General features: G+C 65.2%; 106 protein-coding genes and 3 pseudogenes (1 of these 109 running past the window's edge). 54 read left to right on the top strand and 55 right to left on the bottom strand.

Going from position 1 to position 111,653, the window contains the following annotated elements:
* From JQ592_RS32145 to JQ592_RS32125, 5 genes are all read left to right on the top strand, one after another.
* A protein-coding gene (locus JQ592_RS32145; protein ID WP_211406735.1) for an ABC transporter substrate-binding protein crosses the window boundary here: on the top strand, window positions 1-757 show its 3' portion. 248 nt of this gene lie to the left of the window's left edge; only the last 757 of its 1,005 coding nucleotides appear in the window; its start codon lies off the left edge, out of view; its stop codon occupies window positions 755-757.
* Between the two features lie 301 nt (window positions 758-1,058).
* Complete coding sequence (minC, locus tag JQ592_RS32140; protein WP_211406734.1) at window positions 1,059-1,757, top strand: septum site-determining protein MinC; 699 nt, start codon at window positions 1,059-1,061, stop codon at window positions 1,755-1,757.
* Window positions 1,758-1,778: 21 nt separating this feature from the next.
* Window positions 1,779-2,594, top strand: a complete 816-nt coding sequence (minD, locus tag JQ592_RS32135) for a septum site-determining protein MinD (RefSeq protein ID WP_211406733.1) — start codon at window positions 1,779-1,781, stop codon at window positions 2,592-2,594.
* On the top strand, window positions 2,591-2,872 hold the full coding sequence (gene minE / locus JQ592_RS32130) for a cell division topological specificity factor MinE (RefSeq protein ID WP_028136732.1): 282 nt from the start codon (window positions 2,591-2,593) through the stop codon (window positions 2,870-2,872). Before minD ends, minE begins: the two co-directional genes overlap by 4 nt.
* Window positions 2,873-3,054: 182 nt before the next feature.
* On the top strand, window positions 3,055-3,240 hold the full coding sequence (locus tag JQ592_RS32125) for a hypothetical protein (protein ID WP_145631561.1): 186 nt from the start codon (window positions 3,055-3,057) through the stop codon (window positions 3,238-3,240).
* 18 nt (window positions 3,241-3,258) lie between these two features.
* Here the strand turns inward: JQ592_RS32125 and JQ592_RS32120 are convergent, their stop codons facing one another.
* Window positions 3,259-3,510, bottom strand: a complete 252-nt coding sequence (locus JQ592_RS32120; RefSeq protein ID WP_211406767.1) for a hypothetical protein — start codon at window positions 3,508-3,510, stop codon at window positions 3,259-3,261.
* 151 nt (window positions 3,511-3,661) lie between these two features.
* On the bottom strand, window positions 3,662-4,054 hold the full coding sequence (locus JQ592_RS32115) for a hypothetical protein (protein WP_211406732.1): 393 nt from the start codon (window positions 4,052-4,054) through the stop codon (window positions 3,662-3,664).
* Between the two features lie 128 nt (window positions 4,055-4,182).
* Between JQ592_RS32115 and JQ592_RS32110 the strand changes: the two genes are divergently transcribed.
* The gene (locus JQ592_RS32110) at window positions 4,183-4,968 is read left to right on the top strand and encodes an SDR family NAD(P)-dependent oxidoreductase (RefSeq protein ID WP_211406731.1); all 786 of its coding nucleotides are present in this window, start codon (window positions 4,183-4,185) and stop codon (window positions 4,966-4,968) included.
* A 97-nt stretch (window positions 4,969-5,065) separates the two neighbouring features.
* Here the strand turns inward: JQ592_RS32110 and JQ592_RS32105 are convergent, their stop codons facing one another.
* Window positions 5,066-5,296 carry a DUF6894 family protein gene (locus JQ592_RS32105; RefSeq protein ID WP_200494243.1) on the bottom strand — a complete coding sequence of 77 codons (231 nt, stop codon included), beginning with the start codon at window positions 5,294-5,296 and terminating at the stop codon, window positions 5,066-5,068.
* A 379-nt stretch (window positions 5,297-5,675) separates the two neighbouring features.
* Window positions 5,676-6,725, bottom strand: coding sequence for a hypothetical protein (locus JQ592_RS32100; RefSeq protein ID WP_211406730.1), 1,050 nt, complete (start codon window positions 6,723-6,725; stop codon window positions 5,676-5,678).
* A 325-nt stretch (window positions 6,726-7,050) separates the two neighbouring features.
* Here JQ592_RS32100 and JQ592_RS32095 point away from each other — a divergent pair, with 325 nt between their 5' ends.
* Window positions 7,051-7,668, top strand: coding sequence for a L,D-transpeptidase (locus JQ592_RS32095; protein WP_211406766.1), 618 nt, complete (start codon window positions 7,051-7,053; stop codon window positions 7,666-7,668).
* Between the two features lie 138 nt (window positions 7,669-7,806).
* Window positions 7,807-8,022, top strand: a complete 216-nt coding sequence (locus JQ592_RS32090) for a hypothetical protein (protein WP_211406729.1) — start codon at window positions 7,807-7,809, stop codon at window positions 8,020-8,022.
* Here JQ592_RS32090 and JQ592_RS32085 read toward each other — a convergent pair.
* The gene (locus JQ592_RS32085; protein WP_211406728.1) at window positions 8,019-8,453 is read right to left on the bottom strand and encodes a COG4315 family predicted lipoprotein; all 435 of its coding nucleotides are present in this window, start codon (window positions 8,451-8,453) and stop codon (window positions 8,019-8,021) included. The two genes, JQ592_RS32090 and JQ592_RS32085, sit on opposite strands and share 4 nt — an antisense overlap.
* A gap of 117 nt (window positions 8,454-8,570) precedes the next feature.
* Window positions 8,571-9,026 (bottom strand): MarR family winged helix-turn-helix transcriptional regulator, encoded by a 456-nt coding sequence (locus JQ592_RS32080; RefSeq protein ID WP_211406727.1) that lies wholly within the window; start codon window positions 9,024-9,026, stop codon window positions 8,571-8,573.
* Between the two features lie 103 nt (window positions 9,027-9,129).
* Here JQ592_RS32080 and JQ592_RS32075 point away from each other — a divergent pair, with 103 nt between their 5' ends.
* The 3 genes from JQ592_RS32075 (at window position 9,130) to JQ592_RS32065 (ending at window position 12,800) form a co-directional block, all read left to right on the top strand.
* Window positions 9,130-11,052, top strand: a complete 1,923-nt coding sequence (locus JQ592_RS32075) for an FAD-binding monooxygenase (RefSeq protein ID WP_211406726.1) — start codon at window positions 9,130-9,132, stop codon at window positions 11,050-11,052.
* A gap of 152 nt (window positions 11,053-11,204) precedes the next feature.
* On the top strand, window positions 11,205-12,350 hold the full coding sequence (locus JQ592_RS32070) for an SH3 domain-containing protein (RefSeq protein ID WP_211406725.1): 1,146 nt from the start codon (window positions 11,205-11,207) through the stop codon (window positions 12,348-12,350).
* A 171-nt stretch (window positions 12,351-12,521) separates the two neighbouring features.
* Entirely contained in the window at window positions 12,522-12,800 is a 279-nt protein-coding gene (locus tag JQ592_RS32065) for a hypothetical protein (RefSeq protein ID WP_211406724.1), read from the top strand.
* Window positions 12,801-12,819: 19 nt separating this feature from the next.
* On the opposite strand, the gene JQ592_RS32060 is transcribed toward JQ592_RS32065, so the two are convergent.
* The gene (locus JQ592_RS32060) at window positions 12,820-13,095 is read right to left on the bottom strand and encodes a DUF3551 domain-containing protein (protein WP_211406723.1); all 276 of its coding nucleotides are present in this window, start codon (window positions 13,093-13,095) and stop codon (window positions 12,820-12,822) included.
* A gap of 111 nt (window positions 13,096-13,206) precedes the next feature.
* On the opposite strand from JQ592_RS32060, the gene JQ592_RS32055 reads away from it, so the two are divergent.
* The 3 genes from JQ592_RS32055 to JQ592_RS32045 all read left to right on the top strand — a co-directional run bounded on the left by JQ592_RS32055 (window position 13,207) and on the right by JQ592_RS32045 (window position 15,671).
* Window positions 13,207-13,413, top strand: a complete 207-nt coding sequence (locus tag JQ592_RS32055) for a hypothetical protein (RefSeq protein WP_080137812.1) — start codon at window positions 13,207-13,209, stop codon at window positions 13,411-13,413.
* A 133-nt stretch (window positions 13,414-13,546) separates the two neighbouring features.
* Window positions 13,547-13,858: a hypothetical protein gene (locus JQ592_RS32050; protein WP_211406722.1), complete on the top strand. Its 312-nt coding sequence runs from the start codon at window positions 13,547-13,549 to the stop codon at window positions 13,856-13,858.
* A 220-nt stretch (window positions 13,859-14,078) separates the two neighbouring features.
* Window positions 14,079-15,671 carry a hypothetical protein gene (locus tag JQ592_RS32045; RefSeq protein WP_211406721.1) on the top strand — a complete coding sequence of 531 codons (1,593 nt, stop codon included), beginning with the start codon at window positions 14,079-14,081 and terminating at the stop codon, window positions 15,669-15,671.
* Window positions 15,672-15,785: 114 nt separating this feature from the next.
* On the opposite strand, the gene JQ592_RS32040 is transcribed toward JQ592_RS32045, so the two are convergent.
* From JQ592_RS32040 to JQ592_RS32030, 3 genes are all read right to left on the bottom strand, one after another.
* Window positions 15,786-16,355, bottom strand: coding sequence for a TetR family transcriptional regulator (locus tag JQ592_RS32040; RefSeq protein ID WP_211406720.1), 570 nt, complete (start codon window positions 16,353-16,355; stop codon window positions 15,786-15,788).
* Window positions 16,355-16,699 carry a DMT family transporter gene (locus tag JQ592_RS32035; RefSeq protein ID WP_018644652.1) on the bottom strand — a complete coding sequence of 115 codons (345 nt, stop codon included), beginning with the start codon at window positions 16,697-16,699 and terminating at the stop codon, window positions 16,355-16,357. The genes JQ592_RS32040 and JQ592_RS32035 overlap by 1 nt, the downstream gene beginning before the upstream one ends.
* Before the next feature lie 190 nt (window positions 16,700-16,889).
* Window positions 16,890-17,555, bottom strand: coding sequence for an O-methyltransferase (locus JQ592_RS32030; protein ID WP_211406719.1), 666 nt, complete (start codon window positions 17,553-17,555; stop codon window positions 16,890-16,892).
* 97 nt (window positions 17,556-17,652) lie between these two features.
* On the opposite strand from JQ592_RS32030, the gene JQ592_RS32025 reads away from it, so the two are divergent.
* The 3 genes from JQ592_RS32025 (at window position 17,653) to pdxY (ending at window position 19,895) form a co-directional block, all read left to right on the top strand.
* Window positions 17,653-18,297: a TetR family transcriptional regulator gene (locus JQ592_RS32025; protein ID WP_211406718.1), complete on the top strand. Its 645-nt coding sequence runs from the start codon at window positions 17,653-17,655 to the stop codon at window positions 18,295-18,297.
* A gap of 89 nt (window positions 18,298-18,386) precedes the next feature.
* The gene (locus JQ592_RS32020) at window positions 18,387-19,028 is read left to right on the top strand and encodes an FMN-binding negative transcriptional regulator (RefSeq protein WP_211406717.1); all 642 of its coding nucleotides are present in this window, start codon (window positions 18,387-18,389) and stop codon (window positions 19,026-19,028) included.
* Between the two features lie 48 nt (window positions 19,029-19,076).
* A complete protein-coding gene (gene pdxY / locus JQ592_RS32015) occupies window positions 19,077-19,895 on the top strand; it encodes a pyridoxal kinase (protein ID WP_211406716.1) in 819 nt (272 codons plus the stop codon).
* A gap of 4 nt (window positions 19,896-19,899) precedes the next feature.
* On the opposite strand, the gene JQ592_RS32010 is transcribed toward pdxY, so the two are convergent.
* Window positions 19,900-21,198: a hypothetical protein gene (locus tag JQ592_RS32010; protein ID WP_211406715.1), complete on the bottom strand. Its 1,299-nt coding sequence runs from the start codon at window positions 21,196-21,198 to the stop codon at window positions 19,900-19,902.
* Between the two features lie 277 nt (window positions 21,199-21,475).
* Here JQ592_RS32010 and JQ592_RS32005 point away from each other — a divergent pair, with 277 nt between their 5' ends.
* The 4 genes from JQ592_RS32005 to JQ592_RS31990 all read left to right on the top strand — a co-directional run bounded on the left by JQ592_RS32005 (window position 21,476) and on the right by JQ592_RS31990 (window position 23,540).
* Window positions 21,476-21,655, top strand: a complete 180-nt coding sequence (locus JQ592_RS32005; RefSeq protein ID WP_246820807.1) for a hypothetical protein — start codon at window positions 21,476-21,478, stop codon at window positions 21,653-21,655.
* Window positions 21,656-21,805: 150 nt separating this feature from the next.
* Entirely contained in the window at window positions 21,806-22,054 is a 249-nt protein-coding gene (locus JQ592_RS32000) for a hypothetical protein (protein ID WP_211406714.1), read from the top strand.
* Window positions 22,055-22,356: 302 nt separating this feature from the next.
* Window positions 22,357-22,503, top strand: a complete 147-nt coding sequence (locus tag JQ592_RS31995; RefSeq protein ID WP_211406713.1) for a hypothetical protein — start codon at window positions 22,357-22,359, stop codon at window positions 22,501-22,503.
* A 116-nt stretch (window positions 22,504-22,619) separates the two neighbouring features.
* Window positions 22,620-23,540, top strand: coding sequence for a DMT family transporter (locus JQ592_RS31990; protein ID WP_211406712.1), 921 nt, complete (start codon window positions 22,620-22,622; stop codon window positions 23,538-23,540).
* A gap of 239 nt (window positions 23,541-23,779) precedes the next feature.
* On the opposite strand, the gene JQ592_RS31985 is transcribed toward JQ592_RS31990, so the two are convergent.
* Together JQ592_RS31985 and JQ592_RS31980 are read right to left on the bottom strand one after the other, a co-directional pair.
* Entirely contained in the window at window positions 23,780-24,130 is a 351-nt protein-coding gene (locus tag JQ592_RS31985; RefSeq protein WP_211406711.1) for a zinc ribbon domain-containing protein YjdM, read from the bottom strand.
* Window positions 24,131-24,239: 109 nt separating this feature from the next.
* Window positions 24,240-24,413 carry a hypothetical protein gene (locus JQ592_RS31980; RefSeq protein ID WP_018644642.1) on the bottom strand — a complete coding sequence of 58 codons (174 nt, stop codon included), beginning with the start codon at window positions 24,411-24,413 and terminating at the stop codon, window positions 24,240-24,242.
* A 174-nt stretch (window positions 24,414-24,587) separates the two neighbouring features.
* Between JQ592_RS31980 and JQ592_RS31975 the strand changes: the two genes are divergently transcribed.
* The 5 genes from JQ592_RS31975 to JQ592_RS31955 all read left to right on the top strand — a co-directional run bounded on the left by JQ592_RS31975 (window position 24,588) and on the right by JQ592_RS31955 (window position 28,486).
* Window positions 24,588-24,947 (top strand): c-type cytochrome, encoded by a 360-nt coding sequence (locus JQ592_RS31975; RefSeq protein ID WP_211406710.1) that lies wholly within the window; start codon window positions 24,588-24,590, stop codon window positions 24,945-24,947.
* 352 nt (window positions 24,948-25,299) lie between these two features.
* The gene (locus JQ592_RS31970; protein ID WP_211406709.1) at window positions 25,300-25,947 is read left to right on the top strand and encodes a cell envelope biogenesis protein TolA; all 648 of its coding nucleotides are present in this window, start codon (window positions 25,300-25,302) and stop codon (window positions 25,945-25,947) included.
* 103 nt (window positions 25,948-26,050) lie between these two features.
* Window positions 26,051-26,893 (top strand): FkbM family methyltransferase, encoded by an 843-nt coding sequence (locus JQ592_RS31965; protein WP_211406708.1) that lies wholly within the window; start codon window positions 26,051-26,053, stop codon window positions 26,891-26,893.
* 490 nt (window positions 26,894-27,383) lie between these two features.
* A complete protein-coding gene (locus JQ592_RS31960; RefSeq protein ID WP_211406707.1) occupies window positions 27,384-27,662 on the top strand; it encodes a hypothetical protein in 279 nt (92 codons plus the stop codon).
* A 317-nt stretch (window positions 27,663-27,979) separates the two neighbouring features.
* Window positions 27,980-28,486, top strand: a complete 507-nt coding sequence (locus tag JQ592_RS31955) for a hypothetical protein (RefSeq protein WP_211406706.1) — start codon at window positions 27,980-27,982, stop codon at window positions 28,484-28,486.
* Window positions 28,487-28,608: 122 nt separating this feature from the next.
* Here JQ592_RS31955 and JQ592_RS31950 read toward each other — a convergent pair whose 3' ends face one another.
* The gene (locus JQ592_RS31950; protein ID WP_211406765.1) at window positions 28,609-29,622 is read right to left on the bottom strand and encodes a hypothetical protein; all 1,014 of its coding nucleotides are present in this window, start codon (window positions 29,620-29,622) and stop codon (window positions 28,609-28,611) included.
* Between the two features lie 293 nt (window positions 29,623-29,915).
* Between JQ592_RS31950 and JQ592_RS31945 the strand changes: the two genes are divergently transcribed.
* The 3 genes from JQ592_RS31945 to JQ592_RS31935 all read left to right on the top strand — a co-directional run bounded on the left by JQ592_RS31945 (window position 29,916) and on the right by JQ592_RS31935 (window position 30,918).
* Complete coding sequence (locus JQ592_RS31945) at window positions 29,916-30,128, top strand: hypothetical protein (protein WP_246820805.1); 213 nt, start codon at window positions 29,916-29,918, stop codon at window positions 30,126-30,128.
* An 18-nt stretch (window positions 30,129-30,146) separates the two neighbouring features.
* On the top strand, window positions 30,147-30,443 hold the full coding sequence (locus JQ592_RS31940) for a cytosolic protein (RefSeq protein WP_211406704.1): 297 nt from the start codon (window positions 30,147-30,149) through the stop codon (window positions 30,441-30,443).
* A gap of 163 nt (window positions 30,444-30,606) precedes the next feature.
* Entirely contained in the window at window positions 30,607-30,918 is a 312-nt protein-coding gene (locus tag JQ592_RS31935) for a hypothetical protein (protein ID WP_211406703.1), read from the top strand.
* Window positions 30,919-31,036: 118 nt separating this feature from the next.
* On the opposite strand, the gene JQ592_RS31930 is transcribed toward JQ592_RS31935, so the two are convergent.
* The 3 genes from JQ592_RS31930 to JQ592_RS31920 all read right to left on the bottom strand — a co-directional run bounded on the left by JQ592_RS31930 (window position 31,037) and on the right by JQ592_RS31920 (window position 33,196).
* On the bottom strand, window positions 31,037-31,810 hold the full coding sequence (locus tag JQ592_RS31930) for a phasin family protein (protein WP_246820804.1): 774 nt from the start codon (window positions 31,808-31,810) through the stop codon (window positions 31,037-31,039).
* 81 nt (window positions 31,811-31,891) lie between these two features.
* Complete coding sequence (locus tag JQ592_RS31925) at window positions 31,892-32,686, bottom strand: transglycosylase SLT domain-containing protein (protein ID WP_211406702.1); 795 nt, start codon at window positions 32,684-32,686, stop codon at window positions 31,892-31,894.
* Window positions 32,687-32,755: 69 nt separating this feature from the next.
* Window positions 32,756-33,196, bottom strand: a complete 441-nt coding sequence (locus JQ592_RS31920) for a hypothetical protein (RefSeq protein WP_211406701.1) — start codon at window positions 33,194-33,196, stop codon at window positions 32,756-32,758.
* A gap of 401 nt (window positions 33,197-33,597) precedes the next feature.
* Between JQ592_RS31920 and JQ592_RS31915 the strand changes: the two genes are divergently transcribed.
* Window positions 33,598-33,879: a hypothetical protein gene (locus tag JQ592_RS31915; protein ID WP_211406700.1), complete on the top strand. Its 282-nt coding sequence runs from the start codon at window positions 33,598-33,600 to the stop codon at window positions 33,877-33,879.
* A gap of 190 nt (window positions 33,880-34,069) precedes the next feature.
* Here JQ592_RS31915 and JQ592_RS31910 read toward each other — a convergent pair whose 3' ends face one another.
* The 3 genes from JQ592_RS31910 to JQ592_RS31900 form a co-directional block, all read right to left on the bottom strand.
* A complete protein-coding gene (locus JQ592_RS31910) occupies window positions 34,070-34,384 on the bottom strand; it encodes a hypothetical protein (RefSeq protein WP_211406699.1) in 315 nt (104 codons plus the stop codon).
* Between the two features lie 45 nt (window positions 34,385-34,429).
* Window positions 34,430-34,717: a hypothetical protein gene (locus JQ592_RS31905; protein ID WP_211406698.1), complete on the bottom strand. Its 288-nt coding sequence runs from the start codon at window positions 34,715-34,717 to the stop codon at window positions 34,430-34,432.
* A gap of 199 nt (window positions 34,718-34,916) precedes the next feature.
* Window positions 34,917-38,687 carry a vitamin B12-dependent ribonucleotide reductase gene (locus JQ592_RS31900; protein ID WP_211406697.1) on the bottom strand — a complete coding sequence of 1,257 codons (3,771 nt, stop codon included), beginning with the start codon at window positions 38,685-38,687 and terminating at the stop codon, window positions 34,917-34,919.
* A 766-nt stretch (window positions 38,688-39,453) separates the two neighbouring features.
* Here JQ592_RS31900 and JQ592_RS31895 point away from each other — a divergent pair.
* Window positions 39,454-40,350, top strand: coding sequence for a DMT family transporter (locus JQ592_RS31895; protein WP_211406696.1), 897 nt, complete (start codon window positions 39,454-39,456; stop codon window positions 40,348-40,350).
* 50 nt (window positions 40,351-40,400) lie between these two features.
* Here the strand turns inward: JQ592_RS31895 and JQ592_RS38795 are convergent, their stop codons facing one another.
* The 4 genes from JQ592_RS38795 to JQ592_RS31875 form a co-directional block, all read right to left on the bottom strand.
* Complete coding sequence (locus tag JQ592_RS38795) at window positions 40,401-41,708, bottom strand: HEPN domain-containing protein (RefSeq protein WP_211406695.1); 1,308 nt, start codon at window positions 41,706-41,708, stop codon at window positions 40,401-40,403.
* 126 nt (window positions 41,709-41,834) lie between these two features.
* Complete coding sequence (locus tag JQ592_RS31885; protein ID WP_211406694.1) at window positions 41,835-44,090, bottom strand: CHASE3 domain-containing protein; 2,256 nt, start codon at window positions 44,088-44,090, stop codon at window positions 41,835-41,837.
* On the bottom strand, window positions 44,087-44,500 hold the full coding sequence (locus JQ592_RS31880) for a response regulator (protein WP_211406693.1): 414 nt from the start codon (window positions 44,498-44,500) through the stop codon (window positions 44,087-44,089). Before JQ592_RS31880 ends, JQ592_RS31885 begins: the two co-directional genes overlap by 4 nt.
* A 248-nt stretch (window positions 44,501-44,748) precedes the next feature.
* Window positions 44,749-45,456, bottom strand: a complete 708-nt coding sequence (locus tag JQ592_RS31875; RefSeq protein ID WP_211406692.1) for a BA14K family protein — start codon at window positions 45,454-45,456, stop codon at window positions 44,749-44,751.
* A 241-nt stretch (window positions 45,457-45,697) separates the two neighbouring features.
* Between JQ592_RS31875 and JQ592_RS31870 the strand changes: the two genes are divergently transcribed.
* A complete protein-coding gene (locus JQ592_RS31870; RefSeq protein WP_211406691.1) occupies window positions 45,698-46,105 on the top strand; it encodes an NADH:ubiquinone oxidoreductase subunit NDUFA12 in 408 nt (135 codons plus the stop codon).
* Between the two features lie 363 nt (window positions 46,106-46,468).
* On the opposite strand, the gene JQ592_RS31865 is transcribed toward JQ592_RS31870, so the two are convergent.
* The gene (locus JQ592_RS31865; RefSeq protein WP_211406690.1) at window positions 46,469-47,116 is read right to left on the bottom strand and encodes a glutathione S-transferase family protein; all 648 of its coding nucleotides are present in this window, start codon (window positions 47,114-47,116) and stop codon (window positions 46,469-46,471) included.
* Between the two features lie 405 nt (window positions 47,117-47,521).
* Window positions 47,522-48,208, bottom strand: coding sequence for a DJ-1/PfpI family protein (locus JQ592_RS31860; protein ID WP_211406689.1), 687 nt, complete (start codon window positions 48,206-48,208; stop codon window positions 47,522-47,524).
* Window positions 48,209-48,313: 105 nt separating this feature from the next.
* Between JQ592_RS31860 and JQ592_RS31855 the strand changes: the two genes are divergently transcribed.
* Window positions 48,314-49,252 carry a GlxA family transcriptional regulator gene (locus JQ592_RS31855; protein ID WP_211406688.1) on the top strand — a complete coding sequence of 313 codons (939 nt, stop codon included), beginning with the start codon at window positions 48,314-48,316 and terminating at the stop codon, window positions 49,250-49,252.
* Between the two features lie 35 nt (window positions 49,253-49,287).
* Window positions 49,288-50,082, top strand: a complete 795-nt coding sequence (locus JQ592_RS31850; RefSeq protein ID WP_246820802.1) for a methyltransferase domain-containing protein — start codon at window positions 49,288-49,290, stop codon at window positions 50,080-50,082.
* Window positions 50,083-50,089: 7 nt separating this feature from the next.
* On the opposite strand, the gene JQ592_RS31845 is transcribed toward JQ592_RS31850, so the two are convergent.
* Both JQ592_RS31845 and JQ592_RS31840 read right to left on the bottom strand, forming a co-directional pair.
* Window positions 50,090-51,097, bottom strand: coding sequence for a Na+-dependent transporter (locus tag JQ592_RS31845; RefSeq protein WP_211406686.1), 1,008 nt, complete (start codon window positions 51,095-51,097; stop codon window positions 50,090-50,092).
* A gap of 119 nt (window positions 51,098-51,216) precedes the next feature.
* A pseudogene (locus JQ592_RS31840) lies at window positions 51,217-52,161 on the bottom strand (alpha/beta hydrolase); the annotation flags it as partial.
* 209 nt (window positions 52,162-52,370) lie between these two features.
* On the opposite strand from JQ592_RS31840, the gene JQ592_RS31835 reads away from it, so the two are divergent.
* Window positions 52,371-53,408 (top strand): DUF2155 domain-containing protein, encoded by a 1,038-nt coding sequence (locus JQ592_RS31835; RefSeq protein ID WP_211406685.1) that lies wholly within the window; start codon window positions 52,371-52,373, stop codon window positions 53,406-53,408.
* Window positions 53,409-53,415: 7 nt separating this feature from the next.
* Here JQ592_RS31835 and aat read toward each other — a convergent pair whose 3' ends face one another.
* From aat to JQ592_RS31785, 10 genes are all read right to left on the bottom strand, one after another.
* Window positions 53,416-54,096, bottom strand: a complete 681-nt coding sequence (aat, locus tag JQ592_RS31830) for a leucyl/phenylalanyl-tRNA--protein transferase (RefSeq protein WP_211406684.1) — start codon at window positions 54,094-54,096, stop codon at window positions 53,416-53,418.
* 60 nt (window positions 54,097-54,156) lie between these two features.
* Entirely contained in the window at window positions 54,157-55,284 is a 1,128-nt protein-coding gene (locus JQ592_RS31825) for a sensor histidine kinase (RefSeq protein ID WP_211406683.1), read from the bottom strand.
* Complete coding sequence (locus JQ592_RS31820; RefSeq protein ID WP_183239423.1) at window positions 55,281-55,721, bottom strand: response regulator; 441 nt, start codon at window positions 55,719-55,721, stop codon at window positions 55,281-55,283. The genes JQ592_RS31825 and JQ592_RS31820 overlap by 4 nt, the downstream gene beginning before the upstream one ends.
* Window positions 55,718-57,235: a sensor histidine kinase gene (locus JQ592_RS31815; protein WP_211406682.1), complete on the bottom strand. Its 1,518-nt coding sequence runs from the start codon at window positions 57,233-57,235 to the stop codon at window positions 55,718-55,720. Before JQ592_RS31815 ends, JQ592_RS31820 begins: the two co-directional genes overlap by 4 nt.
* Window positions 57,236-57,343: 108 nt before the next feature.
* Window positions 57,344-58,702, bottom strand: a complete 1,359-nt coding sequence (gene accC / locus JQ592_RS31810; RefSeq protein WP_211406681.1) for an acetyl-CoA carboxylase biotin carboxylase subunit — start codon at window positions 58,700-58,702, stop codon at window positions 57,344-57,346.
* 81 nt (window positions 58,703-58,783) lie between these two features.
* Window positions 58,784-59,278 carry an acetyl-CoA carboxylase biotin carboxyl carrier protein gene (gene accB / locus JQ592_RS31805; RefSeq protein ID WP_211406680.1) on the bottom strand — a complete coding sequence of 165 codons (495 nt, stop codon included), beginning with the start codon at window positions 59,276-59,278 and terminating at the stop codon, window positions 58,784-58,786.
* Between the two features lie 37 nt (window positions 59,279-59,315).
* Window positions 59,316-59,783 carry a type II 3-dehydroquinate dehydratase gene (aroQ, locus tag JQ592_RS31800; protein WP_183239419.1) on the bottom strand — a complete coding sequence of 156 codons (468 nt, stop codon included), beginning with the start codon at window positions 59,781-59,783 and terminating at the stop codon, window positions 59,316-59,318.
* A gap of 228 nt (window positions 59,784-60,011) precedes the next feature.
* Window positions 60,012-60,806 (bottom strand): DUF1236 domain-containing protein, encoded by a 795-nt coding sequence (locus tag JQ592_RS31795; RefSeq protein WP_211406679.1) that lies wholly within the window; start codon window positions 60,804-60,806, stop codon window positions 60,012-60,014.
* Between the two features lie 215 nt (window positions 60,807-61,021).
* Window positions 61,022-61,789, bottom strand: coding sequence for a DsbA family protein (locus JQ592_RS31790; protein WP_211406678.1), 768 nt, complete (start codon window positions 61,787-61,789; stop codon window positions 61,022-61,024).
* Between the two features lie 95 nt (window positions 61,790-61,884).
* Complete coding sequence (locus JQ592_RS31785; protein ID WP_211406677.1) at window positions 61,885-63,285, bottom strand: M48 family metalloprotease; 1,401 nt, start codon at window positions 63,283-63,285, stop codon at window positions 61,885-61,887.
* Window positions 63,286-63,491: 206 nt separating this feature from the next.
* On the opposite strand from JQ592_RS31785, the gene JQ592_RS31780 reads away from it, so the two are divergent.
* The 3 genes from JQ592_RS31780 to JQ592_RS31770 all read left to right on the top strand — a co-directional run bounded on the left by JQ592_RS31780 (window position 63,492) and on the right by JQ592_RS31770 (window position 66,744).
* Entirely contained in the window at window positions 63,492-64,679 is a 1,188-nt protein-coding gene (locus JQ592_RS31780) for a pyridoxal phosphate-dependent aminotransferase (protein WP_211406676.1), read from the top strand.
* 88 nt (window positions 64,680-64,767) lie between these two features.
* Complete coding sequence (locus JQ592_RS31775) at window positions 64,768-65,325, top strand: biotin transporter BioY (protein WP_211406763.1); 558 nt, start codon at window positions 64,768-64,770, stop codon at window positions 65,323-65,325.
* Between the two features lie 84 nt (window positions 65,326-65,409).
* Window positions 65,410-66,744, top strand: a complete 1,335-nt coding sequence (locus JQ592_RS31770) for a dicarboxylate/amino acid:cation symporter (protein WP_211406675.1) — start codon at window positions 65,410-65,412, stop codon at window positions 66,742-66,744.
* A gap of 34 nt (window positions 66,745-66,778) precedes the next feature.
* Here JQ592_RS31770 and JQ592_RS38405 read toward each other — a convergent pair.
* A pseudogene (locus tag JQ592_RS38405) lies at window positions 66,779-66,916 on the bottom strand (3-beta hydroxysteroid dehydrogenase); the annotation flags it as partial.
* Between the two features lie 106 nt (window positions 66,917-67,022).
* On the opposite strand from JQ592_RS38405, the gene JQ592_RS31765 reads away from it, so the two are divergent.
* A complete protein-coding gene (locus JQ592_RS31765) occupies window positions 67,023-69,092 on the top strand; it encodes a tetratricopeptide repeat protein (protein ID WP_349630510.1) in 2,070 nt (689 codons plus the stop codon).
* Here the strand turns inward: JQ592_RS31765 and JQ592_RS31760 are convergent.
* Window positions 69,089-70,321: an NAD(P)/FAD-dependent oxidoreductase gene (locus JQ592_RS31760; protein ID WP_211406673.1), complete on the bottom strand. Its 1,233-nt coding sequence runs from the start codon at window positions 70,319-70,321 to the stop codon at window positions 69,089-69,091. The genes JQ592_RS31765 and JQ592_RS31760 overlap by 4 nt on opposite strands.
* A 27-nt stretch (window positions 70,322-70,348) precedes the next feature.
* The gene (locus JQ592_RS31755) at window positions 70,349-71,845 is read right to left on the bottom strand and encodes an amidase (RefSeq protein WP_211406672.1); all 1,497 of its coding nucleotides are present in this window, start codon (window positions 71,843-71,845) and stop codon (window positions 70,349-70,351) included.
* A 209-nt stretch (window positions 71,846-72,054) separates the two neighbouring features.
* Here JQ592_RS31755 and JQ592_RS31750 point away from each other — a divergent pair, with 209 nt between their 5' ends.
* On the top strand, window positions 72,055-72,735 hold the full coding sequence (locus tag JQ592_RS31750) for a helix-turn-helix domain-containing protein (RefSeq protein WP_211406671.1): 681 nt from the start codon (window positions 72,055-72,057) through the stop codon (window positions 72,733-72,735).
* Between the two features lie 66 nt (window positions 72,736-72,801).
* Here JQ592_RS31750 and JQ592_RS31745 read toward each other — a convergent pair whose 3' ends face one another.
* Window positions 72,802-75,921 carry an Rne/Rng family ribonuclease gene (locus tag JQ592_RS31745; RefSeq protein ID WP_211406670.1) on the bottom strand — a complete coding sequence of 1,040 codons (3,120 nt, stop codon included), beginning with the start codon at window positions 75,919-75,921 and terminating at the stop codon, window positions 72,802-72,804.
* Window positions 75,922-76,622: 701 nt separating this feature from the next.
* Between JQ592_RS31745 and JQ592_RS31740 the strand changes: the two genes are divergently transcribed.
* From JQ592_RS31740 to JQ592_RS31715, 6 genes and pseudogenes are all read left to right on the top strand, one after another.
* Window positions 76,623-77,915 carry an N-acetylmuramoyl-L-alanine amidase gene (locus tag JQ592_RS31740; protein ID WP_211406669.1) on the top strand — a complete coding sequence of 431 codons (1,293 nt, stop codon included), beginning with the start codon at window positions 76,623-76,625 and terminating at the stop codon, window positions 77,913-77,915.
* A 340-nt stretch (window positions 77,916-78,255) separates the two neighbouring features.
* Window positions 78,256-80,766, top strand: coding sequence for a penicillin-binding protein 1A (locus JQ592_RS31735; RefSeq protein ID WP_211406668.1), 2,511 nt, complete (start codon window positions 78,256-78,258; stop codon window positions 80,764-80,766).
* A 164-nt stretch (window positions 80,767-80,930) separates the two neighbouring features.
* Window positions 80,931-82,062 (top strand): peptide chain release factor 2 gene (gene prfB, locus JQ592_RS31730; RefSeq protein ID WP_183239407.1). Its coding sequence is split into 2 segments (ribosomal slippage): window positions 80,931-80,999 and window positions 81,001-82,062, totalling 1,131 coding nucleotides; the frame shifts between segments, so codons are not numbered across the junction.
* Between the two features lies 1 nt (window position 82,063).
* On the top strand, window positions 82,064-82,945 hold the full coding sequence (locus JQ592_RS31725; RefSeq protein ID WP_211406667.1) for an NAD(P)-dependent oxidoreductase: 882 nt from the start codon (window positions 82,064-82,066) through the stop codon (window positions 82,943-82,945).
* 138 nt (window positions 82,946-83,083) lie between these two features.
* Window positions 83,084-83,994 (top strand): annotated as a pseudogene (locus JQ592_RS38860) (DMT family transporter).
* 108 nt (window positions 83,995-84,102) lie between these two features.
* Window positions 84,103-85,338: an ABC transporter substrate-binding protein gene (locus JQ592_RS31715; RefSeq protein ID WP_211406666.1), complete on the top strand. Its 1,236-nt coding sequence runs from the start codon at window positions 84,103-84,105 to the stop codon at window positions 85,336-85,338.
* Here JQ592_RS31715 and JQ592_RS31710 read toward each other — a convergent pair whose 3' ends face one another.
* Genes JQ592_RS31710 through JQ592_RS31690 form a run of 5 tightly spaced genes read right to left on the bottom strand, consistent with a single transcriptional unit; the run spans window position 85,339 to window position 90,843 of the window.
* Window positions 85,339-86,619: an O-antigen ligase family protein gene (locus JQ592_RS31710; protein WP_211406665.1), complete on the bottom strand. Its 1,281-nt coding sequence runs from the start codon at window positions 86,617-86,619 to the stop codon at window positions 85,339-85,341. It lies immediately after the preceding gene.
* A complete protein-coding gene (locus tag JQ592_RS31705; RefSeq protein ID WP_211406664.1) occupies window positions 86,616-88,010 on the bottom strand; it encodes a glycosyltransferase family 4 protein in 1,395 nt (464 codons plus the stop codon). Before JQ592_RS31705 ends, JQ592_RS31710 begins: the two co-directional genes overlap by 4 nt.
* Window positions 88,007-88,741 (bottom strand): ABC transporter ATP-binding protein, encoded by a 735-nt coding sequence (locus tag JQ592_RS31700; protein WP_211406663.1) that lies wholly within the window; start codon window positions 88,739-88,741, stop codon window positions 88,007-88,009. The genes JQ592_RS31705 and JQ592_RS31700 overlap by 4 nt, the downstream gene beginning before the upstream one ends.
* 3 nt (window positions 88,742-88,744) lie before the next feature.
* On the bottom strand, window positions 88,745-90,673 hold the full coding sequence (locus JQ592_RS31695; protein WP_211406662.1) for a glycosyltransferase: 1,929 nt from the start codon (window positions 90,671-90,673) through the stop codon (window positions 88,745-88,747).
* Window positions 90,674-90,681: 8 nt separating this feature from the next.
* Window positions 90,682-90,843 carry a hypothetical protein gene (locus JQ592_RS31690; protein ID WP_211406661.1) on the bottom strand — a complete coding sequence of 54 codons (162 nt, stop codon included), beginning with the start codon at window positions 90,841-90,843 and terminating at the stop codon, window positions 90,682-90,684.
* 128 nt (window positions 90,844-90,971) lie between these two features.
* On the opposite strand from JQ592_RS31690, the gene JQ592_RS31685 reads away from it, so the two are divergent.
* Both JQ592_RS31685 and JQ592_RS31680 read left to right on the top strand, forming a co-directional pair.
* Complete coding sequence (locus JQ592_RS31685) at window positions 90,972-91,868, top strand: DUF6502 family protein (RefSeq protein ID WP_211406762.1); 897 nt, start codon at window positions 90,972-90,974, stop codon at window positions 91,866-91,868.
* On the top strand, window positions 91,865-93,064 hold the full coding sequence (locus JQ592_RS31680; protein WP_211406660.1) for a DUF5666 domain-containing protein: 1,200 nt from the start codon (window positions 91,865-91,867) through the stop codon (window positions 93,062-93,064). Before JQ592_RS31685 ends, JQ592_RS31680 begins: the two co-directional genes overlap by 4 nt.
* 33 nt (window positions 93,065-93,097) lie before the next feature.
* On the opposite strand, the gene JQ592_RS31675 is transcribed toward JQ592_RS31680, so the two are convergent.
* Together JQ592_RS31675 and JQ592_RS31670 are read right to left on the bottom strand one after the other, a co-directional pair.
* Window positions 93,098-94,465: a M23 family metallopeptidase gene (locus tag JQ592_RS31675; RefSeq protein WP_211406659.1), complete on the bottom strand. Its 1,368-nt coding sequence runs from the start codon at window positions 94,463-94,465 to the stop codon at window positions 93,098-93,100.
* A 112-nt stretch (window positions 94,466-94,577) separates the two neighbouring features.
* Window positions 94,578-95,249: a peroxiredoxin gene (locus JQ592_RS31670; RefSeq protein WP_211406658.1), complete on the bottom strand. Its 672-nt coding sequence runs from the start codon at window positions 95,247-95,249 to the stop codon at window positions 94,578-94,580.
* A 195-nt stretch (window positions 95,250-95,444) separates the two neighbouring features.
* Between JQ592_RS31670 and JQ592_RS31665 the strand changes: the two genes are divergently transcribed.
* Window positions 95,445-99,254: a YhdP family protein gene (locus tag JQ592_RS31665; RefSeq protein ID WP_211406657.1), complete on the top strand. Its 3,810-nt coding sequence runs from the start codon at window positions 95,445-95,447 to the stop codon at window positions 99,252-99,254.
* 21 nt (window positions 99,255-99,275) lie between these two features.
* On the opposite strand, the gene JQ592_RS31660 is transcribed toward JQ592_RS31665, so the two are convergent.
* From JQ592_RS31660 to tyrS, 4 genes are all read right to left on the bottom strand, one after another.
* The gene (locus JQ592_RS31660; protein ID WP_211406656.1) at window positions 99,276-100,970 is read right to left on the bottom strand and encodes a methyl-accepting chemotaxis protein; all 1,695 of its coding nucleotides are present in this window, start codon (window positions 100,968-100,970) and stop codon (window positions 99,276-99,278) included.
* Between the two features lie 361 nt (window positions 100,971-101,331).
* Window positions 101,332-101,775 carry a DoxX family protein gene (locus JQ592_RS31655; RefSeq protein WP_211406655.1) on the bottom strand — a complete coding sequence of 148 codons (444 nt, stop codon included), beginning with the start codon at window positions 101,773-101,775 and terminating at the stop codon, window positions 101,332-101,334.
* Window positions 101,776-101,994: 219 nt separating this feature from the next.
* Window positions 101,995-103,254, bottom strand: a complete 1,260-nt coding sequence (locus JQ592_RS31650) for an MFS transporter (protein WP_211406654.1) — start codon at window positions 103,252-103,254, stop codon at window positions 101,995-101,997.
* Window positions 103,255-103,310: 56 nt separating this feature from the next.
* Window positions 103,311-104,564 (bottom strand): tyrosine--tRNA ligase, encoded by a 1,254-nt coding sequence (gene tyrS, locus JQ592_RS31645; protein WP_211406653.1) that lies wholly within the window; start codon window positions 104,562-104,564, stop codon window positions 103,311-103,313.
* 165 nt (window positions 104,565-104,729) lie between these two features.
* On the opposite strand from tyrS, the gene JQ592_RS31640 reads away from it, so the two are divergent.
* The 3 genes from JQ592_RS31640 to JQ592_RS31630 all read left to right on the top strand — a co-directional run bounded on the left by JQ592_RS31640 (window position 104,730) and on the right by JQ592_RS31630 (window position 106,938).
* The gene (locus JQ592_RS31640) at window positions 104,730-105,833 is read left to right on the top strand and encodes an anhydro-N-acetylmuramic acid kinase (RefSeq protein WP_211406652.1); all 1,104 of its coding nucleotides are present in this window, start codon (window positions 104,730-104,732) and stop codon (window positions 105,831-105,833) included.
* A 95-nt stretch (window positions 105,834-105,928) separates the two neighbouring features.
* Window positions 105,929-106,606, top strand: a complete 678-nt coding sequence (locus tag JQ592_RS31635) for a glutathione S-transferase family protein (protein ID WP_211406651.1) — start codon at window positions 105,929-105,931, stop codon at window positions 106,604-106,606.
* An 8-nt stretch (window positions 106,607-106,614) separates the two neighbouring features.
* Window positions 106,615-106,938, top strand: a complete 324-nt coding sequence (locus JQ592_RS31630) for a DMT family transporter (protein ID WP_211406650.1) — start codon at window positions 106,615-106,617, stop codon at window positions 106,936-106,938.
* A gap of 121 nt (window positions 106,939-107,059) precedes the next feature.
* Here the strand turns inward: JQ592_RS31630 and JQ592_RS31625 are convergent, their stop codons facing one another.
* Both JQ592_RS31625 and JQ592_RS31620 read right to left on the bottom strand, forming a co-directional pair.
* Window positions 107,060-107,707, bottom strand: a complete 648-nt coding sequence (locus JQ592_RS31625; protein ID WP_018641706.1) for an alpha/beta hydrolase — start codon at window positions 107,705-107,707, stop codon at window positions 107,060-107,062.
* A 336-nt stretch (window positions 107,708-108,043) separates the two neighbouring features.
* Complete coding sequence (locus tag JQ592_RS31620; protein ID WP_211406649.1) at window positions 108,044-108,997, bottom strand: LytTR family DNA-binding domain-containing protein; 954 nt, start codon at window positions 108,995-108,997, stop codon at window positions 108,044-108,046.
* Window positions 108,998-109,041: 44 nt separating this feature from the next.
* Between JQ592_RS31620 and JQ592_RS31615 the strand changes: the two genes are divergently transcribed.
* Together JQ592_RS31615 and JQ592_RS31610 are read left to right on the top strand one after the other, a co-directional pair.
* Window positions 109,042-110,235, top strand: coding sequence for an acyltransferase family protein (locus JQ592_RS31615; RefSeq protein ID WP_211406648.1), 1,194 nt, complete (start codon window positions 109,042-109,044; stop codon window positions 110,233-110,235).
* Between the two features lie 50 nt (window positions 110,236-110,285).
* Window positions 110,286-111,425, top strand: a complete 1,140-nt coding sequence (locus tag JQ592_RS31610) for a cysteine desulfurase family protein (protein WP_211406647.1) — start codon at window positions 110,286-110,288, stop codon at window positions 111,423-111,425.
* Window positions 111,426-111,653: the final 228 nt, after the last annotated feature.

Raw genomic sequence — 111,653 nt, 5'->3', positions numbered from 1 at the left:
TCTCGCCACCATGCTGGTGGCCAAGAGCAAGGGCGCCGACACCGTCGCGGTGATGAGCGTCTATGCCAACACCGGCCAGACCTTCTACTGGCTGAAGAGCTATGGCGTGAACGGGGTGAAGGACTTTGCGGGCCACAAGATCGGCAATCCGCCCGGCGACGCCTCTCGCGTGATGTGGCCGGCCTTTGCGAAGGCCGCAGGGCTGGCGCCCGATGCCGTCGGCTTCGTCAATGTCGGGCCGACCGCGAAGATCGCGGCGCTGAAGAGCCACACCGTCGACATCATCAGCGATTTCTACAACGAGCACGATCTCAAGGTGATCGAGTTCGGGGGAGACCTCGGCTATGTCAACTGGAAGGACATCGGCCTCAATCCGTACGGCAATTCGCTGATCGTCAACGGCGCTTACCTGCAGAAGAACCCGAGGCTGGTCGAGGACTTCGTCCGCATCACGCAGAAGGCCTTTGCCGCCTGCGTCGCCGACGCCGCGCCGTGCCTGAAGGCGCTGCTCGACCAGGTCTCCGGCCTCGACAAGGAAAACCAGGAGCGGCAGTGGGAGCGCATCAAGTTCCTGATGACCGACGAGTTCACCACCACCAAGGGCCTCGGCTGGATCGACGGCGAACGGATGAAGAAGGACTACGAGCTGGTCCAGACCTATCTCGGCATGGAGAAGCCGTTCGAAGTGACGACGGCGTTCACGACGAAGATGCTGGATCCCGCCATCAAGATGGATGCGAGCAAGGTGAAGAAGTAGGGGGCAGGAGTCGTCGGCCCGAACCCCGTCCCCGAGGTCGTCCTGGCGAAAGCCAGGACCCATTACCCCAGCGGGCAGTTTGACGAAGACTGCTGTTCGGTACTCCGACCGCCCGCAACCGATAGCTTCCGCGGTATGGGTCCTGGCTTTCGCCAGGACGACACGGGAGGTCGGGGCGGCGATCTCGCGTCCATTGCCGACGGGCCGCCATCCCCACGTAACCCCACGGAGGCATTAACCGGCCGTTAACCATATCCGCCGCATCGTTAACCATTCAATAACAGGGAACGAGTCGGCCGCTATGGAGGCTGCAGCAAAAGTCCAACGTCAGATGGTGCGCCTGCGCGGGCGCTCCTATGTGGCCTTCGTGTTCGTGCCGACGGTTCCGATCCAGGACTGGCTCCAGGAGATCGACGCCACCATCGCGCGGTCGCCGGGCTTCTTTGCCGGTCGGCCCGTGGTGATCGACCTGTCCTCGGTCGATCTCAGCCAGGCCGGCATCGGTCATCTGCTCACCAGCCTGCAGGATCGCAACATCCGCGTGCTCGGCATCGAGGGCGTGGACGAGGCACGGCTGACGCCGTCGATGCCGCCGCTGCTCTCGGGGGGGCGCAGCTGCGTGGTCGAGCCGACCGCGCCCAAGAAGCCCGAGGCGAAAGTCGAGCCCAAGCCGACCTCGCTGCTGCTCGAGACCCCCGTCCGCTCGGGCCAGACCGTGATCTTCCCCGAAGGCGACGTCACCATTTTGGGCTCGGTCGGTTCCGGCGCCGAGGTCGTCGCCGGCGGCTCCATCCACATCTACGGCGCGCTGCGCGGCCGCGCCATGGCGGGCGTGAACGGTCACACGAGCGCGCGCATCTATTGCCAGAAGATCGAGGCCGAACTGCTTGCAATTGATGGGTTTTACCAGACTGCGGACGACATCGACGCCGCCCTGCGCGGCAAGCCGGCGCAGGCCTGGCTGCAGGGGAATACCATGCGAATTACAGCACTGAACTGACCAGCAAAGGAGACATTTCAGATGAGTAAGGTACTGGTCGTGACATCAGGCAAGGGGGGCGTCGGCAAGACCACGACGACTGCCGCGCTGGGGGCTGCGCTGGCGCAACGCGGCGACAAGGTCGTCGTCGTCGATTTCGACGTCGGCTTGCGCAACCTCGACCTCGTGATGGGCGCCGAACGCCGCGTCGTGTTCGACCTCATCAACGTGGTGCAGGGCGTGGCAAAGCTGCCGCAGGCGCTGATCAAGGACAAGCGGCTGGAGAATCTCTGGCTGCTGCCGGCCTCGCAAACCCGCGACAAGGATGCGCTGACGGAAGAGGGCGTCGGCAAGGTCATCGCCGACCTGCGCAGCCGTTTCGACTGGGTGATCTGCGACAGCCCGGCTGGCATCGAGCGCGGCGCCTCCATGGCGATGCGCTTTGCGGATGAAGCCGTGATCGTCACCAATCCGGAAGTCTCCTCGGTGCGCGATTCCGACCGCATCATCGGCATGCTCGATTCCAAGACGGTACGGGCCGAGAAGGGTGAGCGGGTCGAGAAGCACATCCTCATCACCCGCTACGATCCCGCCCGCGCCGCGCGCGGCGAGATGCTGACCATCGACGACATCCTCGAGATCCTGGCGACGCCCTTGCTCGGAATCATCCCCGAGAGCCAGGACGTGTTGAAGGCCTCCAATGTCGGCACGCCGGTGACCCTGTCGAATGCGGATGGAGCGCCGGCGCGGGCCTATATGGACGCGGCCAAGCGCCTCTGCGGCGAGAACGTGACGATGCATGTTCCCGCCGAGCGCAGAGGTCTGATGGATCGTCTGCTGCGACGGAGGGCTGCATGAGCATGGGTCTGCTTCGACTTCTCCGCGGCAACAAGGCCTCGGCACCCGTCGCACGCGAACGGCTGCAGATCCTGCTTGCCCATGAACGCGGAATGCGCGGCCAGCCCGATCTGCTCGGTGTGCTGCGTGAGGAAATTCTCGCCGTCGTGTCCAAGCATGTGACGCTGGACCCGACCAAGGTCATCGTCCGGCTCGAGCGCGGCGACGAGGTCTCGACCCTCGAGGTCGATATCGAGGTGCCCAACGACTTCGAGCGCAAGAAAGCGGCGGTCGCGTAGGGGACGCGGCCGACGACCCGCAGTTTTGGGGTGGGTGAGAAGGCGGTCCGCCGGGCATGGCGGGCCGCCTTTGTCATGTGTGATGATCTGGGCGGAACGGGGTCTGGGACTCGGTCGTTCTAGGACATGCGCGGGGGCGATCAGAGCGAACCCCGTGGTTTCGTCAAACGGGAGAGCGCCCCATGATGTCCGAGGTCCAGGTCCATACCGTTGCACGGCAGATGCTCGAACAGCACGGTTTTGCTGCGATTGCGAAGGCCGCGGAGCAGGCCCAGGCCTGCGAGGGTCGTGGCGAGGCCGAAGAGGCCAAGGAATGGCGCCACATCGCCGACGCCATGAAGATCATGCGGGGTCCGCACCAGAGCTGACCGCGGGAACCTGAGCGCTCAGCGTTCCCAGCGATCCGTTCCCTGTGCAGGGGCGCGGTGCTGCGTCTGCGGCTGCCCGCGTTCGCCGGTTTCCTTGCAGGGAAGCTGCTCCCACGTTCCGTCCGGCGCCTGCTGATAGGCGCTGCAGGACGATGACGAGGTCGATTTCTCCTCGCCTTTCTGAGCGTCGGTGTTTCTTGCGAGGGCCGGGGCGGCCATCACGGTGCTCGCCGCCAGTGCAGCGGCAAAGACGAAATGAGCAATCCGCATGGGGGTCTCCTGTTCGAAGAGGCCCGCATGCTGGCGAGGAATGTGACGATTGTTGGCCACGGCGGCAGTTCCGCCGTGGCGTGCTTAACGCCGGGAAAAACCCGCCGAAGTCTGTTTCCGCTAAGCGGTGTCCACTTCGCGCGAAACGCCTTTAGCCGCCCTTGGCGCGGATCAGGCCGGCGAGGTTGGTCTTCTGCGCCTCGCACCAGCCGGGCATGCCGAGGCGGCGCTGGTCCATATCGGTGGCCTGCGTCGCGACCGCGACCTCGGCCATCAGATCGTCGTCCTGCTTCTCGCCCATCTTGCCGCCGGTATGCATCCAGGCGATCGCCTTGCGCACCTTCTCAGTGGTCCCATCGGGCAGCTGCATCTGCTGCGCCTTCTGCACGAGGTCCTGATAGACGAGATCGGTGCCCGGACATTCGACCTTGGCGGCGAAGGCCTGCAAGACCATCGTCACATAGGTCGCCCGCGGCGGCGCGTCGCCCGCCTGTGCCGGCGCGGCGAGCAGCAACAGGCCCGTCATCAGAAAACCATAGCGCATCCTTGGTACCTCCTCGATTTTTTGGGGAGGCTAGCGTCCGGCGCGCCGCTCCGCAATGGTGCCGGAACGCAATTGTCGCGCCTCGTTGCGGCGCGCTAGATTGGCGGCAGAGGACCCCGGAGAGCGACATGAGCCTGTTCAGCGCGCCGTTCGATCCCGCAACCGATACGGCGCTCGTTACCGGCGCGGGCAACGGCATCGGCCGCGCGATCGCGCAGGCTCTGGTCGGCGAGGGCGTCCGAACCGTGTTTGCCGATATCAGCGCGGAACGGGTGAGCGCCGCGATCAGCGCGAGCGAGAGGCCTGAACACGCGGTGCCCTGGGTCGGCGATCTCGCAGGGCTCGACGCCTGCGACGCGCTGCTGGCCGCCTCTCATGCTGCGCTGGGGGAGGTGACGCATTTCGTGCACAGCGCCTCGCCGCCGCGGCGCGAGGCCGATCACGCGCTCGCGGTCGATCGCAGGACCTGGCAGGAGATGCACGCCGTCAATCTCGATGCCGGCTTTCATCTGGCGCGCGGACTCGCAAAGCGGCTGATCGCAGCGAAGCGGCCCGGCTCATTCCTGTTCCTCACTTCGCTGCATGCGGGCACGCCGCGCAACCTGCCGCATTACTCGACGGCGAAGGCGGGGATGGCGATGCTGGTGAAGGAGCTCGCGAAGACCTTCGGGCGGCACAACATCCGCGTCAACGCGCTGGTGCCGGGTGCAATCGCAGCGGGCGGGTTCGTTGCAGACGCGTCCCTGGCGAGACACATTCCGCTCGGGCGTCTCGGCGAGGCCAAGGACCTTGCGCCGATGGCGCTTACGGTGTTGTCGAACAAGCTCTCAGGTTACGCCACCGGCGCGGCCTTCGTCGTCGACGGCGGGCTGTCGCTGACGAACTGGTTCGAAGCGCCAGTGCTTGAAGAGTAAAGCCCCGTTCCGATGAATCGGAACGGCGCTTTTGATTCTTGGTTTGACGCGTTTTCTTTACGCGAACCGGCGTCCACTTCGCTCGAAAACGCTATGCTTAGCGCTGCCAGGCCGGCACGGGATCGAGCGGCGTGCGATAGACCTCGTTGTGATCGCGATCGGTGACGCGCACCGCGCAACCCTTCTGCTGCAGCTCCGGCTTCACCTGCGACAGCTCGCATGCGAGCTGATCGGCGCGATCGGAGGCAACCTCGATGTCCTCGAGGATGATTCCGCCCTGGTTCTTGAACTCTTCACCAACCACAAGATCGAAGGAGTAGTACGGCATCCGAAGTCCCCCGGTGTGACGACCAAGTCTCAGTTGCAAGTCTTGAAAACAAGTCTTCAACGGAAGTCCCGACACATCGCGGATGGTACCACTGAGTCGATCTTTATCGAATGAACAAGCCGCACAATCTCTGTGCCTATGGCGCAGAAATGATGTGCAGCACGCGAGCTCGTTAAGGTTTTATTAAATATGTCAGCGTGATCATGAAGCATGGAATTGCAACAGAACCGGGCTCCGGGAACCGGGAGTTGCAAGAGAAGGCCGGCGGCATAAATCCCGACGGCCTTTTCTCATGATGGACAACGATGAAGAATCGCTTCCCGTAGTAACCCGGACTCAACGCATCTCATCGACTCGGACAGCGTTCGCGACGTTGCTCTTAGCGCAGGGGCATCGGCGGACGCACGACGGGTCCATCGTCATCGGCAACCGCTTGCGTCGTCGTGACCGGTGCAGGCGGCGGCGCTGCAGCAGCCTGTGAAGGCGGCGGAGGTGCGATCGGCGCAGGCGCATAAGCCGGCATATAGGTCTGCGTCACCGCTGGCTTCGGCTTGCGAACCGGCGCCGGCGTTGGCACCGGTGCGCGCGGCGGCAGCGCGGACACGCGTGCGCGCGGATCAACGGGCGGCTTCGCTTCGACGACCGGCTTCGGTGCAGGCGGCTTCGCCATCTCGCGGGCCATCTGCTCCTGGCCGGCCTTCAGCTCGGCGATGTTGGCCTTGAGTGTTTCGATCTGCTGCGCCATCGCCGCGAGATCGCGCGTCATCGATTGTACCGACTGGGTTGCCTCGGTCTGTGTTGCCGCGGGCGCGGCCGCTGCAACCTGAGCCGCAGGCGGACTCGCAGGTTGGTCGGCCACAGCTTGTGCCGCAGGTTGATCGATCGGTTGATCCGCTGTGGCTTGCGCCGCGGGCGGGACCGGCTGCGCGGCGGCGACCGGTGCCGTCTGCGACGTCGAGGGCAGCAGCGAGGTCAGGACCGGTGTCCACTCGGCGAGCATGTGCCTGGCGGTATCGCCGTGCTTCTCCCAGGCAACCGTGGCAGCCGCGCTGCCGCCGGCAAACAGGAACGTGACGAAGGCGCCGCGCAGCCACTTGCCGGCAGCGGAACGCCTGCGCCGGCTGGGACCATCGCCGGCTGCGACGCGCACGGCGGTATCGACCGAGGGCACTGCCGTGGGTGGCTCCGAGACAGGACTGAACCTCGGCTCAGGACTGAACTTCGGCTCGGAATTGACTTTGGGCTCCGGCGCGAATTTCGGCTCCGGGCGGGGCGTGATGTCGGGGGCCAGTGCCGGCGCCACGCTGATGGGGCGGGAGGCCATGACGATCTCGGGCGAGATCTGAATCGCGTCGTGCGGATCGTTGTCCTTGACCGTGTCCTTCACGATCTCATCGACGATTTGCTTGCTGTTCAGCGTTGCGAGCATCGCAGCTCCTTTGAAGCCCAGGTGTTTTGAAGCCTTCGTCGTTTCGCATTGGCGCGAGCCGATCAGTTAAGGTGAGCCCCATCGCGGGCAGATGACGCACGAGTCCAGCCGGGTTTGACCAAAGCAAGGCGAGGGGATGGAGATGATGCGACGCTCTTCCGCCGTTTGTGGTGATGGAACCCGGCTGATCGAACACGCGCAATTGTTCCGGTCTGCCTTGTTTTCAGCACGATTTGGGCAGCATCTGGAGCTGCTGGGGGTGCTGCTATCCGCTATCGGGGGGCCGGTGGTGCCAAGATCTGTTCTCGCTTTCTTCGTCGTTGCCATGTTGCCGCTGGGCGGTTGCATGCAGACAACGCTTTCGCCGTCGACCGACGCGAGCATGACGCCGCGCGACCGGCAGTTGCTCGCGCACACGCCTTACGCCCAGGCGAGCGTGCCCGAGCAATATCTGCGTCACATCGTCGATTATCCGCGCAAGGAGATGCCGGGCACGATCCTGGTCGATACCGACGCGCGCTACCTCTATTTCGTGCTGCCCGATGGCAAGGCGATCCGCTACGGCGTCGCGGTCGGTGAGGAGGCGATGGCCTTCTCCGGCGTTGCGCGCGTCGGCCGTCTGGCCGAATGGCCCGACTGGGTGCCGACGGCGGACATCCAGGCGCGGCTTGGACCCTATCCGGCGCGCGTGCCCGGTGGTCCCGCCAATCCGCTGGGCGCGCGCGGCATCTATCTCTATGTCGGCAACAAGGACACGCTCTACCGCATCCACGGCACCAACCAGCCCGAATATATCGGGCAGGCGATCTCGTCGGGCTGCATCCGGATGCGCAACGAGGACGTGATCGATCTCTACGACCGGGTGAAGCTCAATTCGACCGTCGTGGTGCTGCCGCCCGGGCAGAATGCGCAGGCCGGACCAGGCGCGCGCTGGCGCGGATAGGGCGTTCGGGCGAGGAGCGCCGGCGCGCTGGTGCCGACAACGATCACATCGTTTTGAAGTGATGAGGGGTGAACGGCTTCACAGCCGATCGGCCCCGGTCACGCTATGCCTTGATGGCTCGCTGCCATTGGAGGCATCATGCAAGAATTCTTTGATCCATTGAATGAGAACGACCGCCGCATTGTGCGGAAATGGCGCCTGGCCGCGCTCGGTTTTTATGGCTCCATCCTGGCCGGAATGGTCCTGTACGTCGCGCTGCACTGGAATCCGGAGGTCAATTATGCCTCGGCCGATTCCGCAGCACACGCGAAGCTCATGGGCAGGCCCGACGGACTCGCTCCGTTCTCGCCCTAGTTTTCGGGCCGCGCGATGTGCCACTGCAGGGTCGTGGCCGTGCCGTTGGCGTCGCCCGGCGCCTTGTCGGCGGGAGATGTGTAGAGCGGGCGGTAGCGGTACGCCCACATCTTGCTGCCGTCGTTGCGGTTGATCACGGTGAAGTCGCCGACAGCCCTGGCGTCGGAGGTAGCGGCCAGCGGCACCCAGCTCTCCGTGCACTTGCCGTTGCAGTTCGATGACTTGCCGGTCGTGTCGCGCTCGTAAGTGTAGAGCGTCATGCCCTTGAGATCGACCAGCTTCGGGCCCTGCTTGGTCAGGACCACCTTGGCCGGCGCAGTCGTCGCCTCGGGCTTGGGCGGAGGAGGCGCATCGCCGCCGCCATGGCCGTTCGCGAGCACAGGGACGGTCGAGAGCGTGATGGCCGCGGCTGCAATGAGGAACCTGAACATCCTGATCTCCAGAACGGCAAAGTTAATCGCGCGTTAAGCGCCGAATGGGGCCGACCGTAGCAGCCGAAGGTTAGTTCCAGGTTTCGCCGCACTGCGACGATTACGTACAAAATAGGCTTATTCGCGCAGCGGGGCGCGGCTGAGCTCGTTGCCGGCGGCGATCGCCTTGCGCAGGAGCCGCATCAGCTCCTCGCCTTCCTTCGCGCTGAGGCCGCGCAGCATGATGCGCTGTGCGGACTCGACCGCCGGCGTGATCTTGCGCAGCGCGCGCCGGCCCTCGTCGGTGATCTCGAGCTCGCGGGCGCGGCGGTCGCGGGAACTGGCACGGCGCTCGATAAGACCCTTCTGCACCAGGCGGTCGATCACGCCGGTGATGGTGGTACGGTCGTAGGCGATCAGACCTGCGAGCGTCACCTGGTCGAGTCCCGGATTGGCCTTGATGGTCGCGAGTGCGGCGTACTGCACCGGCGTCAGATCGAAGCCGGCTTCTCCGACCTCGGCCAGGAACACCGCGACCGCAATCTGCTGGAACCGGCGCGCCAGATGCCCGGGCATGTCGTTGTTGTCTTTCACCGAATTCTCCTTTGGGGGCGGCAACGGTGCGGATCATTGACAAGTATACTGATAGTCAGCATACTGAGCAATATCGAAGAAGACGTTGACGGGAGAGGTGCTCATGCAATTCCATCTGAATGGATTTCAGCCGGGCGACCCCGAGATCGCCGACCCCGCCGAGCGGGTTCAGCCTCCCGGCGCGTCGGGCGCGGTGCCTGACGAGGTCGATGTCCTCATCGTCGGCTGCGGGCCCGCCGGCCTCACGCTCGCGGCGCAGCTTGCGCAATTCCCCGATATCAAGACCTGCATCGTCGAGCAGAAGCCGGGCCGCCTGCTGGTCGGGCAGGCCGACGGCATCGCCTGCCGCACCATGGAGATGTTCCATGCCTACGGCTTCAGCGAGCGCGTGCTGAAGGAGGCCTATTGGGTCAATGAGACGACGTTCTGGAAGCCGGACGAGCGCATGCCGGAGACAATTGTCCGCAGCGGAAGGGTGCAGGACGTCGAGGACGGGCTATCTGAATTCCCGCATGTCATCCTCAACCAGGCGCGCATCCATGACGGCTTTCTCGAGATCATGCGCAAGGCGCCCGCCAAGCTCGACCCCTATTACAGCCGCCGTCTGATCGACCTCGAGGTCGATCCGGCCGCAGGTCCCGCCGACCATGCCGTGACCGTGCGGCTCGAGCGCGTCGATGCCGGAAGCGAAGGCAAGGTCGAGACGATCAGGGCGCGCTATGTCGTCGGCTGCGACGGCGCGCGCAGCACGGTGCGCAAATCGATCGGCCGCGAGCTGCACGGCGATTCCGCCAACCATGCCTGGGGCGTGATGGACGTGCTGGCGGTGACCGATTTTCCCGACATCCGCTTCAAGTCCCTGATCCAGTCGGCGAAGGACGGCAGCCTGCTGATCATTCCGCGCGAAGGCGGCTACATGGTTCGCATCTATGTCGAGCTTGCCAAGCTCGATGTCGGCGAGCGCGTTGCCAATCGCAACATCACCGCCGACGACGTGATCGCGAAAGCGCAACGCATCCTGAAGCCGCATGCGCTTGAGGTGAAGGAGATCGCCTGGTGGTCGGTCTACGAGATCGGCCAGCGCCTGACCGACAAGTTCGACGACGTGCCCGAGGCGGAGATCGCCTCGCGCCTGCCGCGTATCTTCATCGCCGGCGATGCCTGCCATACCCACAGCCCGAAGGCCGGGCAGGGCATGAACGTCTCGATGCAGGACGCCTTCAATCTCGGCTGGAAGCTCGCCGCCGTTCTCCGCAAGCAATGTGCGCCGAGCCTGCTGCATTCCTATTCGGCTGAGCGGCAGGCGGTTGCGAAGGAGCTGATCGATTTCGATCGCGAATGGGCCGGTATTCTCGCTTCGGCCGCCAAGGCCGGCGGCGCGGATGCGGCGAAGACGCAGGACTATTTCGTCCGGCACGGCCGCTACACGGCGGGCACGGCGACGCATTACAGGCCCTCGGTTCTCACCGGCGCAGCGTCGCATCAGCATCTCGCGCAGGGGCTCGTGATCGGCAAGCGCTTCCATTCCGCACCGGTGATCCGCCTTGCGGATGCGAAGCCAGTGCATCTCGGCCACGCTGCGCAGGCCGACGGCCGCTTCCGCATCTACGCGTTCTCGCCTGCGGAAAACCCGGCTGCGGCCGGCTCCGCCATTCGCGCGCTGTGCAATTTTCTCGCCGAGGCGAGGCAGTCGCCGGTCCGGCGATACACGCCTGTCGGCGCCGACATCGATAGCGTGATCGATCTGCGCGCGGTGTTTCAGCAGGAGCATCGCGAACTCGCCGTCGAGGCGATGCCGTCGCTGCTGCTCCCGCGCAAGGGGCGCTACGGTCTGATCGACTATGAAAAGATGTTCTGTTCGGATCTCAAGAGCGGCCACGACGTTTATGCAATGCGCGGGATCGATCGGGCGGCGGGCTGCATGGTCGTGGTGCGGCCCGACCAGTATGTCGCGACCGTGCTGCCGATCGACGATTTTGCCGGGCTCGCCTCGTTCTTCGACGCCTTCATGCTGCCGGTGAACTGACGCTGGAAGCGCTACGCGCGCCGTGCCGATGAACGGCGGATGAATATTGAACTCCGCGCGTGGCGCGCTCTCAATCTTTCGGCTGCTGCGGCGATCTCGGGCGGAACGCTCGTTCCGCCTGCGCGTTCCGTCTCGCAGAGGAGGAACACGCCATGAGACTCAGAAGCATTTTGGTTGCAGCATTGCTGCTTGCCCCGACGGCCGCGCTGGCCGCGCCGGGTATCGTCACCGTCTCGACCGGCATGCGCGCCGGTCCAGGCTCCGGCTTTCCGCTGGTCGATCGCATCCCCGGGGGCGCCCGCGTCAACATCCATGGCTGCCTGCGCGGCAATGCCTGGTGCGACGTGAGCTTCTCCGACGACCGCGGCTGGGTGTCGTCGCAATACCTCGAGTATCTCTACCGCAATCACTACGTCTATCTCCCCGACTATGTCGACGTGATCGACGTGCCTGTCGTCCCGTTCGTGCTGACCTCGTACTGGTCGAGCTACTATGAGGGGCGGCCTTGGTATCGCCGCCACGCCTACTGGAATAACTACTGGACCTCGCATCAGAGCTTGGCGACGCGGATGACGATCGACCCGGGCGCAGCCCGTATCGGTCGTGCGGCGACGCGTGACGCGGCCATCGCACTGGAACGCCAAGGCGTGCGTGGCAAGGGTGCTGCCGCGATCTCGGGACGTGACGCCACGACCTCGCGGCGTGATGCCGCGATTGCGACGCGCGACGCTGCGGTCGCAAAGCGCGACGCAGCGACCGCAAAACGTGACGCAGCGATCTCGACAAAGCGTGACGCGGCGATCGCGAAGCGCGACGCGGCGATCACGACAAAGCGTGACGCAGCGATCACGAAGCGTGACTCGGCGATCGCAAAGCGCGACGCGGCGATCTCGAAACGTGACGCTGCGGTTGCCGCCGACCGGACGCGTGCCGGACGGAGCGAGCGCATCGCGCATGAGCGGACCAATGTGCAGACTCGTAATCCGCGCGATGCTCAGGCACGCATGACGCACGAACAGGCGGCGAGCCGCGCCGCGGTGCGTGCCCAGCCGACGCCACGTGCGCATGAAGCACCGCGTGTGTCGGCTGCACCTGCCGCGCGACCCGCGACGCCGCATGTCGCCCAGCCGAATGTGAGCCATGGTGCGCCGATGAATGCCCGCGCGCAGATGCCGGCGCCGCGTGCCGCTGCGCCTGCGACGCCGCACGGCGGTGGCGGCTCTCAGCACATCAATGCCGCGCCGCGTGGCGGCGGTGGTCAGGCCGGCGGCCCCGGCGGCGGCCACGAGAAGCGCTAGCATTGCCTCAAGGAAAGCCCGGCCCTCGCGCCGGGCTTTCCGCTGATTTGATCCGGGTTCCCTGCGCGTACAATTTAAGAAAGTTCTTCGCGGGCAGATTTCATCGATCGTAAGATGTGTACCCAAAGATGCAATCATCCACTCGGGGCAGCGGGGCACGGGAGGATGACGATGAGACAGAGCCAGGCGGACACGCGCCGCCAAAATGTCGCGAAGCGTTCGATGACCAAAGAGGCCAAGCAGCTGGCCGGCCTGATCGCCGGACTGCGCAAATCCCTCGATGGGATTCACAAGGAACGGATGAGCAAGAAGCTGACCGGTGCCGAGATGGGAATGCTCGACGAGCGCCGTAACAATTTGCTGCTCACCATCGCAGCCCTCGACGACCGCCTCTCGGCGGTGCAGGGGCTGATCGATCTTGGCCGTCCCCACATCATCCGCGTCCACTGATCGTGGCGTGGACTTAAGGCTATCGGTTTCGTCGCGGCGGCGACGAGGCCAGGCCTTGCTGCCTGCTCTGGGTGGTATAGGGATTGGCATAGCACTGCGCGGACTGCCCGGAGGCCGCCGCGGCGCACTGCGCGATCGTCATAAAACTGCATTCGATGTTGCTGCTGTCGATGGTGTAGACCTCGATGCAGACGGGATAGCGCGGATCGTAGGTCTGCGCCGCAGCCGGCGCGCCGGCCGAGGCGATGCCGAGCAAGCCCGCGACAAGCGGAATCGCATTCCTGATAGGGCGCATGATCAACCTCCGTCGACCCGCCGGAGCCAAGCACAATGCTGCCTGCGGATGGCACCAAATTGCCACGCTCCCGGCGAATTGCCGCCAAAGCCCGCTGCCACGAGGGGGCAGGTGCAGGGCAACGCAAGGGGATGCGCATTGGCCTATAAAATGGTCGCAGAACGCGACAATGAGAAGTACAGTTTCGCGCGCGAGAGCCGGCTGCTCATCGTGGCGAAGGCAAAGGTGTGGGCGAGCGAGGGATGGCGGGTCGTCATCACCGACCAGGACGGCAAGGCCTACGCGCCGCCCGAATTCGATCAATTGCTGGCGGCGTGACCGCAGGACGGGAACTCTAGATTTTTGACGCGTTTTCTTGACGCGGACCGGTCATCCGCTTCGCTTGAAAACGCTCTGGGGGACGACATTGATATCGCTATTCCGACCGGGGCGCGGCCTGATCGCGCCCCTGATGATTCCTGCCGCGGCCGCCGCACTGACGGCGACGATTGCCTCTGCGCAAAATCTCGATGCCGGCAAGTCGCCCGAAAGGCTGTTTGCCGATGGCTGCGCGACCTGCCACCGCAGCCCGCGCGGCCTTGCCAAGGGGCGCTTCAGCCTGACGTTGTCCTGGTTCCTGAAGGATCATTACGCAACCAGTTCCGACTCCGCCAAGGCACTCGCCGCGTATCTGGAGTCGGTCGACGGGCCGCCGCCCGCCGCGGCCAAGCCCGGCGCAAAGCCGTCGAAGTCCGCGCCGCGTCCGCCCAAGCCGGTGCAGTAGCCAGTAGCCACGGCCAGAGACGATCCCGCGCGATTGCATTCTCAATCAAAAATAGAATGAGATTGTCGGCATTGCCGAGAGGTGGTATTAAACTTTAAGTAGTTTTAGAATGGAAAGCAACCTGGATGTCCGTCGGACAGATCTCGGGATCTGGTCGCACATCACATTTTGAGCTCGGGCGAGGGCGGCGCGGTTGAGCTCGTATCCGTGAGGACCACCGATGAAGCATTGGCAGTCTTTCACCCTGATGCCGCTCGCGTTTGCCACGGCGATGCTGGTGGCACCGCTGCGGCCGGCCGCGCAGGCGCAGCAAGCCGCACCGCCCTATATTCCGCAGGCCAGGTTCTGCGCCAATGGCGGCAATGGGCTGTGCTCCATCGTGCCGGCCTATATCGGCCCCGATCCGGGCCTCGCGGAAACACAGGGCTATAACGGCCTCTACGGTCAGCCGCCGCAGAGCGAGAAGGCGGACGTGCAGTCGCCCTTCGACAACATGGCCTGGCAGATGTTCGTCGCGCTCAACTGGGTGGCAAGCGGCGTCAAGGAGCCGGCGGCGCAGGGATTGACGCAGCCGGGCCGGCGGGTCTGGCAGGCCTATCCGACAGTCTCCTCGCTGTTCGGCAACGCGCCTGTCATCGCCGGCTGCCCGCAGGCGCTGGCGCTTCCGATCTTCCATATCGGCTCGAACGGCAAAGGCCAGCCGATGCCGAATAACGAGGAATATCTGCAGGCCGCAACCAACAAGCCGCTGATCGACGTCAACGGCAACTGGACGCTGTTCGAGCGGCGCGTCAACGAGATCGAGGCGCAATATCTGCGCGCGCCCGGCGGACAGAAGTCGCAGACGCTGACGACCACGGCGGGCCAGGACGAGTTCATCAAGAAAAATCCTGGTGGCGCCGATTTCACGTCGTCGGCGACGGTGCCCGACGGCACCAACGGTTCAATCGAGATCAAGGCGTCCTGGCGCATCCTCGATCCGAAGGACGATCCGTCGAAATTCTTCACGCAGAACATCCTGCTGGCGGTCTCAGGCGATCTCGTGCGCGACGGCCGTCCGTTCTGCCGCAGCGAGCGGGTGGGGCTCGTCGGCATGCACATCCTCCAGCGCAATCCGCTGGACAAGACCAATCCGGCGCTGCGGCCGCAATGGATCTGGGCGACGTTCGAGCATGTCGACAACGCGCCGCTCGCAAACGCGCCCTGCAACGTTGCGGATGGCTGCGGCACCGACAAGGCCACGAACTGGATCAACCAGCCGAGCTGTGGGCCGGCCAGTCCCGCCCCGGGCGCGCATTTCTCGTTCTTCAACACCGGCGCGCCGTCGAGTCTCGGAACCAATATCTCTCCGCAATCGCCCGGCGTCAGCAAGACGGCATTCCCCTGGAATCCGCGCAAGCCTTATGCGCAAGGCGGTACCACCAGCGCAACGGCGCAGCCGCAGGCGGTGCGCTGCTGGCGGATTTATCCGACAACGTCCACGCTGAACGAGCAGTGGCGGATGGCGCTCGGCTCGCTCAAGAGCGTGTTCTGGAATTACATGCTGGTCGGCACGCAATGGGGCGGCAATGTCGAACCGCCGACCCCGCCAAATCCGATTCCATCCAATGCCGTGCCGGGCATGCTGTCCAACATGACACTGGAGACCTACATCCAGAATTATCTGAGCAACGGTCCCGCAGGTCCGGGCTCCTGCGTCAGTTGCCACAACTTCGCGACGCTGGTCGATGGAAAGACCTCGGCGAATTTCAGCTTCTTGCCGGGTATCGTGGAGCCGACATCGCTGCGCGCGAAGATCAAGACGGCGCCGTGAGATGACCTGTAGCCCGGATGGAGCGTAGCGCAATCCGGGGCGGTGCGCCGGCGGCGACAAGATTCCCGGATTACGCTGCGCTCCATCCGGGCTACGGAGTGTCGAACATAGCCGTTATCCGCGCCGATGGGTCTGCGCGATCAGCCGGTCGTGCACAGCGCGGAGCTCGGCACTCATGCGTGTCTGCCCGGTCGTGACGAAGGTCAGCCAGGCGCCGTCGGCGGCGAGGCGCACGATGTGCAGCTCGGGCGTGCCGTCGGTCGCGCGATGGCGCTTCAGCCGCGCCTTCATCCAATCGTTCCAGAGCCGGCGCAATGACGGATCGGTCACGACGACCATGCTCAGCGCTGCCCATGGCGTGGTGAAGCCGAAGGCCTTGCCGGTGAACACCGCATTGACATAGGCGCGCGTAAAACTGCCGCGCGGCCTGGGGTCGGCTTCGATGGCGGCGTCGATCTCGGCGTCGACGCGGCCGAGCAGATCGGCGAACAGGCCCTCGATCAACGCCTGCTTGCTGCCGAAGTGATGAAACAGCCCGCCCTTGGTGACGCCGGCCGCCGCCGCCACCGCCTGCACCGTGACGCCGGCGACGCCATGGTCCATGGCAATGGAAGCGGCGTGATCGAGCAGGGCGCGCCGAACCTGTTCGGGCTGCTTGGCGCGGGTATAGGCGCTTCCCGGCATCAATGCACCGTCGTCTCCGAGAACAGGTTGATGATCACGACCCCTGATACGATCAATCCGATGCCGACGAAGGCCGCGGCGTCCAGCATCTGGCGGAACAGCACGAAGGAGACGGTCGCGGTCAGGATGATGCCGACGCCGCCCCAGATCGCATAGGCGATGCTCAGGGGGATCACCCGGATCGCGACCGACAGCGCGTAGAACGAGGCGACATAGAACAGCACCATGGCGAGCGTCGGCCACGGCCGCGTGAATTGCGCGGACTGCTGCAGGAAGGCGGACGCGGTGACCTCGAAGACGATGGCGAGGGCAAGCGCTGCGTAGGCGTTGAAGGCGGAGGTCATATCTGGCTCGGGCATGGCGGCAAGAAAGATACCGCACGGTAGGTATGTTTAGCATACGCAGCGCGGCTTTGCCGGCAGCCATTATCACGTGTCGGTGACGAGCCTGCGACACGTCGGGAACGCCGGCTGAAGCCGCCGCGCGGGTGAATCGTGCGGCGGCCTCACGCTCTTGTGGTGGTTCGGGGCGGCGCTAGTTGATCCTGACGGAGAGTTCGACGTCTTCGGCAAAGGGCGTGGACATGTAGCCGCTTCCGGGCGCACGCACCCGCGCCAGATAGTCGGGGCTGTCGTCGGCGTTATCGGCGAGAATGATCGCACCCGGCCTGAGATGGTCTTCGATCAGATCCAGGATCTCGGGGTAGAGCGCCTTGGCGCCGTCGAGCAGCACGAGATCGATCGTATCAGGCAGATCGGCACTGAGCGTTTGCAGCGCATCGCCCTCGCGGATTTCGACGAGGTCGATCAAGCCGCCGGCCGACAGGTTTTCCCGCGCCCGCGCTGCCTTCGACGGCTCGAACTCACTGGTGATGAGGCGGCCGCCGCCATTGTCGCGCAAGCCTGCGGCAAGGTGCAGGGTCGAGATGCCGAATGAGGTGCCGAACTCGACGATCGCTTTGGCGCGGGAGCTGCGCGCCAGCATGTAGAGCAGCACACCGGTCTCGCGCGAGACCGCGAGCGGCGCGTCCTTCAGGCGACCATAGAGATCGCGGTAGTCGGTCTTGCTCCGCAGCATCCGCACCTGGTCGGCATCGGACAGATCCGCGACGGCTGCGCGCGTTGCGCCGCTTGCTGCTTCGGCCTCAAGGAAGAGGCGATCCAGCAGCGGCGCAAGCGATGTGATGGTCGGGGTGGTCATTCGAGGTCTCCAGGGTTGGCGGCGAAGCGTGTACTTGCGTGGAAGCTGAAATACGACTAATTCGTCGCATTCGCTATTCGCATTGCCCGAGGGCGCCGTGGCCGATCGCCGAAGCCGTTCAGTTTCCTCACGAAAACAGCCGCAACAGGCCCGCTCCACGGAGCTTGTGGCGGCCATTCTGGATGCAGCTGTTCAGGTCCTGGCGAAGGAGGGCGCGCAGCGTTTCACCACGGCGCGGGTGGCGGAGCGGGCCGGGGTGAGCGTCGGGTCGCTCTATCAATACTTTCCGAACAAGGCGGCGATCCTGTTCCGCCTCCAGAGCGATGAATGGCGGCGCACGAGCGACATGCTGCGCGGCATCCTCGCGGACGGCGCAAAGGCGCCACCGGCGCGGCTGCGCGCGCTGGTCCGTGCCTTCATCCGCTCCGAGTGCGAGGAGGCCGCGATCCGCACCGCCCTCAGCGACGCCGCACCGCTCTATCGCGATGCGCCCGAAGCGCAGGACGCGCGGGCTGCCGGCAAGGGCATCGTCGCGGCGTTCATGCGGGAGGCGCTGCCCAGGGCAACGGACGCGACGCGCGCTCTCGCCGGCGAATTGATCACGACGACGCTGAGCGAGGTCGGCAAGCGGTTCTCGGAGGCGCCACGCAGCGAAACGGAGATCGCGCGTTATGCCGACGGACTGGCCGACATGTTCTGCGCCTATCTCGGCGAGCTTGCGCGGCGCCGGAAACATTCCTGACATCTGCGTTTTGCAGGCCGATATCGTTTCGGCCTGGGCCGGATGATGGGGTAGCATCGTCCTTCGTCGAGCAGATCGAGCGCCTCGCCATGCATGTTCTCCGTCCCCAATTCCACATCGAGGAGCAGGCCGCGCTGGAATTCGCCGGGCAACGCGGCTTCGGCGTGGTCGTAGCAGTGGATGAGCGCGGGCCGCGCGCCTCGCACGTGCCGTTCGTGCTGGAGCAGCGCGACGGGCAGGTGATCGTGCAGGTCCATCTCACCGCCAGGAATCCACTCGTTCCGCTGGCAGATGGCGCGAGGCGATTCCTGCTGATCGTCGCCGGCGACGATGCCTACATCTCCAACGACTGGTATGCCTCGCCGGACAACGTCTCGACCTGGCTCTACGAGGCCGTGCACCTGTCGGGCGTGGCGCATCTGCGTGGGCCGGGCGAGAACCGCGGGCACGGCGATGCGCTGCTCGCGGTCGCCGAGGCGCGCTTGCCGAAGCCGCCCTGGGACCTCGCACGGATGGAGCCGGGCAAGCGCGAGAGCATGTTGGCTGCGATCCGCGTCATCGATCTCGTGGTCGATACCGTCGAAGGACAGGCAAAGCTCAACCAGCACAAGAGCGATGCGGATCATGTCGCGGTCGCGGGCCGGCTGGCGCGGTCGGAGGAGACGGGGCATCGCCGGCTGGCGCGGAAGATGCAGGCGCTGCGTCCGGGGCTTGGGTACGATTTTTCGTGATCCGGGCTGCGCTTGCCTTGCACCGCGATTGACCTTACGGACCTCCACATGCTCGTCATCTCCATTCAAAGCCAGGTGGTCCACGGCCATGTCGGCAACAGCGCGGCCGCCTACGCCATGCAGGCCGAAGGCGTGAATGTCGCGGCGGTGCCGACCACGCTGCTGTCGAACCACCCACGCTATCCGACCCTCCGCGGCCGTGTGCTGGAGACCGAACTCGTCGCCGACCTCCTCAAAGGCGTCGAGGAGCGCGATCTCGTCGACGAGGCCGCGGTGCTGGTCACCGGCTATCTCGGCTCGCCCGCCAATGCGGCTGTCGTCGCCGATTTCGTCGAGCGCGCCCTGATCCGCAATTCCAAGCTCGTCTATCTCTGCGATCCCGTGATCGGGGACGATGGCCGCGTCTATGTCGCCGATGGCATCCTGGATGTGGTGCGGCACCGGCTGCTGCCGGCCGCGAACCTGACGACGCCGAACCAGTTCGAGCTCGAGCTGCTGTCCGGAATCACGATCGCGGATACGCAGGGCCTGCGCGCGGCGTGCGCCGCGCTCGCAGGGACGGGCCGCATCGACGTCGTTGCGACCGGCTGCACGCTCACTGACACGCCCCAGGGGCAGGTGGAGACGATCCTTTGCGCGGACGGCCAGCTGTCGCGCTTTGCGACGCCGCGGCTGCCGATCCGCCCCTATGGCACCGGCGATCTGCTCGCCGGCCTGATCGCGGCGCATCTGGCCAAGGGCAAGGCGATGGAGGCTGCGGTGCGGCTCGCGGTCGAGACCATCTTTGCCGTGCTGGTGCGCACGCAAGAGGCCGGCACGGCCGAGATGCGGCTCGTGCCGCTGCCCTCAGTGGGACGCAAGCCGTAACGGCTCAGGTCGCGCGCTTGCCGGCCGATTGTGCGGACTTTTGCGGCTTGGCCGGGCCTTTCTGCTCGCGCGCAGCTTGCGCCTTTGGCAGCTTTGCATGCGCCACGGCCCGCGCCTTCTTCGGCTTGGCGCTGGCGACGTCCTTGCGGTCCGCCGTGCCACGCTTCGAGATATATTCGGCGCCGTCGATCGGGCCGACATGCGGCGGATCGCGGCCGAGATAGGGCCGGCCGATGCCGAACGCCTTGCCGTTGGCGTCGACCCATTTCCACAGCACTTCTGTCGAGACCCAGCGCTGCGCGCGGTTATTGCCCTGGGTGCTGACGATGTCGGCCGCCATGCCGTGGCCATAGCCGCCGCGCGTGCTGCCGCCGTGATAGGAGCGATCGGACGCGGCCTTCAGGCCGCTCGCGATCGACTGGCGGTAGTCGTCACGGAACGCACTGGTGATGCCCGGCGACAGGCCGGCGGCTTCGGCGGCGAGCAGCGTACGAAACAGTTTTCGCTTAAAACTCTTGTCCATCCCGCCGATCACGTAGTCCATCATCGACATTTTCGCGTGCTCGGCCGCCTTCGGATCCTTCCAGCCGAAATCCTCATCGACCAGCTTGGTGAAGCTGCGCATCACCGTGACCATCTTGCCCCTGCGCTTGACGGTGACGGCGCGGCGTTCCTGCACCTTGATCGAGTCCTCCTTGGGTGTGCGCTGGTAGAGCGCCCAGAGATAGCGGTCGATGCAGGCGTCGATGACGAAGCATTCGTCGAGCACGGCGATTGTGTCGGCAGATGGTGATGCCTTGCTCTCGGTCGTGGCTGTCGGCCCGGTCGCGAGGGCTGCGGGCGACAGCGCGTCGGTAGCCACGATCTCGGCGGGATCGGCGGATGCAAGCTTGACCGGCTCCTGAGCCGGCGCGGCCTCGCTGGCGGCGGGCGCCGGCTCGGGCAGAATTTGCGGCGCGGGCGGCTCGCTCGGCAGGATCAGCGCCGGATCGGCGGAGGCGAGCTTGACGGCGGGAGCGGGCACTTCGGGCGCCGCTGCCTCGGTGACCGTCGGAACCGGTGTCGCGGCGACAGCGGCGGCGATGTCGGCAGTCAGCGCAATGCCATCCTCGATCGTCGCAGCGCGCGGAACGTCGGCGAGATCGAGACGGCCGAGATCTTTCGCACGCGAGATTGCGGCCGCATTGGCGCCGCTGTTCTCGATCAGGGCAGGGGCATAAGCGGACAGAGAGAGCGCCAGCCAGCCGGCCATGACGGCCGAGGGGCACGCGACCGCCACCAGAAGAGACCGCCGATCGTTCATGATCCCTGCCTCCAAACGGTTCTGCCCGAACCAGTCTCGTCGGACAGTCTTGCACAGAAAGGCACGCAGCACGTTGATTGTTCGGGGGACCGTGTGGCGGCGCAATGGCGCAAATCGGCGAAAATGGGCTTTTTGGAGGAAGTGTGGCCTGGGAGACACGCGCGGGTTCCAGGCTCCGCGGACGCATGACTTCGATAAATACGAATCTGACGCCTCGCCGCAACTTTCGCAAAGTGGTGCGCGTTGGTCGGCCATGACGCATTCCTCGCTTCGTCCCATGGACGCCTTCGATCCCACTGAGCCCGCCATCCTGCACGATCGTGTCTCCGGCAGAATCATCACCTGGACCGCTGATCAGGCCGACGATTATCGGCGGGCCAGCCGCCTCCGCGGCGATGGGACCGTGGCCTGGAAGGCGTACGTCTTCGATGGCTGGGGCGACGTCCTCGGCGGCTGAACCCGCCGAATCAGGAGATCCGTCCAAGGCGTTGGGCGCGTTAGACATATTGCCATGCATGGGACGCGATGTTGCGTTGCAACAACGCATGTCGCAATGCAGCAAATCAGGCTTAGATGTGCTCCGAAACTTCCTTCTGGAGCATCACCAATGAACAAGAAGACTTTGTCGATCGCAGCCGCCGTCCTCGCCATCGCGGGCTCGACTGCCACCTTCGCCGCCGAGCTGCCGGCCTATGAGGCCAATGGCATTCCGGCTTCCCCCCTGCAGGTTCGCGTGCTCGGCGCCGCCAAGGTCGAGCAGCAGGTGTCGGCGCCCGCCACCAGCGTGACGGCGCTGCAGGCCAGCGTCCTGGCACCGCGCAAGGTGAAGACCGCGACGGTGGGCTCGGCCCGCTAAGCTTCCGCGATCAGCATCGGCGCCCGCATCGTATCTATCGCAAGATTCGGGTTTTAAGAAGGCCGCGCATCACGTTCGAACCGCGTTCCCGTTGGGAGCGCGGTTTTTCTTTGCCGCGCTTTTTCAAAGTGCGTGCGCGGATCGAGAATCCGCAATTGAAAAAGAATCGTGCGAGCCGAGCGTTGTGTACGGCCGTTCAAGAGGAGTGTGATCTCCTTAATAGTTGTTTCGGAGATCGCGGCGCCTGATGCACGCGCCGCATATTGAGAGGCCAATTTCTCGAATCATACTGGAGGTCGTTCATGCCCGTTGCGCAAAAAGCCGTTGTTGCCACGACGTCGACGCGTGAATTCATTCTCAGGCAGCTTGCGCTGTTCGCGGCCGCCGCGCTGTTCGTGTTCGTGCTGAGCCTGACCTACGGCCTCGATCTCAGCCCCGGGTTGTTCTGATGGGCGCAGTTTGAGCGTCGCACAATTCGGGCGACGCACCTGCGTCACGACGCTGCGTGACAGCCCTGCGCCCATGTGGGTTGAGCCACGGCCGCTGCCGACATATCGCTTCATCCATGGATCAGCGGACGAGCGGCGCTGACGCTCTCACTCAGAAGAACGATGCGGCGCCGGCGCTTCTCGGCGTGGTCTGCGGCCTGTCGGCTGCGCTGTTCTGGGCGCTGGGCTTTGCCGGCACGCGGCACGGACTCAAGGTCGGCTTCACGCCGGTCGATCTGCTGGTGCATCGCTATGTCTGGTCGGGCATTGCGTTCCTGCCGCTGGTAGCACGCGCCGGCATCTCCGATCTCTGCGGCATCGGTTGGGGCAGGGGCCTTGCGCTGATGGTGCTCGGCGGCCCCGTGATGTCGCTGATCTCCTACACCGGCTTCCTGTTCGTGCCGCTCGGCCATGGCAGCGTGATCCAGCCCTCCTGTGCCACGCTCGGCGGCCTGCTTCTCGCAGCCTTGCTCCTGAAAGAGCGGATATCCGCCTCGCGGCTCGCCGGCGCCATCATCATCGTCGCCGGGCTCGGCGTCATCGGCGCGGAATCGATCGGCCATATCGGCACCGAGGGCGTGCAGGGCGATCTGATCTTCGTGCTGACCGGATTGATGTTCGCCGGCTTCGGCGCAGCGCTGCGGCACTGGCGCGTCTCCGCCGTGTCGGCCGCGCTCGTCATCAACGTGCTGTCACTGCTGCTGCTGCCGCTCTACATCGCCATCGTTGGCCTCGCTCACGTCGCGGCGATCGGCGTGTGGGAGAACGCGATCCAGGCGCTGGCGCAGGGCGTGCTCGCAGGGCCTGCTGCGCTGTATCTGTTCGCGGTCTCGGTGCAGCGCCTCGGCGTCGCTCGCGCCGCGGTGTTCCCGGCCTGCGTGCCGGCGCTGACGCTGCTGACCGGCTGGCTCCTGCTCGGCGAGCCGCCGACGCTGTTGCAGACGGCAGGCCTGGTGACGGTGCTGTGCGGGTTCTATCTGGCGCAGAGGCAGCGCTAGGGCCGCGCCCCCGAAAACGGGAAGGCCGCCCCAAGGGGCGGCCATTCAAGTCTCAAAGCTGTGATGCAATCAAACGCGTCGTCGAAATGCCAGCCCCGGGTTGAAAAAATACCTACGCGCTACAAAGGCCTGCCCGGCAGGAGGCAGATTACACATTTTTCCCGATTGGATAAGAGGAATCGTGTGTTCCAGGAAAGGAACTGGCGTTAGCGTTACCGCGCGGGCCCGCTGGCCCCTTGTCAGGCCTTCCTCACGAACTCCGACTTCAGGTTCATCGCGCCGATGCCGTCAATCTTGCAGGCGATGTTGTGGCCGTCGCTGGCGTCCTGGAGGCGGATGTTGCGAACCTTGGTGCCGCCCTTCACGACCGAGGACGAGCCCTTGATCTTGAGATCCTTGATCACGATGACACTGTCGCCGTCGGCGAGCACATTGCCGTTGGCATCGCGCACACTTGCATCCGGCGCCGTGTCCGCAGCCGCATCCGCCGCACCGCTCCACTCGTGGCCGCATTCCGGGCAGACCCAGAGGTCGCGGTCCTGATAGGCGTGCTCGGAGCTGCACGCGGGGCATTTCATCGTGTCGGTCATATCTGTCTCGTTCAAGGCTTCGTTCGCGGCGCGACCGTAGGGGCGGGAACCGGAAAAGCAAGGGAAAGCTAGGGATGGCCCGGGCCGGTCACCGCCTGCCGGTGCGATATCACCGGAACAGCGCCACGAAGATCACGTAGAGCCAGCCCAGGATGCCGTGGATGATCGCCCACAGGATCGAATGGTTGTTGGTGTAGGAGATCGCGATGGCGAGCGCCGAGCCGAAGCCCACGCCGTATTTCGCGCCCTCGACGCGGACGCCGTAATAGCGATTGCCGTTCATGGTGATCCTTCCCGCGGATTGCGTTGCCGATGCCGTGATTCGCCGCGCGGCAGCGGACACGTCGCTTCTTCTTGTCCGATGCGTCTGATGCCGCTCGCTTGAGACAAATCAATTTCGCCTGCGCGCGCCGACCTACGCTTGATCCATCGACGAAGCAAGGGCGAGGGAATGGCCATGTCGCACACCGTTCGAATCTCCATCGGCGTCGTCATCCTGATCGCGTTGTCGATGCTGTTTCTCTTCGGCGTCGTCCACACCGCCGCGGGAGCTCCGAGGTCCGGTCCGCGCGCGGTCTCCGAAGGCCATCGTCTGGCGCAGGCCTGGTGCCAGCCCTGCCACGCCGTCGAGCCGCACGGGGCCGGATTCTTCGACAACGCGCCGAGCTTCCAGGCGATCGCCGACCGCCACGGCACCACGGTGTTGTCCCTCAAGGTGTTCTGGCGGACCAGCCACCAGAACATGCCGAACCTGGTGATCTCGCCGGAGCAGGCCGACGCGCTGGCAGCCTACATTCTGAGCCTGAGAGGCGATTGAGAGCGCAGAGCAGGCGCAGCCCAGAGCCGGCGCAAGCGAAATCCGGGACCTTTGTTGGCGAGACATTCCCCGGATGTCGCTTCGCTCATCCGGGCTACCAACAAAACGTCGAAAACAACCCCATGCACAGTAGAAAACATCAGGGATTTCAGAGTTCTGCGATACCGAAAATCTTGTGACCCGTCGGGCAAAGCCGTCCCATGGGAGGAAGGGCGAAGGACGAGACGTTTCGAGCCTGCCCTTGTCCGACTTCGGCGATACCGAAAGGCATTTGACCCGTCGGGCAAAACAGGGGCATGATGGCATTGTGGCACTGGCGCGACGGCCGGGAGCTGATGCGTCGCGGGGCGACATGCCAAAACAGCTCAAGAGAAAACTGAAGACCTATCAGACCTCGCTCGGCTTCTACGACCAGGCCGTCGCGGCCCCCTCGATGAAGGCGGCGCTCGAGGCCTGGGGTGCCAGCTCCAATCTGTTCCACCAGGGCGTTGCGAGACAGACCGACGATCCCGACATCGTCGCCGCGACCATGGCCAAGCCAGGCGTCGTGCTCAGGCGTCCGGTCGGATCGGACGGTCCGTTCACCGAGAGCGCCGAGCTGCCAACCGATCTCGCCGACGCCGAGAACAAGCCCAAACGCAAGCCGAAGCCGAGCAAGCGTGCCGCCAACACGGCGCACAATCCGTCCCGAAAGATCAGGGATCAACACGCCCGCAAGGCCGCCGCGGCATTCGAGAAGGAGGAGCGGCGGCGCGAGGCCGAGCGCCGCAAGGAGGAGGCCGCCCGCGCCAAGGCGCGCGTTAAGGAGCGCGCGCGCCGGGAGAAGGCGGTCGCCGCGGCCGAGGCGGCGCTGGACAAGGCGAGGCGGGAGCACCAGGCGAGGGCAGCGGAGATCGAGGCGGAGCGGGCTGTGCTCGACGAGCGGGCCGAGGCCGAAGAGACCCGCTGGGACAAGCAGCGCAAGAAGCTGGAGCAGGCTCTGCGCCGGGCGCGGGACTAGGGCGCGCGGCTCGACTGTCGTGAGGAGTGGCAGGACGGGACAAGCCTCGCATAAGCGGGCATTGCGATAGTGGCCTCCACTCCGAGCGCAGGGAGATTCTGCAATGCCGATCGCGGGGCAAAAGCTGGCCTTTGTCTTGGCCGCGTCCAACCACGGGACGATGATCGTCAATCGTTTCGACTATCGCATGACCGCTCCCGACCGGGGCTACGGCGTGGGGTTTCAGATCCTCGAAACGGCCGCTTTCGATCCAAACGAGGTCAAGATCGCGCTCGAACTGCTGGCATTGCGACGGCGGCACCACGGTGACGGCGTGATCGCCATCGACTGCGGTGCGAATATCGGCGTGCACACGATCGAATGGGCCTCGGCGATGACAGGCTGGGGATCAGTGATCGCGGTCGAAGCCCAGGAACGGATCTACTATGCGCTGGCGGGCAACATCGCCATCAACAACTGCTTCAACGCGTTCGCGGTGCATGCTGCCGTGTCGTGCGAATCCGGCACGATGCAAATTCCGACTCCGAACTATTTCACGCCGTCCAGCTTCGGTAGCCTGGAACTGCGGCCGCGCCCAAGCAACGAATTCATCGGTCAACCGATCGACTATGCACAGAACACCGTCGTTATCCGGAAGATGATGCTGGACGAGCTCAATCTGCCGCGGGTCGATTTCATCAAGATCGATATCGAAGGCATGGAGATGGAGGCCCTCGCGGGCGCCCAGGAGACGATCAGGACCTATCGCCCGATCCTGCTGATCGAGGCGATCAAGACGGACAAGCTCCAGCTCGCGCAGTGGTTGTCGGACAACGGCTATCAGTTGATGCCGCTCGGCATCAACATTCTCGCCATCCATCAAAGCGATGCGAGCTTGAAGGACATCAACCCGCCGCAAGGCGCCGGCCAGAGTCCCGAAAAGCGCCTCGCGACGGCGAGTGCCTAGGCCGGCAAGGCGGACAGGCCACCCTGGTGGGCTACTTCTGATGCGGCATGCAAATTCCAGCGGCGAATAGGAACAATTCGTAGCCCGGATGAGCGAAGCGATATCCGGGACGGTGCGCCGAAGCATTCCCCGGATGTCGCTGCGCTCATCCGGGCTACGCTCCTGACCGGATGTCGCCGGCCGCTGCGAGGGGGAAGGGCGATCGCAGATGGCTTCTTGGTGACGGCCAGAGCAAGCGCCTCGTCCTTCGAGACGACCGCTTCCAGCGGTCTCCTCAGGATGAGGCTAAGCGGCATTGGTCCGTTGAAATTGCTGCCGCGCACTCCGCCCTCATCCTGAGGGCCCGCCATCGGCGGGCGTCTCGAAGGATGCGCTGTGGGCGAGCTATCTGCCACTCTTCTTCATATGCGATAGCCCTCCTGCGAGGGGGAGCGAATTCGCTTGCCTTGCTTTGAGTCCTTTTGCACTCTGGTGGCAAGGAGACCAACGCATGACAAAAATGACGCTCGCCTGTGCGCTCGGAACGGCCCTGGTGCTGTGCAGCCTCGGGACATCAGCTGAAGCCCGGACGCGGAAAGCCGTCGTCGTTCGTGCACCGCAGGAGAGGCTCGTCGTCACGGCGCCCGTGCTGAGACCGACGCCGTGGGATTACAATGTCGTTCCCCGCTATCGCTATCGCCCGGAAGACGACCGCGTCGATCCCTACGGCCCGCCGCTGGTGCCGTCATATGTTCGCTATGAGGCGTGGCGCTGGCCGTACTGGTGGTGAAGGCCGGACGCGCGCATTGATGGAGGCTTGTAGCCCGGATGAGCGAAGCGATATCCGGGACGGTGTGCCGAAGCATTCCCCGGATGTCGCTTCGCTCATCCGGGCTACGCTCCTTTGCTAATCCCCGTCCTCCGCTGCAAGCCGCGACCAGGAGAGGTTGCGCGATGATGAATCCCTCATCGCTGCGTGCGGCGTCAGCGATCGGGAAAAAATGGCAAAGCTGGGGCTGTCAAGGATTCATCGCGGTAGAATGCCACTTACCCCCGTAATAAACCAAATGTGTTTGGGGTTCTGGGTGCGTATTGGGAGGACCAATCATGGCAAGTGTTGAACAATTGCGCAGACGGGAAGGCGTGAACCTGGTTCAGCTCGAGGCGGACATTGCGTCGGTGCGCCCGGGAAGCTCTCTCACTTCCATTGCTTTGCCTGATTACGTCGAGCACACCGCGGGCGTCACGCGCGTCGGCGCGCTCAGTGCAGAGGCGGTCATTCGCGACTATGAGTCCGCGGCAAAAGAGATCGAGGCCATGGGCACCGAGTTGATCGACGCCGCGCAAAAATGCGAGGCGCTGACAGCCCAGGTCCATGATGCGATCGCCTTCATGCGGGAAACGGCGGCGGGGTATCGTGAAGAGGGACGGAAGATCTTCAAGCGCATCGAAGAATGCGCGCTGTTCACCGAGGACGTCCGCAAGACATGCGAACACGTCAAGCGCAGAATGGCGGAAGTCTCGGTAGGCCCGTCTCCCGATGAGGAGCTTGCACCGCAAGACTCCGAGCTGCCGGGGATCGCCGCCAAGGTGACGATGAGCGAAGTACCATGAGGCGGGCGTAGTCGTTCGTAGGATGGGTAGAGCGCAGCGAAACCCATCAACAGCCGTCTCGGCATGATGGGTTTCGCAAGGGCTCTACCCATCCTACGGCACTGTCTCCGCGCCTTGCGGGCTCACCAATCCGGATCGCCGTAATAAGGGCCGTAGGGCGGAGGCATCCAGGGTCCTCGCGCCGGCGGCCTGGGCCGCCGGGGTGCGGCCGCCGGGACGTGCGGCCGAGCAGGCGCAGCCGCATCGTTGTTCATCACGCTGCGCACGACGGGCTTTGCGGCTGCAGACGCGGATGACGCGGTCAGTTGGGTTTGCAGCGCCTGGACCTGCGCGGCGAGGCGCGCATTGTCCGCCGCATCCTTCTCCTGCGCCGTCTTGAGCTGTTGAATGGTGTCGGCCTGTTCACGCTGGGTCTGCTCGTTGCGGCTTTTCAGCTGCTCGAGCTTGCCGTTGATGCTCGCAAGCTCGCTCGTGATGGCCTTGAGCGATTGCGCGAGCTCGGACGATGACGCCTCAGGCGCCGTGGCGCCAGGCTTCGGGGCGCTTTCCGGGTCCTTGGCGACCGGCGGCGCGGGCACCGGGCTCGGCTCATCCGCAGCAGCCAGCAGCACGGCCGGCGGCTGCGCCGGGCTTTCCGCTGCGGACGCCTGCGGGGGGCTGCTTGCGGCCGGCGGTGCCCATCGCGCCATGATGGACTTGCTGATCGATTTGGCCTCATCGCGATATTGCGACGCGAAGGCGGCGCCGAGCAGGCCGATTGCCAGCACGAGGCCGACCAACGCGCGCATCATGGTCCGATCTCCCTTCAAGCCTTGATCGCGAAGCCTGCCGTTCGAAACCTTGGCACTCGGCGTCGGCGCCTTGTTTCCGGAAGTGCCGGCTGCCGTCGCACCAAGGCTTGCGTGCGAGGCCCGCGGCCCTTCGCTGTCGCGTTCCATTCCGGAAACCAGCCGGTCCAGCCGCGCAAGGTCTTCCTCAGCGCTCTTGATCTGACCATAGGCCCGCGCGAGCCTGCCGTCGGCGCGCGCCTCGTCCGGCTTTGTGGTTTCAGGCTTTGCGGCTTCAGGCTTGGCGGTATCAGGTTTGGCGGTATCAGGTTTGGGGTCGTTCGTTTCAGGCACCGATGCGCTCTCCATCCGGTCGGGCGTCAATGGGAGGCAGTCCGATCGCTGGAAGGATAGGTCTCGCCGCTGTCCGACACAACGCGTGTGCCAAGGAAAAATTATGGCGGGCTCGGCACACGATGCGCGACACGGCGCTGTTGCGCGATCACCTTGAATCTTCCGGCGCTGAAACAGCCGGGGGCTGCTTCCCCGTCCCTGCGACGTGCTATGCTATCGTGGGAGGAACCGCAATGAGGGTCCCTACCGCGATACTCGCCCTGCTTCTTTCAGGTCCGGCCGCCGCCCAGGAGTGCCAGACATGCGCAATGGCCGACGCCTGCATGAAGGAATACGCCAAGACGACGGCGGAGGCCCAACGGGCCACCAAGCAAGGCATCCGGGACTGGAAGCAGAATCTGGACAGAAAGGCCTCTGCAGAATTGTCCAGCAGGGGCATCCTCGCATTGCAAGACGCCATGGAGGCACAGGTTCGCACGGAGCTGGAGCGCCTGAAGGAGTGCCTGGCGAAGATCAGGTAGGGTGCAAAGGAGGATCCGATGAAATCGCTTTTGCTGCTTACGGCGAGCGGTCCGCTGCTTGTTCTCACCTCGCATCAGTCCCTGAACGACCTCAAGCTTCTTGGGGTGCTCAGGCAAAAAGGTATCGGCAAGTTCGTCGCGTTCGAGGTTCCCTTGTCGCTCGCCAGGGAGCGCTATGGCGGGCACTTTCACGCGGTTGAAAGCAACCTGCACGAGACCGATGATTTGAGAGTGCTCGACTTCAATGGCCAGCGGGTGTTTCAGCTCTTTCGGTTCGAAGAGCTCGGTTCACCGATCCTGATCGAACAGTCGTGATCGGTTTTGCCTTGCGGCCCGACTCTGTTTCGAAAAACCCGTTCATGGCGTTGCTGTGGCGAAAGGGCCGTCGAGTAGCGCTGGTCTCACCATGAACGTTCCCATGGAGGAACGGGCGCGGGTTCATTCCGTTTCCTTGAGGGGCTTGTCAGAGGAGGACTACATGAAAGCAAGGATCATCGCGCTCTCTGCTGCCGTTGTCATGGCTGCAGCACCAGCCGTGCTTGCTCAGGGTGTATCGAGCAAGACGCCGGGTCAGGAGATGCAGCAAATGGGTTCCAAGACGGGCGAGCCGGGCGCTTCCAGCTATGCTCCTGGGCATAAGAAGAAGCATCACGCGAAGTCCGCGAAGGCCTCGAAGACCACGAGCCCCGGCGCGTCGAACGTCGCTCCAGGCCAGACCACCGGCGCGAGCATGAAGCCAACCACCGGCTCGAGCACGAGGCCGACCGCCGGCTCTAAGTCAGGGTACTGAACTCCACGCGGTCCCTTAAGTCCAGGCACTGACGGGACACAACGGCCGGTCGCACGCAGGATGGGTTGAGCCCCTCGAGAAACCCATCACGTCAAATGGTGGGCAGGGCTTCCGGTCGTTAGTGACGTGTCGCGCGGATTTCGAGCGTCGTCTGGGTGAGCTTGGCCACGAACCCCTCGAGATGCATGACCCGTTGTCTGGTCATTTGTTCATGCAACTCGGCGATCTTCTGGGATTCGGCGACAAAGGAGTCGCACACCTGTTTCGCGTACTCCATCTGCAGCTCAAGGGCCTCGACGGGTGAGCGCGCCGTCGCGAGCTTTTCGAGGAAGGTCCAGGCGTGCTCAAGCGACGTCTTGATGTAGCCGCTATAGGCATCGGCAATCGCCTGCGTGCCGGCCAGGGAGGGTTCCACCGGTGCGACGGGCGCGCTGGCAGCGATCTCCTTCCCGGACGGCAAGGCTGCAGCCGAAGGCACCTGCGCACCGATCGGTCGGCTCGTCTCTACCTCTTGCTCGGTCTCTTGCCTGTTCTCTTGCGGTTTTTCTTGCCGTTTCGCTTGGCTGATCTCCACCGAGGCATCCGGTAATGGATGCGCTGCAGTTGCGTGTTGCTCGCCGGTCCCGGTCCGTTGCCCGGCCTTCTTCTTCCCGCCGCGCCGGCCGGATTTTTTCATTGGCTTGTTTTCTATCCTACTCAACATTGCAAATGGCTCCTGAATATCGCTGAAGCCCGCGAGCCTCCGTCGCGTTTGCGCTGAAATCGCGCTTGTGGCTTGTCGCTGGCGTGGCGGCCATGTGGTGAGATTTTGCCGGGCATGGGCAGGGCCGTGCGGTGGGTTAGCGCCGGGCTGCGCGAAGCGCAGTCCCTTGGCGTAACCCACCTCTTTCATCTCGGCGCGCGGAGAGGTGGTGGGTTACGCCAGCGGACCGCGCTTCGCGCGACCGCCAGCTAACTAACCCACCCTACGGATTTACGGATCCCCCGCCGCAAGCCGCAGAAACTGCCGCTTCATTGCGTTGACCTTCCCGACATAGCCCGCGACGAGGTGATCGCCGCAGCGTTCGCCTGCGATCATCTGAAACTTGCGGCGCGCGAAGGCTGTGGCGGGACCTGCGCCGCAGAGATGGATGAAGGCGGCCAGATCCTGCTTCTGCTCGCGGCTCGCCTTCACATCGCCCGCGAGGCCGAGAACCATGGCCACCTGGCGGTCCAGATACACCGACGTCAACTCGATGGCATGGCTCGGGATCGCGCGGATGTAGAGGAAGGCAGACCCGCAGCCGCTCTCCGTGACCGCGTTGCCGCGGACACAGAACCGTGCGGCTTCACGGTAGGCCGGATCGGTCATCTGGAAGAGCCCGACCGCGCTGGAAGCGGGCCGGTAGATCGCCAGCGGATTGTAACTCCACCGCCAGCGCCAATAGGTGCGCGCCACCGGATTGCCAGAGCTTTCGACCTGCGCCAGCGCGGCCAGCAATTCGGGCGTGATGGTTGCGGTGGAGTAGGTGCGGAAGAGGGGGCCGTAGTGACGCCAGGTCTCGGCAGGGTCCTTGTCGAGGGAGTTGCCGACGAGGACGAAGAGTTCGGTTGGTTTGCTGATGACGTGGTAGGCGGTGTTCAGGAGGGCGAGGGCGGCAAGCAGGATCGTCACGCTGGCGGCGATCCGAATTATACGCGGCGCTCGTGCGAAGGTCTTTCGCATCCACCGAGCCCCTCGCCGAATGTTTCGAAGGCGAGGGTGGAGGTGACTGCGTTTTCGCGGCATTGGTCTTGGGGGGCGGGTGGGATGGGTATCGCTTCCGCTCCACCCACCCGGCTGCGAGCGATGCGCTGGCTATGGGCTACGCGATTGAGACGAAAGTCCCGGAGTTACGAGGTTTATGCCTGATGGCGTGATCTGCCATTTGCCGTTGCCCACAGAGACGATAAGTCCTCGGTTCTTCATGCGATGAAGGGTGGTTCGAAATGTACCTTCCTTCAGTGTACCGACGACTAAACAGGCATCCTGGTACAGAGATCGCGTGCCTCGTGGTCTTCCGGTCTGCGCAAGAGTTTGCAGCACTGAACTCTCGACTAGTACGCGCCCAATGCTGTTCCTTCTTGTGACATCGACGCGCTTCACCAATTCGTTCTGCCGGCGCGCTTTGAGCAGCATTTGTTCGAACGAGCGAATCTCGTTTTGCAGCTCGCGAATCTTGACCTGTCGCTCCGCGATTTCTTCGCGGATTCGCCTCTCAAGTTCGGCTGCGGCATTTTGGTCGCGGAAGTCGGTCATGTTTCAGACATCTATTTTGTAACGCTGATTGCGAGATCGCTCTTTTCACAACTTCTTATTTTCAATGGCTTAGGGAGCCTATGCGAATCATAGAAAAAATGTTAGTGACGGAATGTCATTTGACATTCCGTCACTAACATTTTCGAGGCGTTACAGAAACGCTAGACGTTGCGATAGATCGGTTTGTGTGTACGATCGCCATCGGCGATCGTTGTGCGTTGACTCTCGCTCGCTTCAATACGAAAAAAGGGCACCAGCAAAAACTGCTGGTGCCCTTTCGTCGTTGTGACCCTTAATCGCAGGGGCAGATTGCCCACCACGACAACGGATCTCACTCTTCGCAAGCTTGAGATATCCGGAAAGGTCTCAGAAGGCAACCCTGCCCCGATATGGAGGCCTTTTTGGCTAGTTTTACTACGCGTGTAGAGCTTCATGATGCTGATTGGAGCGACTACGAACTCTTGCATAAGAAGATGGCGACGCAAGGCTTTTCGCGCGTCGTTACCTCTGACGATGGCAAACGTTATCAGCTGCCGCCGGCAGAATATAACTTTGACGGATCGGCAACCCGCGGTGAGGTGTTGGCGAAGGCCAAAACTGCTGCGGCGCAGGTCAAGACGTCTTATGCAGTTTTCGTTACTGAATCTGCCGGCCGTACGTGGTCCGGCCTCGATGCCGCCTAGCAATTGATCGCGGATAAGCACGAAGTCAGGGCGGCCTTTTGGCCGCCCTTTTTCGTGGATGCGGGGCAGCAAGCACGAGCGAGATTGTGATGACAGTGGCTTAATCGGGACCCATCGTGTCGGTCTGAGCGTTCGATGGGTATCGCTTCGATTGACGCATCGTGCCGGATTCGCTCGAGTATCGTAGGGTCTAAGCGTTCCCCGTAATCGCGCCTCCCGCCGCCTTCATCTTCTCGGCCTTTGCCTTTAAGTCGGCTTGGATGTCCTCGGTAATAGCGGTGTTGAACGAGTGAAAGGGTACACAAATAAGTTCAGAAATGTAGGCGTGTATTAACTCAACTTCAGTCTCTACGGGGTGTCTGTGCTGATTGCCGTAGGTGTGTCCGCCGATTGAATACGAACCGTCCCTTTTTTCCCAAATGCGGACGATCTCGAACGTGCGTGTGTCGATGCCGAAGCAAACTTGCATAAGGTCGTCGGGCTTCGGGCGACTGCTTCGGGGCATGCGATGCTCCTATCTCGTTGTCCCCATCCTATGAGCTGCTGGCCCTCAACGGGAGGTCGGTTGCTCAACCTCGGAATGCCAGCGAGCAATGCGTCGATATTCGCCGTCGAATTCCGTGACTCCTGCCCACTCAATTCGCGGGTGTAACTTGCCTAGTTCAAATACTGCCTGGGAATATCGGTTGGTTGCATCTTCCGGCATGATGCCGGCGCCGGCCAGCCAGTTGGGGTCGCTGTCATTCTTCGGTTTGCGTTCCGTTAGCGCGATTGCGCATCCTCGTGGCGGCCGAACTTGACGAACAAGTCCTTCAAGCAAGTCTTGTGCGCGCTTCATGAAATGGTCTCCGTTGGCCTGAGGCTCAAATTTGGGAGCGAGTGGACCAGGATTCAAGCGTGGCCGACGTGTCCGGCTCTGTCATTGTCATTGTAATCGTTATCGACCGAAGCGCATGCAACAAGAAAGGGCGGCCTCTCGGCCGCCCTTTGCGTATGCCCGGGTGATCCGGGTCTAATAATGCCCGCGCTCTACCCCCTCACGAACACCCCGTCGTCGACCCGCACGTATCGCACTTCATGCACGTCCCATTCCGCACCAGCGTGAAGTTGCCGCACTCCGAGCACATCTCGCCTTCGTAGCCCTTGGCCTTGGCTTCGGCGCGGCGCTCGGCCTTGGTGGGGACGATCGTCTGCGCGGTGCCGGCTTTGCTCCACTGCAGCTGCTCGAGCTTCTCCGTGGGAGAGAGGTCGTGGCTGGCTTCCTGCTTCAGGGCGACGGCGCCTTCGATGGCGTCGCCGGCGCGGGCTGACGCACCGTGCGCGGCGAGGGCGGTGACCTTGTTGCCGCCGGCGGGGGCGCTGTCGTTGCCTTGGGCGACCGCGGTCGAGCCGCCGCGCATCACGACGAGGTTGTCCGTCCGCGAGCGGGTGAGGCCGCGCGAGACCAGCCTGGTCGCGTGGTGGCCGCCGTCCTCGTCCGGCTCCTTGCCTTCCTCGACGCCCTTGCCGAGCGCGTCAAAGCCCGTCTCGTTGGGATCGACGTGGGCGAGGTCGAAGCGCGACATGTAGCTCACCGCCAGCTCGCGGAAGACGTAGTCGAGGATCGAGGTCGCGTACTTGATGCTGTCGTTGCCCTGCACGGGACCCGCCGGCTCGAAGCGGGTGAAGGTGAAGGCGTCGACATATTCGTCCAGCGGCACGCCATACTGCAGACCGAGGGAGACCGCGATCGCAAAATTGTTGATGAAGGAGCGGAGCGCCGCGCCTTCCTTGTGCATGTCGATGAAGATCTCGCCGAGACGGCCGTCGTCATATTCGCCGGTACGGAGATAGACCTTGTGGCCGCCGACGACCGCCTTCTGGGTGTAGCCCTTGCGGCGATCCGGCATCTTCTCGCGCTCGCGCATCACGATGATGCGCTCGACCAGCTTCTCGACGATCTTCTCCGAGACCTGGGCGGCACGCGCCGCCATCGGCTTCTCGTAGAGCGTCTCGACCGCATCGTCCTCGTCCTCATCATCGCTGATGAGCTGCGAGTTGAGCGGCTGAGAGAGCTTGGAGCCGTCGCGATAGAGCGCGTTGGCCTTCAATGCCAGTTTCCACGACAGCATGTAGGCGGACTTGCAGTCCTCCACCGTGGCGTCGTTCGGCATGTTGATGGTCTTGGAGATCGCACCCGAGATGAAGGGCTGGGCAGCCGCCATCATGCGAATGTGGCTCTCGACCGACAGGTAACGCTTGCCGATCTTGCCGCAGGGGTTGGCGCAGTCGAACACCGGATAGTGCTCGGCCTTGAGGTGCGGGGCACCTTCCACCGTCATCGCGCCGCAGATGTGGACGTTGGCCGCCTCGATCTCGCGCTTGGTGAAGCCCACGGCCTGGAGCAGGTCGAAGCCGGGGGCTGCGATCGCCTCGGCACCGATGCCGAGCTGGTCGCGGATGAAATCCTCGCCAAAGGTCCACTTGTTGAAGGCGAACTTGATGTCGAAGGCGGTCGGCAGGGCCTTCTCGACCTTGGCGATGGCTTCATCGGTGAAGCCTTTTGCCTTCAGCGTGGAAGCGTTGATGCCGGGCGCGTTGGAGAGCGAGCCGTGGCCGACGGCATAGGCTTCGATCTCCGCGATCTCGCTCTCGCGATAGCCGAGCGCGCGCAGCGCGGACGGTACCGCACGGTTGATGATCTTGAAGTAGCCGCCGCCGGCGAGCTTCTTGAACTTCACCAGCGCGAAGTCGGGCTCGATGCCGGTGGTGTCGCAGTCCATGACGAGACCGATCGTGCCGGTCGGCGCGATCACCGTGGTCTGGGCGTTGCGATAGCCGTGCTTCTCGCCGAGCTCGAGCGCCGCATCCCATGCCGCCATCGCGCGGGTGACGATGTCGGCTTGCGGGCAGGAGGCGTGGTCGAGCGGCACCGGGTTGACGGAGAGCGCCTCGTAGCCGGAAGCCTCGCCATGGGCGGCACGGCGGTGGTTGCGGATGACGCGCAGCATGTGCGCGGCGTTCTTCTTGTAGCCGGGGAAGGTGCCGAGCTCGGCGGCGATCTCGGCCGAGGTCTTGTAGGTGATGCCGGTCATCACGGCGGTCAGCGCGCCGCAGAGCGCACGGCCTTCCTTGGAGTCATAAGACAGGCCCATGGTCATCAAGAGGCCGCCGATATTGGCGTAGCCGAGGCCGAGCGTGCGGAACTCGTAGGAGAGCTCGGCGATCGCGCGGGACGGGAACTGCGCCATCATCACCGAGATTTCGAGCACGATGGTCCAGAGCTGGCAGAGGTGCTCGTAGCCGGCGACGTCGAACTGCTTGGTTGTCGTGTTGTAGAACGTCAGCAGGTTCGCGGACGCCAGGTTGCACGCCGTGTCGTCCAGGAACATGTATTCCGAGCACGGATTGGACGCGCGGATGTCGCCGGACGCCTTGCAGGTGTGCCAGTCGTTCATCGTGGTGTTGAAGTGCAGGCCCGGGTCGGCCGACGCCCAGGCGGCGTAGCCGATCTTCTCCCAGAGGTCGCGCGCCTTCAGTGTCTTCGTCACCTTCTTGGAGGTGCGGGCGTTCAGGTTCCAGTCGCCATCCGTTTCCACGGCGCGCAGAAAATCGTCCTTCAGCGAGACCGAGTTGTTGGAGTTCTGGCCGGAGACGGTGAGGTAGGCCTCAGAATCCCAGTCGGTGTCGTAGGTGTCGAACTGGATGTCCTTGTAGCCTTGCTTGGCGAACTGGATGACGCGCTTGATGTAGTTGTCAGGCACGAGGCTGCGGCGCGCCAGCTTGATCTCCCGGCGGAGCGCCGGGTTCTTCTCGGGGTCGAAACAGTCGTCGCCCGAGCCTTCGCAGTTCACGCAGGCCTTCAGCACCGCCTTGAGGTGCTTCTGGTTGATCTTCGATCCCGTGACGAGAGCGGCGACCTTCTGCTCCTCCTTCACCTTCCAGTCGATATAGGTCTCGATGTCGGGATGATCGACGTCGACGACGACCATCTTGGCCGCGCGGCGGGTGGTGCCGCCCGACTTGATCGCACCCGCGGCGCGGTCGCCGATCTTGAGGAAGCTCATCAGGCCCGACGAGCGGCCGCCGCCGGAGAGTTTTTCACCCTCACCGCGCAGGCGCGAGAAGTTCGAGCCGGTACCGGAGCCGTATTTGAACAGGCGGGCCTCGCGGACCCAGAGGTCCATGATGCCGCCCTCGTTGACGAGGTCGTCACCGACGCCCTGGATGAAGCAGGCGTGCGGCTGCGGATGCTCGTAGGCCGACTTGGACTTGGTCAGCTTGCCGGTGAAGGGGTCGACGTAATAATGGCCCTGGCCGGGGCCGTCGATGCCATAGGCCCAGTGCAGGCCGGTGTTGAACCATTGCGGCGAGTTCGGCGCGACCATCTGCATGGCGAGCATGTAACGGAGCTCGTCGTAGAAGGCCTGGGCATCGTCGTCCGAGGTGAAGTAGCCGCCCTTCCAGCCCCAATAGGTCCAGCAGCCGGCGAGGCGGTCGAACACCTGTTTTGCCGAGAGCTCGCTGACGTAGCGCTCTTTCTCAGGCAGCGCGGCGAGAGCTTCAGTGTCGGGCACGGAGCGCCACAGGAACGAGGGGACGGATTCCTCCTCGACCTTCTTCAGGCGCGCGGCGACGCCGGCTTTCCGGAAGTATTTCTGGGCGAGAACGTCGGAGGCGACCTGCGACCACTCGGTCGGCACCTCGACGTTATCAAGCTTGAACACGACCGAGCCGTCGGGATTGCGAATCTCCGACGTGGTCAGGCGGAATTCGATTCCCGCGTAAGGTGACTGTCCCGAAGTGGTGTGGCGCCGCTCAATCCGCATGGTCTTGCCCCGTCCTTTTCTTTGACCGGTCCCGCCCCTCGTTGAGGGCGTGCCGGGTCGTCATTTCGCTTCGCGTTTCCTTCCGGCCTTTCGGCCTTGGGCACCGCAGTTCAGCCGGTGGATCCGGCCCTGTTTTTCCCGACGCGATTCCTCGATGCGTGCATCGATCACCCGCCGGCATGTCCACGCTCATCCGCCCCAACGGGATGCGCGCGACATGCGTTCAACGCCCCCACAACGTCACTTCTTCAACCGATGCCATTCGAGCCTTTTGCCGGCCCGTTCTGGCGCCCGAAAAGTCCGCTATTCGCGGGCAGACAAGCCCTTCTCCCGCTGCCTTTGGCTGGTCGGCGGAGCTGAGATTTGCGAGACCCTTTGGGGGAGTGCCGGCGGGACGCAAACTCACTCGCGCCGAACGGACCGAAAGCTAGGACTCTCCGTTGCGCCCGTCAAGAACTAGTGCGAGTTCCTGAATCAAATACTAAATATGGTGGATTGCGGGGGATAACAGGGGGCAAGCCCGCGCCTGTTGTTGTGCCAAGTATCAGTGAGTCCTCAGGGATTCCCAACCGAAAAAATTCGCATCCCGCGATGATGCGGACCCTTCATCCCGCTGTTCACAGGGCAGCTATATTTTTGAGCAACGGGATTGCGTCAGCAGGACTCACGTAGCCCTACGGAGGGTGAGGGCAGGCATGCCCGCCGAGGCGGTAGTGGGATGCGCGAATCCGGGCCAAGCTGACCTCGATTTTGCCGGACTACCCACATGCTTGATTCGACTCGCCCGGTGCTGCGGCCGCGCATCGCCCCGGCCGGCCTGATGTTCCTTGCGATCACCTCGATCGGCTGGGGCTTCAACTGGCCGGTGACGAAATTCCTGCTCGCCGAGCTGCCGCCGCTCACCCTTCGCGGGGTCACCGGCGTGCTCGGGGCCGTGCTGCTGGCGGCGCTGGCGGTGATCCGCCGGCAGAGCCTGAAGGTGGAGCCGGGGATCTGGCCGCGCCTCCTCACCGCCGCCATGCTCAACGTCACCGGCTGGATGGTGCTGATGGGCCTGGCGCTGCTCTGGCTGCCGGCGAGCGAGGCGGCGCTGATCGCCTACACCATGCCGGTCTGGGCCTCGATCATCGCCTGGCCGGCGCTCGGCGAGCGGCCGACCGTGCTGCGCACGCTGGGGCTGGTGATGGCCTTCGCCGGCCTCGCCTCGATCATGGGCGGCAACGGCATTGCCGCCAGCGCGGAGAAGCTGCCGGGAATCATCATGGCGCTCGCCGGCGCGCTGGGCTTTGCCGTCGGTACCGTGTTCTCGAAGAAGTACCCGATCCATCTGCCGCCGATCACGGCCGCCGCCTGGCAGATCGGGATCGGCTGCCTGCCGATCTCGATCATCGGCCTCCTGGTCGAGACCACGCATCTGTCGCTGGTGACGCCGGTCGGCTGGTGGCTGCTGGTCTATTCCACCGTGGTGCAGTTCTGCATCGCCTATGTCAGCTGGTTCGCCGCGCTGTCGCGCCTGCCGGCCTCCGTCGCCGCGATCGGCACCATGGCCGTGCCGGTGATCGGCGTCGTCGCCTCCGCGATCGCGCTGGGCGAGCCGCTCGGGCCAGGGCAGATCGCGGGGCTGGTCTTCACGCTGGCGGCGGTGGTGCTGGCGACGCGCTAGGACGTCTGTCTGCGTTCCGGCGACGGAAGTGTGACAAAGTACCCCCCGTTTTACAAGCCAAGCACTTTTGTCAGCCAATAGTTCTCGACCAAAAAGTTAGGTCTCGCAGCATTGGGCAAAAACTTGGCGATGGTCTCTCGCAACACCGACCGTGCGAGAAGGGCGATCTCGTGCATGGTGATCTCTTTTCCTTCAATCTTTTCTTTGGTCTTCGGCTCGCCGCCGTGAGCAATCTTGCTCCGTAGATCATACAGATCTCGCGCTCGATAAAACGCACTGCGCCGCTCGGGGGCTTGAAAGAGTGATGCGTAATTAAGGGAAAAACGGAAGCGAGTTTCGCCACGTTGTTTTTCAGCGACTTCAACAAGCACAATGCTTTCGAGCCCTACGACGGCGTCAACAATGCTGTCGCGTGGCTTCGTACGCCGAGTAGAATCGACGAGACGCTGACAAGCCATTTCGAGCGTTGGATGAATCGTTTCGAATAGCCGAGCATGAGCCTCAAGCTCGATCACCTCTTCGGCTGTAAGCTCGTAGTGGCTTGGGGGAACGTGATCGCCACCCCAGAAATGCTGGTCTCCGACCCCAAAAGCCACTTCAGCAAGTGTGATGCGGATGCCGTCGTACCCCAACGCGCCTCCTTGCTTGAAGGAGGACAATGCGAGTATCGCCCGGTCGAGGATTTCTTGTGTTTTCCGCCAGAACGGCTCTTGAGCGGGAATGGTTGAGTCGAAAAAGACCTTTTGCACTTCAATCTCGCGTACAAACACAAAATCCGGAAAGAAGAGCGAGTGCGCACCGGGATGGAACATCGAATTGCCGCCGTAGAATTGCGTAGCTTCTTGGTCGGTGATGGGCCGCAAGAGAACGCCGCCGCCAAAGGCGACGGGCGGTAGGTCTGTAGGCCCGTGTAGGTTTAGCACAGGGGCGAACAGGCGAATGCGTACGGTCGATCTGTCAAAAAAGTGAGCGGTGTCATCGAGCAAGCTCTCGATTTCTTCCTCATTGAGGCTCCATCCGCCGAATCTCTTCAGGCTCTCTTGCGCCAGCGTCCCAAGGATCATGCGCGGTTGCAGTATTCCGCCACCAACGCCAGGCAATCCGATCAGCTTCGTCATGAACTCTGGATAGTCAGCGGTCAGAGCTGTCGATAGTTCATTTGAGAGTTTCTCGACGAGCGGCTCATGCGCTATGAGTAGTCCCAATACGCTTGGCCGCTCAACAAGCGCTCCTTGCCAGCCGCCATTCTCGCTGCGTTGGTGGAGCCACTGTCTTTCTTGGGGTATTGGCCCTCCTTGAAGCTGAGCGAAAAGTGTCTTGAGAGACGAGCGAATGGCTTCACGACTGGATCGCTTCACGGGTCCCCTCCAACTCGTAGAAAGCAAGTGGCGCCTCGGAAGCCTGTTGGCATCCTCAAGGAGCGATAGCGTGGGATATATAGTGAAAGCTTGTTGGGCCGTTTCAACCTAGATCTTGTTGATCCTCTAGCCCGCCATCCCGCCGCCGCCCAGCGCCTTACGGATCATCTCGGCGAGCTGGTTGCGGCGATAGGGTTTGGTCAGCAGCAGCACGCCGTCATCTAACTTGCCGTGGTGGACGATGGCGTTGTCGGTGTAGCCGGAGGTGTAGAGCACCTTCAGCCCGGGGCGGAGCGCCGCCACCTTCTCGGCGAGCTCGCGCCCGCTCATGCCGCCGGGGATGACGACGTCGGTGAACAGGAGGTCGAAGGCCTGGCCGGCCTCGATCATTTCCAGCGCCGCCCGGCTGTCGGGTGCGGCGACCGTCCTGTAGCCGAGGCCCTGCAATTGCGCGGTGACGAAGTTGCGCACCAGTGGATCGTCCTCGACCACGAAAATGGTCTCGGCGCCGCCTTCGGCCTGCGGCGCCACGTTCGCGGCGACCTCCGGCGCGCCTTCGCCCGGCGGCAGATAGAGCTTGATCGTGGTGCCGTGGCCTTCCTCGCTGTAGATCTTGATGTGGCCGCCGGACTGCTTGACGAAGCCATAGACCATGGAGAGGCCGAGGCCCGATCCCTTGCCGACTTCCTTGGTGGTGAAGAACGGCTCGAATGCCATCTGCTGGGTATCGGTCGACATGCCGGTGCCGGTGTCGCTGACCGCGAGCATCACGTAGGGGCCGGGCCGAACCTCCGCATTGGCCTGCGCATAGGCTTCATCGAGCACGACGCGGTGGGTCTCCAGCAGCAGCTTGCCGCCGTTCGGCATGGCGTCGCGGGCGTTGATCGCCATGTTGAGCACGGCATTGGTGAGCCGGGACGGATCGATATGGGCCGTCATCGGCCCCTGTTCCAGCACGGTCTCGATCTGGATCTGCTCGCCGAGCGTCGGGCGCAGCAATTTGGCGATGTCCGCAATCGCGGCGTTGATCTCGACGTTGCGCGGCTGCAGCGGCTGCCTGCGCGCGAATGCGAGCAAATGCTGGATCAGCTCGGCGCAGCGCTCGGCGGCATCGTCGATCAGGCGCGCCACGCGCTGCAGCTCCGGCTGCTGCTTCAGGCTCGCGACCAGCGTCTCGGTGTTGCCGGAGATGACGGTCAGCATGTTGTTGAAGTCGTGCGCGACGCCGCCAGTCAGCTTGCCTATGGCATCCAGCTTCTGGGACTGGTGCAGTTGCCGCTCGGTCTCGCGCGAGGTGGTCGCGTCGTGATAGACCAGCACCGCGCCCGAGACCTCGCCTTGCCCGTCCAGCATCGGACGGCCGCTGATCATGAGATGGCGCACCTGATTGCCGCTGTGCGGGCGGACGATCATCTCCAGATCTTCGAATTCCTCGCCGCGCAGCACGCGCGCCGAGGGCAGCTCCTCGGCCTTCATCGGCGTGACGCCGTCGCCGTGAAAGACGTCCGACAGCGCCCGCAGATTGCCGAGATTCATGCCGGCGCGATGCAGCAGCATGCGCTCGGCGGCCGGATTGGACAGAAGGACGGTGCCTTCGGCGTCGATGACCAGCACCGCCTCCGCCATGCTGCGAAAGGTGCTCTGGAGCACGTTGACCGACAGCCGCAGCTCGTCATGCGCGGTGACCAGATGCTCGGTGCGCTCGGCGACCGCAGCCTCGAGCTGCTCCTTGGCAGCCGTGGTCTCCAGCAGCGTGCTCTTGAGCGCGAACTGGGTGCGCTGGCTCTCGCGCATCACCATCACGACCAGCATCAGAATTACCAGCGCGCCGGCGACGTCGATGCCGAGCAGCACGATGCCGGTGCGGCGCGAATCCTGGGAGCGCGCGGCGAGCAGGCGTTCCTCATCTGCGCTCAAATGGTCGAGATTGCTCATCACCGTGTCCATCAGGCCGCGGCCCTCGGCCTTGCTGTTGAGCGCGGCAATGCCAGCCTGGTCGTTCATGGCGCGCAGGCGCATCGCCTCGGCGGCGATCTCGACCCGGCGCAACGCCAGCGGCTCGGTGCCCTCCAGCAGCGCGACCTGATCGGGATTGTCGCGCACGCCGCGCTTGAGATCGGCGAGCGCCGGCGCGATCTGGGCGTGCACCGCCTCGAACTCGTTCTTGAAACCCGGGCTGCGATAGAGCTCGTAGCCCCGCGCGGCGCTCTCGGCGCGGCGCAGCAGCACGCGCAAATCGGAGATCTTCTTCTGCACCTGGACCGTGTGATTGACCCACGCGGCCTCGGACCGCGATTTCACGTCGAGGGCGATCGAGGCTGCGGTGATGATCAGGAGGATTGCAAGTCCAGCACCGAGAATGACGCGCTGCGTTGGAATCAAGGGGCTTCTTTCTTGTCCTTCGGTGCGCTCCCGCCGGCGAGGCATTCCCGGATGCTGGTCAGCAGCGCTTCCGGCGTGAACGGCTTGCGCAGGCAGCGGCTTGCGCCGAGCTCCAGCGCCATGCGCAGGAAATCGGGAGAGGGCGAGGCGGAGGAGGCGAAGGCATAGCCGGACATCGCGATCAGCGGGACCGCCGGCGCGCGCTCGTGAAAGATGCGGATGGATTCGAAGCCGCGCATGTGCGGCATGAAGATGTCGACCAGCATCACGTCATAGGCCTGCGTTTCCAGCGCAGCCAAACCTGTTTCGCCGCCGTCGGCCAGCGTGACGTCGAAGCCCTGACGTTGGAGGAGGACCTCGATGGTCGCGCCGACCATCGGATCGTCATCTACCACGAGGATACGCGGCATGACATTTCCCAGTAGATCGAAGTCCCCACAGGCAATGGTGATATCCGCGAATCGTGGGTCGGGTCAATTTTGGATTGGGGCGGGGTAGATATGCACGGCGGGGTGAATAGAGGTCCGTTTGCATCGACTTGTACGCAACGCCGAAACCAAAGCCCCCATACAGGCGGGAACAGGTGACGGGTATGACACTCGCGAAAAAAGGCGCCGCATCGCTGCGACGCCTTTTGCTTCACAAAGGTTCGGTCAGTTTACGGGCAGGGATGGCGCTGACCGTCATAGCCGAGATACGTGCCGGAGGCCGGATCATACGATCTGTAGCGCTGCGCGCAGTACGCTGCGGAGTCGCCGCCGCTGTCGGGCACCACCGCCACTGATGGCTCATCATAGTAGCTGTCGCCATAGTAGCTGTCGCCATAGTAGTAGGGGTCATCGTAGTACCCGCCGCCGTAATAGGCATACGAGCCGAGGCCGCCGATCGCGGCACCTGCCGCGAAGCCGGGCCAGAAACCGCCACGACGGTGCCAGTGGCGACCACTCCAGTTGCTCCCGCCTTGCCAGTTGCCAGCGGTTGCGACGCTGCGCGTCCCGCTGAAGGACGGCGAGACGGTGGTGGTGGGACGGCTCGCCATGCCACCTACGAAACTGCCGCCGCTCGGACGTACCGCCGTGCCGGCCGCGAAACTGCCGCCGCTCGGACGTGCCGCCGCGCCGGCCGCGAAACTGCCGGCGCTCGGACGCATGGCCCCGCCGGCCGCGAAATTGCCGCCGCCGCCGTGGAAGGCCGCGCCGCCGCCGCCCATGCGTGCGCCGCCTCCGCCGAAGTGCGCGCCGCCGCCACCGCCGCCGATATGGGCGCCGCCGCCCGCTGCAGGACGATTCTGGGCGAAGCCCGGGCTCGCCAACGGAAGAGCCAGCGCCACTGCCGCCGCGGCGCTCAAGACTTTCAGACTTTTCATGATTAACTCCTTTCCCGGAAGCAAACCCAACGACGGGGCGGTGGTTCCAGGATCACGCCGGTTTGCGCGTGAGGGAGCGTCTCACCGGACCGCTGTACCCGGCATGAACGGATCGCGTCCGATTTGCGGCGGAAGCGGTCGTCCGAGGCACGCATTTGTGGCGGGGACCGCCGCACCCGGCGAACTGGACATTTCGCCGTCCGGATGGCATCAGGACCCGACGAAGCAGGGCCCTTGCCGCATGAAACAATTCTTCCTCAAGTTCTTCACCTGGTGGAGTGGCCAGACGTTTGGCACCCAGCTCTGGACCAAGCGGTACGGGGAACTGGTCGGCCAGGACGAGCAGGGCAACCTCTATTATCGCACCCGCGGCGGGGCGATCGATCCGACCCTCGGCTTCGAGCGGCGCTGGGTGATCTATAATGGCTATGCCGAGGCGAGCCGCATTCCGCCGGCCTGGCATGGCTGGATCCATCACGTCGTCGACACCCCGCCGACGGAGATCAACTACCAGCCTCGTGAGTGGGAAAAGCCGCACCAGCCGAATCTCACCGGTACGGCCAAGGCTTACCGGCCCTCCGGCTCGACGCTCGCCAGCGGCAAGCGTCCCAAGGCGACCGGCGACTACCAGCCCTGGACGCCCGGCTAACCGGACCGCGATCTTCCATCGTCCGACTGGATGCACATGCATCCGCGCCACGCCGCTGTGGACAACGGGAACAGCGGGGATGCCGCTTGCGCAGTCGTTGCGCGGAGGCGGGCAATGCGGCTCAATGATCCCATCTTACGGAGATGGGAAACCATCGCGTTCGGTTCGGGCAACAGTTCGCGACTGTCCCGAAATGCAGCGGCCGCCGACCAGGACTCGATCGGGAGATAGGCCCCCGGTCTAAAAGGTCCGAAATCGCCCGATGTGAATGTGCAGCCGTCGTAAGACAGGAAAGGCCGCTTGGGAAACCGAGCGGCCTTTTTCTTTGACGTGGTCATCTGCACTTTCCTCGCGCAACGTTTCTCAGAGATGGAGCGGCGGAGAGTTGCCAACCGGCATCATCTCGTACGGCGGCTTCCAGCCTGGCAGCTCGGCGACACGCCGGCGCCAGCCGTCAACGGCCGGGAACGCGGTGGCAAGATCGAAACCCGTCTCCTCGGGCGGATAGTAGAGGTAGCCCAGCAGAGAGAAGTCGACGATCGTCGGCCGGTCCCCCAGCATGAAGCGTCGTTCGGCGAGGTGGCTGTCAACGATCGAGAAGGCGCTTTCGGTCCGGGCTCGCAAGTAGGCGAGCACGGCCGGATGAGCGGGCTCCGGCATGAAGCAGCGCTGAAACCGGTGCTGCGCAAAGCTCGACGTGAATTTGTGATTGTCAAACAGCAGCCAGCGCGTCGCCTCGAATGCCTCTTCGCGGGTCGGACCGAACACGCCATGAGTCTCGGCGAGCCACAGCAGGATCGCACCCGACTGGCTCATATACCGGCCATCTGCCTCGAGGACGGGGACTTCGCCCATGACGTTGGTTGCGGCCCGCCAGTCAGGCGTACGGACTTCGCCGCCGGCGAAGTCGACGCCGACCGGCTCCCAGTCTAGCCCGGCGCAGTTGAGGAAGAGCGCGACCTTGAACGAATTGCCCGAAGCCCCGACGCAGTGCAGCCGGTATCGCGCCATAGTCAGGTCCTCCTGTGCGCACGCGACCGGGAAGTGCCAATGGAGCCGGCCGCAGTCGGATTGTCGCGACAGGCTCCTGACAGCGTCGTGTCAGCAGCGTCACTCCGGACGACGCTTTGCCGCACCGTGTCAGAGGCAGGAGGGGAGCGAATGCCGCCACTCCACACTCCGTCATTGCGAGCGCAGCGAAGCAATCCAGAAGCCCTCCGTGGAAAGACTCTGGATTGTTTCGCTGCGCTCGCAATGACGACGCGGATGCAGTTTGCGCCAAACTCCGGTCGGACGCGGCGCAGCACGAAGTGGTGCGCTGCAGAGCCGGGGCCCATGCTGCGGCAATTGTGTGGGGTCCCGGCTCTGCGCAGCAGCGTTGCACGCTGCAGCGCGTCCGGGACACGGGTGCGGAGCCTAGTTCACCCGCTCAGACGCACGCCTGACCGCATCGAGGCGGTAGGCCTGCAAAGGCTCAATGCGCTGCTTGACGACAGCGAGCACTTCGGCGGGCGCGGTGTCGGGCGAGCCGGAATTGAACGGCGGCGCCGGATTGTATTCGATCCCGAGCTGGATCGCCTCCGCCGCGGTGCGGTTGACCAGGATCGACACCAGCGTCAGCGCGAAATCGATGCCTGCGGTGACGCCGCCGCCCGTGACGCGATTGCGATCGACGCAGACGCGCGTCTTGGTCGGCGTCGCGCCGAACTGGCTGAGCATCTCCATCGCGCTCCAATGGGTGGCGGCGCGGTAGCCCTTCAACAGGCCGGCGGCGCCGAGCGCCAGCGAGCCCGTGCAGACCGAGGTGACGTATTTGGCGCCCTCCGCCTGCCGGCGCAGGAATTCGAGCACCTCCTCGTCATTGAGCAGATCGTCGGTGCCGCGGCCGCCGGGCACGCAGATCACGTCGAGTTGCGGGCAGTCGGCGAATGTCGTGGTCGGCGTCACGATGAGCGCGGAATCGCTCGGCACCGGCTCGATGCGTTTCCAGATCAGGTGCAGCTTGGCGCCGGGAACGGCGGAAAACACCTGCAACGGGCCGGTGAAGTCGAGCTGGGTGACGCGCGGGAACACCAAAAGTCCGATCTGGAGCGGTGCCGACATGAGAACCTCCAATGAAGTGCTTGACGGGCGCAAACTGGCATGATGCCCTCCTGTCCGAAATGGCGTAATTCCCTCTATTCCGGACATCGCATTCGGAGCTGGCCCATGATCGGCATCCTGATCTTCCCCGACTTCCAGCTGCTCGACGCGGCCGGTCCGATCTCGGTGTTCGAGATCGCGGCGCGTGCGTCCGGCAAGCCGCTTGCGCTGCGGGTGCTGGCGCTGAACGCAGGGCCCGTGCGCAGCTCGTCGGGCGTCGAGATGATGGCGCGTGATTTCAAATCGGCGAATGCGATCACGACGCTCGTCATCGCGGGCGGTGCCGGTGTTGCGGAGGCCGCGCGCTGCGAGGTCACGCGCGCCTTCGTGCAACGGCTGGCGAAGCGCGGCGCGCGGGTCGCGAGCGTCTGCTCGGGCGCCTACGTGCTCGCCGAAGCGGGCCTGCTAGACGGTCGCCGTGCCACGACGCATTGGGGGCGGACGCGCGATTTCGTCGCGCGCTATCCCAGGGTGAAGTTCGAGCCGGACCAGATTTTTACTCGCGACGGCAACGTGTGGACGTCCGCGGGCATCACCGCGGGCATCGACCTCGCGCTGGCGATGGTCACCGAGGACCAGGGCGAGGAGATCGCGCAGGCGACGGCGCGGCAGCTCGTGCTCTATCATCGCCGCAGCGGCGGCCAGTCACAGTTCTCCTCATTGCTGGAGCTGAAGGCGCCGAACGGCCGCTTCGGCGGGCTATTGTCCTGGGCGCGCGAAAATCTCGACGCGCCGCTGACGGTGGAGGAGCTTGCCGATCGCGCCGGGATGAGCGCGCGGCATTTTGCCCGCGCCTTTGCCGCCGAGACCGGCACGACGCCGTCCAAGGCAGTCGAGCGCTTGCGGCTCGAGGTCGCCCGCGAGCGCGTGCAGTCCTCGCGCGAGGCGATCGAGCTCGTTGCGGAGACGACCGGCTTCCGCGACCCCGAGCGGATGCGCCGCGCCTTCATCCGCGCCTTCGGCCAGCCGCCGCAGGCCCTGCGCCGTGCGGCGCGGGCGGGGTAGGAAATCTCACTTGCCGTGCGACCATGGAGGCGACGATGAGCGGAATGGAGTACAGCAAAGAGAACGCGAAACGGCTCCAGAGACTCTATCTCACGGGCGATGTGAAGGCCCAGCGCGCGGAGACAATCCGGCAGCTCGATCTGTCTGCCGGCGAGCGTGTTCTCGATATCGGATGCGGTCCGGGCTATCTCTGCGAAAGCATGGCTGAACTCGTCGGGCCTCATGGAGCTGTCGTTGGTATTGACGTGTCGACCGACATGATCGCGGTCTGCAACCGGCAGAAGGCGTCGGAGTGGATTTCATATGCCATCGGCAACGCGACGGAATTGGGCCACCCCGATGCATCGTTCGACGCCGTCGTGTGCACTCAGGTCGCCGAGTACGTGCCCGATGTCGACCGCGTCCTCATCGAAGCATTTCGCGTGTTGAAACCGGGCGGCCGAACGGTTTTTATCGCAACGGATTGGGACGCCGTGGTCTGGCATTCCGACAACCGGGAACGCATGGCGGCCGTCATGAAAGCATGGGAGGCGCATTGCGCCCATCCGCGCCTGCCCAGATCGATGGCCTCCAGACTGATCAATGCCGGATTTTACCTGGACGGCGCGTCCGTCTTTCCGATTCTGAATTTGCGGTATGATGACGAGTGCTACAGCAAGGGACTGGCGCAGGGTATCCGGGATTTCGTCAGCCGCACGAACGACGTCTCCGCCGATGATCTCGATGCATGGCACAGCGAGTTCGAGCGCTTGGCCCGGGCGGGAGAATATTTCTTCAGCACCAATCGCTATATCTTCAGGGCGTCTAAACCTGCTGGGGCGCCGGCATGAAAGCGTGCTAGCTCGTGGTGTCTGCGGCCGCCGCGCCGGCGCCGTCGCTGTGCGCCGTCAGCCGCCGCGCGATCGGCGTCAGCAGATAGGGCGCAAGGTGAATTGGAAACTGCGTCAGCGCGAAATAGAGCCAGGTCGTCGGCGGCAACGCGCCGGCGGTTGCCGCCAGCATCAAGCCGAGATTGCGTTGTGACACCATCAGCCCGACTGCGAAGGCGCGTTCGGTGCCGGCGCGGCGAAAGATCAGTGTCGTCACGGCGAGCAGGGTGAAATAGACCGCGAAGGCGAGCAGTGCGACGCCGATCGTGAACAGCGGGTCGGCGACGAAGTCGTGCGCGACATCGCCCATCACGGCGGACGCGAAGACCAGCAGGATGAGGATGTTGAAGCCGTCGATCGGCCGCCTGTGGCGCTGGATCGCTTCGGCGCCGACAATCCAGCGGATCGCAGTCGCGCCAATGAGTGATGCCGCGAGGATGCCGAGCAGCTTCAGGCCCAGCGTCAGCGGCGAGATGCTGAGCATGCCGTCGAGAAACAGGCTCGCGAACAGCGAGGCCGTGAAGGGCACGAGCGCGGTCGCGGTGACCAGGGTGACCAGCGGAAGCGTCGCATCGAGGCCGATCAGCGCTGCGAGCGCGGGCGCGGCCATCATCGGTGAGGCCATGGCCTGGAGCATCAAGGCGAGGAAGAGGCCGGGCGAGCTGCTGTCGAGGCCGCCGCCATGGGCGAGGAGCCCGACGACCAGCGGCACGCCGATCGTGGTCCAGATCGTCGCGCCGGCGATCAAGGCCGGCCGCCGCAGATGGCCGTAGAGCGCAACGAGATCGACCCGCATGAAGGAGATGCAGAGCAGGCAGAGGATCGCCTCGGTGACGTAGGGGCGCAGCAGCGCGCCGAGCGGCGGCACCGCGACCGCGATGAACGCGATCGCCGCCACCGCGCGTGTGCCCTGGCCGCCGAGCCAGGACAGGGCGCGCAGGGGGAGGGCGAAGAGAGATTTGAGGAGGGAGGGCATCTCTATCGACGTTGTCGGTGCGTAGCCCGGATGAGCGAAGCGATATCCGGGACGGTCTTTCCGTGTGGTGAGAGCGGACCCGGATGTCGCTGTCGCTCATCCGGGCTACGAGACTGTGACCCCAATCCCTTCAACCACGCGCCGATCTCGCTCACGGCGACGTTGGCCTGTTGCAACAATTTGCCCATCGTGAAGAAGCCGTGGAACTGGCCGGGATAATGCTTGTACGCAACGGGCACGCCGGCCTGCTTCAGGCGCGCGGCATATTCATCGCCTTCGTCGCGCAGCGGATCAGCGCCGGCGGTCAGCACATAGGCCGGCGGCAAGCCGCTCAGGCTTTGCGCGCGCGCCGGTGAGGCGCGCCAGTCGTGGATGTCGGCGGTGCCATTGAGATAGTGGTCGCGGAACCAGCGGATCACCGAATGGGTCAGCAGCACGCTGGTCTCGGGCTCGCGGTGCGAGCCGTGCGTCATGGCGAAATCGGTCGCCGGATAGATCAGCACCTGGCCGGCGATCGCGGGGCCGCCGGCGTCGCGGGCAGCGAGCGCGACGACCGCCGCGAGATTGCCGCCGGCGCTGTCGCCGCCGATCGAGAGGCGCGAGGCGTCGATGCCGAGCTCGCGCGCGTTGGCGGCAACCCATCTGGTTGCGGCGATCGCGTCATCGGCTGCCGCCGGAAATTTGTGCTCGGGCGCAAGGCGGTAGTCGACCGAGATGACGATCAGCGCGCCTGAAACCGCAAGCTGGCGGCAGACGACATCGTGGGAGTCGAGATCGCCGATCACCCAGCCGCCGCCGTGGAAGAACACCAGGGCCGGCGCCAGGCCGTCGCGCAGGCGCGGTTCGTTCGGCACGTAGATGCGGGCAGGGACGGCTCCGTGCGGCGCCGGGATCGCGTGCTCTGCGACGCGGGCGAGTTCCGGCGGCTCGGGGTTGGTGGCAAAGCGCGCCTGCAGGTAATAGGCGCGGGCCTCGGGTGCGGTCAGGGTCTCGTAGGCAGGGCGGCCGGCCTCCTGGAAGGCCTTGTAGACGGCGGCTGCGTCGGCATCGAGGACAACGGGCATCGGGGGCGACCTCTGAGGCTTCTGATTATGGTTGGATGTCGTTTTGGGAAGGCGAATGCCCGCTTTGGGCCCCGGGAAGGGGTGCCCGACTATCCCATTCGGGAGCCGGTCTGGCCAGCCGGCGCCGGGAAGGGCAGGGTTGCCGCCCTTCCCCCGCCGTATTCGGCGTGTTAACCCGAGGGCCTGCGAGCGGCGGTATCCCCTGTAGAATGTCCAACAAGCCCGATTCGCTGTTGAAGCCGCGCGAGATGCTTAAAACCCTTACCCTGACAGGCCTTGCGGCGCTGCTGGCCGCCACCGCACTGACGGTTGCGACGCCTGCGCAGGCGCAGATCGGCACGATCTTCTCCGATCCGCCGCCGCTGCGGCCGCCCGGCAACATTCCGCGTGGCCAGCCGCAGCCGCAGCAGATTCCCGAGGACGACGAAGAGGTGCCGGAGCTGCCGCCGCAGGGCCGCGTGCTGCCGTCGCGCCCGATGCCGCCGCCGGGCCGGCAGGGGAATGTGATGCCTGGGCCGGTCGAGACCCAGCCGCTGGCGCCGCCGCCGGGCTCCAGCGTCGCGCCGCCGAACCAGCCCCCCTCCGCGGCGATCACGCCGCCCGGTCCGCAAGGCGCTCCGGGTGCGCCCGGTCAGCGCCCGCCGCAGCAGAAGGGCGCGCCTGGCACGGTCCCGCAGACGCCGGCCAGCCTCCAGCCGGGCGACGAGGTCGTGACCGAGCCGCCGGCCCAGAAGATCGTCAACAAGAAGGCGACCTTCTCCGGCCTCGACAAGATCACCGGGCGCATCATCAATTTCGACGAGGAGATCGGCGAGACCGTCCAGTTCGGTGCGCTCAGGGTCAAGACCGACGCCTGCTACACGCGGCCGGCGACGGAAGCCACCAACACCGACGCCTTCGTCGAGGTCGACGAGATCACCTTGCAGGGCGAGGTGAAGCGGATCTTCTCGGGCTGGATGTATGCGGCAAGCCCCGGCCTGCACGGCGTCGAGCATCCGATCTATGACATCTGGCTGACCGACTGCAAAGAGCCGCAGCAGACCATTGCGACCGCGGCACCGGACCCCGCGAGCAAGCCCGCGCCTCCGCCGCCGCCCGCGCAGAAGAAGGCCGCGCCCAAGCAGGCCGTGCAGCAGCGTCCGTCGCAGCCGTTGCCGCCTCCGCCGCCGCAACAGCAGCCGGCACCGCCGCCGCCACCGGAGCAGCGGCCGGGTCTGTTCGGTATCCCCGGGTTCGGCAGCCGATAAACCTGATCTATTGTCGCGAGGCGATGATCTCGAGCGCGCGTGCGCCCGAGATCGCGTCGCCGGACGAGAGCCTGACGAAATCGCCGGGCTCGCCGGCGAGCGCCTTGTCGAGCAGCGCGGTGTAGCGCCGCCGCGAAATCTCGACGGCGCCGAAGCTCTTCAGGTGATCGGTGACGTATTGCGTATCGAGCAGCTCGAAGCCGCCATGGATCAGCCGCGCCACCAGATGCACCAGCGCGACCTTGGAGGCATCGCGCGCGGTGTGAAACATGCTTTCGCCGAAGAAGGCCCGTCCCAGGCTCACGCCGTAGAGCCCGCCGACGAGGTCGTCGCCCTGCCAGGCCTCGACGCTATGGCAGTGGCCGAGCTCGAACAGGCCGCCATAGAGGTCGCGGATGCGCTTGTTGATCCAGGTGTCCTCGCGACCGGCCTGCGGCGCGGCGCAGCCGGCAATCGTGGCCTTGAACGCGGTGTTGACAGTCACGCGAAAGGCGTCCGAACGGACGGTGCGTGCAAGCCGCGAGGCCACGCGAAAACCGTCGAGCGGGATGACGCCGCGCAGCTCCGGCTCGACCCAGAACAGGGTCGGATCGTCGGCGCTTTCGGCCATCGGAAAGATGCCGCAGGCATAGGCGCGCAGCAGCACGGCCGGCGTGATCTCAGACGAGGCGGAATCGCGCGAAGTCATGGCTTGCGACAATAGCAGGATCGCAATGCGGTTGCGATGGGGGGCGCGGCGAGGTGCGGGTCAGCTCGCGGCGGCGTTGTTGGCCTTGCCGGGCGGCGTGGGCAGGCGCTGGAACCTGAGCACGATGCGGGTTCCGCTGTGGGCGGGGTCGCGCTCGACCGAGGCGTCGAGCTTGGTGGCCATGGCCGCGACGATGCGCTGGCCCATGCCGGTGGACCGCGGGTCGGCCTTGACGTTGTCGCCGACGCCGTCGTCGGCGATCGTCAGCAGGAGATCCTCGCCCTGCGAGGTCAGCTCGACATGGATCGGGCCGGCGCCGTCGGGATAGGCGTATTTCACGGCGTTCATCACCAGCTCGTTGACGATGATGCCGACGGCGACCGCGCGGTCCGGGTCGATCTCGATCGGCTCGGCCTTCAGCGTCAGGCGCGACATCCGGTTACCTTCGGCCGAGCGGCGGAGATCCTCGAGCAGCGAGTCCAGATACTGGTTCAGCATCACGCTCTTCAGGTCCTGCGAGGTGTAGAGGCGGCGGTGCACCTGCGCGACCGCGGCGACGCGGCCCATCGCGTTGGTCAGTGCGGCCTTGACCTCGTCCTGCGCGGCGGAGCTGGCCTGAAGGTGCAGCAGCGAGGCGATGATCTGCAGCGAGTTGCCGACGCGGTGATTGACCTCGCGCAGCAGCATCTCGCGTTCGGCGGCAAGCGCGGCATAGCGGTCGCGCGAGGCGTGAATCTCGGCTTCCGCCTCCTCGCGTGCCTTCTGCAATTCGGCCTGGCGCAGCGCGCCCTCGGCGGCGACATGGAGCAGGGGGATGAAGTCGCCCTTGACGTCCTTGACGAGATAATCGGCCGCACCCGCCTTCAGCGCCGTGACCGCGATGGTGGAGTCCTGCGAGGCCGTGACGAACACCACGGGCGGCGCGCCCGGGATCGCCATGATCTGCTCGAGCGTCTCGAGGCCGTCGAGGCCCGGCATGTACTGGTCGAGCGCCACGACGTCGATGCCGCCTTCAATGCTGTCTTCGATACCATCTTGGGCGCAGGCGCGGCGGATGTGCTCGAGGCCTTCCTCGCCGCTGGCGGCGTGGACGACCCTGTAGCCGCGGCGCGTCAGGCCGCGTTCGACCAGGCGCGCGAGCGCGTCGTCGTCGTCGATGTACAGCAGTGTCGGCGTTCTCTGGTTCATGGGGCGGCGGGCGGGACCTGGATGACCGAGAAGAACAGCCCGAGCTGCCGGATGGCGTTGGCGAAATTCTCGTAGTTGACGGGTTTGGTGATGTAGACGTTACAGCCGAGCTCGTAGCAGCGCTTGATCTCCTGGGAATCGTCGGTGGTCGTGAGCACGACCACGGGCGAGGCCTTGAGATATCTGTTTTCCTTGATCTGCTTAAGGATGTCGATCCCGCTCATGTCGGGCAGGTTGAGATCGAGCAGGATCAAGAGAGCGTTGCCCTTCTGGGACAGACCGCTGCCGTCGGCGCCGAACAGGTGCTTCATCGCATCCGTGCCGTTGGCGAACGAGATGATCTCGTTGTTGACGCCGGAGCGGCGGATGTTGCGCTCGATCAGCCGGGCGTGCCCCTCGTCGTCCTCGATCATGATGATGGTGACTGGCTGCGTCATCGATCTGTCTTCCGGGTGCTGGCGTTCCAGGCGACGGGTAGCGTGATGGTGAAGGTGCTGCCCGCGTTCAGTTCCGACGATACCGACATGGTGCCGCCGAGACGGCGCACAAGTGCACGCACATGTGCAAGACCTATGCCCTGTCCCGGCTTGTCCTGGGTTCCCGCGCGTCGGAACAGATCGAATATCCGCTGATGATCCCTAGCGTCGATGCCGCGACCGTTGTCGCTGATCTCGAAGATAGCGTAGCCGAGCTTGGTCCGCCCGCGAATTCTGATCTCTCCGGGCACGCCATTCTTCAGGTACTTGATCGCGTTGTCGATCAGATTCGAGAAGATCTGCTCCAGCGCAAGGCGGTCGCTGACGATATCAGGCAGCGGCTCGATGTGGATCTCGGCCTGCGCTTCCACGGCCTGATGTGCCAGCGTCGACACGATGGCCTCGACGAACTCGCGGATGTCGATCTTCTCCGGCTGGAATTCGCGCCGGCCCTCGCGGGTGAGATTGAGGATCGCCGAGATCAGCCGGTCCATCTTGGCGATCGACGATTTGATGAAGCCGAGCGCCTCGGAAAAATCCTCGGAAAGCTGCTTGTCGGGACCTTCGAGCGTGATCTCGCCGGAGGCCAAGGGCGGCCCGTCGGCCGGGACGTGGGTGAGGCTGCTGACGCGGCGGAAGATGTCGCCGCCGAGCTCTTCGAGCTCGCTGGTGAAGCCCATGATGTTGACGAGTGGTGAGCGCAGATCGTGGCTGACGATATAGGCGAAGCGCTGAATCTCGTTGTTGGCCTCGCGCAGGTCAGCCGTGCGTTCGTCGACGACGGCCTCCAGATTGAGGTTGGCATCGCGCAGGCGCGTCTCGGCCTCGTCACGAATGCGTGCCGAGCGTCGCATCAGCCAAATCGAGATCAGCGCCAGCACTACGACGAGGCCCGAGCCGATGCCGGTGAGGGAGGCGGCCAGCGTCTGGCTGCGGTCGGCATTGACGGAGCGGAGCCGGAACAGACGTTCCTCTTCGCGGATCATCGCGTTGGCGAGGTTGGTGATCGTGGTTGTGGTGGTGCCGGCGGCCGCCTCGCGGACGAGCGCCTTCGCATCGTCGGGCCGACCCTGCTTGATGGAATCCATCTCGCGCGCGAACTGGCCGAGCCGGACCTCGATCGCGGCGCTCAGCTTCTCGATGGCCTCGCGCTGCGCTGGACTGTCGCCGATCTGGCGCGTGAGCTTGTCGAGCGCGGGAATGATCGCCGCGACGGCCCTCTCGTGATCTGACTGGAAATCCGGGCCCTGGGTCAGGAGAAAGCCGCGGGCGCTGCTCTCTGCACGTCGCACCTCGAGCAGGAGGGTGTTGACCTGGTTCTCCACCTCGATGGTGTGGAGCACCCATTTGCTGTCGTCTCTCGCCTTGTTGACGAGGTAGACGGAGCCGGCGCTGATCCCGGTCAGCACCAGAAGGCCCGCTGCGAACAGCAGGATGTGCCAAAATGCGCGCCGCCGATGCGCTTCAGCCGTCACGACGGTGTCGCCCCGCGCGGAACAATGGAATTCTAACGCCCCTTCTTCGAACAGCTCCCAGCTGCTCAAAACGCCCGCGAAGGCAACGGGTTCCCGAAGGTGCGGGATTTATTTGGGGGCGGGTTCCGCCTTGCCGGCCAGATACTGTTCCAGCCAGTGGATGTGGTAGTCGCCGTTGATGATGTCGTCCTCGCGCACCAAGGCGCGGAACAGCGGCAGCGTGGTTTCGATGCCCTCGACCACCATCTCGTCCAGGGCCCGGCGCAGCCGCATCAGGCATTCGGCCCGCGTCTTGCCGTGCACGATCAGCTTGCCGACCAGCGAATCGTAATAAGGCGGGATCGTGTAGCCCTGATAGACGGCTGAATCGATCCGGACGCCGAGCCCGCCGGGCGGATGATATTGCTGGATCCGGCCGGGCGAGGGGCGGAAGGTCTGCGGATTCTCGGCATTGATGCGGCACTCGATCGCATGGCCGATGACCTGAATTTCCTCCTGCTTTGCCGGCAGGTCGCCGCCGGCGGCGATGCGGATCTGCTCCAGCACGAGGTCGATGTCGGTGATGCTCTCGGTGACGGGATGCTCGACCTGGATGCGCGTGTTCATCTCGATGAAGTAGAACTCGCCGTCCTCGAACAGGAATTCGATGGTGCCGACGCCGAGATATTTCATCTCGCGCATCGCTTTCGCGCAGGTCTCGCCGATCTTGGCGCGCGCCGCGGCGGCCAGCACGGGCGAGGGGCCTTCCTCCCAGACCTTCTGGTGGCGGCGTTGCAGCGAGCAGTCGCGTTCGCCGAGATGGATCGCGCCGCCGCGGCCGTCGCCGAGGATCTGGATCTCGATATGGCGCGGCTTCTGCAGGTATTTTTCCAGGTAGACCGAAGCATCGCCAAAGGCGGATTTGGCCTCGTTGGCCGCGGTCGAGAGCGCCAGCTGGAGGTCGGCCTCGCTGTGCGCGACCTTCATGCCGCGGCCGCCGCCACCCGCCGCCGCCTTCACCAGCACGGGAAAGCCGATCTTCTTCGCGATCGCCATCGCGTCATCGTCGGGGCCGACCGCGCCATCGGAGCCGGGCACCACGGGGATGCCGAGCCGCTTGGCGGTCTTCTTGGCCTCGATCTTGTCGCCCATCAGGCGGATGTGCTCGGCCTTCGGGCCGATGAAATGCAGATTGTGCTCGCTGAGGATTTCCGCAAAGCGCGCGTTCTCCGACAGGAAGCCGTAGCCGGGATGCACGGCGTCGGCGCCGGTGATCTCGCAGGCCGCGAGCAGCGCGGGCACGTTGAGATAGCTGTCCTTGGACGCCGGCGGCCCGATGCAGACGCTCTCGTCCGACAGGCGCACATGCATGGCGTCGGCGTCGGCGGTCGAGTGCACGGCGACGGTCGCGATCCCGAGCTCCTTGCAGGCCCTGAGGATGCGAAGGGCGATCTCGCCGCGGTTGGCTATGAGGATCTTGTCGAACATGGTGCCTCAGGGGGCGAATGGGGAATAGCGAATGGCGAATAGGGAAGAGTAACTATTCGCTACTCGCTATTCGCCACTCCCTCACTCGATGATGACGAGCGGCTCGCCGTACTCGACCGGCTGGCCGTCCTCGACCAGGATCTGCGTCACCGTGCCGGCGCGCGGCGAGGGGATCTGGTTCATGGTCTTCATGGCCTCGATGATCAGCAAGGTCTGGCCAACCGAGACCTTGTTACCGACCTCGATGAACGGCTTGGCGCCGGGCTCCGGCGCCCAATAGGCGGTGCCGACCATCGGCGAGGTCACGGCGCCCGGATGCTTCGACAGGTCGACGCCGGCAGCAGCGGGCGCGGCGGCGCTTGCTGCCACGGGCAGGGCGGCCGGAGCGGCTGCCATCGGCACCGGCATGGTCGCGGCGACGCTGATGTTGCGGGCGACGCGCAGGCGCAGGCCCGCACGCTCGATCTCGATCTCGGTGAGGCTGGTCTCGTCGAGCAGGAGGGCGAGCTCGCGGACGAGCGCGGAATCCTCGCTGGAAAACTTTGCGGCTGCTTTGTCGTCTGGCTGGCGCGCCATGTTGCTTGATCCGAATGTTCTGTGTGGTGAGGGAGCGTCAGGCTTTGGGCTTGATGCCGAGCTTGGCGGCAAGGCCCTGGATGGCGAGGCGGTAGCCCTCGATGCCGAAACCGCACAGCGAGGCGAACGCCGCGCGCGCGGTGTAGGAGTGGTGACGGAAGCTCTCGCGGGCGTGGATGTTGGTCACGTGCACTTCGACCGTCGGGATCTGCACCGCGAGCAGCGCATCGTGCAGCGCGATCGACGTATGCGAATAGCCGCCGGCATTGATGATGATGCCCTTCATCTTGCGCGCATGCGCCTCGTGGATGAAGTCGATCAGCTCGCCCTCGCGGTTGGACTGGCGGCAGTCGGCCTTGAGGCCGAACGTCGCCGCCGTCTCGCGGCACAGCGCCTCGACGTCGGCCAAGGTCGCATGACCATACTTCTCGGGCTCGCGCGTCCCCAACATGTTGAGGTTCGGCCCGTTGAGAACGAGGATCGTGTCGGTTGCAGGTTGTGCCATTCCAATCCCGGAAGAGGTGCTTCGGCGTGGCGGGGTTATAGGTAACAAAGCGTCCTAGGGGAAGCCTTGAAGGGCCTCCCGGGCGGCTTCAAGTACCTCATCCAGTGTGCAAAAACCTGTGCGGAAGCTGCGGAAATTGCTTGTTAACCAGTCTAAAGCATGGCTGCCGGCCGAATGCAAAGGGGCGGGCATCGCTGCCCGCCCCAAGAGGTTGCCGTCAGCCGGCCTTTAGACGTTCAGGACCGCCACGATCTCGAAGGTGTCCGGATCGATGATCACGATTTCTTCCTTGACCAGAATGTACTTGTAGCTCCGCCATTCCGGATAGATCGTCACGACCCGGGACGGCAGGGCGTGAAGCGTGATGCCCTCGCGCGGCACGCGGGTGCCGACCGCAATGTTGAAGTTCACATTGGTCACGGGCGCCACCTTCTCCTCGCGGATCACCGAGGTGATCTGCGTGCGCTGCTCGGTCGAGAGCTTGGCGGCCGCGCCAGCCTGGCCGGTCGTCGTCTGCGACCGCTCGGTCCCGGTCTGGGTCTGGGTCTGGGTTTGCGAACCCTGGTGGCCAGGCGCATTCATACCGCTGCGGTCTTCCTGACCTTGGGCCTTCATGTCCTTGGTGCCCTTGGTCTCGGTTTCCTTGCTCATGCCACCCTTGGACTTCTCGTCGCTCCTTGGGCTCTGGCCGACCGTCGACGACTTCTCCGACTGCGTCGACTTCTCACGCGTCGCACCCGGCTGGTCCTTGTTCATCTTGTCGGACTGCGTCGACTTGTCATGAGCGCTCGGCTGATCCTTCATGCCGCCGGCCTGACCGACCGTTCCCTTGTCACGCTTGTCTTGCTTGTCCATGGACTCTTGCTTGCCCATGGAGCCGCTGCGCTCGCCAGAAGGCTGCGTACTTTGCTGGGTCTGCTGGCCACTCCCGTAGTCCTTGGTTCCGGTTCCTTGCGCGTTGGCGAAACCGGTGCCGGCGATCAGCGCCAAGGCTGCAACCGAGACCAAAAAGCGATTAGTCATTTGAACCTCTCCTCACGTGATTTCTTTGCGTCATTGCCCGCGCCGACAACGAAAGGAGAGCGCGGTCGTTCCGAATTCCAGGCGGTTCCGACGAGCTTTGTTTGTTGAACGCCGGATGAACGGTCTCGCCCGGATCGCGACAAACTGCGTCCGAACCCGCGCAAAAAAAGAGGCCGGCTGTGAAGCCGGCCTCTTTCAACGCAATGTCGTGTCGCTCAGCAGGTCGCTTTGCCGCAGCGGGCAATGCCGATCTTTTCCTTCAGGCCTTCAACGCCGACGGCGCCGATCACGATCTGCTTGCCGATCACGTAGCTCGGCGTGCCGTTCATGCCCATCGCCTCCGCAAGCTTGAAGTTCTCCTCGATGGTGGCGCGTACTTCTGGGCTGGTGAGGTCCTTCTCGATCTTCGCGGTGTCGAGGCCGGCTTCCTTGGCGGCTTGCAGTGCGCGCGCTTTGTCGGCCGCGCCGCGGCCGCCGAGCAGCTTCTGGTGGAAGTCGAGATACTTCTTGCCGGAGGGATCCTGCATGCGCACGGCGACGGCAACCTGCGCCGCTTCCACCGAGCCCTGGCTCAGCACCGGAAACTCCTTCAGCACGACCTTCAGCTTCGGATCGCTCTTCATGAGGCTGAGCATGTCGTCCATCGCGCGTTTGCAATAGCCGCAATTGTAGTCGAAGAACTCGACGAAGGTGACGTCGCCGTCCTTGTTGCCGAGCACGACCTGGCGCGGCGAATTGAAGATCGCCTCGGCGTTCTGCGCGATGCTGGCTTCGTGCTTCTGCGTTTCCGCCGCGGCCTGGCGCTTGCTGAGCTCGGTCATCGCCTCCTCGAGCACCTCGGGGTGGGTGACGAGATAGTTCTTGATGATCGCCTCGATGTCGGTGCGCTGGGCATCGGAGAAGCTGTCGGCCGACGCGGGCGCGGCTGCGCCGAACATGGCGAGCGCAAACAGCGCGGGGGCAAGCAGACGCAGCGAAGGCATAGGCAAATCCTCTTCTCCAAAGCAGGTTTCGGAAAACGTCCCGGCGGACTCAAAGCTCGGTGTCGTGACGTCGTGGTCTTAAGGCGTCGTTCTCGTCAGTTGCGCGGCGGCTTGGCCGCCACGATGTCGTCGGCCTTGACCCATCCGGGCGTGCCGACGGCGAAACGGGTTTTCGCGCGCGTTGCGAGCTCGCGGGCGGTCTTGTTGTCGCCGCGCAAGTAGGCGGCCTGCGCCGAGGCGAGATCCGCCTCGGCATAGTCGCCCTTCCGGCCATAGGCCATCGCGAGCTGGGTATAACCGAGCACCGCCTCGGGCTCCCGTGCCACCGCGGCGCGGAGAATCCGAACGGCATCATCGGTGTAGGCTTTATTATCGGTTCCAACCAGAGCCTGCCCAAGTAACATCTCGATGAGGGGCGCGTTGTTGGAGAGCTGTACCGCCTTGCGGAGGGGCGCGATGGCCTCGGCGGCCTTGCCGCTTTCCAGCAGAGCCTGGCCGCGCACCTCGTAGAAGTACGGGTTGTTGGGCTGGACCTGGATCAGCGCGTCGATCTGGGCGAGCGCGCTGCGCAGATCGCCGTGCAGATAGGTGCTGATGGCCCGGGCATAGCGCGCCGGCATGCTGTCGTTGGTCTGCGGATAGCGGCGATACACCGTCTCCGGCCGCTCCATGAAAGCCGAGATCTTGGCGCGCACCATGTCGTGGCGAAGCTGGAGCGCGGGATCGTCCTTCTTGTCCCAATAGGGACTGCTGCTGGCGAACTCCTGCAATGCCGCGACGCGCTCGGCGGGCATCGGATGCGACTGGAGATAGGGATCGGCGCCGCGCGCGGCGAACAGGCTCTCGCTGGTGAAGCGCTTGAAGGTCTCGTACATGCCCTTCGGGGACTGCTGGGTCGCGGTCAGGAATTTCACGCCGGCACGGTCGGCGTTCTCCTCCTGCTGGCGCTGGTAGGACAGCAGCGTGCGGCGGATCATCTCCTGCGGTCCGGCGATCGCGGCCGCGCCCGCATTGGCAAGGCCGTTGTTGCCGGCGCTGCTGCTGCGGGTGCTGCCGGCGGCGATCGCGCCGGCGCCGAGCAGCATCGCGATGATCATCTGGGTCTGCGCGGTGGCGAGCTGCTCGCGCAGCTTGGACAGGTGGCCGCCGGCCAGATGCCCGGTCTCGTGCGCGAGCACGCCGATGATCTGGTTCGGCGTCTCCGACTGGACGATCGCGCCCCAATTGACGAAGATGCGGCGGCCGTCCGCGACGAACGCGTTGAACGAGCCGTCGTTGATGATCACCATCTGGATGTTCTGCTTTTCCAGGCCGGCGACGCGCAGGATCGGGCGGGTATATTCGCGCAGCAGCTGTTCGGTCTCGGTATCGCGCAGGATCGGCGGCCCCTTGCTCTGCGCACGTGCCGCGGGAAGCGGCGCCAGTGCGATCGCCGCGGTCGTGACGAGGGCGGTGAGGGCGGAGGCCTTCTTGCGCAATGCGGTCTGGAGCAACATCAAGCGGTCTGGGTCAAACGGTCTCTTGGAAGCGGACCTGGAAAGCAGTTTTCGTGATTGGTTTTGGCGATTGGCGGCGGACCGGATACGCGATATGGCCTATGAGCCGTACCCCTTATGAGCCGTACAATGCGGCCAGTCTGGGGCGCAAGCGCCCCGTTTTGAAGGACCGGACGGACCGGTCCGCCAGCGAATAGCAGAAATCGATGCAGGATGCGACATTGAGGAACCGGTTGGGGCAGTGGCTCGAGCCCTCCCGCCGCAGCGACGTTCCCCCGTTCATGGTGATGGACGTGATGGCCGCCGCGGCCCGAATCGAGGCCGCCGGCGGCCATGTCATCCACATGGAGGTCGGCCAGCCCGCGGCCGGCGCGCCAAAAACCGCGATCGCGGCCGCCCACGCCGCGCTCGAGGCCGGCCGGATCGACTATACCTCCGCGCTCGGCATCCCCTCCTTGCGCGAGCGGATCGCGCGGCACTATCGCGATGTCCATGGGTGTGACGTCAGCCCCGAGCGGATCGTGGTGACGACGGGCTCGTCGGGTGGCTTCATCCTCGCGTTCCTGTCGATGTTCGAGCCCGGGGACCGCGTCGCCGTGACGGTGCCGGGCTATCCGCCATACCGCCACATCCTGACCGCGCTCGGCTGCGAGCCGGTGCTGATCGAGACCACGAACGAGACACGCCACGCGCTCACCGGCGAGGCGCTGCTTGCCGCCCATCGCAAGGCGCCGCTGAAGGGCGTGCTGGTCGGCAGTCCCGCCAATCCAACGGGAACGATGATGTCCCGCGAGGCGCTCTCGGGCCTGATCGCGGCGGCGGAAGACGCCAGGATCCGCTTCATCTCGGACGAGATCTATCACGGGCTGGACTACGCGTTTCCGGCGGTGACGGCGGCGGCGCTGTCGGACCACGCACTCGTGATCAATTCGTTCTCGAAGTATTTTTGCATGACGGGCTGGCGCGTCGGCTGGATGGTCGTGCCCGAGATTTTGGTGCGCCCGATCGAGCGGCTGCAGCAGAACCTGTCGATCTCGGTGCCGGCCCTGTCACAGATCGCCGCCGAGGCTGCCTTCGACGGCGCGGCCGAGATGGAGGAGATCAAGCACGGCTATCAGGAAAACCGGCGCATTTTGATCGAGGGACTGCCGAAAGCGGGCCTCAGCAAGTTCTTGCCGGCCGATGGCGCGTTCTACCTCTATGCCGACGTGTCGGACTTCACCTCCGACAGTTTCGAGTTCGCCAAGCAGATGCTGGAACAGGCCCATGTCGCGGCGACGCCGGGCGTCGATTTCGATCCCATCCATGGCCGTTCATTCATACGGTTCTCTTATGCGCGTTCGGCAGAAGAGATGCGGGAGGCAGTTGACCGGATCGCTCACTGGCTTAAATAGCCGCCAGTTTTCGCCAGCCTTTTCGGAGTGCAACTTGTCTGACCGTTCCGCGCCCAACGCCGCCACGCATTCTCCTCTCGCCGCATTGATGTGGCCGACCCGTCCGGGCGAAGCCGTCGGCGCACTGCGTGCATTCGTGCTGATTGCGCTCGGCACCGCCTTGATGGCGCTGTCAGCCAAGGTGAACCTGCCGCTGCCCTATGTGCCGATGACATTGCAGACCCTGGTGGTGCTGATGATCGGCGCCGCCTATGGCTGGCGCCTTGGCAGCGCAACCATGATCGCCTACCTCGCCGAGGGTGCGCTTGGCCTGCCGGTGTTCGCCGGTCCCGTGGGTGGGATTGCACCGCTGGTTGGCCCGACCGCGGGTTACCTGTTCGGCTTCGTGCTCGCTGCTTTCGTGACCGGCTGGCTCGCCGAGCGCGGCTGGGACCGCAGCGTGGTGCTGCTGTTCGCCGCGATGGCCGTCGGCCACGTCGTCATTCTGGCCGCCGGCTTTGGTTGGCTGGCCTTCGGCCTCGGTCTGGGCGTGGCCAAGGCCTGGCAGGTCGGCCTCGCGCCGTTCATCGCGGCGTCCCTGGTCAAGAACGCGCTGGGCGCGACGCTGATGCCGGCAGCCCGCCGGATCGTCGATCGTCGCGGGTAAAGCGCACCATTCCGAGCGGTTCCAATTGACAGGGCCGGCCAAGTTGATCTTGGCTGGCCCCAACGTTCGAGGGGGAGTGAAACGATGACGACGACAACGATGGCGGGGACGCCGGCCGCGCCGGCCGCCGCCAAGCCGTGGTACAAGATTCTCTATGTCCAGGTCCTGATCGCCATCGTGCTCGGCGCCATCGTCGGCTGGCTGTGGCCGACGTTCGCCACCAATGAGTGGATCAAGGCGATGGGCGACGGCTTCATCAAGCTGATCAAGATGGTGATCGCCCCGATCATCTTCTGCACCGTGGTCTCGGGCATCGCCCACATCCAGGACGCCAAGAAGGTCGGGCGCATCGGCGTCAAGGCGTTGGTGTATTTCGAGATCGTCTCGACCTTCGCGCTGGTGATCGGCCTCATCGTCGGCAATCTCGTCAGGCCGGGCGCAGGCTTCGGCAATGCGGCGGCAAGTGCGGAGGCAGTCGCAAAATTTGCGGATCAGGCCAAGGCACAGAAGAGCGTTGAATTCGTCCTGCATATCATTCCGGACACCGTGGTCGGCGCCTTCGCGCAGGGCGAGATCCTGCAGGTACTGCTGTTCTCGGTGCTGTTCGGCTTCGCCATCATGAGCCTGGGTGAGCGCGGCCACACCATCCGCAGCTTCATCGACGATGCCGCGCATGCGGTGTTCGGCGTCATCTCCATCGTGATGCGCGCGGCGCCGATCGGCGCGTTCGGTGCGATGGCCTACACCATCGGCAAGTTCGGCACCGGCGCGATCCTCAACCTGATCGGCCTGATCGCGACGTTCTACGTCACGGCTGCGCTGTTCGTGTTCGTCGTGCTCGGCATCATCGCGCGCCTGGCGGGGTTCTCGATCTTCAAGTTCCTGGCGTACATCAAGGACGAGCTGCTGATCGTGCTCGGCACCTCGTCGTCGGAAAGCGCGCTGCCGTCCTTGATGGAGAAACTCGAACGTCTCGGCTGCTCCAAGTCGGTGGTCGGCCTCGTCGTGCCGACGGGTTACTCGTTCAACCTCGACGGCACCAACATCTACATGACGCTGGCGACGCTGTTCATCGCCCAGGCGCTCGGCGTCGATCTTACCTTCGGCCAGCAGCTGACCATCCTGGTGGTGGCGATGCTGACCTCGAAGGGCGCCTCCGGCATCACCGGTGCGGGCTTCATCACCCTGGCGGCGACGCTGGCGGTGGTCGACCCGCGCCTCGTGCCGGGCATGGCGATCGTGCTCGGCATCGACAAGTTCATGAGCGAGTGCCGCGCACTGACCAACCTGTGCGGCAACGGCGTCGCCTGCGTGATCGTCGCCTGGTGGGAGGGTGAGCTCGACCGCGACAAGCTCAACGCCAACCTCGCCAAGCAGATCGATCCGACCGACATGGAAACGGCGATTACGACGGACTGAGCCGGATCAGACAGCGCCAGCCGCGCTGTCAGACCTAGAAGTAACAGGGCTGGTCGAGATCCTCGATCAGCCCTTTTTCTTTGGGCTCCCGGCCGAGAGCAGCACGCGTCTTCGCGCTCGAGGTCGGGACGTCGACGCTGGCGAACCGCGCAAACCAGCCGAAATGGGACTCAGGGCACTGCTCACTGAGCGCGCCGACTGACGGAATTTTCGACCTCGCGCGTTTAACCCGCATCTCGGACCTCGAGGGGGTGGGTGGCATCGTGGGCAATGCGGCTGTGAATCCGATTGTGTTGCAGGCGGCAGAACATTTTGCTGCGGGGCGTCCGGAGCAGGCGGACGCACTCTGCGCGGAGCTCCTGAAGATCGACCCGGATCACGTCCCGGCGTTGCATCTGGCCGCGGTCGCCGCCTTCGTCAGCGGCCGCGCGGCTGAGGGCGCCGCGCTGCTCGGGCGTATCTTCAGCGTCGATCCCGATCACGCGCCGTCGCTGGTCACGCTCGGCGATGCGCTTGCCGTGAAGGGCGAGCAGGAGGGCGCAGTGGCGGCGTTCCGGCGCGCGCTGGTGCGGCGGCCTGATGATGCCGGTCTGCACAACAAGCTCGGCGTGGCGCTCGGCGAGCTCGCGCGCTTCGACGAGGCCGAGGTTGCCTACCGCCGCGCGCTCGCACTCGATGTGCATCTGACGCGGGCGTGCTTCAATCTCGCCGTCTTGCTCGCGGAGCAGGGGCGGCTCGCCGAGGCCGAAGAGGCTTATCGCGCGGTCATCGCGCGGGAGCCTTCGTATCGCGGCGTCTGGCTCAATCTCGGCAATCTCCTGATCGACCAGGCGCGCCCCGACGAGGCGGAGGCGGCCTATCGCCACGCGCTCGACGAAGACCCCGATGATCCCGGACTGCTCTGCAATCTCGGCGCCGCGCTCTATCGGCAAGGATCGCTCGAGGGCGCCATCGTCCAGTACCGCCGCGCCATCGCGCTTGCGCCGGACAATGCTCCGGCGCTGCGTCTGCTCGGTCTCGTCCTGCACGAGGCCGGTCATCTGCAGGAGGCTGCCGACACCTACAAGCGGAGCTTTGCGCGCGATCCGTCGGACCATTTGATCGCCAGCAATCTCGGTGCCTGTCTCTCCGAGCTCGGCGAACTGGACGAGGCGATTGCGTCTTGCGAGCATGCGCTGCTGCTCAAGCCCGATCACGCCCCGGCCTGGACCAATCTCGGCATCATCTTCGAGAAGCAGGAGCGCGCTGCCGACGCGGTCGCCGCGCACCGATGCGCGGTCGTGGCCGATCCCAAATATGCCAAGGGTCACGCCAATCTCGCGGTCGCACTGCGCAATGCCGGCGAGATCGACGAGGCGCTCGCGGCCTCGCATCGCGCGATCGCGCTCGATCCGGAGCAGCCGCTGGCGCAGTACAATCATGCGCATTTCCTGCTGATGAACGGCGACTTCGCTGAAGGTTTCGAGGCCTATCGCTGGCGGCGCAAATGCAAGACGCTGTCGGACGGCGATCCCGTGTTCGCCGTGCCGGAATGGCAGGGCGAGCCGCTCGAGGGCCGCACCTTGCTGCTGTTCGCCGAATATGGCCTCGGCGATGCCCTGCATTTCGTGCGCTATGTGCCGATGGTGACAGCGCAGGGCGGCCGGATCATTTTGCAGGTTCAGCCCGCGCTCGCCGCGCTGCTGCGGCAGCTTCCCGACGTGACCGTGATTCCGCGCGGCGCTCCGCTGCCGCCATTCGATCTGCAACTGCCGTTGATGAGCCTGCCGCGCATCTTTGGCACCATGCTGGACACCATCCCGGCGGACGTTCCCTATCTGAATCCCGATCCCGCAAGACTGTCGCGCTGGCGCGCGGCGCTTGCGGACGTGACGGCACTGAAGGTCGGCGTGGTCTGGGCCGGCAACGCCAGGCACAAGGGCGACCGGCAACGTTCGCTGTCCGCCGAGGCCGTGCTGCCGCGCCTTGTGATGCCGGGCGTGCAGCTCTACAGCCTGCAAAAGGAGCCGCGGCCCGAGGATCCTGAGGTGCTGGCCGCGCTCGGTCCGGACATCATTGATCTTGCGCCCGCGCTCGGCGATTTCGCCGATACCGCGGCGGCGGTCGCGGCGCTCGATCTCGTCATCGCCGTCGACACGTCGGTCGCGCACCTTGCCGGCGCACTGGGACGTCCGGTGTGGATGCTGACGCCTTACGCGCTGGACTGGCGCTGGCTGAGGGATCGCGAGGACAGCCCGTGGTATCCGACCATGCGGCTGTTCCGCCAGCGCAGCCCCCGCGAATGGGACGATCCGTTGATGCGTCTGTCGGCCGCGCTCGCGGTGCTTTCCGCGAGCGCCGCGGGTTAGAACCGCTCCGGCCGATACGGCGCGGGATCGATCGACGGCGTCTCGCCGCTCATCATTTCCGCGAGCAGGCGGCCCGTCGCGGGCCCCAGCGTAAAGCCCTGGTGGCCGTGACCAAAGTTCATCCAGAGACCGGGATGGCGCGGAGCCTGCCCGAGCACCGGCAGCATGTCGGGTGTGCAGGGGCGGGTGCCGAACCAGGGATCGGGCTCGACGCGTTTGCCGAGATCGATCAGCTCGCGCGCGGAGGCTTCGGCGCTGGCGAGCTGCACGGGTGTTGCGAGCGCATCCGGACCGGTCAGCTCGGCGCCGGTGGTGATGCGGATGCCCTTGGCCATCGGGCCCATGGCGTAGCCGCCGCCTTTGTCCACCAGCGGCAGATCGAGCGAGGCGCCGCCACTGTAATGCATGTGGTAGCCGCGCTTGCGCACCAGCGGGATGCGATAGCCGAACTTGTACAACAGATCGGGCGACCACGGTCCGAGTGTCACGACCGCATGGGCGGCATCGATGCGCCCCTCATCGGTATCGACCGACCAGCCGCTCGCGGTCTGCTGCAGGCTCTGCGCATCACCCAGCACGATCCTGCCGCCGAGGCGCGTGAAAAGCTCGGCATAGGCTGTGACCAGCGCGCCGGGATCGGACACGGTCCAGGTGTCGAGCCAATGGATCGCACCGGGCAGATCGTCGCGCAGGATCGGCTCGGCTTTTGTCAATTCGCTGCCTGACAAAACGCGAAAGTTCACGCCGAATTCGCGCTGGTCTTGCTCCGCGTCCTTGATCGAGTGCTCCAAGGCGGCGGCATCGCGGTACAGCGCCCGGTAGCCGGCGCGGCGGATCAGATTGTCGGCGTGCGCCTCGCGAATGAGGATGTCGTGCTCGCTTGTCGCGTAGCCGATCAGCCGCGCCCAGCCGACGATGGCTTCGCGATGCCGCTTCGGCGCCGAATGCCACCAGTAGCGCAGCAGCGGCTCGATATGGCGATGAAGCGAGGACAGGCTGTAGCGCACGTCGTTGGTGCGGCCGGTCGCGATCTTGAGAAGCGTGGCGAGGTCGCGCGGCATCGGATAGGGGCGCACGGCTTCCGCCTGGATCATCCCGGCATTGCCGTAGCTGGTCTCGCGGCCCGGCTCCCTGCGGTCGACGAGCGTGACGGCCCAGCCGCGCCGCTGCAGGTGCAGCGCCGCACCCACACCGACCATGCCACCGCCGAGAACGATCGCGCTTTGCATCAGAAAAAGTCTCCTGTCAGGCCCGGGTCATTCCCAGGTGAGAAAATCGGGCGCGGCCGATAGCGGCGGCGCCGCGGCGAGCCGTGCGAGGTCGGGCACGGGTCGGCACAATTGCGCATCGCTTGCGAACGCCGCCTCGATGCTCGCGGCGACCGAGAGCACGATGGCATCGCCGCCGCGCGGGCCGACGATCTGGAGGCCGAACGGCAGGCCAGCCTCATCGAGGCCGAGCGGAATGCTGATCGCGGGGTGGCCGGCAAGCGTAACGGCGTAGGCGAGCGCGAGCCAGTGGAAATAGGATTTGGTCGGCACGCCGTCGATCTCGGCGGGATAGAGTTCCGACCAGGGACGCGGGCTGAGCGTGATGGTCGGGCTGATCAGCACGTCGCAACTCGCGAAGAAGGTCTGGTAGGCGCGATAGATCCGCGTCTGCGTCGTGGCGGCGCGGGCGTGGTCCTCGAGTGTGTAGCCGAGGCCTTCCTCGACATTGGCGCGGACGTTGGGGCCGAGCATTTCGGGGCGTTCTTTGTAGTTCTTGCCATGCGTCGCCAGGAACATGCCCGCGCGCAGCACGGCGAAGGCGTCATCCGCGCCGGTGCAGTCGGGTGTCCCCTCGCGGCATTCGGCGAACAGCGGCGCGAGCTTGTTCACGCGGTTGCGGAACACGCGGCGGATCGCCTGCTCCGTCGGCGCGAAGCCGAAGTCTTCGGTGAAGGCAAGCCGCAGCTTGCCGAGGTCGGCGGAACGCGGCGCGGCCCAGCGCTCGGCGCGCGCGCGCAACGGTTCGCCGGGCAGGGTGTAGGCGAGCGGATCGCGGGCATCGTCGCTCGCCATCACCGACAGCATCAGCGCGGTGTCGGCGACGTTGCGCGCCATCGGCCCGTCGGTCGACAGGTTCGACCAGCCGAAGATGCGCTTTTCACTCGGTACAAGTCCGTAGGACGGACGCATGCCGACGATGCCGGAGAAGCCGGCCGGATTGCGCAAGGAGCCGCCGGTGTCGGAGCCCGAAGCGAGCGGAGCCATGCCGCAGGCGAGCGCCACCGCCGAGCCGCCGGACGAGCCGGCCGCCGATCGCATGGGATCGAACGGATTGCCGGTCGCGCCGAACACGGGATTGCGGGTGTTGCCACCGGCCGCCCATTCCGGCGTGTTGGTTTTGCCGAAGATGATGGCGCCGCCTGCGCGCAGCCGCGCGACCGAGCCCTGGTCGGCGACGGGCACGTTGTCGCGCAGCAGCGGGCTGCCATAGGTGGAGCGCATCCCGGCGGTGTCCTGGGTGTCCTTGATCAGGACCGGCAGGCCGTGCAGCGCGCCGCCATCCTCGCCGCGCAGGATGGCCGCCTCGGCCTCCTTCGCGGCGGCGCGCGCGCCAGGCTCGTCCAGCGTTACGACGGCGTTGACGGCACCATTGACGGCGGCGATGCGCGACAGGCAGGCGTCGAGCAGCTCGACAGGCGAGATCGTCCGCGCGGCCAGCAGGCGGCGCAGCTCAACGGCACTGGAATCGCACAGTTCGGACAACGCCTGCTCCCTTTCAGATTATGAAAACGATTTAGCATATCGGAAAGCGGAAGTGACGCACCAATAATCGTCAATCGAGTCATTTCGTGCGCCAATGGTGGTTTGGGCTGCCCGATCGGCACCAAATAGGGCCGATCTGAAGCATATCGGTCGAAAAGATTAGGCCGATCGATCAACTATTTTTCCTCGGTCGTGCTAGCATTTCTCCCATGAGCGAGATCACGACATCAGAAACTGCCAATTCCCAGCTCGGCCAATGTCTCAAGGCGGCCCGCCAGACGCGCGGCCTGACGCTCAAGCAGGTGGCGGAGCGGACCGGCATGGCGCTCTCGACGCTGTCCAAGGTCGAGAACGGCCTGATGTCGCTGACCTACGACAAGCTGCTCCAGCTCACCTCGGGTCTGAAGATGGAAATCGCCGAGCTATTCAATCCGGCGGTCGCGACGCCTGCGCAGGGCCGGCCGGTCACTGCGCGGCGGAGCATCAGCCGGGCCGGGCAGGGGCAGGTGATCACCACGAAGTTCTACACCTACACCTATCAATGCACCGATTTGATCGGCAAACGCATGGTGCCGATCGTGGCCGAGGTCCGCGCCCGCTCGCTGGAGGAGTTCGGACCGCTGCTGCGCCATGGCGGCGAGGAGTATTTTGTGGTGACGCGCGGACGCGTCGCCGTCCATACCGAGTTCTACGCGCCGGAGATCCTGGGCGAGGGCGACGGCATCTATCTCGACAGCACCATGGGCCACGCCTACCTCAACGCCGGCGAGGGACCTTCCGCAACAGGCGTCTGCCTCTGCACCAGCGAGGCGCCCGATCTCTACGACCAGCTCCGCCAGATCGCCGCGCGCGACGTCGCGCCGCTCGGCGATGACGAGCTGCCATCATAGCGCGTAGGCGGCTCCTGAAACGAAAAACGCCCGGCTTGGCCGGGCGTTTTTTATTGGGTGTCGGAGCTATTCGCCGCCGCCGAAGCGGCGGGACCACCAGCCGGCGCGGCGCGGAGCGGCCGGCGTCTCACTGGCTGCTTCCGGCGCGGGCTCAGGTGCCGGCGCGGGCGGAGCAACCGGCTCCGGCGCTGCCGCAACCGGTGTTGCCGGCTCGCTCGCGCTGTTCGACAGGAAGCTCACCTTTTCCCGGACCGTGGAGCGGCGCCGCGCGGACTTGTCGTCGGCGGGTTCTTCTTCCACTGCAGCGACAGCGGGAGCCTGCTCGGGCTGCGCCGGTGCCTCAGCCTGCACCTCGGCGCGGGGCTCGGGCAGGCTGACCTGTTGAGTGACTTGCGGCTCGGCAATGTGTTCGGCCTGCGCGATCGAGGGCGCAGCCTCACCGCCATTGCCGTCGAAATCGGCAACCGCATCGCTTGCTTCCGGCGGCGCGCTCGCGGCGAGCTCGTCGCTGATGGAGCCGGCGAGACCTTCCTCGTTACCGCCACGACGGCGGCGTCCACCACGGCGACCACGCCGGCGCCGGCGCTCGCCGCCGCCCTGCTGCTCGCCACGGGCTGCCTGTTCCTCGCCTTCCTCACCATCCTGCTCGGACTCGGCCTCTTCCTCGCCTTCGCCGGCGATCATCGCAGGCTCGGGCAGGGTCGGTGCCGCATCCTCGCGCAGCTCGCCCTCGCGCTGGCCACCGCGGCCGCGCCGGCGCCGGCGGCGCTTGCGGCGCTGACCGTCCTGCTCAGTGGCTGCCTCGCCGGCAGCCTGCTCCTCAGCGAGACCTTCGGTCTCCTCGGACTCGATCTCGGACTCCAGCTCCGAATCGAACTCCTCGTCGTCATAGGCGTCTTCGGCCAAGGGCGGCGGGCTCGCGGCCGCCTGCGCTGCGAGCAGCGCCTTGGCGGCTTCCAGCGTGTGCACCTGCTCGCCGCGGTCGATGAGGTAGGCCTGCGGGCCGCTGACGCTGGGATCCGCGATGATCGACAGCGTGACCTTGAAGCTGTTCTCGAGATCGCGCAGATGGCCGCGCTTGTGGTTCAGCACGTAGAGCGCAACGTCGGTGCGGGTGCGGACCACGAGATTGTGGGTCGCGCCCTTCATCAGGATCTCTTCGAGGCCGCGCAGCAGCTGCAGTGCCACCGAGGACACCGAACGGACGTGGCCGGTGCCGCCGCAATGCGGGCAGGGATCGGTCGAGCTCTCGAGCACGCTGGCGCGGATGCGCTGACGCGACATCTCCAAGAGGCCGAAATGCGAGATGCGGCCGACCTGGATGCGCGCGCGGTCCTGGCGCAGGCAGTCGGACAGCTTGCGCTCGACCGCGCGGTTGTTGCGCTTCTCGTCCATGTCGATGAAGTCGATGACGATCAGACCGGCGAGGTCGCGCAGGCGGAGCTGGCGGGCGACCTCTTCGGCCGCCTCCAGATTGGTCTTGAGCGCGGTGTCCTCGATATGGTGCTCGCGGGTCGAGCGTCCCGAGTTGACGTCGATCGAGACCAGCGCCTCGGTCTGGTTGATCACGACATAGCCGCCGGAGCGCAGCTGCACGGTCGGCGAGAACATCGCATCGAGCTGGCTTTCGACGCCCATGCGCGAGAACAGCGGCTGGCCGTCGCGATACTGCTTCACCGCGCTGACATTGGCGGGCATCAGCATCTTCATGAAGTCGCGCGCTTCGCGGTAGCCGCCTTCGCCGGCAACCTGGATCTCGTCGATCTCCTTGTTGTAGAGGTCGCGCAGCGAGCGCTTGATCAGCGAGCCTTCCTCATAGACGAGGGTCGGGGCCTGCGACTTCAGCGTCAGGTCGCGCACCGTCTCCCACATCCGGATCAGATATTCGAAGTCGCGCTTGATCTCGGGCTTGGTGCGGGAGGCGCCTGCGGTGCGCAGGATGATGCCCATGCCCTCGGGCACGTCGAGATCCTGCACGACCTCCTTGAGACGAGAACGATCCTGCGCGCTGGTGATCTTGCGGCTGATGCCGCCGCCGCGCGCGGTGTTGGGCATCAGCACGGCGTAACGGCCGGCGAGCGAGAGGTAGGTCGTCAGCGCCGCGCCCTTGTTGCCGCGCTCTTCCTTGACGACCTGCACCAGCATGACCTGGCGGCGCTTGATGACTTCCTGGATCTTGTACTGGCGGCGCGGGCGGAAGGTACGCTCCGGCACTTCCTCCAGCACGTCGTCGCCGCCGACGGATTCGACGACTTCCTCTTCGGCTTCCTCGCCGTCCTCGTCCTCGTCGTCCTCTTCACCGGCTTCGGCGGCCTCGGCATTAGGTGCCTCGGCGCTGTCGCCCGCGGCGTAGACGGCATCGGCCGGCTCCGTGGCTGACGTCACGGCTTCGGCGAGGGCCTCGGCGTGCGCTTCGGAGGCATAAGATTCGGAGGCTTGAGCTTCGACGGCCGGGGCCTCCTGCGGCTCGGCAACGGGCTCGCTCGCCACGACGGGTTCTGCGCCAACCGCGGCAACGGGCGCGGGCGTCTCCTCGGCATGATCATGGTCGTCATGATCGTGCTCGCGGTCATGACCATGGTCGTCATGATCGTGAGGGTGATCATCATCATGGGCGTGATGGTGGTCGTCATGTCCGTGATCATCGTGCTCGTGATGATCGTGCTCGCCGTGCTCCGCCTCGGTGTGCAGATGCTCGCCCTCGTGCGGAGCGCCTTCCGTGTACTCCGGGAGCGGCGCGCCCTCGACCGGCTGCGCGGCGGGATCGGCGCCGGCCTCGAGGCCCTCGACGATCTCGCTGCGCACGCGCTCGCCATGACCGCGACGGCGGGCATTGCGATGGCGCGAACGGCGGCGGCCGTGCGAGCGGTTCTCGCTCTCTTCCTCGGCCTCGCGATGGGCCTGCTCCTCGGCCTCGATCAGCGCCTGCCGGTCGGCGACCGGGATCTGGTAGTAGTCGGGATGGATTTCGCTGAAGGCGAGGAAGCCGTGGCGATTGCCGCCATATTCGACGAAGGCGGCCTGGAGCGAGGGTTCGACCCTTGTGACCTTGGCGAGGTAGATGTTTCCGCGCAGTTGCTTGCGTTGCGCGGTCTCGAAATCAAACTCTTCGACGCGATTGCCGCGGACCACGACGACCCGGGTCTCTTCCGGGTGGGTGGCATCGATCAACATCTTGTTGGGCATGTCTTAACTCTTGGCGGCGGCGGGCGCGATCGACCGTGGGCGCGATGTGCGCTGCCGGGTGACGCGACGGTCCACCTGATTCGGGGGTGAGGGGAAGGCCGAAACGCCGTCTCTCGCGCCTTGCCGAATCGGAAGCCTCAGGACCACAGCGGCGCGCGGGATTGTCACTCCGCAGCGTCGCGAATGATCCTTCAGAGTTCGTCGGCACAGTCTGGCGCATCAAGCGTCGGCCCGTATGAAACATTGGGCGGCGGGGCCGCCCCTCAATCAGTTGCTGCTGGCCAGGCATGGCGCGAGCGCGCTCGCCTTGGGGATCACGAACCGTCCCCTTGGGATCAAGGGACCGGGTAATGGGTTACGTCGCTGTCAGAACCGTCCCGGAAGTGGTAACCGGGAACCGTCCGCCGCCGGGGCTTGACCCCGCTCCGCCTCGCTGCCGCGCACCGCGCTGGTCTTAGAGGGGAACGGAAAACGCTGGAATTCCCAAACCTTGGGAGCTCCGGCGCTGCACCGGGAGGCTGAATGCGACACAACCGGAAATATCGGCCGTCAGCATTCCGTACATACGAGGAATGGACCATCGGTGCAAGGGAGCGTCGCACGGCGGTCACAGTCAGCGGGTTTCGCGAATCCGTCATTAAGGATCGATTAACCCTGCGGTTCTATTGCGTTAAACAAGCTGCTCGGAGGCACGGAAATCGGTGGCGAGCCGCGCAAAACAAAGGGTCTTGCTGGGATGTGCGTTATTGTGCGCTGCAGCATTGCCATGTGCCGATTCCTCGCGCCTGAGCGCAGCTGAGAGTCGGCCGCAACCCGCTGCTGCGGCGTCGAATTTTCCAATCGCCTCGGCCGCCCGGCTGGCTGGCGATGGCAAGCAGACCCGCTTCATCCTCGACATCGACCAGACCGTGACGTTCCGCGCCGTGACGCTCGCCGACCCGTACCGGGTGGTGGTGGACGTCCCGCAGGTCAATTTTCAGCTCCCCGCCGGTACCGGCGCGGCGGGGCGGGGCCTGGTCAAGGCCTTCCGCTACGGGCTCGTCATGCCCGGCGGCTCGCGAATCGTGTTCGACCTGACCGGGCCGGCCAAAATCGCCAATTCCTATGTGGTGGAGGCGGCCAACGGCCAGCCGGCCCGGCTGGTGCTCGAGCTGGAGGAGGTGGACCGCACCGCCTTCGTGCAGTCGCTCGCCCCCGAAAACCGCCCCGACCTGCGGCCTGCGGTCGCCGATGCACCGCCTGCAACTGTTCCCGCGGCGGCCCCGGACACGGCGCAGCAGAAGGCCGATGGCCGGCCGGTCGTCGTGATCGATCCCGGCCATGGCGGCATCGACAACGGCACGCAGTCGAGCGGCGAGAGCGAGAAGAACCTGGTGCTGGCCTTTGGCCGGGCGCTGCGCGACCGGCTGGACAAGGCCGGCAAGTATCGCGTGGTGATGACGCGGGACGACGACACCTTCATCCCCCTCAATGACCGGGTCAAAGTCGCCCGCAACCTCAAGGCCGCGCTGTTCGTCTCGATCCATGCCGACGCGCTGCCGCGGGCCGAGGGCGACGCGCAGGGCGCCACCATCTATACGCTGTCGGACAAGGCCTCCGACGCCGAGGCCCAACGACTGGCCGACGCCGAAAACCGCGCGGATGCGATCGCCGGCTTCAACCTCGCGGAGGAGCCGACCGATGTCGCCGACATCCTGATCGACCTGACGCAGCGAGAAACCCGCACGTTTTCAAACCGTTTTGCCCATGTGCTGATGGGCGAAATGAAGTCGACGGTGCGGATGCACAAGCATCCGCTGAAGTCGGCCGGTTTCCGGGTGCTGAAGGCGCCCGACGTGCCGTCGGTGCTGGTCGAGATCGGCTATGTCTCGAACAAGGGCGACCTCGAGCACCTGGTGTCCGAGGGCTGGCGGTCCAAGGCCGTTGGCTCGATGGCGCAGGCCATTGACGGGTTCCTGGCCAAGCGGCTGGCGACCGCGGGATCGTCGAACTGACGACCCTGGGATCGTCAAACTGACGACCGGGGGATCGTCGAATTGACGACCCTGGGATCGTCAAGCTGACGACCCGGGGATCGTCGAATTGAAGAAGGGTTTTCCCGTCCCGCCGCAAAGGCCCTAGTTTGGCCACAGCGGACGCTTTATAAAAAATGCCGCAGGGGGTTCCGGAATCGGAGAGAATCCCGTTCGGCAAGCGTCTTTAGGCCCAGTCTTGATGTGATTGCGTAGGCCGGTGAATTCGCGACGTGAGGTTGGCGCCAGTTTGGGGTGCCAGTTTTTAGGTCCTATGGGGCTGATACTGGGCTGATCCAGAGTTTGAACGGATAAACACATAATGCGCTTGCTGGTGCGGTTCATGGGCTTCCTGTTCGCCGCGGGAACAGTGGTGTTCCTTGTCGGTGTCGGGGCCGTGGCAGGCCTGATCTGGCATTTCTCCAAGGACTTGCCGGATTACTCTCAGCTTCAGGATTACGAGCCGCCGGTGATGACGCGTGTGCACGCGGTCGACGGTTCGCTGCTCGGCGAATACGCCAAGGAGCGGCGGCTGTATCTGCCGATCCAGGCGGTGCCGAAGCTCGTAATCAACGCCTTCCTCGCGGCCGAGGACAAGAATTTCTACGAGCATGGCGGCATCGACTACACCGGCATGGCCCGCGCCGGATTGCTCTACCTGCAGAACTACGGCTCCAACCGCCGTCCGCAGGGTGCGTCCACGATCACCCAGCAGGTCGCCAAGAACTTCCTGCTGACCAACGAGGTCTCCTTCGCCCGCAAGATCAAGGAAGCCTTGCTGGCGATGCGCATCGAGAAGACCTACTCGAAGGACAAGATCCTCGAGCTGTACCTGAATGAGATCTATCTTGGCCTCGGCGCCTACGGCATCGCGGCTGCCTCGCTGGTCTATTTCGACAAGTCGGTGAACGAGCTGACTGTGGCGGAAGCGTCCTATCTGGCGGCACTGCCGAAGATGCCGGCGACGCTGCATCCGGTCCGCAACCGCGACCGCGCCGTCGAGCGCCGCAACTACGTCATCGACCGTCTCCTGGAGAACGGCTGGATCAAGCAGGCCGACGCCGACAAGGCGCGCAAGGAGCCGCTGGCCGTGACCAACCGTTCCAACGGTGCCCACACCTTCGCCGGCGAATATTTCGCCGAGGAGGTCCGCCGCGACATCTTCGAGCGCTATGGCGAGAAGAAGCTGTACGAGGGCGGTCTCTCCGTCCGCACCACGCTCGATCCCAAGATCCAGGTCATGGCGCGCAAGACCATGGTCTCGGGCCTCGTGAACTATGACGAGCAGCAGGGCTATCGCGGCGCCATGAACAAGCTCGATATCTCGGGCGACTGGGGCGTGAAGCTCGCCGAGATCAAGTCGCTGTCGGACATCTCGCCATGGCGCATGGCGGTGGTGCTGGAGACCAGCGACCAGTCGGCGCGCATCGGCTTCCAGCCGAGCCGCGAGCTCGGCGGTGCCGTGAGCAAGCAGCGCGAGACCGGCCTCGTCACGCTCGACGGCGTGCGCTGGGCAAGGGCGGCCCAGGGCAACGCCAAGGGCAAGACACCGACGTCGGTGGCGCAGGTGCTTGCGCCCGGCGACGTGATCTATGCCGATCCGCTCTACACCAAGGAAGGACAGCCGGTCGAAGGTCAGTACCGGCTGCGCCAGATCCCCGAAGTGTCCGGCGCGATGGTGGTGATGGATCCCTGGACCGGCCGCGTGCTCGCGATGGTCGGCGGCTTCTCGTTCGACCAGAGCCAGTTCAACCGCGCTACGCAGGCCTACCGGCAGCCGGGTTCGTCGTTCAAACCGATCGTCTATTCGGCCGCGCTCGACAACGGCTACACGCCCTCGACCGTCGTGCTCGACGCGCCGATCGAAATCGACCAGGGCCAGGGTGCCGGCGTATGGCGGCCGGAAAACTTCTCCTCGGGCAAGTTCCAGGGGCCGGTGACACTGCGCAACGCGCTGCGGCAGTCGCTCAACACCGTGACGGTGCGCCTCGCGCAGGATATCGGCATGCCCCTGATCGGCGAATATGCCCGCCGCTTCGGCGTCTATGACGAGCTGCCGAACTATCTCTCCTACGCGCTCGGCGCCGGCGAGACCACGGCGATGCGCATGGTCACGGCCTATTCGATGCTCGCCAATGGCGGCCGCCGCGTGAAGCCGACCCTGATCGACCGTATCCAGGACCGTTACGGCCGCACCATCTTCAAGCACGACCAGCGCGAATGCCGCGGCTGCGACGCACCGGGCGGGTGGAAGAACCAGCCCGAACCGCAGCTGATCGACCGCCGCGAGCAGGTGCTGGACTCCATGACCGCCTATCAGATCACCGAGCTGATGGAAGGCGTCGTGCAGGCCGGTACCGCGACCGTGGTCAAGGAGGTCGGCAAGCCGATCGCCGGCAAGACCGGCACCACCAACGAGGCCAAGGACGCCTGGTTCGTCGGTTTCTCGCCCGACGTCGCCGTCGCGATCTATATGGGCTACGACAAGCCGCGTGCGCTCGGTAAGGGCAACGCCGCGACCGGCGGCCATCTGGCTGCGCCCATCGCGCGCGATTTCCTCAAGCTCGCGCTCGCCGACAAGCCCGCTGTTCCGTTCAAGGTGCCCGCCGGCATCAAGCTCGTCCGCGTCGTCGCCAAGACCGGTATGCGTGCCGGCCCCGGCGAGACCGGCGGAACCATCCTCGAAGCCTTCAAGCCGGGCACGGCGCCACCGGATAATTATTCGGTCATCGGCGTGGCCGACGCCGATGGGCGCGTCGGCATCCCGGCGTCGCAGCAGCAGCAGCCGGATTCCGGCTTCCTCATCCGGCCGGGCACCGGCGGGCTGTGGTAGCGGATAACGCCTGATACGGGCGAGGGGGGCGGTTGCGCTTTCGCGCCGCCGCCGTTACATCCCCCAACGCGCGACGAGTTATCGCGCTTTAGTTTTTTTGCGCATGATCTTTTCGGGAAACCGCTGCACACTTTCCCGGATCATGCGCCAGACCAGAGAACGTCATGCGCGCCGAAATCGAACGGTTGGTAGAAGAGATCAAGCAGTCAGTCGGGCTGCTGAGGAGGCATCTTTGACGTCGAGAAATCGACGGCACGCCTCGCCGAGCTGAACAAGCTCGCAGAAGATCCCAACCTCTGGAACGATCCCCAGAAGGCCCAGAAGCTGATGCAGGAGCGCACCTCGCTCGAGGATTCGCTGTCCGGCATCGGCAAGGTCGAGCAGGAGCTCGAAGACGATATCGGCATGATCGAGCTCGGCGAGGCCGAGGGCGATGACGGCGTCGTTGCGGAAGCCGAAGCTGCACTGAAGAACCTGAAGAAGGAAGTCGCGCGGCGCGAGCTCGAGGCGCTGCTCTCGGGCGAGGCCGACCGCTTCGATTCCTATCTCGAAGTCCATGCCGGCGCCGGCGGCACCGAAAGCCAGGACTGGGCGCAGATGCTCTTGCGCATGTACACGCGCTGGGCCGAAACGCACGGCTTCAAGGTCGAGTACCTCGAAGAGTCCGAGGGCGAAGAAGCCGGCATCAAGTCGGCGACCATCCAGGTCTCCGGTCACAACGCCTATGGCTGGCTGAAGACCGAAGCCGGCGTGCATCGCCTCGTGCGCATCTCGCCGTTCGATTCCAACGCGCGGCGGCACACCTCGTTCTCGAGCGTGCAGGTCTTCCCGGTCATCGACGACAGCATCAAGATCGACATCAAGGAATCCGACGTCCGCACCGACACCATGCGTTCGGGCGGTGCCGGCGGCCAGCACGTCAACAAGACCGAATCCGCGGTGCGCCTGACGCACATCCCGACCGGCGTCGCCGTGGTCTGCCAGGCCGGCCGCTCCCAGCACAAGAACCGCGCCCAGGCCTGGGACATGCTGCGCGCGCGCCTCTACGAGATCGAGCTGAAGAAGCGCGAGGAGAAGGCCGCCGCCGACCAGGCCGCCAAGACCGATATCGGCTGGGGCCACCAGATCCGCTCCTACGTGCTGCAGCCCTACCAGATGGTGAAGGATCTGCGCACGGGCGTACAGACCTCCGACACATCAGGCGTGCTCGGCGGCGATCTCGACGAGTTCATGGCCGCAACCTTGGCGCAGCGCGCCTTCGGCACCACCAGCGGCGACATCGAGGACGTGGACTAGCATGCCCCGCGTCGCCTTCATCGGGCTTGGACGGATGGGCCACGGCATGGCCGGCCGTTATCTCGATGCCGGCTTCACGGTGACGCTGTGGAATCGCAGCAAGCCCAAGGCGGAAGACCTGATCGCCCGCGGCGCGCATTGGGCGACCTCGCCTGAGGACGCCGCGATCGATGCCGATGCGGTCGTGACCATGGTTGCCGACGACGAGGCCTCGCGCGCGGTCTGGCTTGGGCCCGATGGCGCGGCGAAGACGGCGAAGGCCGGCACCATCGCGATCGAATGCTCCACCGTCTCCTATGACCATGCCCGCGAGATGGGCCGCGAACTCAACGCGCGCGGGCTCATCTACATCGACTGTCCCGTGACGGGCTTGCCCGATGCGGCAGCCGCCGGAAAGCTCACGCTGCTCGCCGGCGCCGATGCCGCCGATCTCGAACGCGCGCGCCCGTTCCTCGAACCGATCGGCTCGACCATCCGCCATTTCGGCGCAGTCGGCTCCGGTACGGTCTACAAGCTCATCAACAATCTCATGGGCGCGATCCAGATCGCCGGCCTGGCCGAGGGCCTTGCCATCGCCGAGCAGGCCGGGCTCGACATGAACCTCGTGCTGGAATCGATCCAGGCGGGCGTCACCGCGAGCCCCCAGGTGCAGCGTCACTCCAAGCGCATGGTCGCCCGCGATTTTTCCGGCGCGACCTTCACCGCGGCGCTGCGGCACAAGGATGCCGCCTATGCCGTCAAGCTCGCCGAGAGTCTCCTGGCCGGCAAGCCGCTGGTCGCGCGCGCCGCGGTCGAGGCCTACGCGCAGGCGAAAGCGGTGATTCCGGATGACGATGAAGGCAGGATGATCGAGCTGGTGTCGCGGCCGAAGAAGTCGTCTTAAGCCGGGCACATCCATATGGGGCAGCCGTGTTTGCCCCATCTCTTCCGCACGCGGGAATTCCAAATTTCATCGGAGATCGGGTGGCTTTGCCTGCAGCGCTGGCTTAGGCGGCAGGTCGGATCACCGATGTGAGACGCCATGCCTGCGAAAGACAACCGGATCGACGCGCGAGACTGGTCGCTGCTCGCGGTGCTCTCCGTCCTCTGGGGCGGCTCGTTCTTCTTCAACGGCGCGGCCTTGCGGGAATTGCCGCCGCTGACGCTGGTGTTCTTGCGCGTCGCGCTCGGCGCCGTCATTCTGTTTCCGCTGCTGCGCGCACAAGGCATCGGCCTTCCCAAGGGAACGGCCGGCTGGAAGCCGTTCTTCGCGATCGGACTGCTCAACAATGTCATCCGTTCTCGCTGATCGTGATCGGCCAGACCTTCATTCCGAGCGGACTGGCGTCGATCCTGAATGCCACCACGCCGCTGTTCACGGTGATCGTCATGGCCGGCGCTGGTGAGGAGACCTTGCAGATGCGGCGCCTGGCCGGCGTTGCGCTGGGGCTTCTCGGCGTGGTCATTCTGCGCGGATGGGGCATCGAGACGAGGCAGGGGCAGGGGCTCGGCATCCTGCTTTGCCTCGGCGGGGCCTTCAGCTACGGCTTTGCGGCACTGGCGGCGCGGCGGCTGTTGAAGGATTCTCCGCCGATTGGCACCGCTACATTCCAACTGATGGCGTCCACGCTGATGATGGCGGTCGTCGCCGGCGTGGTCGAGCAGCCGTGGCGTCTGCCGATGCCGGGCGTCGCGACCTGGCTCGCGGTGCTTAGCCTCGCCGCGCTTTCAACGGCGCTGGCCTACATGGTCTTCTTCCAGATCATCCGGCGCTCGGGCGCGACCAATGTCATGCTGGTGACGCTGCTCATTCCCGTCACCGCCATCCTGCTGGGCTGGCTGGTGCTGGGCGAGCCGATCTCCATGCGCGAGATCGCGGGTGCCATCGTCATCGGCAGCGCGTTGCTGGTGATTGACGGGCGCGCGCTCGGTTTGCTGCGTCGCGTCGCGTAAGTTCCGCACCAACGTTTCACCTCGCGGAAAATCACGCCGCTTGCCAGCGGCAAGCCTGCTTGCGACACTCCCGACAAAACAAGACTGCAAAACATAGGGGAGAGACCAATGCCGGGTCGTCGCGCAAGCCTTGCTGCCCTCGTCCTGCTTGCTGCCGCAGTGCTGGTCACGACACCGGCCTCGGCGCAGAAAAAATACGACCCCGGCGCTTCCGACACCGAAATCAGGATCGGCAACATCATGCCCTATAGCGGGCCGGCGTCGTCCTATGGCGTGATCGGCAAGACCGAGGCCGCCTTCTTCAAGATGATCAACGACCAGGGCGGCATCAACGGGCGCAAGATCAACTTCATCAGCTATGACGATGCCTATTCCCCGCCGAAGGCGATCGAGCAGGCGCGCAAGCTGGTCGAGAGCGACGAGGTCCTCCTGATCTTCCAGGCGCTCGGCACGCCCTCGAATTCCGCGATCATGAAATACATGAATGCCAAGAAGGTGCCGCAGCTCTTCGTCGCCTCCGGCGGAACCAAGTTCGGCGACCCCAAGAATTTCCCGTGGACCATGGGTTTCCAGCCGAACTACCAGAGCGAGGGGCGGATCTACGCAAAGTACATCCGCGACAATTTTCCGAACGGCAAGATCGCTGTGTTCTGGCAGAATGACGATGCCGGCAAGGACCAGTTCAAGGGCCTGAAGGACGGGCTCGGGGACAAGGCGAGTATGATCATCGCCGACAAATCCTACGAGGTCAGCGATCCCTCGATCGACTCGCAGATCGTCGCCCTGCACGATTCCGGCGCCGACATCTTCTTCTCATGGGCCGCGCCGAAAGGCTCGGCGCAGGCGATCCGGAAGGTCGGCGAGCTCGGCTGGAAGCCGAAATTCTTTCTCGCCAACACCGCGACCTCCGTCGCCTCGGTGCTCAAGCCCGCCGGGCTCGACTATTCCAAGGACATCATCTCGACGATCTATTTGAAAGACCCAACCGATCCGACCTGGGATAAGGATCCAGCCGTGATCAACTGGCGCGCGTTCATGGACAAGTATTATCCTGACGGGGACAAGACCAACTCCAACAACGTCTATGGCTATGTTCAGGCCGAGGCGATGACCCAGGTCCTGAAGCAGTGCGGCGACAATCTCACCCGCGAGAACGTCATGAAGCAGGCCGCCAACCTGAAGAACTTCCACGCCGACCTGATGCTGCCGGGCATCATGGTCAACACTTCGCCCGACGACTATTTCCCGATCGAGCAGATGCAGCTGATGCGCTTCAATGGGCAGGCCTGGGAGCTGTTCGGCGACGTCATCACCGGCGAGGTCGGCCACGAGCGCAGCCAGTAGTCACTTCTGACTGCTGGCCTTGGCCTTCAGGACCATGCCGCCGACAACGCCGACACCGAGCACATACATCCAGCCCTCGTGGAAATCGAACAGATGCGAGTTGAGCAGCGAGCTCGCGATGTTCTGCACGACAGCGGCGAGGCCGATCCAGGCGGCAAGGCCTTCGCCCAGGAACAGGCGAAGATGGGCGATCCACATGGCGTAGAGCAGGACGACGCCCAAAAGCCCCCATTGCATCGCGACGTTGAGGGTCTGGTTGTGCGGGTTGCTGACGACCTCGGCCGCGAGGCTGCTTTCGCTGGCGGCGGCGCGCTCGAACTGGCGCTTGATCGAGCCGGTGCCGTGGCCGATCAGAGGCGCCTCGGTGAAGGCGTGGAGCGCCTTGCGCCAATAGGTCAACCGCTGCGCGGTCGAGGCGTGGCTGATGTCCTCATGGCCGTGGCGGTATTCGATTGCGATGTCGGTGATGCGCTGGCGCAGATAGGGCGACGTCGTCCAGGCCAGCGCACTTGCCGAGACCGCACCCGCAAGCAGGACCAGCGTCGCCCGCCGGTTCAGATGCTCCCACGCAAACAGGGCGAGCAGCACTGCGATGCAGAGCAGGGCGGTACGGGCCGCGGCGACGAACACCATGTTGGTGACGAACAGCAGGATCAATGCCATGCAGACGAGAGTTGCGACCGCGCGTCCGCCGCGCCAGAAAGTCAGCGTCGGCAGCGCAAGCGCAAAGGCGCACAGCGTGAACTCCTGGCTCTGGTCGATGTAGTTCTTGACGGGCACGCCTGACGACGCCGTCGCGGTGATCTTCCAGGCCGGGTTGAGCAGCACGATCCAGGAGAACACGGCAAGCAGCGCGCAGGAGGCGAGAAAGGCGATGCAGACGTGGAAGCCGCGCTCGGACCGGCTGAAATGGTAGAGCAGCGGCGGAATCAGCACGAGCTTTGCGACCGGCTTGATCGCATGCAGCCGGTCCGCCCAGGCCCCCTCCGACCACAGCGTGCCAACAAGCGCGAGCAGCAGGAGTGCGAAGGGCAGGGCGAACGCCGGGCGCGTTAGCTCACGCGCATAGTCGCGCCAGGCGATGGTCGGCGTCACCGCGAGCAGCCAGAGCCCGACGAAGATCGAAGGCGCCGTTGTCGACCAGGGCAGCGATGCCGCGATCAGGATGACGAGCACATCTGCCGCCCGGAGCAGCGCGGCCGGGTTGCGCCAGGTCCGCCATCCCTTCCGGTCGCCCCGCCGATCGGCAGGGCCGGACCACGTCGCGGATTCGGCCGTCATCCGTACGACGCAAGCGGTGAGGCGACCAGCCTTTCCGCGGGCACCTGGCGGCCGAGGAAATCGCGGGCCTGGGTCTCGTAGCCGAAACGCTTCGCAAGCTCGTGGCGCCGCGCCCGGATCTTGCCGCGCCACTCCTCCTGCCGCGTCAGCACGCGGGTGACGGAGGCGGCAATCGAGTCCGTCGAGTACGGGTCGAAATAGTCGGCGAGCTCGCCCGCGACCTCGCGGAAGACGGCAATATCCGAGCACAGCACCGGCGTGTTCGCGGCCAGCGCCTCGATGATCGGCACGCCAAAACCTTCGGCAAGGCTCGGCATGATCAGGCCGTGCGCCTCCGCGATCAGGGCGGCCTTCTCCTGCTCGTCGACATAGCCGGCGAAGCGGACGTTGGGCGGCAGGTTGCGCATCCGGCTGATCTCGCCGGCATAGCCGATCACGACGAGATCGGCCTGGGGCACGCCACGGAAGGCGCGGACGACGGCGGCGACGTTCTTGCGCGGCTCGTTCGAGACGATGACGACGAAGCTCGGCCGCCCCGGACGCCCCGACGGGGCTGGAAGGTGCAGGACATCCGGGGCGTCGAACCGGGTGCGGGGATACACGACCCGCGCCGGTACGTGCGCAAATTGCGGCAACAGTTCCCTGAACCGCATCATGCTGTAGTTTGAAACGAAGGCGAGCTCATCGGCCTGGCGCAGGCTGGTGCGGATTCGCGCCAGGAACTGCCGTGTGGCGATGTCGCTGAGCTTGAGATCGGTGAGCGGCAACAAATCGTGGACGACGCAGATCACCTTGGCGTCCGGCCTGCGCTTGATTGCCACGCGGGTCGGGGTGTCCACGACGATCACGTCGTAGTCGCGCGCGTCGATCCGCGGCGGCGGCAGCAGGAAGAAGGCCGAGGAGTCCTGATAGTTGAAGAATCCGGGCTCGAGCTGAAAGTCGCCGAACAGTTCGAGATGGCTCAGATCCGGCGGGATGTATTCGAGCGCGGCGGGCCAGTTCTCGATCAGCCGCGCGTTCAGGCCACGCAGGCCGATTGCGCGCAGCAGGCAGAGGACGTTGTCCCGCGACAGCAACATGCCGACCCTGTGGCGGAGCCAGTCGAACTTGCGGCGCGTGCCGCTGAGCGTCACCGGTCCGCCCACGTTGATTTCGTCAAGGAAGCGATAAAGCGCGAGCAGCTCGATGTTGCGGGACTGCGCCGCGAACAGCTTCGTGCGCCGCTCGCGCCGCAACAGCTTGCGGTAGCGCTTCGAGGTCTCCACCAGCAGCGTGAGTTGGTGGCCCTCCGCGGCGAGCGACCGGACCAGCTCCCGCGTAAAATGGAAGATGCCGCGCTTGTGGTTGGGCTGTCCGAGCGACTCGGAGACGACTAGGATGTTCTGTTTCATGCGCGTTTGAGCTCAAAAGGGTGTGTTGCCGGCGGCTCCACCGTGACGGTCGAGGCGATGCGGCCGTGATCGAGGTTGATGATGCTGGTGCAGGTGCGGCGCAGCAGCGGCTGGTCGTGCGAGGCGATGATCACGATCGCCGCCTGCGACACCATGTTCAGCAGCCGCTCCTGTGCTTTCTCCGCAAAGTGCTCGTCGACCACGCTGAGCCATTCGTCGAGCAGGAGGATGTCGGCCGGAAAGGCGGTCGCGGTCGCAAACAACACCCGCATCAGCATTCCCGAGGAGAACATCCGCAACGGCAGCCGCTGCATGCGGGGCTCGAGCTCGGTGAAGGCCCAGATCTCGTCGATCACAGCGCGCGTCGGCTTGCGGCCGCTGATCCGCAGCAGCAGCGCGATGTTGTCCTCCGCCACGAAATCGAGGTTGACGCCGGCGTTGAGGCCGAGCAGGGGCACGACGTTGCCCTGCAGCGCGATGCTGCCGCTGCTCGGCGGATAGACGCCGGCAATCAGCCGCAGCAGCGTCGACTTGCCGGAGCCGTTGGGACCGGCGAGCCCGATGCGGCTGCCTGCTTCGGCCTCGATCGTGACATTGTCGACGGCCCGGATCGTCCGCATCTCGCCCGGCTCGCGGATGAGATGGCCGAGCAGCCGGCGCTTCAGCGAGAAGTCGTAGGCGCCGTAGAGCGGATAATCGAGGCAGACGTTGCGGAGAGTGACCCTGACCATGCGTCAGATCCAGAATGCGGCTTTGCGCAGGTGGACCAGCGTCAGCGCGCTCGCAAAGACCAGGAGCGCCAGTGCGACGAGGACGTAGACGATGCTGACGGGATCGACAGCGCCGCCGGCCAGCGGCTCGCGCCACACCGCGAACAGATGCGTCAGCGGATTGAGCCGCATCACGGTCGAGCGGTGGTTGATCATGTCGGACGACCAGATCACGGGCGAAGCCAGAAAGGCGAGCATCAGCGTGGATTCGATGATCGGCTTGAGGTCGCGATAGCGGGTCGCCATTGCGCCCAGAACGAGGCTCAGGGCGAAGGTGCAGGCGACGAACAGCAGGAGACCGGGCAGCGCCGCCAGCGCGTGAGAGAGGTCGTGGGGCGAGAAGATGAGCCACAGCAGCAGCGGAACACAGGCGTTGTGGAGTGCGAACAGGGCCTGACGGAACGTGCACTGCAGGAGGAAGATCACGGGCGGCAGCGCCCGGTCGCGGATCAGGCTCGCAGAGTTCTGGAGCGCCGTGGTCGCGTCCAGCACCACGCCGTTGAGGAAGGTCCAGGCCGTCATCGACAGCGCCAGCATCGGCAGGCGCGCCAACATGCTGGTGTTCGACATCTGGCCGATCACCGAGCCCAGCACGACGACCACGATCGCCATCTGGAGCGACATCCAGAACGGGCCGAGCAGTGAGCGCACGTAGCGGTGCCGCATGTCGGACCAAGCCAGCGCCGCCGCGATCCGGACCGTGTCCAGCCAGCCGGTCGCCTGCGGCGGCTCGGCGGTCGCAGGTCGCTCCTCGCTGGAGGCGGCGACGGCGTTGCGGTAGACGGTCTCCATGCCCTGCTTGAAGGCCGTGGCCGAATAGCGGGAGAGGGTGCGCGTGCGCGCCGCAAGTCCCATGCGGCGGCGGCGCTCGGGATCGCGGATCAGGGTGTCGATGGCCTCACCCAGCTTCTCGGCATCGCCCGGCGGCACGGTGATCGCCTCCATGCCGTGGCGGGCGACGCGCGGCACAGCCGTGTCGAGCGCCGTATTCACGACCGGGCGGCCGGCAGCCATGGCCTCGAGCTGGACGAGACCGAAAGTCTCGGCATTGGTCACTGACGGCATCACGAAGACGTCGGCCAGGCACATCAGCTTGATGCGTTCGCAATCGTTGACGGAGCCGAGCAGACGGACGCGGTCGCCGAGGCCGAGCTCCTGGATCAGCTGCTCGAGCCGCGGCCGCTCGGCGCCCTCTCCGATGATCCAGGTCTCGAAATTGTGCGAAGCCGCGGCGCGGATGAGCACGTCAAAACCCTTGTAGGGAACAAGCCGGCCGCAGGCGAGCACGAGCCGGCCGCGGTCGTTGACGTGATGCGGCTCGATCTTCGGCCAGTCATAGCCCGACGTGTCGATGCCGAACGGCACGACGTGGCACTTGTCCTCGAATTCGCGCAGCAGCGGCGTGTTGTCGACCAGCACGTGGTCCGAGACGATGATCGCCTTGGCGCGCCGCAGCGTCCGCCGCATCAGCGGCTCGATGAACCAGCGCAGGCCGGCATGGGTGACGATGTCGGCGTGCCAATGCACGACCAGCGGCCGCCTGGCGCCGAATCCGAAGGCGAAGACGAGGTCCGCCAGCGGGAAGGGGGCGTGGAGCGCAAGCAGGTCGTGCTCGGCGCTTCTGCGCCAGAGACGCCAGGGATAGGTCGGGGCGGCGGGCAGCGACAGCACGTTGCCGAACGAGCGCACGCGCTCGACCGGCACGTCGTTGACGACGATCTCGCGCCGCTCGGCCGATTGCGAACAGGCCAGCACGGCGGAGGAGAAAGAATCCTTCAGGCTCGCGCAGATGTCGCGGATTACCGTGAGCGTGCCGCCGAACAGGTCGGGATAGTAGATCTTGAAGATGTGCAGCACCGACGGACGGCGCGGGGTTTCGCTGGTGTGATGCATGATCGCGGTCAGCCTGCGAGAAGCGCCGCGACGAACGGTGCGGCCAGCACCGAGATGAAGATCACGCCGCGCAGCAGCGCGGGCAGCATCGGCTCGATGGCGCCGTGGCCCCAAGCGGGAGCCGGCACGGCACGCGGTGAACTGGAAATGCGGACCAAGCGGTCAGCCATGGGTGTGAGTCCCTTTACGTCGCGCCCCTCAGTGGGCGTTCCGTATATGTGGGAAAATTTACCACGTCAATCGGCAAACAGGAAAAAGTGGGATTGTGTCCCACGCCGTGGATCGCTACAATTCAGACATGAATGCCAAGCCCGGGTCGAAAGCAGCGGCACCACAGCCGAATGCCGCCGCGAAGCTGCACGCGCCGCTGGCGCGGCTGCTGCGCCCGCTGGTGCGACTCTGCATCCGCAGCGGCATGACCTTTCCGGCGCTGGCGCAACTGCTTCGCGAGCTCTTCGTCAACGTCGCCGAGCATGATTTTGCGCTGGAGGACAAAGAGCAGACCGACAGCCGCGTCAGCCTGCTCACCGGCATTCATCGCAAGGAGGTGGCGCGGCTGCGCGGCGCGGGGGCGCCGGTGCATGAAGCCCCGGCGGCGGTGTCGCTGACCAGCGCCGTGATCGCGCGCTGGCTCGCCGCGCCCGAGTTCACCGACGCGAAGGGCGAGCCGCTGGCGCTGCCGCGCACGGCGGAAGGCGATGCGCCGTCATTCGAGCAGCTCGTCGCCTCCGTGACCAAGGACGTGCGCCCGCGCGCGGTGCTCGACGAATGGATCGACCGCAGGCTCGTCACCATCAACGGAGCCGACGAGATCGAGCTGGTCGAAGCCGCCTTCGTCCCATCAGGCGAGGACGACAGCAAGTGGCATTATCTCGGCCGCAATCTGCACGACCACATCGCGGCCGCCGCGCAGAATGTCGCGGATGGGCCGCGCTTCCTCGAACGCGCGGTGCACTACAACAACATCTCGCCGAAGCTGGCGCGGCGCCTCGAGGCGCGCTCGCGCGAGCTCGCCATGGACGCGCTGAAGACGGCCAACCGCGAGGCCAACCGGGCGCTCGCCAAGGACAAGGGCGGTGACGCCCGCTGGAATTTCGGCATCTACATCTACAGCGAGGACGCCGACGAGGAGAGCGAGACGAAGGAAAGCGGCAAGGAAAACGGCAAGGAAGGCGGCAAAGAGGGCGGTTCATGAGCCGGCCGCCGCTGATCTCCCGCCGTCTGCTGTTGATGGGGTTCTGGCTGGCCGGCACCGCGATGGCCCGCGCGCAGGTCAAGCGCGGCACTGATCAGGGCATCGGCGGCACCGGAATCACGCGCGGCGATGATCACGGCATCGGCGGTACCGGCATCGTCGGCGTGATCCAGCGCTTCGGCAGCATCTACGTCAACGGCGAGCGCGTGACCTATGCCAGCGACGTTCCGGTCCGTATCGACGGCGAGCCGGCCAGCGCCAATGCGCTGCGCATCGGCCAGCTCGCGCGCGTGGTCGCAACCCGGCAGGCCGACGGCACGCTGGTGACGCGCAACATCGCGATCGCGAGCGAGGTCGCAGGGCCGATCGAGCAGGTGAAGGGCAACGAGCTGACGGTGCTCGGCCAGAAGGTCGTCACAGGCGACAAGGAGAGCAAGCTCCGTGCGGGCGCGCAGGTCGCCGTTTACGGCCTGCGCCGCACCGATGGCGTCATCGTCGCAAGCCTGGTCGAACCCCGGCGCGACGCGGTTGCGCGCGTCACGGGCCTCGTCGAGCGCGGACCTGAGGGTCTGCATATCGGCGGCTTGAGGCTGAACGGCATCGATCCGCTGCTGGTCGGCCAGCGCGTCCAGATCGAGGGCAGCGCGGCCCAGGGCGCGATGCAGGCCGCCCGCACGCGGATCGACGATTTCTCGGACCTCGTCGGTGCGAGCCGGCTGTCGATCGAGGCCTATGTGCAGCGGGCGGGCGCCAACCTCCAGCTCGGCTCGGGGCTGATCGCCCGCGATGGCTCACGCTTCGGGCCTGCGGCGGGCGAAGCGCGCATGGTGGTCAACGGCGTGTTCGATCGTTCGCGCGGCCTCCAGGTGGATTCGGCGAAGGCCATCGGCCAGGGGCCGGGAGCACCTTCGCCCGGCGGCGGCGGCGGTCCCGGCGGCCGGTCGCCCGGTGGTTCAATCCTGCATCCGAACAGGGGCACGCCGACTCCGGGCGGCGGTCCACCTGGCGCGCCGGGCGGCGCTCCTGCGCCCGGATCGAGCCCCGGCACAACGCCCGGCTCGGCGCCGTCAGGTCCTGGCGGCCCGTCAGGCCCGGGCGGACCCGGTTTCCCCGGCGGCCCGATGGGGCCCGGCGGCGGCATGGGTGGTGGCGGCTTCGGCGGTCCCGGCGGCGGAATGGGCGGCGGCCGGCGCTGACGACAACGTGGACCGAAACAAAATGGCGCGGGCTTAGCCCGCGCTGAGGCGCACGCCAGCGCGCAAGAACTTCTGCGGGTCGACCGCTTCGCCGTCGATGCGGGTCTCGTAATGCAGATGCGGACCGGTAGAGCGGCCGGTCGAGCCGACGAGACCAACGACTTGGCCGATCTTCACGATCTCGCCGACCTTGACGCTGATCTCGGAGAGATGGCCGTAGCGGGTCGAGAGACCATTGCCGTGGTCGACCTCGACCATACGGCCGTAGCCGCCGGACCAGCCGGCCGAGACCACCTTGCCATAGGCGGTGACGCGGACGGGATCGCCGGTTGCGGCGCGGAAGTCGAGGCCGGTGTGCATCGCGGGCCGGCCCAGGAAGGGATCGCTGCGCACGCCGAAACCGGAGGTGAACTCGACCTCGCCGATGACGGGCTTGCGATATGGCACCAGCGCCAGCGTGCGATTGAGACGATCCATCTCGGCGCGCGTCGTGTTGATGCGATTGAGCTGCTTCTCGAACGGCCCGGCATTGGCCGTCAGTTTGACGGGGACGAACGGTCCGCCCATCGCGCTGCGCGGCACGGCGGCTTCGAGACTGGCGAGGTTGAGGCCGAGATCGCTGACGACGCCGCGCATCCGGCGCATGCGCGAATCCATGCCGTCCTCGACGGCGCTGAGCGCGGCCATCTGGCGGCGCTCGACCTGGTCGAGCGAGGTCGTGAGCCGGACCAGGACATTGTCGAAACCCTGGTTCTTGGCGAATTGGCTGGTCGGCGGGGCCAGGACGGCAGGCGCGCGCGATTCGAGTCGTGCTTCGCGATCCGGCGGCGCCACGAAGATCACGGTGTCGCTGATCGGCGACGGTTTTGGCGTGCCCAGTATCGTGCCCTGGCTCGAATCGCCACGCTGCGGCGCCGCGCGGGGGATCGATCCGGTCACGTCAGGCATGGCGCCCAGCGCCGTCGCCCGGGACTCCAGCGCCGTCTGGCGCTTCATGATCTGGTCGAGCTTCTGGTCGAACTGCTCCTGGTCGAGCAGCTGGCGGCTGGTGGTGCGATCGACCTTGGCACGCAGCTCGGCGATACGGTCTTCATAGGCGTATTGCATCTCGGCCTGGCGGGCGATCAGCCGGGTCAGGACGTCGTCGCGGAAAGCGAAATAGGTGGCGGTTGCGGCCGACCACAGGCCGAGCAGCACGATGGTGCCGACCACGATCCAGAACACGACCGGGCCGAGGCGGACCTGCTTGCCGTGATGGACAATGGTGTAGGCGTCATCGGCGTCGGGCAGGGGAAGCGCGGCGGCCGCCGCGACGGCGACAGGACGCCGATGAAAGGCCCGTCCGTGGTCGTGAGGATGATGTTGGGGGTACTGCGAATATTGGGCAGAACTTTTCGACATCGGCACTCCCGGCGCCGGTCGGATGGGTTCCTTGCGGCCTAATTGCCGCAGCAATCTGGGCCGGTCATGGTTAATTTTCCGGAAACGGAACCGCTAGAACTTAACGGGCTGGTTAAAGACTTCTTGCCGCTTCCAGCACCTGATCGGCATGGCCGTCGACCCGCACGTTGCGCCAGACCTTGGCGATTTTGCCATCGCTTCCGACCAGCACCGTGGTACGAAGAATCCCGAGGAATCTCTTGCCGTACATGGATTTTTCGCCCCAGGCGCCATATGCCTCAAGCATCTCGTGCTTCTCGTCCGAGATCAGGGGCACGCCGAGGCTGTGCTTGTCGCGGAACTTCTCCTGGGCCTTTAACGAATCCGCGGAGACGCCGAGCACGGCGGTGCCGGCGTCGGCGAAGGCACCTGCAAGGCGCGTGAAGTCGATGGCCTCCCGGGTGCAGCCGGGGGTGTCGGCGCGGGGGTAGAAGAACAGGACGAGCTTCTGGCCGGCATAGTCCGACAGCGTCGCCACCCCGCCGCCATCGCGGGGCAGGCGGAAGGCGGGCGCCTTCTGACCTTCGGTCAGGACTGGCTTCGCCGATTTGGAGGAATTTAACTGTTTCGATGCGGCCCCATGCGATGCTGTCTTTGCTATGGTTGCGGTTGATTTGCTGGCCGGTGTCCGCTGTGTTTTCGCGGCCTTTGTTTGAGTCGTTGCCCTGGATTTCGGGGCCTTCTTTTTAGCCGTTGGACTGCCGGAGGGCGTTTTGGACGATTTCTTTCGGGATTTCTTGGACATACGCCTTCCTTTCGACGCTTTCGGCGGGTCAACCGAAGCGGTATTGCAGCTCTCGTCCGGTGTGCCGGAATCGCGCCCTTGGCTGGGCAAGTCTGACGACGCCGGAGTATGGTTACAAGGAATTCCACGCACCACCCCACTGCTCGTTGAACGCGCTCCCGGGGCGAAATGACGAACAGCAGGAATATTCGAGGTATGGCGGCAGTGCCGGCGCAGGGGGCTTCGCGTCCCGTGGACGGCTGCGGTCCCGGCGGCGCTCAATCCTACGACGGGCGCCTGTATCGAGAGGCAATGGCAAGGAATACGTCGCCCCAGGATTACAATCGGGATTTCGATCGGCGCGGCGGTCAACCTGAGCCGCAGGAATGGGACGAGGCCGACTGGGATCCGGATCAGGAAGCGGCGGCGGGCCATCGGGCGCGCCGGTTGTTGTCGCGTTCCAATTCGGGCTTCCCTCGCTTTGGTGACGGGTTCGGGTCGCTGCGCCGCTGGCTGGGCGGCGGTCGCTGGCTGAAGCGCATGGCTGTCGTCGTCGGCGCCCTCATCGTCATCTTCGTCGGCTGTTTCGGCGCGCTGTGGTGGCGGCTCGGCGCCGGACCCATCAATCTCGACATTGCGACGCCCTGGCTGGCCGCCGCCATCGAGGACAATATCGGCCATGGCAACACGGTCGAGGTCGGCGGCACCCAGATAGAGCGCGCCGGGCGGGTCCGTATCGCCGTGCGCATCCGCGACATCATCGTGCGCGACCGCGACCATGCCATCGTCGCCAGCGCCCCGAAGGCCGAGGTAAGGCTGTCGGGCGCGGGCCTGCTGATGGGCCACCTGCGCGCGGAAAGCCTCAACCTCGTCGACGCCGAACTCGCGATCCGCATCGCGCCCGACGGCACCGTCACGGTCTCGGCCGGCGACACCGCAAAACCGCTGGCAACCGGCGTCGCCTCCAAGAAGGATGCGGGACTGCCGCCGACATTCCCGCGCAACGGCGTTCCGCCGCCGCCATTCGCCACGGCGCCCGCGGGCCAGGATCCATCGCAAGGCGCGCCTCAGGCGAGCGCGCAGAGCGGAATTCTCCAGGGCCTCGACTGGCTCGACAGTCTGAGCATGACCGGCCTCGACGGCCAGAACCTCAACGAGATCGGTCTGAAGAACGGCAATCTGATCGTCGACGATCAGCAGCGCGGCAGCAAATGGAGCTTTGAGAACATCACGCTCAGCCTGCGCCGGCCGAGCCACGGCGGCGTCGCGCTCAGCCTCGGCGAGGAGGGGGCGCGGCCGTGGATGCTGCGCGCCACGATCGGTCCGGCCGAGAACGGCGTACGCTCGGTCGACATCAAGGCCGACAAGGTCTCGACCTCCAACATCCTGCTGGCGCTGCGGGTGAAGGATCTCACCTATACCGCCGACCTGCCGCTGACCGGCGAGCTCAAGGGCGAGCTCGGCCGCGACGGCGTGCCGACCTTCTTCCGCGGCAAGATCGCGGTCGGCGCGGGCAACATCATCGATACCGATACGCCCGACTATCCGATGGCGATCGATTCCGCCGAGATCAACGTCGAGTGGGACGCCAACCGGCGGGTGCTGGTCGCACCATTCAAGATCCTCTCCGGCGCCAACCGCCTGACGCTTCTGGCCCATCTCGAGCCGCCCAACGGCAACATCAACGACTGGCAGCTCGGCTTCAGCGGCGGATCGATCCTCCTCGGCGGCATCGACAACGAGCCGCCGCTGGTCTTCAACCGCATCGCGATCGGTTTCCGCTTCGACACCGACCACAAGCGCCTGTTGCTGACGCAGGCCGACATCTCCAACGGCGAGATCGGCGTCGCCGGCACCGGCGCCATCGACTATTCGGGCGAGCCGCGGCTCACGCTCGGCTTTGCGGGAACGCCGATGTCGGCCTCCGCGCTCAAGCGGATGTGGCCGACGCTGATCGTCCCCGAATTGCGCGAATGGGTGATCGAACGGATCGAGCGCGGCACGCTCCAGCGCATCGAGATCGGCATCAACTCGCCGACGCGCAATCTCCCGCGCAAGGGACCGCCGATCCCCGACGACGGCCTGTCGGTCAACATCGTCGCGAGCGGCGTCGCCGTCCGCCCCGTGGACGGCATGCCTGTCGTGCACGACGCCGATTTGAAGGCGCGCGTGACCGGACGCACGGCGACGGTGAATATCGGGCAGGGCATTGCCGACACCCCGGCCGGTCGCAAGATCACGATCTCCGACTTCACCTTCGAGGTGCCTGACATGGCGCCCAAGCCGTCGCCCTCGCGCACCAGATTCCGCGTCGACGGTCCCGTGCCTGCGGCGGCCGAAATGCTCTCGAACGATCGCCTGAGCGATCTGTCGGCGACCGTGGTCGATCCCAACACCAGCAAGGGCACATTCTCGGCGAACATCCAGCTCGGCATGCCGGTCAAGGGCGAATTGACCAAGTCCGACACGACCTATGCCGTCACCGCCGATCTCAACGGCTTTGCCGCCGACAAGCTGGTGATGGGCCAGAAGCTCGAGGCCAACAATCTGAAGATCGCCGCCAATAACCAGGGCTACCAGGTCAAGGGCGACGTCAAGATCAACGGGCAGGCTGCCTCGCTCGACTACCGCAAGCCGGCCGAGGGCGATGCCGACGTCAGATTGCAGGCGACGCTGGACGATGCGAGCCGCGCGCGCCTCGGCTTCGATCTCAGCCCCGCCGTCAGCGGCTCGCTGCCGATCAAGCTGTCGGGCAAGATCGCCGGCGGTCCGGACCAGACGACGAAGCTCGGCGTCGAGGCCGATCTGACCTCGGTCAAGCTCGACAATATCCTGCCGGGCTGGGTCAAGCTGCCGGGCAGGTCGGGCAAGGCCAGCTTCAAGGTGGTGCCGACCGCGCAATCGACCCGCTTCGAGGACATCATTATCGAAGGCGGCGGCGCCTCGATCAAGGGCTCGCTCGAGGTCGATCCGAATGGCGACCTCGTGAACGCGAACTTCCCGACCTATGCGCCGTCCGATGGGGACAAGGCGTCGTTGAGGGTCGAGCGCAGCCAGGATGGCGTGGTGCGCGGCACCATGCGCGGCGACGTGTTCGACGGCCGCGGCTTCCTGAAGTCGGCAATCTCAGGCAATTCCAAGGACGACAAGAGCAAGCTGAAGAATGTCGATTTCGACATCGACGTGAAGCTCGGCGCGGTCGCCGGCTTCAACGGCGAGGCGATGCGCAGCGTCGATGCCAAGATGTCCAAGCGCGGCGGCGCCATCAAGGCTTTCACGCTGAGCGGCAAGATCGGCCGCGATACGCCCGTTGCGGCTGATCTGCGCGGCGGCCGCGCCCAGGGCAACCGCGAGGTGATCTACCTCCAGACCAACGATGCCGGCGCGCTGCTGCGCTTCACCGACACCTACACCAAGGCGGTCGGCGGCCAGATGGTGGTGGCGATGGAGCCGCCGACCTCGGAGCCGAACACCTCGCGCGAGGGCCTCATCAACGTGCGCGACTTCACGGTGAAGGGCGAGGCGCAGCTCGAGCGCGTCGCCGCGGGCGCGCCGAACGGCACCGGCAACGGCGTCTCCTTCAGTGCGCTCCGCGCCGAGTTCATCCGCCAGAACGGCGCGCTGACGATCCGCGACGGCGTGGTCAAGGGTCCGATGATCGGCGCCACCATCGAGGGCTCGATCGACTATCCCGGCAATCAGGTGTGCATGAGCGGCACCTTCGTGCCGATGTACGGCTTGAACAACATGTTCGGACAGATTCCGGTGCTCGGGTTGTTCCTGGGGGCTGGCGACAAGGAGGGACTGATCGGCGTGACCTACGAGGTCGTCGGTACGCCGGCCGCGCCCGTGATGCGCGTCAATCCGGTCTCGGCCATGGTACCGGGTGTGTTTCGCAAGATCTTCGAGTTCAACACCGGCAAGCAGAACTCGCCGTTCGAGGAATTCCCGTCGCAGTCGAGCGATGGCTCGACCGGCTCGACGCGCCAGCTGTCGAGCGGCTGCACCCTCGCGCGGCGGCAGTAACGGGGACGTTGTAGTTCGTCCCTACGCCGCGCGCACGCCCTTCAGGAACGTCCCGACTTCGCCGGAGAGTTGCTCGGCCTGTTTAGAGAGGCTGCTAGCCGCCGCAAGCACCATGCCGGCGGCGTTGCCGGTCTCGTTGGCGGCGGTGGAGACGCCGCCGATATTGGTGGTGACTTCCTTGGTCGCCTCCGCGGTCTGCGAGACGCTGCGGGCGATCTCGGCGGTGGCGGCGCCTTGCTCTTCGATGGCGGCGCCAATCGAGGTGGCGATCCGGCTGACCTCCTCGATGGTGGCGGTGATGCCGCCGATGGCGTCCACGGCCTCCTTTGTCGCGCCCTGGATCTGCGCGATCTTGTCGCCGATCTCGCGGGTGGCTTCCGCGGTCTGGCTTGCCAGCGACTTCACCTCAGAAGCGACGACGGCAAAGCCGCGGCCGGCTTCGCCGGCGCGGGCGGCCTCGATGGTGGCGTTGAGCGCGAGCAGGTTGGTCTGGGCGGCGATGTTGGAGATCAGCTCGGCGACATGCTCGATCTGCTGGGCGCCATCCGAGAGCGCGCGCACGATGGTATCGGTGCGGCGGGCGCTGTCCACCGCACGTCCCGTGACTTCGGCCGATTGCGCGACCTGTCGGCTGATCTCGGTGATGGAGGAGGAGAGCTCCTCGGCGGCAGCGGCAACCGTCTGGACGCGCTGGCTGGCTTCGGTGGCGGCGGAGCCGACCACGGCGGCGCGGCGGTTGGTGCCTTCGGCGGTGGACGACATCGACTTCGCGGTGGTCTCGAGCTCGCCGGAGCCCGAGGCCATCAGGCCGACGAGCTGGCCGACGGAGGCGTCGAAGCGATCGGCGAGCGCGATCAGGGCCTCGCGCTTCTCCTGCTCGCTGCGCAATTTGGCGGCGACCTGTTCGGCCTCCAGATTGCGCGCCGTCAGCGCGGTCTGCCTGAGCACTTCGAGCGTCTCGGCCATGCGGCCGATCTCGTCGCCGCGGTCGGTCTCCTCGACCGGCTTGTCGATGGCGCCTTCGGAAATCGCCTGCATGCGGTTCTTCTGGCGGTCGAGTGCGCCGAGCACATCGCGGGCGATCAGCCAGGACAAGGTCGCCATCAGCAGCATCAGGCCGACGCCGATCGCGGCGAGCTCCAGCGTCAGCGCGCGCACGTCGGCGTCGATGTCGTCGACGTAGAGGCCGTAGCTGATCGTCACGTTCCAGGGAGCGAATTTGCGCGTGAACACGGTCTTGCGCACGGGCTCGGTCTGGCCGGGGCGGGGATAGAGATAGGAGGCCACGCCGCCCTGCGCATTCTGATTGGCCGCGTTGAGGATGGCGTCGGCGATGAGAACGCCGTTGGAGTCGGTCGCGCCGGTGATCTTGCCTTCAAGCTGCTGGTTGGCGCCGTTCACGAACAGCGAGGTGTCGGGATTGTAGACGACGGGGTAGCCCTGGCCGCCGTTGAAGCTCATGCGGCGTCCGCGCTGGTGGAACTGGGCCTTGGCCTCGGCCTGCGTCACCTTGCCGGCGGCGACCTCGTCCTGGAGCGATTGTGCGTAGTTGTAGAGCAGCTCCACCGCGGTCCGCATCTGCTGGACGCGGTCCTCCATCATGCGGCTCTTGCTGAGCACGGCCGATACGCCGATGATGGCCGTCACCGTGAGCGCCGCAAGGCACACCATGCTGGCGAGCTTGGTGCGGATCTTCAGATGGCTGAGCAGCTTCATCGCGGCCTCTACGAATGGTTGTTATTGCTCGCGTCGGTAGCATGAAGTTCTTACCAATCATGAATGGACGCGTGCGACGCGCTGCCGCGTGCAGCACCTTTCGCAGCCGGATGCGCAATCCTGCAGGCAAATCGGCGTGTTTTGGCGTCCACTGCTGCGGACTCCAGGGAAAATCGATCTTGGACTTTGGTAGCTACAGGGTGGGGCCGGATCCGCAATGAATCGATTCGTTCATCGCATCATCATGTCCGTGCTGCTCGTCGTGGCCCTGGTTCTGATCTGGAATGTGCTGGGGACGCGCTGAAACGGCACCGGCGGGTCTGCCGGTGCCGTCCTGCTTGCGAGGTGATCTGTGGGCGCCTCAGCGCCGCGCGAACGCGCCGCCGGCTGCGCCGCTCTCCTTGCCCATCGCGGCATCGACGCTGATCGGACCGCCGCCGGCGGCCGACAGGTAGAGGCAGGCGAAGCAGAACAGGATCGCTGCGGTGCCGCCATTGAGCAGCGGCAGGAACACCGGCGCATCGCCCCTGAACATGTGCCCCATGAAGTAGGCGAACGCCATTTCACCCGAGAGGATGAAAGCGGTGAGGCGCGTGAACAGGCCGATCATCAACAGCCCACCGACCACCAGTTCGATCGTCCCGGCCGCGCCGTAGAGTGACATCAGTTCGACTTTCGCGAACATCGGCACAGGCGGGAACTTGAACAGCTTGGCGATGCCGTACTGGAACAGCAAGAGACCGGTGATGAAGCGAAACAGGCTCAGCAGAACCGGTTGAAAGCGAGAGAGAAAAGAAAAGTCCATTGGTTTGCCCTCCATCCAATGCAGCGACTTGGACCGCATTCGGTTCCTCCTCGCAAGCCACCTAGCATCAATTCCGCGCTGACATTTTTGTCATGTCGGACATAACACCGCAGGCCGGGGTTTCAGCCGCGTGCAGCCCGTATTTTTTGCGCGTATTCGCACCAGTCCCATCCGTAATTTTCCGGTGGCGCGAATGCGATCAGGTTACCCCTGTGATACCTAGCGCCGCAAGGCGGGCACAATCAGGAATGGAATCATTCCGAGGATCACGCTCGCAAGTGCGAAGGCGAGCAGCGCGTTGTAGCCATGGGTCGCGTCATGGATCAGGCCGCCGCTCCAGGAGCCGAATGCCGAGCCGAGACCGCTGCCGATCGAGATCGTGCCGTAGATGGTGCCCACGCGCTTGCCCTGAAAGATCCGCATCGCGGTGGCGCTGATCAACGGACCGCGCGAGCCCATCATGCTGCCGAAGCAGACGACGAAGCCGGTGAGCAGGAAAATGTTCGGCGAATACTGCAGCAGCCAGAGCAGGGCAATGCCGAGGATCGAGATCGCGTAGCTCAAGAGCACGGACGGCCGGCGTCCGATTAGCCCGTCGAGCGCGGAGACGCCGAGCATTCCGAACACCAGCACGACGCCGGAAAATCCCCAGGCGGTCGCGGCCTGGAGCGGCGGAAAGCCGGCATCGATCAGATAGGCCACGATTTGGGCTGCGATCGCATACATGCCGACGGCGGTGAAGAAGAAGGTTGAGAACAGCGCCCAGAAAGCATGGTGGCGCATCGCGCGTAGCAGCGTCCAGCCGTTGTCGACGAAGTCAGGATCGGTCTTTTTCACGACATGCGGCGAGCCCGTAGCGAACAGCCGCCACGGCAAGAGCAGCAGCGGCACAAGCAGGCCCAATGCCGCGAAGCCGAACAGCTGGTAGGTGCCGCGCCAGCCGATATGATCGATCAGCAGCTGCGAGGCCGGCAGCAGCGCGAGCACGCCGCCGCCCATCGCCGAATACACCACCGACATCGCCGTCGGCAGGCGCGGCCCGAACCAGCGGCCGAGCAGGATCGAGTTCGGCACGATGCCGATGAAGGCGATGCCGATGCCGACGCAGAGGCCGATCGAGAGCTGGAACTGCCACAGATGCTGCGCGTGCGCTGCGATCAGGAAGGCGGCGCCGAGCAGCAGCAGGCCGAGCGCATAGACGATGCGCGGTCCGGAATGATCGAACAGGCGTCCGACGAAGGGGGCCGTGAGGCCGCTCGCGAGCCAGGTGAGCGAATAGACCGAGACGATCTGCGCGCGGTCCCAGCCAAAACTTTCCGAGATCGGCTTCAGGAACACTGTAAAGCTGTCGCCGAGCCCGCGTCCCAGCACGGCCAGCGTGAAGCAGAGGGCGAGCACGGTGAGCGCGATGCGGACGGCACCTTGCGGTGTCGCCACGCTTTCGTTCTTGGACACTTCCTTGGGCGTGTTCTGGTCCATTGCCGGTCAGGGAGCGCGCTTCGACGCGCCCTGACAAGCATCAAAAGCTCATACGCCTATGCAGGCTTGATGAGGACGTGCTTCTTCTTGCCGAAGGAGAGCTTGACCACGCCTTCCGGCGTCAGATTGGCCACCGATAGCGCCATCTTCTCGTCGGTGACGGGCGCGTCGTTGACGCGCAGGCCGCCGCCCTTGATCTGGCGCCTCGCTTCGCCATTGGAGGCAACCAGGCCCGCCTTGACGAAGGCGTTGAGCACGCCGAGGCCGGCGTCGAGTTCGCCGCGCGGAATTTCCACGGTTGGGAGACTCTCCGCCAGCGCGCCTTCCTCAAAAGTGCGGCGCGCGGTTTCGGCTGCTTCGTTTGCTGCGTCGCGGCCGTGCAGCAGCGCGGTCGCCTCGGTCGCGAGCACCTTCTTGGCCTCGTTGATCTCCGAGCCGCCGAGCGCCTCGAGCTTCTTGATCTCAGCCATCGGCAGCGTCGTGAACAGTTTCAGGAACTTGCCGACGTCGGCGTCCTCGGTGTTGCGCCAGTACTGCCAGAAGTCATAGGGCGAGAACTGGTCGGCATTGAGCCAGACCGCGCCTTGCGCAGTCTTGCCCATCTTGGCGCCCGACGCCGTCGTCAGCAGCGGCGTCGTCAGCGCGAATAATTGATGGGTGCCCATGCGGCGGCCGAGATCGACGCCCATGATGATGTTGCCCCACTGATCCGAGCCGCCCATCTGCAATTTGCAGCCGGTGCGCTTGGCGAGCTCGACGAAGTCGTAGGACTGGCAGACCATGTAGTTGAACTCGATGAAGCTCATCTCCTGCTCGCGCTCGAGGCGCAGGCGCACGGAGTCCATGGTCAGCATGCGGTTGACCGAGAAGTGCCGGCCGACGTCGCGCAGCATCTCGATCCAGTTCAGCTTGGTCAGCCACTCCGCATTGTCGAGCATGATGGCGTCGCTCGCACCGTTGCCATAGCGCAGTACCTTCGCGAACACGCCGCGGATCGATTCCTTGTTGGCCTCGATCTCGGCGACGGTGCGCATCGCGCGCGTCTCGTCCTTGCCGGAGGGATCGCCGACCATAGTTGTGCCGCCGCCCATCAGCGTGATCGGCTTGTTGCCGGACTGCTGCAGCCAATGCAGCATCATCATGGTCAGGTAATTGCCGATGTGCAGCGAGCGGGCGGTGCAATCGTAGCCGACATAGGCCGTCGCCTCGCCCTTGGCGGCGAGGGCGTCCAGCCCCTCGAAATCGGAGCACTGGTGGATGAATCCACGTTCCTGCAGGGTGTTGAGGAAATCCGATTTAAATGCAGTCATCTGTCGGCGTGCCTGACAATTCTTGGTTTACTGTTTCGGGAGCAATTTAAGAGTCTTCCGTGGGAACTCGGTTGCTGCCCGCCACTTGGCGCTGTGGCATTATAAGATGTGTCCCTCTGGCACAAGATCGGCATGCCGGAGGGGGTCTGTTGAGGACGCTGATCCATGATGTTGACGGCACTCGGTTTGATGAGCGGCACCTCGCTGGACGGGGTGGATGTCGCGCTGATCGAAACCGATGGAAAGCAGGTGAAGGCGTTCGGGCCGTCCGGCTACCGGCCCTATAGCCCGGCCGAGCGCAACCTGCTGCGCCTGGCGCTAAGCGAGGCCGTAAACTTGACGCAGCGCGAGGCCCGGCCGGGGATCCTGGCCGAGGCCGAACGCGCCGTGACGCTGGCCCACGCCGAGGCGGTGGCCGCCTTCGTCGCTCAGAACCGGATGAGGCCGGAGGACATCGACATTGTCGGTTTCCACGGCCAGACCGTGCTGCACCGCCCCGAGAAGCGGCTGACGGTGCAGATCGGCGATGCGCTGGCGCTGGCCAGGGCGATCCATATCCCTGTGATGTACGACTTCCGCGCCGCCGACGTCGAGGCCGGCGGGCAGGGCGCGCCGCTCGTACCGGTCTACCACCGGGCGCTGGCCAATTCGCTGGAGCGCGAGGGGCCGATCGTCGTGGTCAATATCGGCGGCGTCTCCAACATCACCTATGTCGACGGCAACGACACGCTGATCGCCTGCGACACCGGGCCGGGCAACGCGCTGCTCGACGATTTCATGTACCGCACCATGAACCAGGCCTTCGACGCGGAAGGCAAGTTCGCAGCGCTCGGCAAGGCGGATGAAGCCTGGATCGCCCGTGCGCTGGAATTGCCGTTCTTCGCAAGCCCGCCGCCGAAATCGCTCGATCGCAATGACTTTGCCGCGCTCAAGCTTGGCGACGTGGCGCCGGCCGACGGCGCGGCCACACTGACGGCCTTCACCGCTGCCGCGATCGCCCGGGTCATTCCGCTGCTGCCACGCCGGCCGCGCAGCTGGATCGTCTGCGGCGGCGGCGCCCGCAACCTCACGATGCTGCGCATGCTGCGGGACCGTGTGGGCTCGGCCACCGTCGAGGCCGCCGAGACGCTCGGCTGGGCCTCCGACGCCATCGAGGCACAGGCCTTCGGCTTTCTCGCCGCGCGCGGCCTGAAGGGCCTGCCGCTGTCCTATCCGGCCACCACGGGCGTGCCGATGCCGATGACCGGCGGGGTGATTGCGCGGCCCTGAGGCGAAGGCGAATGATGCAGATGCATGGATCTTGACGAGTGAATGCAAGTGCATCTATATTGAATGCAGTTGCATCGAACCGCCGGGATCGCGCCATGACCACTTCACTGAAACTGATCAGCCACAAGCTTTGCCCGTACGTGCAGCGCGCGGTGATCGCGCTGAAGGAGAAGGGCGTGCCGTTCGAGCGGATCGACATCGATCTCGCGAGCAAGCCCGACTGGTTTCTCAAGCTGTCGCCGCTCGGCAAGGTGCCCGTGCTGGTCGTGACCACCGAAAAGGGCGAGGTCGCTCTGTTCGAGAGCAACGTGATCTGCGAGTACATCGAGGAGACGCAAGCCGGCGCGAAGCTGCATCCGGCGGATGCCTTGAAACGCGCCGAGCACCGCGCCTGGATGGAGTTCGGCTCGGCGATCCTCGGCGATCTCTGGGGATTGGAGACGACGACCGATCCGGCGACCTTTGAGACCAAGCGCCAGGCGCTTGCGGCGAAATTCGCGCGCGTCGAGGCGGCGCTCGGCGAAGGCCCGTTCTTTGCGGGCGATGCGTTCAGCCTGGTTGATGCCGTGTTCGCCCCGATCTTCCGCTACTTCGATCTGTTCGACGAACTGACCGAGCACGGCATTTTCCACGACGTGCCAAAGGTTCGCGCATGGCGCGCCGAGCTGGCAAAGCGCTCGAGCGTGCGGACCGCAGTTGGCGACGATTATCCGCAATTGCTGCGCGCCTTCCTCGTGCGCCACGACGCGCATCTGCTCAAGCTCGCGGCCTGAGCGCGCCGATGTCGTCCTCTGTGGCCTGGCTGATGCTGGTGATCGCCGGCGCGCTCGATGTCGGCTGGGCGATCTCGATGAAATATGCGGAAGGCTACACGCGCGCGGGCTGGAGCCTCGCCTCGCTGGTGCTCCTCGCCGCCTTCGTCTTCCTGCTCGGGCGGGCGTTGAAGGTGCTCGAGGTCGGCGTCGCCTATTCGGTGTGGACCGGCATTGGAGCTGCCGGCACCTTCGTCATGGGCGTCGTGCTGTTCGGCGAGACCTTGAGCGCGATGAAACTTGCGGGCATCGCGCTCGTCTTGATGGGGATCGTCGCGCTGAAGCTGGCTTAGAGCTGAGCTTCGTTCGTAGCCCGGATGGAGCGAAGCGCAATCCGGGGCCATGTCTCAGCAGATGGAGTTTCCCGGATTTCGCTGCGCTCCATCCGGGCTACAAGACCTCAGAGACGAGGCGTTACCGCACGTTCGCCAGACGCATGTCCAGATACGCCGTGATGGTTTCCATCAGCGGCTCGAGCTTGGCGTCGAAGAAGTGGTTGGCGCCGGGGATGATCTGCTGGTCGATCACGATGCCCTTCTGCGTCTTCAGCTTCTCGACCAGCGTGTTGACGTCTTTCGGCGGCACCACCGCATCCTTCTCGCCATGCACGATGAGCCCAGAGGACGGGCAGGGCGCAAGGAACGAGAAGTCGTAGAGGTTGGCCGGCGGCGCGATCGAGATGAAGCCCTCGACCTCGGGACGGCGCATCAGGAGCTGCATGCCGATCCAGGCGCCGAACGAGAAGCCGGCGACCCAGCAGGCGCGCGCTTCGGGATTGATGGTCTGCGCCCAGTCGAGGGCTGCCGCCGCATCCGACAATTCACCAGTGCCGTGGTCGAACGAGCCCTGGCTGCGGCCGACGCCGCGGAAATTGAAGCGCAGCACCGAGAAGCCGCGATGCGCGAAGGCGTAGTAGCACTGGTACACGATCTGATGGTTCATCGTGCCGTGAAACTGCGGATGCGGATGCAGGATCATCGCGATCGGCGCGTTCTTCTGCTTGGCCGGATGATAGCGGCCTTCGAGACGGCCGGCGGGGCCGGCAAAAATGACTTCAGGCATTGATGGTCTCTTGATTGATGTGCTGGAGCGAGGATTCTCGGCAATCAACCGATTGTGGCTTCCCCGGCGGATGCCGACGAAAGCGCGAATGAAGGGTGAGAAGGCGTGCGCCTCGCGGTGATGCGCAAACGGCGCGCGGTGACTTGACGGCCGCGTTCTAACATAGGCTGCGGGGCAAAAAGCAAGCATCTTCGACATCTCTCAATGTGCTCAAGAGCTTAGCGCGTCATTTCGGCGTCACGTGCCGGCTCGTCCGCCGCTGCCAGGCTCGCGGCCTGTGTGGTAACCAATTGAAATCACGTCTTTTTATCGGTTGGCCGGCGATGCCGGGACGATTCATGCAGGGGCGGTGCGGCCTCCGAGCGAGGCGACCGAGGGGCGGTAGCGCCGGCTGCCGCCAAGCGTCTGCCCGTTGTCGAATGTGAGCTCGAAGTCTCCTGACGGCTTGAACTCCACACTGCTCACCCGGCCCAGATTGGCGAGCCTGGTTCGGTGAACGCGCACGATGGCGAAGCGGGCCAGTTCGCTTTCGGTCGCCGCAAGCGTGCCCCGGATCAGGTGCTGCGTGCCGTTGGCGAGGCTGTATTCGATGTAATTGCCGGCGGAGGCGACCCACAGGATGTCGCGAGGGGCGACGCGAATGCGGCTTGTGCCGTCCCGGAGCCAGATCAGATCGGGGGAGGATTGCTCCGGCCGAGCGCCCTGCATGGATGCGGCCGCGAGTGCGGCCTTCCTGAACTCGCGCCGGCTTTCGATCAGCCATAGCGTTGCGCCAAGCAGGAAGACGGTCACGGCATCCTTGCGGAACTCGTACAGGACCGTCGCGAGCGAGAAATGGAAGTCGTAGGCACTTCCCGCGAGCCAGAGCGCCAGTTTCCGGAGCCACACCATGCCGGTGATGTGGAGGGCGGAGAAGCCGAGCAGGGCGACCGCCGCGATTCCCGCACGCGCCGCCAGGCCGGGTGCCTGCCGCATGCGCCGGACGGCCCAAATAAGGATCGGCACCAGCAGCAGGATGACGATGATGCTCGACAGCTCCCAGAACAGCCGCCGGCCGACATCGGAGCTGTCGCCGCGCCAGGCGGCGTCCTGCGCGCCGGAGAGCGCATTGACGATGCCGATGGCAAGCGCGACCGCCGCGATCGCTCCGAACATCGTCCAGTCGCCACGACTGATCCCGCCGCGCCAACCGCTCGTCCCGGCGGCCGACGCCTCGTCCCGTCGCGCCCGGTCCTGATCCCAAACCGTCTCGACGCGCTCCGTTTCGGGAGCATTTTGGCTCTCAGCCATGGCCCGAAAACCGCGTTTGCCGTGCCATCAGGGAGCAGAGAACCATGTCAACACCGCAGCAACTTTCAGCCCGGGAACGACGCATCGATCTGGATTGGGTGCGGATTTTAGCCTTCGGGCTCTTGATCTTCTACCATGTCGGCATGCTCTACGTGTCCTGGGGATTTCACATCAAGAGCGTGCATCGGCTGGCCTGGCTCGAGCCGGTGATGCTGCTTCTCAATCCCTGGCGGCTGTCGCTCCTCTTCCTGGTCTCCGGAGTCGCCAGCCGCTTCATGCTGGGAAAGTACCAACTCGCGGCCTTCGCCCGCGCTCGGTCGGCGCGGCTCCTGATCCCGCTGGCCTTCGGCATGCTCGTGATCGTGCCGCCGCAGTCCTATCTCCAGATCGTCGAGAGCCTCGGCTACTCCGCGGGTTTTGCCGACTTCTACGTCCAGCACTACCTCGCGTTCAGCGCGCAGTTCTGCCCGACTCCCTGCATCGTGCAGCCGACCTGGAACCACCTTTGGTTCGTGGTCTATCTCTGGGTCTACACAATGGCCTTGGCCGGCGTGCTGGCGTTGTGGCCGGCTGCCGCGGATTGGGTTGGTGAGAGGCTCGGGCGCGTGTTCGCCGGACCGTGGCTGCTGGTGCTGCCGTGTCTGCTGTTCGCAGCCTGGCGGTTGTTCTTGTTTCCGGTCTTTCCGTCAACGCATGCGCTGTTCGGCGACTGGTACAACCATGCCGACTATGCGACCGCGTTCCTGATCGGCTTCCTGCTTGCGCGCCAAGACGGGATATGGCGCGAGGTCGAGCGACAACGGTGGGTGGCGTTGGCCGTTGCGGCCGCCTGCTTCGCCGCCTTCATCCTCGTTTGGGCCGGCTTGTTCGCGCCGGCACCGATGCTGCGGTGGTTGGCGAGCTCCGCCTACGCCTGTTATCAATGGCTTGCCATGGTCGCGGTGCTCGGTTTTGCGCGGCGCCATTTGACGGCGGATGGTCCGGTGCGCCGCTATCTCACCGATGCGATCTTTCCCTATTACATCGTGCATCAGACTGCGATTATTGTGATCGCGCACGCGCTGCGGGGCAGCGGGCTGTCAGCCGGAAGCGAAGCCGCCCTGGTGATATCGGGCACCGCGCTCACTTGTCTGGTCACCTACGAGGTCGCGCGGCGGATCGCATGGCTGCGGCCGCTGTTCGGGCTGCGGATGGAGGCCGGATCCTCAGGCAGGATTGCGCAGCAGCAGCCGGCCTGATGCGCGCCGGGGCCGATTGGCGCGATGGCAAAAGGTGCTAAGAGGGCGCCATGCCGAGCCGCGTTTATCTCGATTGGAATGCGACCACGCCGCTGCGCCCCGAGGCGCGGGCGGCGATGCTCGCGGCCTGGGACCTGCTCGGCAATCCCTCCTCGGTCCATGCCGAAGGACGCGAGGCGCGGCGGCTGGTCGAGGACGCCCGTGCCGCGCTCGCGGCTGCGGTCGGTGGGCTGCCGCGCAATGTCGTCTTCACCTCCGCTGGCACCGAAGCCAATGCGCTGGCGCTGTCGCCCGGACTGCGGGGAAAGGCCAGTGGGCCCGTCGAGCGGCTGCTGGTCTCGGCCGTCGAGCACGCCTCGGTGCTGTCAGGCGGCCGGTTCCCGGCGGACAGGATCGGCCATGTCAGGGTGACGCGCGCCGGCGTGGTCGACCTCGATCATCTGAGAGCGCAGCTCATGGACGGACCGCCCACGCTGGTCTCGATCATGGCGGCCAACAACGAGACCGGCGCGCTCCAGCCGGTCGTGGAGGCGGCACGGATCGTCCACGAAGCCGGCGGCCTCCTGCACGTCGATGCGATCCAGGCGATCGGCAGAATCGCTTTTAATATTAACGAGGTAGGCGCGGACCTTGCGACCTTTTCTGCGCACAAGATCGGCGGCCCCAAGGGTATCGGCGCGCTGGTCGTGGCGGAGGGGATCGCCGGCCTGGAGCCACTGCTGAGAGGGGGTGGGCAGGAGCTCAACCGCCGCGCCGGAACCGAGAATGTCGCGGGCATTGCCGGCTTCGGCGCCGCCGTGAAGGCAGCGCTTCAGGCTCTGCCGGAGGATGCTGAACGCATGGCAACCCTCAGAGATCGCTTGGAAAATGGCATCAAAGCAATCGCCGGAGCGACGGTGTTCTCGGACGATGTGGAGCGGTTGCCCAATACCACTCTGTTCACGGCGCCCGGCCTCAAGGCCGAGACCGCCGTGATCGGCTTTGACCTCGAAGGGATCGCGGTGTCCTCCGGTTCGGCCTGTTCCTCCGGCAAGGTCCAGCCGTCCCACGTGCTGTCGGCCATGGGGTATGACCCCGCGGTGGCCCAGGGAGCGGTGCGCCTCAGTCTGGGCTGGTCCACGGAACCTGAGGACATCAATAGGGCGTTAGAGGCTTGGCGAAAGCTCGGTAATACCCTACTTAAGAGCTAAGGTGACGAAACACGGCTTGAACGGTTCTAAGCACGTGCTTTCCGCCCAGAAACATCGTAATAGTCGTCCAAGTTTGATCCACCGCGGTCCTTGAAACCGCGAGCGGAGGATGGAATGCCAGCCGTACAAGAGACGGTCGAGCGCGTGAAGCGCATCGACGTCGACCAGTATCGTTATGGGTTTGAGACCCTGATCGACTCCGAGAAGGCCCCCAAGGGGCTGTCGGAA

The sequence above is a fragment of the Bradyrhizobium iriomotense genome (genome assembly GCF_018129405.1).
GTDB lineage: Bacteria > Pseudomonadota > Alphaproteobacteria > Rhizobiales > Xanthobacteraceae > Bradyrhizobium > Bradyrhizobium iriomotense_B.
This window is presented reverse-complemented; position numbering and strand designations above follow the sequence as displayed.

Bases quoted from the DNA above. Each gene is read 5' to 3' on its own strand.
- JQ592_RS31750 (WP_211406671.1), top strand. From the start codon at position 72,055: ATGAGCGAGATCACGACATCAGAAACTGCCAATTCCCAGCTCGGCCAA.
- JQ592_RS32050 (WP_211406722.1), top strand. From the start codon at position 13,547: ATGATTCCTGCCGCGGCCGCCGCACTGACGGCGACGATTGCCTCTGCG.
- JQ592_RS31630 (WP_211406650.1), top strand. From the start codon at position 106,615: ATGTCGTCCTCTGTGGCCTGGCTGATGCTGGTGATCGCCGGCGCGCTC.
- JQ592_RS31715 (WP_211406666.1), top strand. From the start codon at position 84,103: ATGCCGGGTCGTCGCGCAAGCCTTGCTGCCCTCGTCCTGCTTGCTGCC.
- JQ592_RS31935 (WP_211406703.1), top strand. From the start codon at position 30,607: ATGAAAGCAAGGATCATCGCGCTCTCTGCTGCCGTTGTCATGGCTGCA.
- minE (WP_028136732.1), top strand. From the start codon at position 2,591: ATGAGCATGGGTCTGCTTCGACTTCTCCGCGGCAACAAGGCCTCGGCA.
- JQ592_RS31685 (WP_211406762.1), top strand. From the start codon at position 90,972: ATGAATGCCAAGCCCGGGTCGAAAGCAGCGGCACCACAGCCGAATGCC.
- JQ592_RS31775 (WP_211406763.1), top strand. From the start codon at position 64,768: ATGTGGCCGACCCGTCCGGGCGAAGCCGTCGGCGCACTGCGTGCATTC.
- JQ592_RS32045 (WP_211406721.1), top strand. From the start codon at position 14,079: ATGAAGCATTGGCAGTCTTTCACCCTGATGCCGCTCGCGTTTGCCACG.
- JQ592_RS31945 (WP_246820805.1), top strand. From the start codon at position 29,916: ATGGCCGACGCCTGCATGAAGGAATACGCCAAGACGACGGCGGAGGCC.
- JQ592_RS32065 (WP_211406724.1), top strand. From the start codon at position 12,522: ATGAGACAGAGCCAGGCGGACACGCGCCGCCAAAATGTCGCGAAGCGT.
- JQ592_RS31990 (WP_211406712.1), top strand. From the start codon at position 22,620: ATGGATCAGCGGACGAGCGGCGCTGACGCTCTCACTCAGAAGAACGAT.
- JQ592_RS31960 (WP_211406707.1), top strand. From the start codon at position 27,384: ATGACAAAAATGACGCTCGCCTGTGCGCTCGGAACGGCCCTGGTGCTG.
- JQ592_RS32005 (WP_246820807.1), top strand. From the start codon at position 21,476: ATGGACGCCTTCGATCCCACTGAGCCCGCCATCCTGCACGATCGTGTC.
- JQ592_RS32085 (WP_211406728.1), bottom strand. From the start codon at position 8,453: ATGTTCAGGTTCCTCATTGCAGCCGCGGCCATCACGCTCTCGACCGTC.
- JQ592_RS31955 (WP_211406706.1), top strand. From the start codon at position 27,980: ATGGCAAGTGTTGAACAATTGCGCAGACGGGAAGGCGTGAACCTGGTT.
- JQ592_RS32075 (WP_211406726.1), top strand. From the start codon at position 9,130: ATGCAATTCCATCTGAATGGATTTCAGCCGGGCGACCCCGAGATCGCC.
- JQ592_RS31665 (WP_211406657.1), top strand. From the start codon at position 95,445: ATGGCGGCAGTGCCGGCGCAGGGGGCTTCGCGTCCCGTGGACGGCTGC.
- JQ592_RS32060 (WP_211406723.1), bottom strand. From the start codon at position 13,095: ATGCGCCCTATCAGGAATGCGATTCCGCTTGTCGCGGGCTTGCTCGGC.
- JQ592_RS31875 (WP_211406692.1), bottom strand. From the start codon at position 45,456: ATGAAAAGTCTGAAAGTCTTGAGCGCCGCGGCGGCAGTGGCGCTGGCT.
- JQ592_RS31615 (WP_211406648.1), top strand. From the start codon at position 109,042: ATGTCAACACCGCAGCAACTTTCAGCCCGGGAACGACGCATCGATCTG.
- JQ592_RS32105 (WP_200494243.1), bottom strand. From the start codon at position 5,296: ATGCCGTACTACTCCTTCGATCTTGTGGTTGGTGAAGAGTTCAAGAAC.
- JQ592_RS31925 (WP_211406702.1), bottom strand. From the start codon at position 32,686: ATGCCGCGAAAACGCAGTCACCTCCACCCTCGCCTTCGAAACATTCGG.
- JQ592_RS31700 (WP_211406663.1), bottom strand. From the start codon at position 88,741: ATGGTCAGGGTCACTCTCCGCAACGTCTGCCTCGATTATCCGCTCTAC.
- aat (WP_211406684.1), bottom strand. From the start codon at position 54,096: ATGACTTCGCGCGATTCCGCCTCGTCTGAGATCACGCCGGCCGTGCTG.
- JQ592_RS31880 (WP_211406693.1), bottom strand. From the start codon at position 44,500: ATGCCGCGTATCCTCGTGGTAGATGACGATCCGATGGTCGGCGCGACC.
- JQ592_RS31835 (WP_211406685.1), top strand. From the start codon at position 52,371: ATGTCCAACAAGCCCGATTCGCTGTTGAAGCCGCGCGAGATGCTTAAA.
- JQ592_RS31760 (WP_211406673.1), bottom strand. From the start codon at position 70,321: ATGCAAAGCGCGATCGTTCTCGGCGGTGGCATGGTCGGTGTGGGTGCG.
- JQ592_RS31910 (WP_211406699.1), bottom strand. From the start codon at position 34,384: ATGCCCCGAAGCAGTCGCCCGAAGCCCGACGACCTTATGCAAGTTTGC.
- pdxY (WP_211406716.1), top strand. From the start codon at position 19,077: ATGCTCGTCATCTCCATTCAAAGCCAGGTGGTCCACGGCCATGTCGGC.
- JQ592_RS32095 (WP_211406766.1), top strand. From the start codon at position 7,051: ATGTTGCCGCTGGGCGGTTGCATGCAGACAACGCTTTCGCCGTCGACC.
- JQ592_RS31995 (WP_211406713.1), top strand. From the start codon at position 22,357: ATGCCCGTTGCGCAAAAAGCCGTTGTTGCCACGACGTCGACGCGTGAA.
- aroQ (WP_183239419.1), bottom strand. From the start codon at position 59,783: ATGGCACAACCTGCAACCGACACGATCCTCGTTCTCAACGGGCCGAAC.
- JQ592_RS31895 (WP_211406696.1), top strand. From the start codon at position 39,454: ATGCTTGATTCGACTCGCCCGGTGCTGCGGCCGCGCATCGCCCCGGCC.
- JQ592_RS31660 (WP_211406656.1), bottom strand. From the start codon at position 100,970: ATGAAGCTGCTCAGCCATCTGAAGATCCGCACCAAGCTCGCCAGCATG.
- JQ592_RS31985 (WP_211406711.1), bottom strand. From the start codon at position 24,130: ATGACCGACACGATGAAATGCCCCGCGTGCAGCTCCGAGCACGCCTAT.
- JQ592_RS31780 (WP_211406676.1), top strand. From the start codon at position 63,492: ATGCAGGATGCGACATTGAGGAACCGGTTGGGGCAGTGGCTCGAGCCC.
- JQ592_RS31675 (WP_211406659.1), bottom strand. From the start codon at position 94,465: ATGTCGAAAAGTTCTGCCCAATATTCGCAGTACCCCCAACATCATCCT.
- JQ592_RS31870 (WP_211406691.1), top strand. From the start codon at position 45,698: ATGAAACAATTCTTCCTCAAGTTCTTCACCTGGTGGAGTGGCCAGACG.
- JQ592_RS31785 (WP_211406677.1), bottom strand. From the start codon at position 63,285: ATGTTGCTCCAGACCGCATTGCGCAAGAAGGCCTCCGCCCTCACCGCC.
- minC (WP_211406734.1), top strand. From the start codon at position 1,059: ATGGAGGCTGCAGCAAAAGTCCAACGTCAGATGGTGCGCCTGCGCGGG.
- JQ592_RS31770 (WP_211406675.1), top strand. From the start codon at position 65,410: ATGACGACGACAACGATGGCGGGGACGCCGGCCGCGCCGGCCGCCGCC.
- JQ592_RS31790 (WP_211406678.1), bottom strand. From the start codon at position 61,789: ATGCCTTCGCTGCGTCTGCTTGCCCCCGCGCTGTTTGCGCTCGCCATG.
- JQ592_RS31980 (WP_018644642.1), bottom strand. From the start codon at position 24,413: ATGAACGGCAATCGCTATTACGGCGTCCGCGTCGAGGGCGCGAAATAC.
- JQ592_RS32125 (WP_145631561.1), top strand. From the start codon at position 3,055: ATGATGTCCGAGGTCCAGGTCCATACCGTTGCACGGCAGATGCTCGAA.
- JQ592_RS31680 (WP_211406660.1), top strand. From the start codon at position 91,865: ATGAGCCGGCCGCCGCTGATCTCCCGCCGTCTGCTGTTGATGGGGTTC.
- JQ592_RS31640 (WP_211406652.1), top strand. From the start codon at position 104,730: ATGATGTTGACGGCACTCGGTTTGATGAGCGGCACCTCGCTGGACGGG.
- JQ592_RS31650 (WP_211406654.1), bottom strand. From the start codon at position 103,254: ATGGACCAGAACACGCCCAAGGAAGTGTCCAAGAACGAAAGCGTGGCG.
- JQ592_RS31855 (WP_211406688.1), top strand. From the start codon at position 48,314: ATGATCGGCATCCTGATCTTCCCCGACTTCCAGCTGCTCGACGCGGCC.
- tyrS (WP_211406653.1), bottom strand. From the start codon at position 104,564: ATGACTGCATTTAAATCGGATTTCCTCAACACCCTGCAGGAACGTGGA.
- JQ592_RS32090 (WP_211406729.1), top strand. From the start codon at position 7,807: ATGCAAGAATTCTTTGATCCATTGAATGAGAACGACCGCCGCATTGTG.
- JQ592_RS31950 (WP_211406765.1), bottom strand. From the start codon at position 29,622: ATGGAGAGCGCATCGGTGCCTGAAACGAACGACCCCAAACCTGATACC.
- JQ592_RS31695 (WP_211406662.1), bottom strand. From the start codon at position 90,673: ATGCATCACACCAGCGAAACCCCGCGCCGTCCGTCGGTGCTGCACATC.
- JQ592_RS31705 (WP_211406664.1), bottom strand. From the start codon at position 88,010: ATGAAACAGAACATCCTAGTCGTCTCCGAGTCGCTCGGACAGCCCAAC.
- JQ592_RS31865 (WP_211406690.1), bottom strand. From the start codon at position 47,116: ATGGCGCGATACCGGCTGCACTGCGTCGGGGCTTCGGGCAATTCGTTC.
- JQ592_RS31625 (WP_018641706.1), bottom strand. From the start codon at position 107,707: ATGCCTGAAGTCATTTTTGCCGGCCCCGCCGGCCGTCTCGAAGGCCGC.
- JQ592_RS32070 (WP_211406725.1), top strand. From the start codon at position 11,205: ATGAGACTCAGAAGCATTTTGGTTGCAGCATTGCTGCTTGCCCCGACG.
- JQ592_RS31975 (WP_211406710.1), top strand. From the start codon at position 24,588: ATGTCGCACACCGTTCGAATCTCCATCGGCGTCGTCATCCTGATCGCG.
- JQ592_RS32040 (WP_211406720.1), bottom strand. From the start codon at position 16,355: ATGCCGGGAAGCGCCTATACCCGCGCCAAGCAGCCCGAACAGGTTCGG.
- JQ592_RS31920 (WP_211406701.1), bottom strand. From the start codon at position 33,196: ATGACCGACTTCCGCGACCAAAATGCCGCAGCCGAACTTGAGAGGCGA.
- JQ592_RS31795 (WP_211406679.1), bottom strand. From the start codon at position 60,806: ATGACTAATCGCTTTTTGGTCTCGGTTGCAGCCTTGGCGCTGATCGCC.
- JQ592_RS31635 (WP_211406651.1), top strand. From the start codon at position 105,929: ATGACCACTTCACTGAAACTGATCAGCCACAAGCTTTGCCCGTACGTG.
- JQ592_RS32010 (WP_211406715.1), bottom strand. From the start codon at position 21,198: ATGAACGATCGGCGGTCTCTTCTGGTGGCGGTCGCGTGCCCCTCGGCC.
- JQ592_RS31710 (WP_211406665.1), bottom strand. From the start codon at position 86,619: ATGACGGCCGAATCCGCGACGTGGTCCGGCCCTGCCGATCGGCGGGGC.
- JQ592_RS32035 (WP_018644652.1), bottom strand. From the start codon at position 16,699: ATGACCTCCGCCTTCAACGCCTACGCAGCGCTTGCCCTCGCCATCGTC.
- JQ592_RS32100 (WP_211406730.1), bottom strand. From the start codon at position 6,725: ATGCTCGCAACGCTGAACAGCAAGCAAATCGTCGATGAGATCGTGAAG.
- JQ592_RS31930 (WP_246820804.1), bottom strand. From the start codon at position 31,810: ATGAAAGAGGTGGGTTACGCCAAGGGACTGCGCTTCGCGCAGCCCGGC.
- JQ592_RS31965 (WP_211406708.1), top strand. From the start codon at position 26,051: ATGCCGATCGCGGGGCAAAAGCTGGCCTTTGTCTTGGCCGCGTCCAAC.
- accC (WP_211406681.1), bottom strand. From the start codon at position 58,702: ATGTTCGACAAGATCCTCATAGCCAACCGCGGCGAGATCGCCCTTCGC.
- JQ592_RS31940 (WP_211406704.1), top strand. From the start codon at position 30,147: ATGAAATCGCTTTTGCTGCTTACGGCGAGCGGTCCGCTGCTTGTTCTC.
- JQ592_RS31670 (WP_211406658.1), bottom strand. From the start codon at position 95,249: ATGTCCAAGAAATCCCGAAAGAAATCGTCCAAAACGCCCTCCGGCAGT.
- JQ592_RS31825 (WP_211406683.1), bottom strand. From the start codon at position 55,284: ATGAACCAGAGAACGCCGACACTGCTGTACATCGACGACGACGACGCG.
- JQ592_RS31845 (WP_211406686.1), bottom strand. From the start codon at position 51,097: ATGCCCTCCCTCCTCAAATCTCTCTTCGCCCTCCCCCTGCGCGCCCTG.
- JQ592_RS32115 (WP_211406732.1), bottom strand. From the start codon at position 4,054: ATGCGCTATGGTTTTCTGATGACGGGCCTGTTGCTGCTCGCCGCGCCG.
- JQ592_RS31655 (WP_211406655.1), bottom strand. From the start codon at position 101,775: ATGGACTTTTCTTTTCTCTCTCGCTTTCAACCGGTTCTGCTGAGCCTG.
- accB (WP_211406680.1), bottom strand. From the start codon at position 59,278: ATGGCGCGCCAGCCAGACGACAAAGCAGCCGCAAAGTTTTCCAGCGAG.
- JQ592_RS31620 (WP_211406649.1), bottom strand. From the start codon at position 108,997: ATGGCTGAGAGCCAAAATGCTCCCGAAACGGAGCGCGTCGAGACGGTT.
- JQ592_RS31860 (WP_211406689.1), bottom strand. From the start codon at position 48,208: ATGTCGGCACCGCTCCAGATCGGACTTTTGGTGTTCCCGCGCGTCACC.
- JQ592_RS32120 (WP_211406767.1), bottom strand. From the start codon at position 3,510: ATGCGGATTGCTCATTTCGTCTTTGCCGCTGCACTGGCGGCGAGCACC.
- minD (WP_211406733.1), top strand. From the start codon at position 1,779: ATGAGTAAGGTACTGGTCGTGACATCAGGCAAGGGGGGCGTCGGCAAG.
- JQ592_RS31850 (WP_246820802.1), top strand. From the start codon at position 49,288: ATGAGCGGAATGGAGTACAGCAAAGAGAACGCGAAACGGCTCCAGAGA.
- JQ592_RS31745 (WP_211406670.1), bottom strand. From the start codon at position 75,921: ATGCCCAACAAGATGTTGATCGATGCCACCCACCCGGAAGAGACCCGG.
- JQ592_RS32000 (WP_211406714.1), top strand. From the start codon at position 21,806: ATGAACAAGAAGACTTTGTCGATCGCAGCCGCCGTCCTCGCCATCGCG.
- JQ592_RS31900 (WP_211406697.1), bottom strand. From the start codon at position 38,687: ATGCGGATTGAGCGGCGCCACACCACTTCGGGACAGTCACCTTACGCG.
- JQ592_RS31690 (WP_211406661.1), bottom strand. From the start codon at position 90,843: ATGGCTGACCGCTTGGTCCGCATTTCCAGTTCACCGCGTGCCGTGCCG.
- JQ592_RS31610 (WP_211406647.1), top strand. From the start codon at position 110,286: ATGCCGAGCCGCGTTTATCTCGATTGGAATGCGACCACGCCGCTGCGC.
- JQ592_RS31820 (WP_183239423.1), bottom strand. From the start codon at position 55,721: ATGACGCAGCCAGTCACCATCATCATGATCGAGGACGACGAGGGGCAC.
- JQ592_RS31905 (WP_211406698.1), bottom strand. From the start codon at position 34,717: ATGAAGCGCGCACAAGACTTGCTTGAAGGACTTGTTCGTCAAGTTCGG.
- JQ592_RS32020 (WP_211406717.1), top strand. From the start codon at position 18,387: ATGCATGTTCTCCGTCCCCAATTCCACATCGAGGAGCAGGCCGCGCTG.
- JQ592_RS32030 (WP_211406719.1), bottom strand. From the start codon at position 17,555: ATGACCACCCCGACCATCACATCGCTTGCGCCGCTGCTGGATCGCCTC.
- JQ592_RS31970 (WP_211406709.1), top strand. From the start codon at position 25,300: ATGCCAAAACAGCTCAAGAGAAAACTGAAGACCTATCAGACCTCGCTC.
- JQ592_RS31735 (WP_211406668.1), top strand. From the start codon at position 78,256: ATGCGCTTGCTGGTGCGGTTCATGGGCTTCCTGTTCGCCGCGGGAACA.
- JQ592_RS32110 (WP_211406731.1), top strand. From the start codon at position 4,183: ATGAGCCTGTTCAGCGCGCCGTTCGATCCCGCAACCGATACGGCGCTC.
- JQ592_RS31725 (WP_211406667.1), top strand. From the start codon at position 82,064: ATGCCCCGCGTCGCCTTCATCGGGCTTGGACGGATGGGCCACGGCATG.